The sequence below is a fragment of the Ramlibacter sp. P4_H7 genome (assembly GCF_056400765.1).
This window is the reverse complement of the sequence record NZ_JBFUKP010000004.1, coordinates 1-113,496: the sequence shown is the minus strand read 5'-3', so window position 1 is coordinate 113,496 and position 113,496 is coordinate 1. Positions and strand designations below refer to the sequence as shown.

Here is a 113,496-nt window from a genome sequence, read left to right as displayed (position 1 = left end):
CATCCGCGGCATGGAGCAGGACGGCATCCCCTACACCGGCTTCCTGTATGCCGGCCTCATGATCGGCAAGGACGGGCAGGTCAAGACGCTGGAGTTCAACTGCCGCATGGGCGACCCGGAGACGCAGCCGATCATGATGCGGCTGAAGTCCGACCTGTTCGACGTGATGATGGCCGCCACCGCGGGCGGGCTGGACCAGGTGGAACTGGACTGGGACCGCCGCGTCGCGCTGGGCGTCGTGATGGCCGCGGCCGGCTACCCGATGGACCCGCGCAAGGGCGACGTGATCGAGGGCCTGTCCAGGGAGTACGGTGAGGACGCCATGGTGTTCCATGCGGGCACCGCCGCCCAGGACGGCCACACCGTCACCACCGGTGGCCGGGTGCTGTGCGTGACGGCCCTGGCCAGCACGGTCAAGGCGGCGCAGATGCATGCCTACGACCTGCTGAAGGGCATCCGCTTCGACGGCGCCCAGTACCGCCGCGACATCGGCTTTCGCGCCGTGAAAGGCTAGGGTGGAAGCCGCCATCCCCGCGGTCCGCGGCTGGCTCACCGGCTTGCAGCAGCGCATCACCAGCGCCTGCGGCGAGCTCGATGGCAAGCCCTTCCTGGCGGACGCCTGGAAGAAGGAACCGGGCGAGCCGCTGCAGGGCGAGGGCGTCACGATGATCCTGGAAGGGGGCAACGTGTTCGAGCGCGCCGGCGTCGGCTTCTCGCACGTGCGGGGGCCCAAGCTGCCGCCCTCGGCGACGCAGCACCGGCCGGAACTGGTCGGAGCTTCGTTCGAGGCCATGGGCGTGTCGCTGGTGTTCCACCCGCGCAACCCGCACGCCCCGACGGTGCACATGAACGTGCGCATGCTCGCCGCGCTGCCCTCCAACGCGCCGGCGGTGTACTGGTTCGGCGGCGGCATGGACCTCACGCCCTACTACGGCCACGACGAGGACGCGATCCATTTCCACGCCACCTGCCGCGACAGCCTGCGGCCCTTCGGCGAGGACAAGTACCCGCGCTTCAAGGCCTGGTGCGACGACTACTTCTTCCTGAAGCACCGCAACGAGCCGCGCGGCATCGGCGGCGTGTTCTTCGACGACTTCTTCGAGGACGGCTTCGAGCGCAGCTTCGCGCTGCAGCAGTCCGTGGGCGACCATTTCCTCGATGCCTACCTGCCGGTGCTGCAGCGGCGCAAGGACACCCCCTTCACGCAGCGCGAACGCGACTGGCAGCTGCTGCGGCGCGGGCGCTACGTCGAATTCAACCTGGTGTGGGACCGCGGCACGCATTTCGGCCTGCAGTCCGGCGGCCGCACCGAATCCATCCTGATGTCCATGCCGCCGCACGCGACCTGGGCGTACCAGCAGCAGCCCGCGCCGGGCACCCCCGAAGAGGAACTGCTCCGGCGCTTCCTGGTGCGCAAGGACTGGGTTTGAACGACGCCCTCGCGCGGGTGGGCATGTTCGGCGGCGCCTTCGATCCTCCGCACCGGGCGCACGTCGCCCTGGCGCGCGCGGCGGTTGAGCAGCTGAAGCTGGACCGCCTGTGCGTGATGCCGACCGGCCAGGCCTGGCACAAGGACCGCACGCTGACATCCGCCGAACATCGGCTGGCGCTGACGCGGCTGGCCTTCGAAGGCGTCCCGAACGTGGAGATCGACGACCGCGAGCTGCGGCGCGCCGGCCCCACCTACAGCGTCGACACCCTGCGCGAGCTGCACGACGAGCATCCGGTCGCCCAGCTCTACCTGCTGATGGGCGAGGACCAGGCCGCCGGCTTCACGCACTGGATGGCCTGGCACGAGATCGCCCGCATGGCCGTGCTGTGCGTCGCCGGCCGTGGCACGGGCTCGGGCCTGGCCGCGCTGCGCGCGCTGCCGGGCGTGCGCGTCGAGGCGCTGCAATGGGCGCAGATGCCCGAGAGCGCCACCGAGATCCGGTCCCGCCTGGCGGCGGGGCAGGACATCGCCGATCTGGTTGAGCCAGCTATTGCCAGTTATATTGAATCCCACCACCTTTACCAATCCGCCTGATGACGACTGAAACCGCCGCGAAGAAAGACACGCAGAAACTGCAGAGGGCCATCGTCGATGGCCTGGAGGACGTCAAGGGCCAGGACATCCAGGTGTTCAACACCGAACACCTGTCGCCGCTGTTCGAGCGCGTCATCGTGGCCTCGGGCACCTCGAACCGGCAGACCCGCGCGCTGGCCTCCAGCGTGGTGGATGCGGTGCGCGAGGCGGGCTTTCCCAAGCCGCGCATCGAGGGCGAGGACAACGGCGAGTGGATCATCGTGGACTGCGGCCCCGCGGTGGCGCACATCATGCAGCCGGCGATCCGCCAGTACTACCACCTGGAAGAGATCTGGGGCGAGAAGCCGGTGCGCATTCGCGTGGGTGCGCCCAAGCCGGCGATGCCCGAGAAGGCCCCCGCTCCGCTCGTGGCCCGGAAGCTGCCCCCGTCCCTGAGGCGCAGCAGCGCCGCCAAGGCCGCCCTGCGCGAAGCCGATCGCGAGGCCGCGGCGACGAAGAAGGCCCCCGCCAGGAAGGCCGCGGCCAAGAAGGCGCCGGCCCGGTCCGGTGCGGCGCGACCGGCCGCGGGCAAGACGGTTGCCAAGGCGCCCGCGCACGGGGGCGCCAAGCCCGCTGCCAGGAAGACCCCCGCGAAGTCGCCCGCCGCCAAGGCACCGGCGGCCAAGGCGCCCACCAAGAAGGCGGTTGCCAAGAAATCTCCTTCGCGCCGCTGAGCCATGCGCCTGCTGGTGGTGGCGGTCGGCCAGCGTGTGCCGGACTGGGCGCAGGCCGCCTGGGACGACTACGCCAAGCGCTTCCCGCCCGAGATGCGGCTGGAGCTCAAGGCGGTGAAGACCGAACCACGGGCGTCCAAGACCCTGCCGACGTTGCTCGCCGCCGAACGCGAGCGCATCGAGGCCGCCATCCCCAAGGGCGCGCGCATCGTGGCGCTGGACGAGCGCGGCACCACGCTCACCACCGTGGCGCTGGCCGCCAAGCTGAAGGACTGGCAGCTGGAGAACGACGTCGTGGCGCTGGTGATCGGCGGCCCCGACGGACTGGATCCGGCCTTCCGGCAGGCGGCGCACGAACGCATCCGCCTCTCGGACCTCACGCTGCCGCACGCCATGGTGCGCGTGCTGCTGTCCGAGCAGCTGTACCGCGCCTGGTCGATCAACGCCGGCCATCCCTATCATCGTGAGTGAGTTCGTCTATCTCGCCTCGCAGAGCCCGCGCCGGCGCCAGCTGCTGGAGCAACTGGGCGTGCGCTACGAGTTGCTGCTGCCCGATGCGCAGGAGGACAGCGAGGCGCTGGAGGCCGTGCGGCCCGGCGAGGCTCCCGCCGCCTACGTCCGGCGCGTCACCGGGCTGAAGCTCGATGCCGCGCTGGCGCGCATGCAGCGCCGCAGCCTGCCACCGGCGCCCGTGCTGTGCTCGGACACCACCGTGGCGATGGGCCGCACCATCTACGGCAAGCCGGTCGATGCGCGGGACGCCGCCCGCATGCTGCGCGAGCTGTCCGGCCACACGCACCGCGTGCTCACCGCGGTGGCGGTGCAGGCCGGGCGCAAGCGGGTGCAGGCGCTGAGCGATTCGCGCGTGCGCTTCGAGGCGCTGACGCCGGCGCAGGTGCGCGCCTATGTCGCGACGGGCGAGCCCATGGGCAAGGCGGGCGCGTATGCGGTGCAGGGCAGGGCGGCGGCACACATCACGCGCATCGCCGGCTCCTACACCGGCATCATGGGGCTGCCGCTGCACGAGACGGCGCAGCTGCTGCGCTCGGTCGGCGTGCGGATCGCTTAGGCCGCCAGCTTCAGCGCGGACGCGCGCGTCGTCTCCAGGGCCTCCGGCACGATGCCGACGATCTCCTGCCGGGCGTTGAAGACGGGCCGCAGCAAGAACAGGAAGTTGCGCACGCCATCGGGCAGGTTGGCCTGCAGCTCGGCGCGGACGGTCTGCCCCTGGCGTGCGGCGTTCACGGCGTCATGGATGCGTTCCGCCAGGCCGGGCGTGTCCGTGAACCAGGGGGTCTCCCAGAACGGCTTGTTCACGACATCGGCCAGCGAACAGCGGATCGCGGCCAGCGACGCCGGGTTGGCATCCAGCAGCGTGCCGGCGGTGTCCAGGAAGCCCTGGAAGATCAGGTCGGTGGCGAAGGTCGCGCGCAGGCGGTCGGCCACGGCGCTCTGGGCGGCCAGCGCCCGCGTCAGGTCGTCGGTGCGGTTCTTCACGTGCGCTTCCAGCGTGGCGTTGAAGCGCCGCAAGGCGAGCCGGGCCCGCTGCTCCGCCTCGATCAGGGACGCGAGCCGGGCCCGTTCCTCGCCCAGTTGCCAGTTCGTCAGCCGCAGGGCGGATTCCGCCTTCGCGCGCTCGGTGACGTCCGTGACCAGCACGAAGATGCTGTCCACCTCGCCCGCCCCGTTGCGCATCGGCTGGTAGATGAAGTCCAGCACGCGGTCTTCGGCCGGCGTGTCCGGCTGGTGCTGCAGATTGACCGGGATCGACGCCCCCAGGTAGGACTCGCCGGTGCGGTACACCGTGTCCAGCAACTGCACGAAGCCCTGTTCGGCCACTTCCGGCAGCGCGGCCTGCACGGTCTTGCCGGTCACGTCGCGGCCGCCGATCAACCGCTGGTAGGCGTCGTTGACGAACTCGAACACGTGCGTCGGGCCGCGCAGCAGCGCCACGCCGGCGGGCGCCTGCTGGAACATGTCGCGCCAGCGATCGAGCTCGGCCTGGCGCTCGCGCCGCGCGAGCACCACCGCGGTGATCTCGTTGCCCTGGTTGAACACGCCGCCGATGCTGTGGTCGGCGTTGTGGATGGCCGTGAGGCTGTAGTTCCACCAGGTCTCACGCGGCTGTCCGCCGCGCACCATGGGCAGCATCTGCTCGTACAGCGCCAGCCCTTCGCCGGTGTCCATCACGTCCTGGAACTGCGGGCCGACGATCTCCCAGATGTCGCTCCAGCCTTCGCGGCCCGGCTTGCCCAGGATCCACGGGTGCTTGTCCGCCGGGATTTCCGACCAGGCGTCGTTGTACAGGATGTGGAGCTCCGGCCCCCAGTAGATCGCCGTCGGAAAGCTGGAGTTCAGGCACAGGCCCAGAGCCATGCGCAAGGCAGGCGGCCACTGTTCGGGCGGGCCCAGGGGATGGGAGTTCCAGTCGAAGGCGCGGATGCGCTCGCCCATGGCGCCACCGCCCTGCAAAAAGGCGGGGGCGGGGGAAGACTGGATCATGGGACGGGGGACTCCTGCGGGAAGCTTCGGGGCGCGTTAATCGGCGCGCGGCCAGTCTAGCAAAGCCTTTTGTAGGAGAAGGCTGAGGTATCCTGTAGTCACACATGCAGCAGGACATCCTGGTGAACTGGTCCCCGCAGGAGACGCGCGTGGCCATCGTCGAAAGCGGCGCGGTGCAGGAACTGCACGTGGAGCGCACGCTGGAGCGCGGTCTGGTCGGCAACGTCTACCTCGGAAAGGTGGCGCGCGTGCTGCCGGGCATGCAGTCCGCCTTCATCGACATGGGCCTGGAACGCGCCGCCTTCCTGCACGTGGCCGATGTGTGGCAGCGGCAGCCCGAAGGCGAGCCACCCGCGTTCGCCCGCAGCGGGCAGCCGCAGGTCCCCATCGAGAAGCAGGTGTTCGAGGGCCAGTCCCTCATGGTGCAGGTGATCAAGGACCCGATCGGCACCAAGGGCGCGCGCCTGTCGACCCAGATCAGCATCGCCGGACGGCTGCTGGTGTTCCTGCCGCAGGACGACCATGTCGGCGTCTCGCAGAAGATCCCGTCCGAACAGCGCGACGCGCTGCGCCGGCGCCTGAACAACCTGGTGGGCGGCGAAGGTGGCGGCTTCATCCTGCGCACCAACGGCGAGGACGCGACCGACGCGGAACTGGCCGAGGACATCGCCTACCTGCGCAAGACCTGGGGGCGCATCCGCGAGTCCGCGACCCGGCTGCCGCCGCCGTCGCTGCTGCACCAGGACCTGAACCTGCTGCAGCGGGTGCTGCGCGACCTGGTGACCGACGAGACGCAGGCGATCCGCCTCGATTCGCGCGAGCAGTTCGGGCTGCTGCAGGCCTTCGGCGAGGAGTTCATGCCCAAGGCGGCGGCGAGGCTGCAGCTGTACAAGGGCGAGCGGCCGATCTTCGACCTGTATTCGGTGGACGAGGAAATCGCGCGCGCGCTCGGCCGGCGGGTGGACCTGAAGTCGGGCGGCTACCTGATCGTCGACCAGACCGAGGCACTCACCACGATCGACGTCAACACGGGCGGCTACGTCGGCTCGCGCAACTTCGACGACACGATATTCAAGACCAACCTGGAGGCCGCGCACGCGATCGCGCGGCAGCTGCGCCTGCGCAACCTGGGCGGCATCATCATCGTGGACTTCATCGACATGCAGCGCGAGGACCACCGCGAGGCCGTGCTCGGCGAATTCCGCAAGCAGCTGGCGCGCGACCGCGTGAAGACCATGGCCGGCGGCTTCTCGCAGCTGGGGCTGGTGGAGATGACGCGCAAGCGCACGCGCGAGTCGCTCGCGCACCTGCTGTGCGAATCCTGCCCGGTGTGCGAGGGCAAGGGCACCGTGCGCACGCCGCGCACCGTGGCCTACGACATCCTGCGCGAGATCCTGCGCGAGGCCCGCCAGTTCAATCCGCGCGAATACCGGGTGGTCGCCGCGCCCAAGGTGATCGAGCTGTTCCTCGACGAAGAGAGCCAGCACCTGGCCGGGCTGTCGGACTTCATCGGCAAGCCCATCTCGCTGCAAAGCGAAAGCGCGATGGGGCAGGAGCAGTACGACATCGTGCTCCTTTAACTTTGAAAAATCGCTGGAGCGATTTTTCAAAGTTGCCTGATCGGTGTGACGAGGACCGGCGAAGCCGGATCCTCTTCACAAGGGGGACGGCGCTGCATGCTATTCCGCGCCGTCCTCGGGTGGAATCCGCTTCAGCGCCCGTAGGCAGGGGTGACGAAGGAACCCCAGCGCTGCGGCCTCAGTCGATGCCGAACGCTTCAATAATCTGCCGGTCGAATTCAGCAGGCTCCCGCGCGATCACCTGCCGGTAGCCGTCGAACTCGCGGGTGCACTCATCGAAGCGCGAGAGCACCGCGTCGGCGACTTCGCCGAAGCGCTGCACGAAGTCCGGGGCCTTCACGTCCAGCTTGTAGCGTTCCGGGATCGGCACGTCCACGGGATTGGCGGCGGAGCCCTGCCGCGCGGTGACAACGCAGCATCCGTGCAGGCCGGCCTCGCGCGGCAGGCGGTCCTTGCCGGGGTGGTGGCCGAAATCCATGTACAGCCTGGCCTCCAGGAAGGCCTGCGCGAGCTGCTCGCGGTCCAGTCCGCGCAGCGGCCGGAATCGCCACTGCGGGTAGGCCGCCATCAGCTTCGCGGTGATGGGCGCGCCCTTGGTCGGGTTGTAGAGGATCGTGTCGGAGCGCTGCGCCGACTGCAGGCGCGCCGGCAGCGCCTCCAGGTACGCGCGCTCGGTGTAGACGGGGATGGGATCGGACAGCATCGGCGCCACGATGCCGTGCCCGGCCAGGAACTCTCGTGCGTAGTCGCTCTGCGCGAAGTTGGGCAGGTGGGCCAGCGCCTTCAGGCCGCGCCACGGCCGCTTGCCCTTGAGCACGTACTTCCAGTAGCGCAGGCGGTCGCGCCAGGGCCGCCCGTAGCGCACGCCGGTGAAGTTGTTGACCGACATCCACCACACGGCCGCTTCCGCTTTCTTCGCGCGCAGGGCCAGCGTGGTGAAGATCTCCGGGAAGACGATCAGCGTGCCGGCGTCCTCCGCATAGGTGCCCACCGGCACGCCGTACTTGCGGTAGGGCGCCGGCGGCTCGAAGCGGCGGTTGAAGGGGTGGTAGACCATCTCCGACGGCTGCCCGAGGCGATTGAGGTCCGCCACCAGCTGGTGCAGGGCCTCCGGCCCCGCGGTCATGGCGTTGCCGGGGCAGATGACGAGGACCTTGGCGTAGCGGGGCATGGGTCGGGTGTGATTCAGCGGCCGCGCGCGAGGATCTCGAAGGCCTGGTCCGCCACCTGGCGCGGCGTGATCGCCGGCAGGCAGTCGGCGCGGCTCATGCGATGGTCGTCGCAGCCCGCCTTGCCGCAGGGAACGCACGGCAGCTCGGACTGCACCAGCGTGACCTGGCCCAGCGTCTGGGCCGGACGGCGGCGGTGGAACTGCACGGGCTGCGCCTCCGCAAGGCGTGGCCACGGCGCCCAGCGCTGCGGATTCGTGGGTCCGAAGATCGCCAGCATGGGAACGCCGGAAGCCGCCGCCAGGTGCGAGATCGACGTGTCGGGGCCGATGTACAGGGCGGCTTCGCGCAGCAGCGTGACCAGCTGCCCGAAGGAGAGCACGCCCGCATCCAGCAGCCGGTCCGCCGAGGCGGCTCCCTGCATGGCGGCCACGGTCTCGCGGTCGCCGGCCGCGGGGCCGCCGGTCAGCACCACCTGCCGGCCCGCCTGCGCGAGCAGCGCGACGAGGCTGCGGAAATGCTCCACCGGCCACTGCTTGTACGGCCACATGGACGGGGTGTGCACGACGACGTAGCCCGGCGCGAGCCGGCTTTGCAGCGAGGCCGGCAGCGGGGCGGGCGCCGGCGGAACCAGCTGCGCGGCGGCAACCTGCGTGCCCTGCCACGGCGCCAGCAGCTGCAGCTTTTCCTGGACGATGTGCACCTCGCCGAGGTCGCCGGCGCTCGTGACCACGTGCGCCAGCAGGCGCCGCTTCCACCAGTTGCTGCCATTGCCGGCGGGGAGGATGCCGCTGCGCTGGCGGGCCGCGATGGCGCCGATCAGGTGGGCGCGATCACCGGGATCGGCGATCAGCGCCAGGTCGTAGCGGCGCCAGAGTCGTTTGGCCCAGCGCAGGCCCTGCGACCAGCCGGGGCGCGCGGGCATCGCGATGCTGTCGCGCACGTCCGGGTTGCCGTGCAGCATGCCCAGAGTCCCTTCGAAGCCCAGCACGTCGATGGCGGCCTGCGGCCAGCGCAGGCGCGCGGCGTGGATCAGGGGCGTGGTGAGCAGCACGTCCCCGATCTGGCGCGTGACCACCACCAGGACCGAACGCACCGCGCTCACAGCTCCGGGCCGCCGCCGAGGGCATGCAGGCGCGCGTAGAGGCCGCCGCGCGCGACGAGGTCCGCGTGCGAGCCGAGTTCCAGCAGGCGGCCGCGTTCCAGCACCGCGACGCGGTCGGCATGTTCGATGGTGGAGAGGCGGTGGGCGATGATCAGGCTGGTGCGGCCGGCCATCAGGCGGCGCAGGGCCTCCTGCACCAGTCGCTCCGATTCGTTGTCGAGGGCGGAAGTCGCCTCGTCCAGGATCAGCACCGGCGCGTCCTTGTACAGCGCCCGCGCGATCGCCAGGCGCTGGCGCTGGCCGCCGGACAGCGCCGTCGCGTTGTGGCCCACGTCGCTGTCGATGCCGCGGGGCAGGGCGGCCACCAGGTCGCCCAGGTTCGCGGCCTCCAGGGCGTGGCGCACGCGCTCGCGGTCGATCTCCCCGCCCAACGCCACGTTGGCGGCGAGGCTGTCGTTGAACATCACCACGTCCTGGCTCACCATCGCGAACTGGCGGCGCAGCGCGGCCAGGTTCCACTCGCGCAGGTCGTGGCCGTCCAGGCGCACCGAGCCGCCCGTGGGCTCGAGGAAGCGCGGCAGCAGGTTGGCCAGCGTGGTCTTGCCGGAGCCCGACGGGCCCACCAGCGCGAGCGTCTCGCCCGGCGCCACGTCCAGCGTCAGCTGGTCGAGCGCTGGGGCCTGCGCACCGGGGTACTGCATGCCCACGCCGTGGAACTCGATGCGGCCCTGGGCGCGGCCGGGATCGTAGCTGCCGCCCTGTTCGACCGGCGTGTGCTCCACCAGGTCGAAGGAGCGTTCCAGCAAGGCGAGTGAGCGCGTGATGGGCCCGGTGGCCTCCGACAGCCGCTTGACCGGCGCGATCAGCATCAGCAGCGCGGCGACGAAGGACGCGAAGGTGCCCACCGTCATGCCCTTGTCGCTCTGCCACAGCGCGATCACGATCACCAGGGACAGTGCCGCGGCCGCCAGCATGTGCATCACCGGCGTGATGGCGGCCTGGGCGACCGAGGACTTCATCGCCAGCCGGCGCAGCGACAGGCTGAGCGCCTCGAAGCGGCCGACCTGCGCCCGCTCCGCACCGTGCAGCCGCACCATGCGGTTGGCCAGCACGTTCTCTTCCACCGCGTAGGCCAGCTGCACGGTGGCGGCCTGGCTGCTCTTGGCCAGCCGGTGCAGGCGTCGCGAGGCGGTGCGCATGATCCACGCGACCGCAGGGCCCAGGAAGCCGACGATCAGCGTCAGCTGCCAGTTGATGTACAGCAGGTACAGCAGCAGGCCCACCAGCGCGAGCCCGTCCTTCACCAGCCCGGTCAGCGCGTTCACCAGCATGGTGATCGCGTTCTGCACCTCGTGCACGATGCTGTTGGACAGCGAACTGGCCGATTCGGCGCGGAACAGGTCCAGCCGGGCATCCAGCATGCGCGCGAACAAGGCGCGGCGCAGCATGAACATGCCCTCGTTGGCGATCTTGGCCAGCGTGACGTCGGCGATGAAGCCGGCGCCGCCGCGGATGGCGAACATCAGCAGCAGCGCGGCGGGGACCAGCCAGGGGTTGAAGCTGCTCGCGCCGAAGCCGCGATCGAGCAGCGGCTTGAGCAATGCCGGGGCCGCGGGCTCGGTGGCCGCGCCGATGATGGTGGCCACCAGCACCACGATCCAGTAGCGCTGGACATGGCGGATGTAGGGCAGGAAGCGGCGGATGCGCTGGGAGAGGCTCGCCGGCTCTCGGGGCAGCGCGGGCGAGGGAGCTCCGGACGCGTCAGGCACAATAGGCGAGGCGGACTGCATGCAGCCGCCTATTATCCCCGCTCCGGAATATTCTCCCGCGCATGTCGCCCCGCTTCGCATGAGGCCCTGGCCCCGAAGGCTCGGCCCCGTCGCCGCCCTCCTTGTTTCCTGCGCCCCGCTGTTCGTCCTGACCCTGCATGGCTGGACCGGCTGGGTGCTGTTCCTCGGCGCCATCCTGTCGCTGGCGCTGCTGTGGCGCGGCGGCCTGCCGGCCCCGCAGCTCGCCCCCGCCGAGCGCGCCTGGGCCCAGGCCTTGATGGTGGCGCTGGTCGCGCCGATCCTGGCGGTGGCGCTCGGCGCCGCGCTGCGTCGCGACAGCTACCCCGCCCAGTTCGATGCCGCCTCCCGCTTCCTGCTGGGCGTGCCGATCTTCCTGTTCGTCCTGCGGGCACGGGTGGATCCGTCGCGCTGGCTGCGCTGGGTGCTGCCGCTCGCGCTGCTGGCCGCCCTGCTGTCGCTGGAAATCGTGGGACGCGCGTCGCAGTACCCGGCCGGTCGGGACACGACCCGGGCCGTCGACCCGCTCGTGTTCGGCTACCTGTCGCTCGCTTTCGGACTCATGTGCCTGGTCTCGCTGACGCCGGGGGAGTGGCGCACGCGCCGGGGCGCCGTGCTCCTCAAGTGCGCCGGCGCGGCGCTGGGCTTCTACCTGTCCCTGCGTTCCGGCTCCAGGACGGGCTGGGCCGCGGCGCCGGTGGTGATCGGCACCTGGGTCTACCTGCATTGGGGCAGGGGCCACCCGGCCCGCACGGCGCTGGTCCTGTGCGCCGCCTGTGCGACGCCCCTGCTGGCCTACCTGCTGCTGCCGACCGTGCACGAACGGGTGGACCTCGCCTGGCAGCAGGTCGCGGCCTATCCGTGGACCGGCGTCGCCCCGGTCAACTCCGTCGGCCTGCGCATCACCTTCCTGCGCGTGGCGGCGGACACCTTCGTCCAGCATCCCTGGACCGGCATCGGCGACACGCAGCGGCTGCCCATGTCGATGCTGCCCACGTTCAGCTATGCGTCGCCGGAAGCGCTGGAGGGCGCGTTCCATGCGGCCTTCCACAACCAGGTGGTCTCGAACGCGGTGCGCTCGGGCATCGGCGGCTTGCTGGCGACGCTGGCGCTGCTGCTGGTGCCGCTGGCGGTCTGCGCACGCCAGCTGCGGCGGGGCGGCCGCGTCACGCGCGAGAACGCCGCCATGGGTTTCGCCTACACCCTGTGCATGGTCGTTGCCAGCATGAGCACCGAGGTGGTGGACCTGAAGGCGCTGGCCAGCCTGTACGCGGTGATGGTCGCCGTCCTGTGCGGCGCGGCACTGGCGACCCACGAGCCGGCGACCGGGCCGGCGAGCTAGGGAGGCCCTGAGCAAGCCGGTGGCGCCCGCGACGGGACCTTTCCGGGGTCAGCGCCAGGCGAACGCGCCATCGCGCCGTTCGCCGTGCAGCGTCATGCCGTGCTGCGCGAGCTCCTGTTCGCGCCACTGGCGTTCGCGCCGTTCTCGCTGCAGCTTGTCCCACTTGCGCTGCAGCATCGACTTGCCGAGCAGGCGGTAGTTGTTGCGCGCGCCCAGCCCCTGCCGCCCGGACAGCCCGCGCTCCTGCTTCATGGCGCTGACGGTGATCGAGCCGTAGTGGTGCAGCCAGGCCGAGCCCACGATGGCGCTGCGGATGCCGGCCTGGTCCAGGGCCTGGAAGAACAGCGTGTCTTCGTAGCCCCACAGGCTCGGCTGCGCGTGGAAGAAGCCCACCTGGTCCCACACCGAGCGGTGCACGCACAGGCAGACGAGGTGGCGGGCGCCGATTCGCGCGACGTCGCGCATGCGCGGCGAGGCATCGGCCGCGAAGGCATCGAAGTCGTAGTCCAGCGGTCCTTCGACCAGCGCGGGGGAGACCACCTTCACGCCCAGCGCGTCGGCGGACGCCACCAGGTTCTCCAGCCAGTCCTTCGACACCACGACGTCGTTGTTCATCACCACCGACCACTCGGCCTGCAGTGCCAGCACGCCCTGGTTCCAGGCCACGCCGCAGCCGAGGTTCTGCCGATTGAGGATGTGGCCGCCCAGGGGCAGGGACTGCAGGTAGTCGCGGGTGCTGTCGCTGGAGCCGTTGTCCACGGCCACCACGCGGGCGAGGTCGTAGCCATTGCGCACGAGGCTGTCCACGCACTGCCTGGTGTAGTCCATCTGGTTGTAGCAGGCGAACGTGATCGCGTAGTCGGTCATGCGCTGGGGACGGATATCATCGGCATCGATGCCCGGATTATCCAGTGAAAGCCCGGAGGCGCCCGGCCTGAGCGTGGTCGTCATCACGCTCGACGAGGAAGCGAAGATCGCGCAATGCCTGGCCTCCGTGTCGTTCGCCGACGAGGTCATCGTGCTCGATTCCGGCAGCCGGGACCGCACGGTCGAACTGGCACTCGCCGCCGGTGCGCGCGTCGAGCGCAGCGCCGGCTGGCCCGGCTTCGGCCCGCAGAAGAACCGTGCGCTGGCGCTCGCGACGCGCCGGTGGGTGTTCTCCATCGATGCCGATGAACGCGTCACGCCCGCACTGCGCGAGGAGATCCTCGCCGTCGTCCGGTCGCCCGGTGCGGCCGCCGACGCCTGGGACATGCCGCGGCGCTCCAGCTACTGCGGCCAGTACATGGCGCATTCGGGCTGGTACCCGGACCGCGTGACGCGCCTCTTCCGCCGCGGCCGCGCGCGATTTTCCGACGACGTGGTGCACGAACGCCTGCTCACCGACTCCGCGGTCGGACACCTGCGCAGCGACCTGCTGCACGAGAGCTTCGACGACCTGGGCGACGTGCTGCACAAGCTGGATGCCTATTCCACCGCCGGTGCGCAGCGCATGTGGCAGCAGGGCCGGCGCACCTCGCTGGCCGGTGCCGTGGCGCATGGCCTGTGGGCCTTCCTGCGCACTTACCTGCTGCAGCGCGGCTTCCTCGATGGCCGCATGGGCTTCGTCCTGGCGGTGTCCAACGCCGAAGGCACCTACTACCGCTACCTGAAGCTGTGGCTGCTGCAGCGGCGGCCGGCAGCGCCGCCGGCATGAAGACCGGCTTCGTCGTCCTCACCTACAACCGCAGCGACGCGCTGCTGGCCGTGCTGCGCGCGCTGGCGCCGCAGTGCGACGATCGCCACGTGGTCGTCATCGCCGATGACGGCTCGCGGCCCGAGCACGTGCAGGCGCTGCGCGAGGGCCTGCCTGCGTTCCGGTGCCCGGTGCGGCACGTCTGGCATCCGGACGTGGGCTTCACCGCCGCGCGCTCGCGCAACCTCGGCGCCGCCGAAGCGCGCGCCGATGCCATCGTCTTCCTGGACGGCGACTGCGTGCCCAATCCGCGCTTCGTGGCGCAGCACGCGCGGCTCGGCGAGCCGGGCCATTTCGTCAACGGCAGCCGGGTGCTGCTCAGTCCCGGGCTCACCCGTCGCGCGCTCGATGGCAAAATAGATTTGTCCAAATTGGATGCCGCCGACTGGCTGCGACTGCGGCTGGCCGGCGACGTTAACAAACTGACGCATCTTCTGCACTGGCCGGGGGCCCCGTTCCGGGTAGAAGAGCAGTTTCGCTGGAAGGGCATCCGCAGCTGCAACTTCGGGGTGTCCTGGCGTGATTTCGAGGCAGTGAATGGATTCGACGAGGTGTATTCGGGCTGGGGACACGAGGATGCGGACCTGGTCCTGCGGCTGCATCACCATGGCTGCCGGCGCAAGAATGGTTTCCTGGGCACGGAGGTCTGGCACCTCTGGCACCAGGAGCACAGCCGCGCCGGCGAAACCGCCAACCGCGAGCGCGTCCTGGCCCGGGTGAAAAGCGGCATCATCCGGGCCGAGACCGGCCTGGCGGAGGCGCTTCACGCAGCGGATACCGTCGTGACTGAACTGAACCGATGAACCACACACCAAGCAGCATGCATCCATCCAAGTTCCTGAAACGGCGCGAGCTGTTCCTGCTCGCGGGCGCGGCGGCCGCAACGCCCGCCATGGCGCAGTTCCGGGTCGAGGTCACCGGCGTGGGCCTGACGCAGCTGCCGATCGCCATCGCTCCCTTCCGCGGCGAAAACGAACTGCAGCAAAAGATCGGCTCCATCATCCAGGCCGACCTGGAACGCAGCGGCCGCTTCCGCGCCATCGATTCCGCCGGCGCCGCCGGCCTGGACGAAACCAGCCGGCCGGACCTCAGCCCCTGGCGGCAGAAGAGCGCCGACTCGCTGGCGGTGGGCAGCGCCACCCGCCTGGCGGACGGCCGCCACGACGTGCGCTTCCGGCTGTGGGACGTCGTGCGCGCACAGCCACTGGCCGCCGATGGATTCGTCGTGGTCGCCGCCGACCTGCGCCTGGCGGCGCACCGCATCGCGGACATGATCTACGAGAAGCTCACGGGCGAAAAAGGCGTGTTCTCCACGCGCATCGCCTACGTGACGAAGGCCGGAACCCGCTACAACCTGTGGGTCGCCGATGCCGACGGCGAGAACGCGCAATCGGCGCTCGCCAGCAACGAGCCGATCATCTCGCCGGCCTGGTCTTCCAGCGGCAAGCAGCTGGCCTACGTGTCGTTCGAGTCGCGCAAGCCCGTGGTGTACGTGCACGACGTCGCCACCGGCAGCCGCCGCCTGATCGCCAACTTCCGCGGCTCCAACAGCGCGCCGGCGTGGGCCCCGGACGGCCGCTCGCTGGCGGTCACGCTCACCCGCGACGGCGGCTCGCAGCTGTACACGATCTCGTCCACCGGCGGCGAGCCGCGGCGGCTCACGCAGTCGGGCGGCATCGACACCGAGCCGCTGTACTCGGCGGATGGCCGCAGCATCTATTTCGTCAGCGACCGCGGCGGCGCGCCGCAGGTCTACCGCATGCCTTCCAATGGCGGCGAGCCGCAGAGAGTTACCTTTACAGGGACTTACAACATTTCGCCGGCCCTGAGTCCCGACGGAAGATGGCTCGCCTACATTTCCCGCATCAGCGGTGCCTTCAAGCTGCAGGTGATGGAAATCGCCACCGGCAACGTCCAGTCCCTCACGGACACGACCGCCGACGAAAGCCCGAGCTTCGCGCCGAACGGCCGGCTGATCATCTACGCGACCCGCCAGGGCGGCGCCGAGGCACTGATGACCACCACCCTCGACGGCAAGATCAAGGCACGCCTGCCCGGCAAGGGCGGCGACATCCGCGAGCCCGACTGGGGCCCCTTTCAGCGATGAAATTTCTGGAGATCAAAACAATGAAGTACCGTGTGTTCCTGGCTGTTGCATTGGCGGCCGCACTTGCAGGTTGCGCCAGCGGCGTGAAGCTCGACGACGTACCGGTGGACGACAAGGCCGGCAGCAGCACGGCCGTTCCGGGCGGCGGCCCTGGCGCCGGTGGCCAGAGCCAGGTGCAGCCGGTGCAGGCCGACACCGCCTCGGCCACCCAGCAAGGCCCCGCCAACGTCGCGCGCATCGTCTACTTCGATTACGACAGCTACGTGATCAAGCCCGAGTTCCAGTCGCTGATCGAGGCGCACGCGCGCTTCCTCAAGGCCAACGTCCGGCGCCACATCGTGATCGAGGGCCACACCGACGAGCGCGGCGGCCGCGAATACAACCTGGCCCTGGGCCAACGCCGCTCCGAGGCCGTGCGCCGTGCGCTGGGCCTGCTGGGCGTGACCGACGCGCAGGTCGAGTCGGTGAGCTTCGGCAAGGAAAAGCCCGCCGCGCAGGGCAGTGACGAAACCGCATGGGCGCAGAACCGCCGCGCCGAGATCGCCTACCGATGAAGACCCTCCATCGTTCCGTGCTTGCCGTGGCGCTGGCCGCTGCGGCGTTGTTCTCCGCGTCCGCCCAGGCGGCGCTGTTCGAGGATGACGAGGCCCGCCGCGCCATCATCGAGCTGCGCCAGCGCATGGAGCAGCAACGGCAGGCGCTGAGCGATGAACTGCGGCGTGCCACCGAGGAGAACGCCTCGCTGCGGCGCAGCCTGCTCGACCTGCAGAGCCAGATCGAGGCGCTGCGCTCCGAGGCGGCCCGCCTGCGCGGCACCGACGAACAGATCACGCGCGACCTGGCGGACGTGCAGAAGCGCCAGCGCGACATCACGCAGGGCGTGGACGAGCGGCTGCGCAAGTTCGAGCCGGCGCAGGTCACCGTGGACGGCAAGGAATTCACGGCCGACCCGAACGAGCAGCGCGATTTCGAAGCCGCGCTCGCATCCTTCCGCAAGGGCGAGTTCCCGGCGGCGCAATCGGCCTTCGCGGACTTCGTGCGCAAGTACCCGTCCAGCGGCTACCGGCCCACGGCGCTGTTCTGGCTGGGCAATGCGCAGTACGCCAACCGCGACTACCGCGGCGCCATCGCGAACTTCCGCGCGTTGCTGCAGCAGGCGCCGGACCATCCCCGCGCCCCCGAGGCGGTGCTGTCCATCGCCAACTGCCAGATCGAGCTGAAGGACAACGCCGCCGCCCGCCGCACGCTGGACGACCTGGTGAAGGCGTACCCGCAATCCGAGGCCGCCAGCGCGGCACGGGAACGGCTGGCGCGCCTGCGCTGACGCGGGTGCACCCGCCGCGCGCATGACGCACCTCGACGAGGCCGCGGACCTGCAGCGCCGCTTCGGCGGGCTCGAACGCCTCTATGGCATGGAAGGCGCCGCCGCCATCCGCGGCGCGCACGTGGCCGTGGTGGGCATCGGCGGCGTGGGTTCCTGGGCGGCCGAGGCGCTGGCCCGCAGCGGCGTCGGCGCACTGACGCTGATCGACCTGGACCACGTTGCCGAATCCAACATCAACCGGCAGGTCCACGCGCTGGACGCCACGGTCGGCCAGGCCAAGGTGATCGCCATGCGCGAGCGCATCGCACAGATCCATCCCCGCTGCGTGGTCCAGGCCGTGGAGGAATTCGTGGAGCCGGACAACTGGCCCGCGCTGCTGCCCGCCGGCGTGGACGCCGTCATCGATGCCTGCGACGCGCCGAAAGCCAAGACGGCAATGGCCGCCTGGGCGCGCGAGCGCAAGGCCTTGTTCATCAGCTGCGGGGCGGCCGGCGGCAAGCGGCTGGCGCACCAGGTGGACATCCAGGACCTGTCGCAGACCACGCACGACCCGCTGCTGGCGCAGCTGCGCTATCGCCTGCGCAAGCACCACGGCGCGCCCAAGGAGGGCAAGCGCATCGGCATCGCCTGCGTCTTCAGCCGGGAGGCGGTGGCGCCGCCCGACCCGTCCTGCGCCATCGAGGGCGACGGCTCGCTCAACTGCCACGGCTACGGCTCGGTGGTGAGCGTGACGGCCACCTTCGGGCAGTGCGCCGCGGGCTGGGTCCTGGACCGGATCGCATCACGAAAGAGCGAAAAAAGAAGGCTATAATCGCGGGCTTTGCTGCTGTGAAAGCAGGGGCAATTCGGTTCGGGACGTTAGCTCAGTTGGTAGAGCAGCGGACTTTTAATCCGTTGGTCACAAGTTCGAATCTTGTACGTCCTACCAGGGATCCAGAGGGAATGGCTGTCGCGGTCATTCCCTCTTTTCTTTGGGGTGCCCGGCAACTGTTGCGCCCATCCGCCGTTCCCGACTCCTTGCGCGTTCCGCGTCCCGGCCTGCGCGCCACTGCCCAGTATGATCGGCCGCAAGGGGGAATCCATGGGGAGCACTTCACTACGGTCGGTGGTCGCGGCCGCGCTCGATCACCTGCCCGCGCGCCAGCGCACCGCCGTGTACGACCTGCTGCGCAAGGTCGTTCCCGGCACCCGCGAAGTGGTTGCCGCCAGGCATCTGCGGGGCGACGGGATCGAGATCGGTGCCATGCACTATCCACTGAAGGTGCCCGCCGGGGCGCGGGTGCGGTACGTGGACAAGGTGAGTGCCGATGTGAGCCTGGGTCGCTTCAGCGAGATCCGGCATCTGCAACTGGTGCGGCCCGACTTCGTGGAAGACGGTTTCCGGCTGCCAAGCTTCGCCTCCGCCTCCGTGGACTTCCTCATCGCGAACCACGTGCTGGAGCACACGAACGACGTGCTCGGAACGATGGACCGGTGGGCGGAGGTGATCGCCCCCGGCGGAATCCTGTTCCTTTCCGTGCCCTTGGCCGAACGCTGCTTCGACCGCGGCCGGCCCATCACGCCCATCGACCATTTCGTGTCGGACCGCGACCAGCTGCGTGCCGGTGACGTCGGCGCATTTCGCAATGCGACGCGCCAGCACTATGTCGAGTGGTTGAGCGTCTCCCTTCCCGCCGTGGTCGCGGAGCAGCGCGGGGACGTCGGCCCGGAGAACTCCCGGGCCCTGGGCATGACCGCCGACGATTTGCTGGCCGAGGACGCGGAGATCCACTTCCATACCTTCTCGCTCGCCTCGTACGAGCAACTGCTGCGTCATTTCTGCGCCGCCTGCCGGCCGGAATTCAAGCTGGTCGAGCTGGTGGAAAACGGCATCGAGGCGATCGCCGTACTCAGGCGGGACTGAGGCCGCACCGCCTGCGGTTGCGCACGCTTTCACCGCGCAACAACTGTTATTTGCGTCCACACCTGCGCCGACCGGCCGCCGGTAACGTCTCCTGATCACACCTTGGGAGATTGGGAGATGCAAGCATGAGCCGCGAAGACGAACGCCACCTGAGCACCGCCGACCTCGCAGGCGCGGGCGAGCGGCAGCGCGAGCCCGGCCCCGTCACGGAAGCGATGGCGGACCCGATCCCGCCGCGCGGCATGGACCGGCCGTCCGAACCGCTGGCCGCGCTGTTCCTCGCGCCCGTGGCCGAGGATTTCCGCCAACGCTGGGATGCCGTGCAGATCGGCTTCGTCGACGATCCACGGCAGGCCGTGCGCAGCGCCGACGAGCTGGTTGCGCAGGTCATGAAAACGCTGGCCGAGACCTTCGCCGAGCAGCGCTCCGGCATCGAGGCGGGCGTGGATCGCGGCGGCGATGCGGACACCGAGAACCTGCGCGTGGCGCTGCAGCGCTACCGCTCCTTCTTCCAGCGGCTGCTGTCGCTCTGAGGCTCAGCGCGGGGGCGAGACCGGGGCGGCCGCGCCTTCCCGTGTCGGCGCCTGCTGGCGCTTGCCGTACTTCAGCTTCATGACCAGCACGGCGCAGGCCAGCACCAGGCTCAGGCTGTTGGCCACCATCATGGGCGGCTGCCGCAGCACGATCCCGTAGGCCAGCCAGACCGCGATGCCCAGCGTGAAGATGCCGTACATGCGCAGCGAGATGCCGCTCACGTCCTTGGTGCGGAAGGTGCGCCACACCTGGGGGACGAAGGCGAGGGTGGACAGCGTGCCCGCCGCGTAGCCCAGGAAATCCGAGAGAGCCATGTGAAGTGTTTCGTGCCGGTGCAGCACGCATTGCAGCGCACGCCACGCGCCCGGCCGATAGGCCGGACCAGCGATTGCTTGTCAGCGGCTGGCTGATGCGCCGGCGCTATCGACGCGCGGCGCCGGCAGCTTCAGGTGCGCCTGCCGGCAGACTTCCACGCAGTCGCGGATGTGCTCCTCGCCCAGGTAGCGGATGGCCAGGTAGCCGATCAGCGCGGACAGCGCCTGGCCGGCGAAGGGCACGACCTTGGCGGCGCGCCGCACGGTCATCCGCTTGCCGAGCGACGCCGCCGACTTGATCACCAGGTCGCGCGTGATGAACTTGCCGATGACCATGGACCCCACCACGCCGACCGCCTTTTCCACCTGTTCGCGCTTGCGCTTGGGCAGCCGGTCGATCTGCTCGGGCGTCAGCCCGAATTCCGCGTTGATCGCCGGAATGAGGCGTGACAGCAGGGCCGCATCCACCAGCCACTCCAGGCCCGGGATCGGCACGGCGCCGGCGGCGGCGCCGGCCAGCGCGCGCCTATGCAGCACCTGGCGGGAGCGCCGCACGGCGGCGACCAGCGCCGGGTCGCCGGCGACGAGTTGGAGCAGGGTGGCCATGGTCGGGGTCGGTTCAAGCCTGGGCGGATTCTGCCGCCTCGATCTCGTGCGACAGCGCCAGCCAGCGTTCCTCCAGCTGCGCGAGTTCGTCCCCCACGGCTTTCAGGCGGCGGCCCGCCTCGGCGATCTCCTGCGGCGGCAGCGCGCCCGACAGCCGCGCCTCGAGCTGCGACTTCTCGCCCTCCAGGCTCGCGATGCGGCGTTCCGACTGCTCCAGTTCCTTCTTCAAGGGCTTCAGGCGGGTCGCCAGCTGCTGGCGCTGCTGGGCCTGCTGGCGGCGCTGCTCCTGCGGATCCGCACGGCGTTCGGCCGGAGCGGGCGCCTCGGCGGCCGGGGCGGGGACCGGGGCGGCGGCGGGCGCAAGGGCCGCAGCGGCGGCAGCGGCCCCCGCCTTGGCCTCCACGCGCAGCCGCCTGGCCTCGTCCAGCAGGTAGCGCTGGTAGTCGTCCAGGTCGCCGTCGAACGGGGCGACGCCGCCGCGGCCGACCAGCCAGAACTCGTCGCACACCGAACGCAGCAACGCCCGGTCGTGGCTGACCAGCATCACCGTGCCTTCGAACTCGTTCAGCGCCATTGCCAGCGCCTCGCGCGTGGCCAGGTCCAGGTGGTTGGTCGGCTCGTCCAGCAGCAGCAGGTTGGGGCGCTGCCAGACGATCATGGCCAGCACCAGCCGCGCCTTCTCGCCGCCGCTCATGGAGCCGACCGACTGCTTGACCATGTCGCCGCTGAAGAGGAACTGGCCGAGGAAGTTGCGCAGGTCCTGCTCGCGGTCGGACTGGCCCAGCCCCGGCCCGAGTTCGCGCGCCATGCGCGTCATGTGCTCCAGCGGGTTGTCCTGCGGGCGCAGCACGTCCAGCTCCTGCTGCGCGAAGTAGCCGATCGCCAGGCCCTTGCCTTCGGTGATGCTGCCGGCCAGCGGCGGCATGGTGCGCGCGATGGTCTTGACCAGCGTGGACTTGCCCTGGCCGTTGGCGCCGAGGATGCCGATGCGCTGGCCGGCCATCACCGACTTGCTGACGTTGCGCAGGATGACCTTGGGTGCGTCCGTGCCCTCGTAGCCGAAGGACGCATCCGCGATCGCCAGCATGGGGTTGGGCAGGTTCGCGGGCTCCTTGAATTCGAAGGTGAACTCCGCGTCGGCCAGCACCGGCGCGATCTTCTCCATGCGCTCCAGCGCCTTCACGCGGCTTTGCGCCTGCTTGGCCTTGCTGGCCTTGGCCTTGAAGCGGTCGATGAACTTCTGCAGGTGCGCGATCTTCTCCTTCTGCTTGGAGAAGGCGGCCTGCTGCTGCTCCAGCTGCTGCGCGCGCAGCAGCTCGAAGCCGCTGTAGTTGCTGCCGTAGCGCGTGAGCTGCTGGTTCTCGATGTGCAGCGTCACGTTGGTCACGGCGTCCAGGAACTCCCGGTCGTGGCTGATCACCACCAGCGTGCCCGCATAGCGCTGCAGCCAGGCTTCCAGCCAGACGAGCGCGTCGAGGTCCAGGTGGTTGGTGGGTTCGTCCAGCAGCAGCAGGTCGGACGGCGCCATCAGCGCGCGCGCCAGTTGCAGCCGCATGCGCCAGCCGCCGGAGAAGCTGTTCACCGGCCGGTCGAGTTCCTCGGGCCGAAAGCCCAGGCCCAGGATCAGCGACTGCGCGCGCGGCACGGCGTCGTGCTCGCCGGCATCGGCCAGGTCCGAGTGGGCGTGGGCGATGGCGAAGCCGTCTTCGCTCTCCTCGGCCTGCGTCAGCTGCTCGCGCAGCGCCATCAGGCGCGTGTCGCCGGCCAGCACGAAGTCCGTGGCCGGCTCGTCGGTCTCGGGCATGTGCTGCGCCACCTGCGCCAGTTGCCAGTGGGCCGGCATGGCGAAGTCGCCCGCATCCTCGTGCAGGCTTCCATTGAGCAGGGCGAACAGGGTCGACTTGCCGGCGCCGTTGCGGCCGACCAGGCCGACCTTCTCGCCCGGGTTGATGGTGACGGACACGCCGTCGAGCAGCACCTTGGCGCCGCGGCGCAAGGTCACGTTGCGTAGTTGGATCACTTGAAGTCCTGGATTGCGGGTCAGGCCCGCAACGACAAACCGGAGGCGATGGCCTCTTTCGTCAGCAGCAGGACCTGGTCGTGTCCCGCGCTGGTTTCCAGCCACACCGCTTCCAGCCGCGGGAAGGCGGCCTCGAAGTGCGCCCTCTCGTTGCCGATCTCCACCACCAGCACTGCCTCGTCGCTCATGCGCGAGGGCGCGTCGCGCAGCAGCGCGCGGATGAAGTCCATGCCGTCCGGGCCCCCGGCCAGGGCGAGGTCCGGCTCCGCGCGGTACTCCGGCGGAAGCTGGGCCATGCTCTGCGCATTGACGTAGGGCGGGTTGCAGAGGATCAGGTCGTAGGGGCCAGACAGGGTGGCCAGCCCATCGGATCGATGAAGGCGGATGCGATCCGCCAGCTGGTGCTTGTCGACGTTGATGCGCGCCACTTCGAGCGCCTCCACGGAAATGTCCGCGGCGTCGACGGCCACCTCGGGGTAGGCCATCGCCGCCAGCACGGCGAGGCTGCCATTGCCCGTGCACAGGTCCAGCACCTGGTGCGTGCGGTCGGACAGCCACGGATCGATGCTGCCGTCGGCCAGCAGCTCCGCGATGAAGCTGCGCGGAACGATGGTGCGTTCGTCCACGTAGAAAGGCACGCCCTGCAGCCACGCCTCGCGCGTCAGGTAGGCGGCGGGCTTGCGGGTGGCGATGCGATGCCGCAGCAGCTCGCGCGCGGCTTTCTGCTCGTGCGGCAGCAGCACGCGGTCGGCGTGCGCATCCAGCTCGTCCAGCGGCAGTCCCAGGTGCCACAGCACCAGCCACACCGCTTCATCGAAGGCGTTGGTGGTGCCGTGGCCGAAGCTGACTTCGGCCGCCTCCAGCTCCTTGGCGAGCTCGTCCACCAGGGTGATCAGTTTCACAGGGCGTCCAGCTTCTCCAGCACGCCGCGGTAGATGTCCTTCAGCGGCTCCAGGTCGGCGACCCGCACGTGCTCGTCGATCTTGTGGATGCTGGCGTTGATCGGGCCGAACTCGATCACCTGCGGGCAGACGCGCGAGATGAAGCGCCCATCGCTGGTGCCGCCGGTGGTGGAAAGTTCGGTGTCGCGCCCGGTGACGTCGCGGATCGCGGCCTGCACGGCCCCGACCAGTTCGCCGGGCGTGGTCAGGAAAGGCTGGCCGCCGACGGTCCAGGCGAGTTCGTAGTCCAGCGCGTGGCGGTCGAGGACGGCGTGGAGGCGCTGTTGCAGGCCCTCGGCCGTGCTGACGCTGGCGAAGCGGAAGTTGAAGTCGATCACCACCGTGTTGGGAATGATGTTGCCCGCGCCCGTGCCCCCATGGATGTTGCTCACCTGGAAGCTGGTGGGCGGGAAGAACTCGTTGCCCCAGTCCCATTCGGTGGTGACCAGTTCGTCCAGGGCCGGCAGCACCAGGTGGATCGGGTTCCTGCCGAGTTGCGGGTAGGCGATGTGCGCCTGGATGCCCTTGACCGTGAGCTTGCCCGTCAGGCTGCCGCGTCGGCCGTTCTTGATCATGTCGCCCAGCGACTCCACCGAGGTGGGTTCGCCGACGATGCAGTAGTCCAGGCGCTCGCCGCGCTGGCGCAGCTGCTCGCACACCACGGCGGTACCGTCCACGCTGGGACCTTCCTCGTCGCTGGTGAGCAGGAAGGCGATCCCCACGCGCGGATCCGGCGTCTTGGCCAGGAATTCCTCGACCGCCACCGTGAAGGCCGCGATCGACGTCTTCATGTCCGCCGCCCCGCGGCCGTACAGCTTGCCGTCACGGTGGCTGGGCACGAAGGGATCGCTGGTCCACTGCTCCAGCGGGCCCGTGGGAACGACGTCGGTGTGGCCCGCGAAGACGAGCATGCGGCCGCTGCTGCCGGGCCGCTTGGCCCACAGGTTGGTGACGCGGAAATCGGCCGGCCCGCTGACGATGGATTCGCAGGCGAAGCCGAGCGCCTTCAGCCGCGCCTCGATGACGGACTGGCAGCCGCCATCCTCCGGCGTGACCGAGCGCCGGGCAATGAGCTGCTCGGCCAGGTGAAGAGTCTTGGACATTTGTCGGTAGTCTATGGCACCGCGCAGCGGCACATGGACCGGCCGGAATAACATGCAGGCAGGTCCCTCATGAGTTGAGGATCCGGCTCCGCCGGTCCTCAGCTCACTGATCAGGCAACTCGAAAAAATCGCTTGGCGATTTTTTTCGAGTTAATGTTTTACGTCCAGCGTGATCTCGGTGAAGGAGGCCTGGTCGTCACCCTCGTCCTCGGCCTCTGCGGCCTCGGCCTGTGCCTGGTCGGCGGCGCTGTTCTGCAGCCGCCATTGCAGGTTGGTGGGCGAGTCGGCGTAGGCCAGGCCTTCCTTCTTGTCGACGATGCCGTCCATGATCATGCGAGCGATGTCCTGCTCGAAGGTCTGCGAGCCTTCGGCCATGGACTTCTCCATCGCCTCCTTCACGCCGGAGAAGTCGCCCTTCTCGATGAGCTCGGAGATCAGCTTGGTGTTGAGCATCACCTCGACCGCCGGCGCGCGGGATCCGGCCACGGTGCGCAGCAGGCGCTGCGACACGATCGCCTTCATCGCCGCCGCCAGGTCGCCCAGCATGGTCGGACGCACTTCCACCGGGTAGAACGACAGGATGCGGTTCAGCGCCTGGTAGCTGTTGTTGGCGTGCATGGTGGCCAGGCACAGGTGGCCCGACTGCGCATAGGCGATCGCCGCGGACATGGTCTCGCGGTCGCGGATCTCGCCGATCAGGATCACGTCCGGCGCCTGGCGCAGCGCGTTTCTCAGCGCCGTCTGCAGGGACTGCGTGTCGCTGCCGACTTCGCGCTGGTTCACCACGCACTTCTTGTTGCGGAAGATGAATTCGACCGGGTCTTCAATCGTGAGGATGTGGCCCGTCACGCTCTCGTTGCGGTGGTCGATCATGGACGCGAGCGTGGTGCTCTTGCCGGCGCCGGTGGAACCCACCATCAGCAGCAGGCCGCGCTTTTCCATGATCAGTTCGCCCAGGATCATCGGGACCTGCAGCGTGCCCAGCGGCGGGATCTCGGTCGCGATGTAGCGGATGACGGCGGCGATGCTGCCGCGCTGGCGCATCGCGGAGAAGCGGAAGTTGCCGGCGCCCTCCACGGCGTGGGCCATGTTCAGCTCGCCGCTCGCATCGAGTTCGTCGATGCGGTGGGCGGGCAGCACCTCGGCCAGCAGGGTGCGCGTGGCGTCCGCCGGCAGCAGCTGGTTGTTGATCGGCAGCGTCTGGCCGTTGATCTTGATCATCGCCGGCGCATTGGCCGACAGATAGACGTCCGACGCCCTTTTCTCCGCCATCAGGCGCAGGATCCGCTCCATCGTCCCCATCGACATCCCCTCCGTCTTTCGCTCTCGCGAATTCAATCCCGCAGCAGGTCGTTCAGGCTGGTCGTGGAGCGCGTCTTGGCGTCCACCTTCTTCACGATGATCGCCGCGTACAGGTTGTAGCGGCCGCCGTCCTTGGGCAGGCTGCCCGAGATCACCACCGAGCCGGCCGGCACGCGGCCGTAGTGCGTCTCCCCGGTGGCCCGGTCGTAGATCGGCGTGCTCTGGCCGATGTACACGCCCATGGAGATGACCGAGTTCTCCTCCACGATCACGCCTTCGACCACCTCGGAGCGGGCACCGATGAAGCAGTTGTCCTCGATGATGGTCGGATTGGCCTGCAAGGGCTCCAGCACCCCGCCGAGGCCCACGCCGCCGGAGAGGTGCACGTTCTTGCCCACCTGGGCGCAGGAACCGACCGTGGCCCAGGTATCGACCATCGTGCCTTCGTCGACATAGGCGCCGATGTTCACGTAGCTGGGCATGAGGATCGCGCCCCTGGCGATGAAGCTGCCGCGGCGCGCGACCGCCGGCGGCACCACCCGCACGCCGGTGGCCGCCATTTCCTCGGGCGACAGGTGCGAGAACTTGGTGGGGACCTTGTCGAAGAAGGCCAGGTCGCCGGCCTTCATGATCACGTTGTCGTTCAGGCGGAAGGACAGCAGGACCGCTTTCTTGATCCACTGGTTCACGGTCCACTGGCCGACGCCCTGGCGGGTGGCGACGCGCAGCTTGCCGACGTTCAGTTCCGCGATCACGTGCTCCACGGCGTCGCGCACTTCCTGGGGTGCGGAGGCGGCCGAGAAGTTGGCGCGGTTGTCCCACGCGGTGTCGATGATTTGCTGGAGCTGCTGGGTCATGGATTTCTACGATTGCTTGGAAACGAACTGCACGATGCGCTGGGCGGCTTCGAGGCACTCTGCGGTGTCGGCCACCAGCGCCATCCGGACGCGGCCGGCGCCGGGATTGGATCCCCCGGCTTCTCGCGCCAGGTAGCTGCCCGGCAGCACCGTCACATTGTATTGAGCCAGCAGGTCGCGGGCGAACGCGGTGTCGCTTCCACGCACGCCGGCCCAGAGATAGAAGCTGGCGTCGGGCAGGCGCACGTCCAGCACCCGTTCCAGCAGGGGCGTCACCTCGGCGAACTTGCGGCGGTACAGCTCGCGGTTGTCCACCACGTGGGCCTCGTCGTTCCAGGCCGCGGCGCTGGCGGCCTGCACGATCGGGCTCATCGCGCTGCCGTGGTAGGTGCGATAGAGCAGGAACTGATTGAGGATCTGCGCATCGCCGGCGACGAAGCCGCTGCGCATGCCCGGCACGTTGCTGCGCTTGGACAGGCTGGTGAACGCGACCAGGCGCGGAAAGCCGGTGCGTCCGAGCTTCGCCGCCGCCTCGAGGCCGCCCAGGGGCGGCTCGTCGCGGAAGTAGATCTCGCTGTAGCACTCGTCCGAGGCGATCACGAAGCCATGGCGGTCCTGCAGGGCGAACAGCTTGCGCCACTCTTCCAGCGGCATGACGGCGCCCGTCGGGTTGCCGGGCGAGCACACGAACAGCAGCTGCGTCTTCGCCCAGGTCGCCTCCGGAACGCTGTCCCAGTCCACCGCGAAATTGCGCTTCGGGTCGCTGGGCGCGTAGAAGGGCTCGGCGCCCGCCAGCAGGGCCGCGCCCTCGTAGATCTGGTAGAACGGATTGGGACAGGCGACCATGGTCGGCCGGGTGGGGTCGATCACGGTCTGCGCGAAGGCGAACAGCGCCTCCCGTGAGCCGTTGACCGGCAGCACCTGCGTGGCGGGGTCCAGCCGCAGTCCGTAGCGGCGCTGTAGCCAGCCGGCGCAGGCCTCGCGCAGCTGCGGGGTCCCCGCCGTGGGCGGGTAGCCGGAGAGGTCACTGCCCGGCGTGTCCATCGCGGCTGCCAGGGCCTGCTTGATGAACGCCGGGGTGGGGTGCTTGGGCTCGCCGATGCCCAGGCTGATGGGCCGGTAGGACGGATTGGGCGTGACGCCGGCGAACAGTTGCCGCAGCCGCTCGAAGGGGTAGGGCTGCAGGCGGGACAACAGGGGATTCATTCCCGGATTATCCCCGGGGGACCCGGCGCGCCCGGTGCGGCGGTTTCCTCCTCCGAGCCGGCACGCGCGCGGCGCAGCACAGCGGGCCGGTATCACGCCGCGCTACCGTGCGTAGCGGCGGGCAGGACGGCGACACGCTGGCGCCCCCTTGGGCGGTCGCGCACCGCCACATTCGCGGCACAAGCATGTGCTTGGGTCACGAGAGTCCGCATGATGTCCCGCTTTCCTGCCCGCCGCGCCCTGCAATCGGCCACCCTGGTCCTGGCCGCGGCCTCGCTCAGCGCCTGCTACGTGGTCCCGATGCAGCCGGGGCCTGCTGCCATGGTCGTGCCGGCCGGGGCGCCCGCGCCAGCACCCGTCGTCCCCGTCGGCATGGGCGCGCGGCTGTACCCGGCCAACGAACTCGCCACGCCCTACGGCATGGTGTCGGCCACGGTCAGCAACGACCTCAACGGCCGCGGCCACTTCATGGCCCACATCGCCGGCGAGAGCTTCACCGGCGAGGCCACCCGGGTGGCCGGGTCGCAGCGCGAAGGCGTTGCCAATGGAACCGGGAGCCGCGGCAGCTTCCTCGCCTGCCGCTACACCATGAACTCGCCCACGATGGGGACCGGCCAGTGCCGGATGTCCAACGGCGCCCAGTTCTCCATGCACGTCGGCGGCTAGCGGATCGGGCTTGAAGCTTGCGCAAGGCCGACTATGCTTCTGCGGCCTTCTCACGCTCCAGGAGAACCCATGGCCTTCCAGCTCACGCAAGCCAAGCTCACCACCTTCCTGCCCGTGGTGGACGTGAACCGCGCCCGCGCCTTCTATGAGGGCAAGCTGGGGTTCGGCACCCCCGACGCGCCGAAGCCCGACGGCACGCTGGTCTATCACGTGCAGGACGCCATGGTCGCGCTGCGGCCCATGGAGGGCGGCACCAAGGCTGACTACACGGCCCTCAGCTTCGAGGTCAACGACATCGAGGATGGGGTGCGCAACCTGGAGAAGGCCGGCGTGCGCTTCGAGGACTACGACCTGCCGGATTTCAAGACCCAGGGGCACATCTGCACGATGGGCAACGAGAAGTGCGCCTGGTTCAAGGACACGGAAGGCAACTTCCTCTGCCTGCACCAGGACCTGCACTGAGCGTCCTGGCGCCGGCCGGGCTCAGCGCCCGGTAGGCGCCGGCGCCCTCCGGGGCGCTGACTTGGCGGCATCCGACCTCGCAAGCGCGCCCAGCGCGGGTTCTCCGCTGCCCACACCCGCGGGATTCATCTGGTTACCCGTCCGAGCGGGTCCCGTGGCCCACGTCACGGATGATCTGGCCTGCCCGGCGGCGCTAGCGGCGCCGGGCTCGCCGGGGTGGTGCCGGACCACCGGTTATCATTTCCCGCATCGACGCCGACATGGTGGCGCCGGGCGACGGCAGTCGCCCGGACTCCCCAGGTCGGCGTCCTCATTCGAATCAGAGGGGCGAGGGGCAGTGCGTCTCACATCGATCAAGCTTTCCGGGTTCAAGTCCTTTGCCGAACCCACCAACTTCCTGCTGCCCGGACAGCTGGTCGGCGTGGTGGGCCCCAACGGCTGCGGCAAGTCCAACATCATGGACGCGGTGCGCTGGGTGCTGGGCGAGTCGAAGGCGAGCGAGCTGCGTGGCGAGTCCATGCAGGACGTCATCTTCAACGGCACCAACACGCGCAAGCCGGCGTCGCGCTCGTCGGTCGAGCTGATCTTCGACAACGCCGACCACCGGGCCGGCGGCCAGTGGGCCCAGTTCGCGGAGATCGCCGTCAAGCGCGTCCTGACCCGCGACGGCACCTCCAGCTACTACATCAACAACCAGCCGGTGCGCCGGCGTGACGTGCAGGACGTGTTCCTGGGCACCGGCCTGGGTCCGCGCGCCTACGCGATCATCGGCCAGGGCACGATCAGCCGGATCATCGAATCCAAGCCGGAGGAACTGCGCCTGTTCCTCGAGGAGGCCGCGGGCGTCTCCAAGTACAAGGAACGCCGGCGCGAGACCGAACACCGGCTGCACGACACGCGCGAGAACCTCACGCGGGTCGAAGACATCCTGCGCGAGCTCAACAGCAACCTCGACAAGCTGGAAAAGCAGGCCGAGGTGGCCGCCCGCTACAACGGCCTGCAGGCCGACGTCACCCTCAAGCAGCACCAGCTCTGGTACCTGAAGCGCACCGAGGCCGAGGTCGACCAGGGCCGGATGAAGGCCGATGCCGACAAGGCCGTCAACGACCTCGAAGGCCGGGTGGCGGACCTGCGCCGCATCGAGAGCGAGCTGGAAACGATCCGGCAGGCGCACTACGCCGCCGGCGACCAGGTCAACCAGGCGCAGGGGCAGCTGTACGAAGCCAGCGCCGAGGTCGGCCGGCTGGAGGCGGAAATCCGCTTCGTGGTGGAAGGCCGCCAGCGGGTGGAGCAGCGGCTGGTCCAGCTGAAGGAACAGACCGCGCAGTGGGCCACCCGCAAGGACGAGGCGCAGGCCGAGACCGAAAACCTCGCCGCGCAGACGACGGATGCCGAAGAGCGGGCCACGCTGCTCGCCGCGCAGGTCGAGGAGCAGGGCACGCAGTTGCCGGACCTCGAAGAGGGCCTGCGCCAGGCGCAGTCGCGCTCCTCGGAGCAGCGCGGCTCGGTCGCCCAGGTGCAGCAGCAGATCCAGGTGCTCGCCGCCGACCAGCGCAACATCGAGGACCAGTCGCGCCAGCTGACCCTGCGGCGCGAGCGGCTCGTCGCCGATCGCAACGCGCTCGCCGCGCCGGACGAACAGCGACTGGTCAACCTGCAGGCGCAGCTGGGCGCCGCCCAGGAAGCCGCCGAGACGGCCGATGCGCGCCTGCACGAACTGCAGGAGCAGGTGCCCCACCTCGACGAGGAGCGCCGCGGCCGCCAGCAGGACGTGAACGCGCAGGGCGGCAAGCAGGCCGACCTGTCGGCGCGCATGGAAGCGCTCAAGGCCTTGCAGGAGAAGGTGCGCACCGACGGCAAGCTGCAGCCCTGGCTGGCCAGGCATGGGCTGGGCGGACTGCAGGGCTTGTGGACCCGAATCCACATCGAGCAGGGCTGGGAGAACGCACTCGAATCCGCCCTGCGCGAGCGCCTGAACTCGCTGGAAGTCTCGCGCCTGGACATGGTGCGCGCCTTCGCCGGCGATGCGCCGCCGGCGAAGCTGGCCTTCCACCATCTACCAACGGCGGCCGCGCCGGAAGCGCAGTCCGCGCTGCCGCGGCTGGCGGACCTGCTGCGCCTGAACGACGCGGGCCAGAAGGCCTTGCTGTGCGACTGGCTGCACGGCTGCTACACCGCCGCCACGCTGGAAGACGCGCTGGCCGCGCGCGACAGGCTGCAGCCGGGCGAAACGATCTACGTGAAGTCCGGCCATGCGGTGGCCGCGCACAGCGTGAGCTTCTACGCGCAGGACTCGGAGCAGGCCGGCCTGCTGGCCCGCCAGCAGGAGATCGAGAACCTGGAGAAGCAGCTGCGCGCGCAGGCACTGATCTCCGAGGAAGCGCGCTCGGCGCTGGTGCGCGCCGAAGCCGCCTACACCGACGCCTCCCAGCGCTTGACGGCCGCGCGCCGCGAAGCGGCCGAGACGCAAAGTCGCGCCCACGAATTGCAGGTCGAGACGCTGCGCCTCACTCAGCTGGCCGAACAGACCCGCGCGCGCAGCGAGCAGATCGCCGGCGACCTGGCGGAAGTCGATGCGCTGCTGGAGGAACTGCAGGAGAAGCGCGTCGCCGCCGAGGGGCGCTTCGAGGAACTGGACATGCAGCTGGCCGACAGCCAGGAGCGGCACGCCCAGCTGGACGAACGCGTGATCGAGACCGAGCGCAAGCTGGCGGAAGCGCGCGAGCAGCACCGCAGCCTGGAGCGCCAGGCGCAGGAAGCGCAGTTCTCGCAGCGCGCGCTGGAAGCGCGGCGCGGCGAGCTGCAGCGCGCCATCGAGACGGCCAGCCAGCAGGCGACCTCGATCGCGGAAGAGCAGGAGCGCGCCCAGGTGGAGCTCGCGCGCCTCACGGACGCGGCGGCCCAGGCGGGCCTGCAGAGCGCCCTGCAGCTGAAGTCGGAGCGCGAGCAGGTGCTGGGCGCCAAGCGCAGCGAATACGACGACCTCACCGCCAAGCTGCGCGCGAGCGACGAACGCCGCCTGCAGCTGGAGCGCGAACTGGACCCGATGCGCCAGCGCATCACCGAGCTGCAGCTGAAGGAACAGGCGGCGCGCCTGGGCCTGGAGCAGTACACGCAGCTGCTGACCGACGCGCAGGCGGACATCGACGCCGTGGCGAAGTCGATCGAGGCCGGCAACGTGCGGCTGTCCGGCATGCAGTCGGAGATCGACCGCCTGCACCGCGAGATCGCGGCGCTGGGGGCGGTCAACCTGGCGGCGCTGGAGGAGCTGAGCACCGCCCGCGAGCGCAAGCAGTTCCTCGACGCCCAGACCAAGGACCTGACCGAGGCCATGACCACCCTGGAGGACGCCATCAAGAAGATCGATGCGGAGACGCGCGACCTGCTGGGCAACACCTTCCAGACCGTCAACGAGCACTTCGGCCGCATGTTCCCCGAGCTGTTCGGCGGCGGCAATGCCAAGCTGGTGATGACGGGCGAGGAGATCCTCGACTCGGGCGTGCAGGTGATGGCGCAGCCGCCCGGCAAGAAGAACCAGACCATCCACCTGCTGTCGGGGGGCGAGAAGGCGCTGACGGCCATCGCGCTGGTGTTCGCCATCTTCCAGCTGAACCCGGCGCCGTTCTGCCTGCTGGACGAGGTCGATGCGCCGCTGGACGACGCCAACACCGAGCGCTATGCCAAGCTGGTGAGCAGCATGAGCAAGGAAACCCAGTTCCTCTTCATCAGCCACAACAAGATCGCGATGGAAATGGCGGAACAGCTGATCGGCGTGACCATGCAGGAGCAGGGCGTCTCGCGCATCGTGGCGGTGGACATGGAATCCGCCGTGTCGATGGCCGAGGCGGCATGAGCGCCCCGCGCTCGCCCCTGACCAGGGAGGACGGCTAGATGTCGGGCTTCACCCTCGGCCTGGCGATCCTGGGCGGGCTGGTGCTGGCCGTGCTGGTCGCCTGGAACGCCTGGTCCACCCGCCGCAACGCACCGCGGCAGGCGGAGGTCGCGGCGGTCGCGCAGCACGTGGAGCCGACCGCGTTCGAGGAGCGCAGCGAGCCGGTGTTCGACGATTCGGTGATCACGCCGCTGCCGCCGCCGGAGAAGAAGCCGGGGCTGGATGCGCTGATCGACGTGATCGCGGAAATCGCCGTGGACAACCTGGTCTCGGGCGAGGCGGCGCTGGCGGCGATGCCGCCGACCCGGCGCGCGGGCAGCAAGCCGTTCGCGATCGAAGGCTGCAACGAGGCCACCGGCGATTGGGAAACCCCGCGGCCGGGCCAGCGCTACACCGGCTTCGTGGCCGGCGTGCAACTGGCCAACCGCAGCGGCGCGCTCAACGAGATCGAGTTCTCCGAGTACGTCGTGAAGGCGCAGGCCTTCGCCGACGCCGTCAACGGTTCGCCGGAGTTTCCGGAGATGCGCGACGAGGTCGCGCGTGCCCGCGAGCTGGACCAGTTCGCCGGCAGCCACGACGCCCAGCTGGGCTTCACGCTGCGCGCCCGCAATGCGGCCTGGAGCCCGGGCTACGTGCAGCAGAACGCCGCCCGCCTGGGCTTCGTGCCCGGCGCCATTCCCGGCCGGCTGGTGCTGCCGTCCGGCATCGACGGCGGTGCGCCGCTGCTGGGACTGGCCTTCTCCACCCAGGCGGCGCTGTCGGAGGATCCGGCGCATTCCGCGATCCGCGACGTCACGCTGAGCCTGGACGTGCCGCAGGTTCCGCGCAGCGAGCAGCCGTTCGCACGCATGCGTGATGCCGCGGTCGCGCTGGCCGCCGGCATGGACGGCGTGATCACCGACGACGACGGTCGCGCGATCCCGGACGAAGCGCTGGACCAGATCGGCTCCGACCTCGAACAGCTGTACGACACGCTGGACGCGCGGGACCTGTCCGCGGGCTCGCCCCAGGCCCGCCGGCTGTTCTCATGACCGCCCCGGCAGGGGTCCAGGAGCGCGCGGACGCGCTGCGCGAGCTGCTGCATCACCACGCACACCAGTACTACGTGCTGGACGCGCCGGAGATCCCCGACGCGGAATACGACAGGCTGTTCACCGAACTGCAGGCGCTGGAGCAGCAGCACCCCGAGCTGCTGACGCCCGATTCGCCGACGCAGCGCGTGGGCGGCAAGGTGCTGGACGGCTTCGCCAAGGTGCGCCACCGGGTGCCGATGCTGTCGATCCGCACCGAGACCGACATCGAGGCGAGCGGGGCACGCAGCTTCGACGCGCGCGTTCGCCGCGAGCTGGGCCTGAAGGAAGGCGATCCGCCGATCGAGTACGTCGCGGAACTCAAGTTCGACGGACTCGCGATCAGCCTGCGCTACGAGCACGGCGTGCTGGTGCAGGCCGCCACGCGCGGCGACGGCGAGATCGGCGAGGACGTGACGCAGAACCTGCGCACCGTGGGCCAGATCCCGCTGAAGCTGCGCAAGGCGCCGCCGGTGCTGGAAGTGCGCGGCGAGGTCTACATGCGGCGCGACGACTTCGAGCGGCTGAACGAGCAGCAGCGCGAGAAGATCGCCAAGGGCGCAAAGAACGAGAAGACCTTCGTCAACCCGCGCAACGCGGCGGCCGGCGCGGTGCGCCAGCTCGATCCGGCCATTGCCCGGCAGCGGCCCCTGAGCTTCTATGCCTACGGCTGGGGCGAGATCGAAGGCGGCCCGGCCTTCGAGACCCACAACGAGGTGCTGCAGGCGCTCAAGGCGTGGGGGTTCCCGGTGTCCGAGCGCACGGTGGTGGCGCGCGGCGCCGAGGACCTGGTGGCCTACCACCAGGCCGTGGGCCGCGAGCGGGACGCATTGCCGTTCGACATCGACGGCGTGGTCTACAAGGTCAACAGCCTGGCGCTGCAGAAGCAACTGGGCTTCGTCACGCGCGAACCGCGCTGGGCGGTGGCGCACAAGTTCCCGGCGCAGGAGCAGCTGACGACGGTGGAGTCGATCGGCGTCTATGTCGGCCGCACCGGCAAGCTCACGCCGGTCGCGAAGCTGCATCCCGTGTTCGTGGGCGGCGTGACCGTCACCAACGCCACGCTGCACAACGAGGACGAGGCCCGGCGCAAGGACGTGCGCGTGGGCGACACGGTGATCGTGCGGCGCGCGGGCGACGTGATCCCCGAAGTCGTTGCCGTGGTGGCCGACAGGCGCGCCGCCGGCGCTGAGCCCTTCACCATGCCACGCACCTGCCCGGTGTGCGGCTCGGCCGCCGTGCGCGAGGAGGGCGAGGCCGACTACCGCTGCACCGGTGGCCTGTTCTGCAGCGCCCAGCGCAAGCACGCGATCCTGCATTTCGCCCAGCGCCGCGCCCTGGACATCGAGGGCCTGGGCGAGAAGCTGGTCGACCAGATGGTCGATGCGGGCGTGATCCGCACGCTGCCGGACCTGTACCGGCTCGGGCTGGCCAACCTGGTGGCGCTGGAGCGCATGGGGGACAAGTCGGCGCAGAACGTGCTCGCGGCGCTGGAACATTCCAAGGCGACGACGCTGCCGCGTTTCCTCTATGGCCTGGGCATCCGCCACGTCGGCGAGTCGACGGCGCGCGACCTGGCGCGGCACTTCGGCAAGCTAGACGGGATCATGGACGCCAGTGTCGAACAGCTGCTGCAGGTGCCGGATGTCGGCCCCATCGTGGCGGAGAGCATCCACGCCTTCTTCCAGCAGGCGCACAACCGCGAGGTGATCGAGCAGCTGCGGGCCTGCGGCGTGCATTGGGAGGAGGGCGAGCCGGCCGTCCAGGCGCCCAAGCCGCTGTCGGGCAAGACGGTGGTCCTCACCGGGACGCTGCCCACCCTGAGCCGCGACGAGGCCAAGGAGCTGCTGGAAGCTGCCGGCGCCAAGGTGGCCGGCTCCGTCAGCAAGAAGACCGACTACGTGGTCGCCGGCGCGGAGGCCGGCAGCAAGCTGGACAAGGCGCGCGAACTGGGCGTCGCGGTGCTGGACGAGGACGGCTTGCGCCGGCTGCTGGCGGGCTGATCAGGCCCCGGTTGCTTCCGGCGGGCGGTGTTCCGGCCGCCGCCACAGCCAGGCCAGCAGGACCGCCATGCAGGCGATGCCGCCCACGACGGCCGGCACCCAGGCGGCGCGCGCCACCACCAGCATCGAGATGGCGCTCCCCGCCATCATGAGGGTCGTGAACCACTTGGCGCGGCGCGGCACCACGCCGAAGTCGTTCCAGTCGCGCAGCTGCCGCCCGAAGCGCGGGTGCGTGACCAGCCACTGGTGCAGCCGCGGCGAGCTGCGCGAGGCCGCCCAGGCGGCGACGATCAGGAAGGGCACCGTGGGCATCACCGGGATGACGATGCCGATCAGGCCCAGCAAAACGCAGACCGCGGCCAGCGCCAGCAGCAGCCAGCGGGCGGGGGTGGCGAGGGTGCGGGGATCGGTCGCCATGGGGGTTCCAGTCCCGCAAAGATAGCAGTCCCGGGTCGCCGTCGCATGGCCCATTCGGTATGCTCTCTTGATGGCAGTCAGAGAAATCCTCAAGATGGGCGATCCGCGCCTGCTGCGCATCGCGCAACCCGTGCACGCCTTCGACGTGCCCGAACTGCACGCACTGGTGGCCGACATGCAGGACACCATGGCGGCGGCCAACGGGGCGGGCCTGGCGGCGCCGCAGATCGGCGTCGACCTGCAGCTGGTGATCTTCGGCAGCGACGAACCCAACCCGCGCTATCCCGATGCGCCCGTGGTGCCGCGCACCGTCCTGGTGAATCCCCTCATCACGCCGCTGGGCAATGAAGAGGAGGAGGGCTGGGAGGGCTGCCTGTCCGTGCCCGGCCTGCGTGCCGTGGTGCCGCGCTGGCGCCGCATCCGCTACACGGGGTACGACGACAAGGGCAACCGCATCGATCGCGAGGCGGAGGGCTTCCACGCCCGGGTGGTGCAGCACGAGTGCGACCACCTCGTCGGCAAGCTCTATCCGATGCGGGTGCGCGACTTCACCCGCTTCGGCTTCACCGACGTGCTGTTCCCGGGCCTCGACGCCGAGGACGACTGAGTCCCGCGCCGGTGCGCGCACGCCCTTGGTGCGCACGCTTTGCAGGCGCGCGGGCATGGAACCTGCTGGTCAGGGTGCTGGCACCTTCCACAGAGTCCTTCCATGCACAAAAGAAACTTCACCCTCGGCCTGGCGCTGGCCGGCCTGCTGGGCGCCGCCGGCGTCCAGGCGCAGACCGCCCTGGACGACGTCCTCAAGGCGAAAGAAATCAAGATCGCCGTCCCGACCGACTTCCCGCCCTATGGCTTCGTCGGCACGGATCTGAAGCCGCAGGGCCTGGACGTCGAGATGGCGAACTACATCGCCGCCAAGCTGGGCGTGAAGGTCGAGCTGCTGCCGGTGACCACCAGCAACCGCATCCCCTACCTGCAGACCCGCAAGGCCGACCTGGTGATCTCCACGCTGGGCAAGAACCCGGAGCGCGAGAAGGTGATCGACTTCACCGTCGCCTACTCGCCCTTCTTCATCGCCGTGTTCGCACCCAAGTCGGTGGCGCTGAAGGGGCCCGCCGACCTGGCCGGCAAGTCGATCTCGGTGACGCGCGGTTCGGTCGACGACATGGAACTGAGCAAGGTCGCGCCGCCCTCGACCGAGCTGCGCCGCTTCGAGGACAACAACGCCACCGTGTCGGCCTACCTGGCGGGACAGGTGCAGACGCTGGCCACCAGCGCCCAGGTCGCCGGCGCCATGATGGCCAAGAACCCGCAGATGAACACCGAGTTCAAGTTCGTGCTGAAGGACTCCCCCAACTTCATCGGCGTGGCCAAGGGCGAGGACAAGCTGCGCCAGAAAGTCAACGACATCGTGATGGAGGCGCGCCGCAACGGCGACATCGACAAGATGGCCGTCAAGTGGCTGGGCCGCCCGGCCGGCGAGCTGCCCAACTGAGCGCATGCGCATCACCCTGGACTTCGCCGCGGTGCTGGCGGACTGGCCGCTGCTGCTCAAGGGCGTGGCCTGGACCCTGGCACTGACGGCAGTCAGCGCCGTGCTGGGCGTCGCCATCGGCGTGGCCTGCGCCTGGGCGCGCCGCAGCGGGCCAGCGTGGCTGCGCGCGGTGGTCGGCGGCTACGTCGAGCTGGTTCGCAACACGCCCTTCATCGTGCAGCTGTTCTTCGTGTTCTTCGGGCTGCCGGCGCTGGGCGTGAAGCTGTCGCCGGAGTCCGCGTCGGTGATCGCGATGGTGGTGAACCTCGGCGCCTATGCCACCGAGATCGTGCGGGCCGGCGTCGAGGCCACGCCGCGCGGGCAGTTCGAGGCGGCGCTGAGCCTGGCGCTGACCCCGGCGCAGACCTTCCTGCGGGTGGTGCTGCCGCCGGCGCTGCGCAAGGTGTGGCCGGCGCTGGTGAGCCAGATCGTGATCGTGATGCTCGGCTCCGCGGTGTGCAGCCAGATCTCCACCGAGGAACTGAGCTACGCCGCCAACCTGATCCAGAGCCGCAACTTCCGCTCGTTCGAGGCCTTCATCATCGCGACGGCCCTGTACCTCGCGCTCGCGTCCTTCGTGCGGCACCTGCTGCAGTGGCTGGGCCCGCGCTTCTTGTTCGGACGTTGACATGGTCGATTTCTCGCTCTGGGACGTCCTGCGCAACCTGCTGCTCGCGGCCCGCTGGACGATCGCGCTGTCGCTGATCGCTTTCGTCGGCGGCGGCCTGGTGGGACTGCTGCTGCTGGTGCTGCGCCTGTCGCACTCGAGGCCAGCGCAGTGGGCCGTGTCCGGCTACGTGCAGCTGTTCCAGGGCACGCCGCTGCTGATGCAGCTGTTCCTCTCCTATTTCGGCATGGCGCTGCTCGGGTTCAACACCTCGGCCTGGACGGCGGCCGCCGTCGCCCTCACGCTCTACACCAGCGCCTTCCTCGCCGAGATCTGGCGCGGCTGCGTCGCGGCGGTGCCGCGTGGCCAGTGGGAAGCCTCGAGCGCGCTTGCCCTGAACTTCGGCGAGCAGCTGCGCCACGTGGTCCTGCCGCAGGCGCTGCGCATCGCGGTGCCGCCCACGGTGGGCTTCCTGGTGCAGGTGGTCAAGGGCACCGCACTGGCCAGCGTGATCGGCTTCGTGGAGCTGACCAAGGCCGGCACCATGATCACCAATGCGACCTTCCGGCCCTTCCTGGTCTATGGCTTCGTCGCGCTGTTCTATTTCGCCCTGTGCTTCCCGGTGAGCCTCTATGCCCGCGGACTCGAAAGAAGACTCCATGCCGCCCATCGTTGACATCCAGTCCCTGCGCAAGTCCTACGGCACGCACGAGGTGCTCAAGGGCATCGACCTGCAGGTGCAGCCGGGCGAGGTGCTGGCCATCATCGGCAAGAGCGGCTCCGGCAAGAGCACGCTGCTTCGCTGCATCAACGGGCTGGAGAGCTTCCAGCACGGCGCCCTGTCGGTCGCGGGCCAGCCGTTGCGCCAGGACGATGCCGCCGGGATGCGCGCGCTGCGCCAGCAGGTGGGCATGATTTTCCAGAGCTTCAACCTGTTCCCGCACCTGAGCGTCGGCCGCAACGTGATGCTGGCGCCGACGCTGGTGAAGAAGAAGGACAAGGACAGCGCCGCCGAACAGGCGCGCGCGCTGCTGGAGCGGGTGGGCCTGGCCGAGAAGTTCGACGCCATGCCCGACCAGCTCTCGGGCGGCCAGCAGCAGCGCGTGGCCATCGCCCGCGCGCTGGCGATGGAGCCGGCGGTGCTGCTGTGCGACGAGATCACCAGCGCGCTCGATCCGGAGCTGGTGGGCGAGGTGCTGCAGGTGGTCGAGCGCCTCGCGGCCGAAGGCATGACCTTGCTGATGGTCACGCACGAAATGGGCTTCGCCCGCAAGGTGAGCGACCGGGTGGTCTTCATGCACCAGGGGCTGGTGCACGAGGCCGGCGCGCCGCAGGAGATCTTCGGCAACCCCGCCACGCCGGAGCTGCGCACCTTCCTGGCCTCGCTGCACTGAGCGGCGCCTGGGGGCGCCGCAGGCGGCTTACTCCGCCTTGATGCCGCGCATCATGATCACGCCGCCGAGCAGGGCGGTGTCGCTCTTGATGCGATTGGCCAGGCCTTCGGCGTTGGTGCCGGCCACCTGCCAGCCCTGCTGGAACAGCTTCTGACGCACGTCCGGGCTGCGCGCGATCTCGGAGACCAGCTTCGACAGCTTCTCGACCACCGGCTGCGGCATCGACCGGGGGGCGGCGGCGGCGGTCCAGATCTCCAGCTGGAAGCCGCGGATGCCCTGTTCGTTCAGGCTCGCATATTCCGGCACCAGCGGGCTGCGCGCGAGCGAGGTGACGCCGATGGCCTTGAGCTTGCCGGCCTTGATCTGGGCTGCGGCCAGCGCGGGCGGCAGCAGCGCCAGCTGCACCTGGCCGCCGATCATGGCGGTGATGACCTGCGGGTTGCCGGGATAGGGCACGTGCACCGGGTCGATGTTGGTCTTGGACTTCAGCAGCTCCATGCCGATGTGGCCGACCGTGCCGACGCCGGGCGAGCCATAGCTCCACTTGGTGCCGCCGTTGCGGGCGGCCAGGAAGAACTCCTGCGCATCCGTTCCCGGCGCATTGACGGAGGCCGTCAGCAGCAGCGGCGCGGTGCCGATCAGGCTGATCGGCTGGAACGCCTTCTGCGGGTCGTAGGCCACCGCCGGATTCAGCAGCTTGGCGATGGTCATGTTGCCGTTGATCATCACGCCGAAGGTGTGGTCGTCCGTGGCCTTGGCCACGAAGTCGGCGGCGATGTTGCCGCCGGCGCCCACCTTGTTGTCCACGACCACGGGCTGGCCCAGGGCCTTGGACAGCGGATCGGCGATCGTGCGCGCCACCAGGTCGGGCGTGGAGCCGGCGGGGAAGCCCACCACGATATGGACTGGCTTGGTTGGCCAGCTGGCGGCGGCGGGAGCGGGCTTCTGGGCGGCTGCGCCGCCCACGGCGGCAGCGAGCGCAAGCAGCACGAAGCTGCGGCGCGCGGCGGTCTTCAACATGCGAGGTCCTTGTTCCAACGACGAAGAGAATCGGCCCGCTTGACGGGGCCGCCCGCGATGCTAGCTGGACGGCAGGGGCGCGAAGTTCTAGCGCCGCTAGGAATTCGGCCTAAACCGTCAGCTTGCGACAGCTTCCAGCAGCTCGGTCTCGATCTCGATCTGCTTGCGGTTCTGCTGCAGCTCGGGGCCGTCGATCAGGAAGGTGTCCTCCACCCGCTCGCCCAGCGTGCTGACCTTGGCCAGCTGCAGGTTCAGGTGGTGGCGCGCCAGCACGCGGGCGATGGAGTAGAGCAGGCCCACCCGGTCGCTGGCGGAGACGGACAGCAGCCAGCGCTGCGCCTTCTCGTCGGGGTGCAGGTCCACGCGGGGCGGGATCGGGAAGCTCTTCACGCGGCGCGAGACGCGGCCCCGGCTGGGCGGCGGCAGCGGCCCGGCGGCGGCGATGGTGGCCGCCAGTTCCGACTCCACCATCGAGCACAGCTCGCGGTAGTGGTCGGGCATCATGGCCGTGACCACCTGGAAGGTGTCCAGCGCGTAGCCGTTGGTGGCGGTGTGGATCTTGGCGTCCAGGATGCTGAAGCTGGCCTGGTCAAAGTAGCCGCAGATGCGCGCGAACAGGTCGGTCTGGTCCTTCGTGTAGACCAGCACCTGCAGGCCTTCGCCCACCGGCGAGATGCGCGCCCGCACGATCACCTTGGCCGTGCCGACGTGGCGCGACACGTGGCGGGTGTGCCAGGCGATGTCGCCGGCGTCGTGGCGCATGAAGTAGCCCACGTCCAGCGTGTCCCACAGCTTCTTGTGCGCCTCGAAGGGCAGCGCGAACAGTTGCAGCAGCACCAGCGCCTCGCGCTTGCGCGCTTCCACGTCCGCCTTCGGATCGGGCGCCGCGCCGCCGAGCGAGCGCACGGTGTAGCGGTACAGGTCCTCCAGCAGCTTGCCCTTCCAGGCGTTCCAGACCTTCGGGCTGGTGCCGCGGATGTCGGCCACGGTGAGCAGGTACAGCGCGGTCAGCGAGCGCTCGTTGCCCACGCGCTGCGCGAAGGCCTGGATCACCTGCGGATCGCCCAGGTCCTCCTTCTGGGCCACGCGGCTCATGAGCAGGTGTTCCCGGACCAGGAACTCGATCAGCTCCGCGTCCTTCGCCTCGATGCCGTGCTGCCTGCAGAAGCGCCGCACCTCGCGCGCGCCCAGGTCCGAGTGGTCCCCGCCGCGGCCCTTGGCGATGTCGTGGAACAGCGCCGCCGCGTACAGGATCCAGGGCTTGTCCCAGCCGGCCGCGAGCTGAGAGCACATCGGGTATTCGTGCGCGTGTTCCGCCATGAAGAAGCGGCGCACGTTGCGCAGCACCATCAGGATGTGCTGGTCCACCGTGTAGACGTGGAACAGGTCGTGCTGCATCTGGCCGACGATGCGGCGGAACACCCAGAGATAGCGGCCCAGCACCGAGGTCTCGTTCATCAGCCGCATGGCGTGGGTGATGCCGCGCGGCTGCATCAGCATGGCGCGGAAGGTCGCGTGGTTTTCCGGGTCGTTGCGGAAGTTCGCATCCATCACCTTGCGCGCGTTGTACAGCGCGCGCAGGGTGCGGGCGGACAGGCCCTTGATGCCGGGCGTGGTCTGGTACAGCAGGAAGGTCTCGAGGATCGCGCGCGGGTTCTTCAGGTACAGGTCGTCCCGCGCCACCTCGATCATCCCGGCCTTTTCGGAGAAGCGCGCATTGATCTTCCGCGCCTCTGCCGCCGCGGGATTGAGCCGCTCCTCGATGTTCAGCAGCAGGATCTGGTTCAGCTGCGCCACCGCCTTGGCCGCCCAGTAGAAGCGCTTCATCAGCCGCTCGCTGGCCCGCGCGACGATGCGGCCGTCCGCGCGCGCGGTCGCCTTGTAGCCGAAGGACTCCGCCACCGCGTTCTGCAGGTCGAACACCAGCCGGTCCTCGCGCCGGCCCGCCACCACGTGCAGCCGGGCGCGGATCATCGACAGCAGCGCCTCGTTGCGCTTGATCTGCCGCGCCTCGAAGGCCGTGGCCAGGCCGCGCCGCGCGAGCTCGTCCCAGCTCTTGCCGATGCCGGCGGCGTTGGCCACCCACAGGATCACCTGCAGGTCGCGCAGCCCGCCCGGGGACTCCTTGCAGTTCGGCTCCAGCGAGTAGGGCGTGTTCTCGAACTTGGTGTGCCGCTGGCGCATCTCCAGCGTCTTGGCCGTGAAGAAGGCGCGCGCGTCGATCTGGTCGCGAAAGCGCGCCTGGAAGCTGGTGAACAGCTTGCGCGAACCGGTCAGCAGGCGTGCCTCCAGCAGCGAGGTCTGCACCGTCACGTCGCCGGCCGCCTGCGAGAGGCAGTCCTCCAGCGTGCGGACGCTGGAGCCGATCTCCAGCCCGGCGTCCCAGCAACTGCCGATGAAGCGCTCCACCCGCTGCTTGAGCGTGGCGTCGAGCTCGCAGGTGATGCCGTCCGGCATCAGCAGCAGGACGTCGACGTCGGAGTGGGGGAACAGTTCGCCGCGGCCGAAGCCGCCCGTGGCCACGAGCGCCACCCCGGCGGGCAGGCCGGCGTGCTCCCAGAGCTGCCGCAGCGCCTCGTCCGCCGCGCCGGCCAGCTCCTGCAGCAGGCCCCGGATGCTGCGGGTCGTGCCGCCGTGCGCCTGCAGCGTGGCCAGCAGGTGGGCCTTGCGCGCCTTGTAGGCGTCGCGGATGCCGGCCACCGGCGATGCGGCATCGGCGGGCAGGACGGCGGCGGCCAGGCTCATCCCTTCACGAAGGCCGGCGGCGGCGGGCTGCCGGCGGACAGGGTCAGCACGTCGTAGCCGCTCTCGGTGACCAGCACGGTGTGCTCCCACTGCGCGGACAGCGAGTGGTCCTTGGTGACGATGGTCCAGCCGTCGTTGCCGAATTCCTTCACGTCGCGCCGGCCGGCATTGATCATGGGCTCGATGGTGAAGGTCATGCCGGGCACCAGTTCCTCCAGCGTGCCGGGCTTGCCGTAGTGCAGCACCTGCGGCTCCTCGTGGAAGTTGCGGCCGATGCCGTGGCCGCAGAACTCGCGCACCACCGAGAAGCCCGAGGCCTCCGCGAATCTCTGGATCGCCCAGCCGATGTCGCCCAGGCGGATGCCGGGCTTGACCTGCACGATGCCGTGCCACATCGCCTCGTAGGTGATCTGCACCAGGCGTTTCGCGGCGATGGAGGTTTCGCCCACCATGAACATGCGGCTGGTGTCGCCGTACCAGCCGTCCTTGATGACGGTGACGTCGACGTTGACGATGTCGCCCTTCTTCAGCGGCTTGTCGTTCGGGATGCCGTGGCACACCACGTGGTTCACCGAAGTGCACAGCGAAGCGGGATAGGGCGGATAGCCCGAAGGCTGGTAGCCCAGCGTGGCGGAGGTGGTGCCCTGCTTCTTCATGAACTCGGCGGAGAGCCGGTCGATTTCCCGGGTGGTGATGCCCGGCTTGATGAAGGGCGTGAGGTGGTCCAGCACCTCGGCGGCCAGCCGGCAGGCCGTGCGCATCCCCTGGATGCCTTGTTCGTCTTTGTACGTGATGCCCATGGCTCCGATTATCCCAGAGCGACCAAGTCCCCGCAGGTAGAATGCCGGGTTCCCGAGGCCCCAGTCAGCGGTCCCGGCGCCACTCCCAGACAGGTTTCAGACAGTGTCCCTGCACATCACCGAGTTCGAGGGCGGCGAGGCCCTCAGCGGCTTCCGGATCCAGCAACTCCTGCCGCGTCTGCAAGCGGTGCATCCCCGCATCGCCGGCTTGTCGGCGCGCTTCGTCCACCTGGTGGCGAGCGACCATCCCTTCAGCCCCGCCGAGCGCGAGCGCCTGGCCGCATTGCTGACCTACGGCGAGCCTTACGCCGGCGCCGGCGAGGGCGTGCTGCTGGTGGTGACGCCGCGCCTGGGCACGGTGTCGCCCTGGGCCTCCAAGGCCACCGACATCGCGCACAACTGCGGGCTGGCCATCCGGCGCATCGAGCGCGCGGTCGAATACCGCGTGCAGCTGGCCTCCGGCCTGCTCGGCGGCAAGCCGACGCTGGAGCCGGCCCAGCTGCAGGCCGTGGCAGCGCTGCTGCACGACCGCATGACCGAAAGCGTGGTGCCCAGCCTGGCCGAGGCCGAGCGCCTGTTCACCGAACTGCAGGCCCAGCCCATGGAGCACGTCGCCGTGCTGCAGGGCGGCCGCCAGGCGCTGGAAGAGGCGAACCGTCGCTTCGGCCTGGCGCTGGCGGAGGACGAAATCGACTACCTGGTCGACGCCTTCACCGGGCTGGGGCGCAACCCCACCGACGTCGAGCTGATGATGTTTGCGCAGGCGAACAGCGAGCACTGCCGCCACAAGATCTTCAATGCGTCCTTCGCCATCGACGGCGTGCCGCAGGACAAGAGCATGTTCGGCATGATCCGCAACACGCACCAGGCGCATCCCGAACACACCATCGTGGCCTATGCGGACAACGCGGCGGTCATGGAAGGCCACGCGGTGGAGCGCTTCCTGCCCGGCCCCGGCGGCGTGTACCGCAAGAGCGACGCGACCCACCACGTGCTGATGAAGGTGGAGACGCACAACCACCCGACCGCCATCTCGCCCTTTCCCGGTGCTTCGACCGGCGCCGGCGGCGAGATCCGCGACGAAGGCGCCACCGGCCGCGGCGCGCGTCCCAAGGCCGGCCTGAGCGGCTTCACCGTGTCGAAGCTGTGGGACGGCCCGTTCGGCAAGCCCGAGCACATCGCCAGCCCGCTGCAGATCATGACGGAGGGCCCGCTGGGCGGCGCCGCCTTCAACAACGAATTCGGCCGGCCCAACCTGCTGGGCTATTTCCGCGAGTACGAGCAGGACGTGGCGGGCGTGGCCCGCGGCTACCACAAGCCCATCATGATCGCCGGCGGCATCGGCGCGATCGATGCCGGCCTGACGCACAAGATCCCGTTCCCGGCCGGCACGCTGCTGGTGCAGCTGGGCGGACCCGGCATGCGCATCGGCATGGGCGGCGGCGCCGCCTCGTCGATGGCCACCGGCACCAACGCCGCGGAACTCGATTTCGATTCGGTGCAGCGCGGCAACCCCGAGATCCAGCGGCGGGCCCAGGAAGTCATCAACCAGTGCTGGGCGCTGGGCGAGCACAACCCGGTGCTGGCGATCCACGACGTGGGCGCCGGCGGCCTGTCCAACGCGTTCCCGGAACTCACCAACGACGCCGGCCGCGGCGCCCGATTCGACCTGCGCAAGGTTCCGCTGGAGGAGTCGGGCCTGGCGCCCAAGGAAATCTGGAGCAACGAGAGCCAGGAACGCTACGTGCTGGCGATTGCGCCGGAATCGCTCGAGCAGTTCCGCGCCTTCTGCGAACGCGAGCGCTGCCCGTTCGCGGTGGTCGGCGTCGCGACCGAGCAGCGCCAGCTGGTGGTGGGCTCGGGCGTGCCCCTCACCCCGACCCTCTCCCCGGAGGGGCGAGGGAGTGAAGTGCACCCTCTCCCGCTGGCGGGAGAGGGCGGGGGTGAGGGTCTGGCCGTGGACATGCCCATGGAGGTGCTGCTGGGCAAGGCGCCGCGCATGCACCGCGACGTGCGCCACGTGGCGCGCGAGGTCAAGCCGCTGGACGTCACCGGCGTGGACCTGCGCAAGGCGGTGATCGACGTCCTGGCCCACCCGACCGTGGCCTCCAAGCGCTTCCTGGTGACGATCGGCGACCGCACCGTGGGCGGCCTCACGCACCGCGACCAGATGGTCGGTCCCTGGCAGGTGCCGGTGGCCGATTGCGCGGTCACGCTGGCCGACTACCGGGGCTTCGCCGGCGAGGCGATGAGCATGGGCGAACGCACGCCGCTCGCGGCCGTGGACGCGCCGGCCTCCGGCCGCATGGCGGTGGCCGAAGCCATCACCAACCTGCTGGCGGCGCCGATCGAACTGTCGCGCGTGAAGCTGTCGGCCAACTGGATGGCCGCCTGCGGCGAGCCGGGCGAGGACGCGGCGCTGTATGAGACGGTGCGGGCCGTGGGCATGGAGCTGTGTCCGCAGCTGGGTGTGTCCATCCCGGTGGGCAAGGACAGCCTGTCCATGCGCACGCAATGGAACGAAGGCGGGCAGGTCCGCAAGGTCACGTCGCCGGTCAGCCTGATCGTGAGCGGATTCGCCAGCCTCGCGGACGTGCGCGGCACGTTGACGCCGCAGCTGCAGGCTTCCGGCGACACGACGCTGCTGCTGGTCGACCTGGGGCGCGGGCGCAATCGCATGGGCGGCAGCATCCTGGCGCAGGTGCTGGGCCAGCCCGGCGGCGAGGTGCCCGATCTCGACGATGCGCAGGACCTGGTGAACCTGGTGAACGCGGTCAACGCGTTGCGCGCGCAGGGCCGCATCCTCGCCTACCACGACCGCAGCGATGGCGGCCTGCTGGCCGCGGCCTGCGAGATGGCCTTCGCCGGGCACGTGGGCGTGGCTCTCAACATCGACATGCTGGTCACCGAAGGGGACGGCATCAGCGACAGCCGCGCCGAGTACGGCGACGCCAAGAACTGGGCGAGCCAGGTCAGCGCCCGGCGCGAGGAGCTCACGCTCAAGGCGCTGTTCAGCGAAGAGCTGGGCGTCGTGCTGCAGGTGCGCACCGAGGAGCGCAACGAGGTGATGCAGGTGCTGCGCTCGCACGGCCTGTCGCGCCACGCGCACTTCGTGGGCAAGACCCGGCCTGCCGACTCCGCGATGGACGTGGGCAAGGGCGAGGTGCAGGTGTGGCGCGACACCAAGGCGGTGTTCAGCGCCAGGCTCGCCGACCTGCACCAGGTGTGGGACAGCGTCAGCTGGAAGATCTGCCAGCAGCGCGACAACCCGGAATGCGCCGACAGCGAGCATGCGGCGGCGGGGGATCCGGACGATCCGGGCTTGCATGTGTATCTGCCGGGGATGCCCCCACCCCAGCCCTCCCCCGGAAGGGGAGGGAGCAAGACGGGTGCACTCCATGACGGCGTGCCGGATTCACTCCCTCCCCCGGGTGCGAGCCAGTCGGACTCGCTCCCTCCCCTGCTGGGGGAGGGCTGGGGTGGGGGCGCTCCCGCGCTCAACCTCGCGCGCCCGCGCGTCGCCATCCTCCGCGAGCAAGGCGTGAACTCGCACGTGGAGATGGCCTACGCCTTCACCGAAGCGGGATTCGAGGCGGTCGACGTGCACATGACCGACCTGCAGTCCGGCCGCCATCGGCTCGCCGATTTCCAGGGCGTGGTTGCCTGCGGCGGCTTCAGCTATGGCGACACGCTGGGCGCCGGCATCGGCTGGGCGCGCAGCATCACCTTTCACCCGGCACTCTCGCAGCAGTTCCGCGACTTCTTCGCGCGCAGGGACACCTTCGGCCTCGGCGTGTGCAACGGCTGCCAGATGTTCGCCGAGCTGGCGGACATCATCCCGGGCGCGCAGGCCTGGCCGCGCTTCACCACCAACCGCAGCGAGCGCTTCGAGGCGCGGCTGTCGATGGTGGAGGTGCTGGATTCGCCCAGCCTGTTCCTCCAGGGCATGGCCGGCGCGCGCCTGCCGATCGCGGTGGCGCATGGCGAGGGCTATCCCAATTTCACGCAGCGCGGCGACGCGGCCAAGGTGGTCCAGGCCCTGCGCTTCGTGGACAACCACGGCCAGCCCACCGAGCGCTATCCGTTCAACCCGAACGGCGGCGCCGGCGGCCTCACGGGCGTGACCACGGCCGACGGCCGCTTCACCGCGCTGATGCCGCACCCGGAACGTGTGTTCCGCAACATCCAGATGTCGTGGACCTCCGGCGACCGCTCGCAGCCCAGTCCCTGGATGCAGCTGTGGCGCAACGCGCGCAAGTGGGTGGGCTGATGGGACGAAGATCCGCGTAAGTCAGCAGTACTGGTAATCTCTTGCCTCAAAAGGAGAGGTGATGGGGTATTCCGCCAATATGGCTGAGGCAGCGCGGAGAAATTTGTCGGCCGGAAACTGCCTAAAGGCTGAACACTTACACGTTGCTGGCTACTTGTTCGGAATAGCTGCGGAGTGCGCCTTGAAGGCGATGATGCTTGAAGGACGCATGAAGCCAAGTCCCTCTGATAGCAGGAGTAGGGATGACCCGTTCTATGCACACTTCCCTGAACTGAAGACTTTGCTTAGGGATCAATTGCAAGGCCGCGCAATGTCCCACGTCGCACGACTCGTGGCCGACGACGCTTTTCTGAATCAGTGGGCGATCGAAATTCGGTATGCGGGAAAAGGCCAAGTTCCGCAGGCTTGGGTTGAACGTTGGCAGGAACAAGCGAAAAGCGCCGTCAACCAAATCGGAACGTGAGGCGAGGATGCGAACATATTTCGATGACAGTCTGCCCGAGCTGGTTCGGGTGATTCTTGAGCACTTTGGTCCGGAGGCGGCCAGCAACGGCACCTTCCATCGGGACTCGCGCGGCCAGCTAAGTTTCTTCTCACCCGTTTCGCTGTCGACAGACTTGAAAGAGCGCGCAGCAGCGGCGGCCTCGTTGCGCGTCACTCCGTATATCAGAACTGACCGAGCAATCGTAGACGTCCTCGATGTTGGTGCCGAACGGGTTCTTGCATCCGCTAGCAAGCTGCATCTTCGCATCGATGAAGTGCCAATACAGTTGCTGGATAGACGAACTGTTGGAGCAGACTGGTTGCAAGCGCCCGAGGCTATTCAAAGCGCAGGTCCGAAGCGGTTCGTTTTCATGAGCTTGAAGGGGGGCGTCGGCCGTTCAACTGCTTTGTCCATCGCTGCGGCACATTTCGCAAGTCGAGGACTGCGCGTCCTTGTCGTTGACTTAGACATGGAGGCCCCTGGTATGGGAGCTATGCTCCTCGACGAAACCACGATGCCGAGATTTGGCGTAGTCGACGCACTCGTCGAGAACTCCTTCGGCGCCTTGACTAAAGAGTTCCTCGCTGATCTGACGGGTCCTTCGTCTTTGACCAGTCGAGGGCGGATTGATGTCATGCCCGCATTCGGACGGTCATTCATAACGAATCCGGGCGACGTGCTAGCTAAGATCGCACGAGCGTATGTTGAAGATGTCGCTGAAGACGGATCGGTCCTATCGATGCGCGTCCAAATTCGCAACCTCCTCGATGACGTTGCGACGGCGGATAGGTACGACGTCATGTTAGTTGACGCCCGTGCCGGGCTTAACGAGTCTTCCGCCGCGCCGGTCCTAGGTTTGGGCGCAGATGTTCTGCTGTTCGGATTGAACGAACCGCAAACGTTCTACGGCTACGCTGCGCTTCTAGCGCATCTCAGACGTCTGTTGCCCCCGCAAGGCACAGAGAAACCGGTTTGGCCTGCTCAGATTTCCGTCGTTCATGCAAAGGCCGGAGGTGAAGCTGACATACAGGATTTCGCGGTGAAGTGGCGAGATCTTGTACGCCGTACTTGGTTGCAAAACAGTGCAGTGGCGAGTGCCGGAGTGCCGGTACCTGCAGAACCGTTCAACGATGTACCTTGGATCGAGGACCAAGATTTGCCTGAACAACCAAACGAGGCAGAGTCGGATGACGCGTTCGGCGCACCAATCCCAATTGCACACGACGCACGATTCTTCAATTTCGATCCTGCCACGAAGAAGAGTACGTTAACGGCCGCAGAATACGGCACGGTGTACGAACCGTTTCTTAAGAAGCTGGATTTACAGCTTGGACTGAAGAGCAGCACCAATGACTAGCTCGCCAGTAAGGAAGTCGCCCCCCTTTGGGGTGATTCGTGCATCAATCGCTTCACTTCCTGCGGACGTGTCTCACGACGCGGTGGGATCCCAAGCGCCCCGTGTTGAGGAGATGTACGCGCCTGAGACACATGCCGCCGCGCTGGATCCAAACATCCCGATCGTTGTCGGTTCGCGTGGTGCGGGAAAGAGTTTCTGGTCTGGCGTTCTTGGGCAAGACTCGACTCGAAAAGCAGCGGATGCCGCGTTTCCGAGGCTGGGTCTCGCGCGAGTGAAGGCGGCGTTTGGATACACAGGCTTTGCAGGTGCCGAGGCTATCAGCCCTGCAGTGCTCCATCAGATGCTCGGTGACGATCCCACATTGTCTGATGCCACTGCGGTGTGGTGGGCTGCGATTCTGCGTGCTTGCCAAAGACACACCAAGAAGGGCTCTCCACTTGATGTCAATTCCTCGTTGCAGATCGCTCTGGATCCTATTGAGAGAGAGGCTCGACTGGAGCAGTACGAGGCTGACCTTGGTGATACGGGAGCAGTGCTCCTAGTTGTCTTCGACGCGCTTGACACCATCGCTACCAGTTGGCCCCGTCGGCGACTGCTCACAGAAGCGCTACTCCAGGTTGTGTGGTCTCTGCGCGCATATAGGAACATCAAGTCCAAGCTGTTTTTGCGTCCAGATCAGATTGACGACGAGGCTCTCAGGTTTGTTGAACTTCCCAAGCTGAGAACCGGAGCAGTGCGACTCACATGGTCGGGAGCCGATTTGTACGGGATGCTGTACGGAAGGCTGGCTCTTACTCCCGACCGTGAGTACCGGTCTGCATTCAGCGTGCTGCTTGATTCCTTGGATTTGCCAATACCAGCAAACCAAGCAGAAGTGTTGAGTCGAGAGTGGAGGCTCTCCTCCGACGTAGGATCTCAAATGAGGTTGATGGATGCTCTTGCCGGTCCGTTCATGGCAGATGGTCCCTATGGATTCAAGAAGGGAAAGACGTATAGCTGGCCTTTGAGTCACCTTGCAGATGCTTTTGAAGAGGTCACGCCAAGAAGCTTTCTTGGACTGATAGTAGCTGCTGCCAAGTACGGACCCATTCCCCAGGATAGAGCGCTTTCGGCGGACGGCATTAGGCACGGCCTGCGTGCTGCTTCGAAGACGCGCGTCGATCAGTTGCACCAGGAATTTCCCTGGATTAAGGGTGTGCTTGCCCCTTTGGCTGGTCTTCTACTGCCCCAACCAACGACAGAAGTGTTCAAGGCGTGGAGGGCTGCGAAGACGGTGTCTCGTGTCCGCGAAGATGCGGCGGCGCACAATTACTTGCCCCCCTTTACCGCGAAAGGTACTGAGGAGGAATTGCTAGATGCAATGAAGAGGATCGGAGTGATGTACAGCCGACGGGATGAGCGCATAGACATGCCTGATTTGTATCGAGTCGCGGCTAACTTGCTTAAAAAGGGCGGCACAGCGCCGCTCGCGTAGCGAACCTATGCCGTTCGGCGAGCCTGCAGTTAGTGTGCAAAAGGAGCCGGATGCGCAAGGCGCCCCGGTGCGCCGCTTCCGCGACCCGGCGTACCGCCCTATGGCTGATAACCTTGCCGGCCTGCGCAGCGAGATCGACCGCCTGGACGATGCCATCGTGCGCCTGCTGGCGGAGCGTGCCATGTACGTGAAGGACGCCGCCCGCTTCAAGCGCGACGCCTTCCAGGTGAGCGCGCCCGCGCGCCAGGCCCAGGTGTACTCCCACGTGCGTGCGCTCGCCGGGCAGCATGCGCCGGCCTTCAACGGCGGCTTCGAGGGATTGCCCGACGTGGTGGAAGCCGCGTACCGCGCCCTCGTCGCCGGCTACATTGCCTGCGAACAGAACTATTTCGGGCAGACCGAAGCCCTCCCTCCGAAGGAAGACACGAGATGACGCAACGCCGCCGCCTGCTCAAGGCCCTCGCCGCCACGCCGGCCGCCCTGCTGGCGGGCCCCTGGACGGCCGCCCGTGCGCAGGGCGAGTACCCGTCCAGGCCGGTGAAGATCGTCGTGCCGTTCGCGGCCGGATCGACGCCGGACGTGTTCGCGCGCATCGTCGGCGACCGCGCCGCGCAGGGACTCAAGCAGCCGGTGGTGATCGAGAATCGTCCCGGCGCCGGCGGCAACCTCGGCACCGACGTGGTGGCCAAGGCCGCGCCGGACGGCTACACGATCGGCGCCTCCATCACCGGCCCGCTGGTGAACAACACGGTGCTGTACAAGCGCATGCCGTACGACCCGTTCAAGGACCTGGCGCCGATCACCTTCGGCGTGCACCAGGCGAACGTGCTGGCGGTGAGCCCGTCGCTGGGCGTGAACACGCTCAAGGAGCTGATGGACCTGCTGCGCCGCAATCCCGGCAAGTACAACTACGCTTCCATCGGCGTCGGCAGCCTCTCGCACCTGTCCATCGAGATGCTGAAGAACCTGACCAGCAGCTACGTGGTGCACATCCCCTATGCGTCCTCGCCGGCCGCCGTGACCAGCGTGCTGCAGGGCGACACGCAGATCATCAGCCTGGCGCCGCTGGCGGTGATGCCGCAGGTGCAGGCCGGCAAGCTGAAGGCGCTGGCGGTGTCCACCGCCCGGCGCGTGCCGCAGCTGCCCGGCATCCCGACCTTCCGCGAGGCGGGCCTGCCCATGGACGGCAGCGCCTGGATCGGCCTGGTGGCGCCCGCGGGGACGCCGGCGCCGATCATCGAGCGGCTGAACCGCGAATTCGTGGCGGCCATGCGCGACCCGGCCACCAACGAGAAGCTCAAGGCGCAGTACATGGAAGCCGAGCCGGGCACGCCGCAGCAGTTCGCCGCCTTCATGCGCGAGGAACTCGCCAAGTGGGGCCCCGTCATCAAGCGCAGCGGCGCGACGATCGACTGAGCCGGCTCAGCCCGCCGCCTGCCGGCGGCGGCGCCAGGCCTTCTCGCCTTCGACCGCCAGCCACACCACGGCCGACGCCGCCAGGCAGACCGCCAGTTCCAGCGCCGACAGCGGCGCGGTCTTGAACACCGGGTTGAGCACGGGCAGGTAGATCGTCGCCATCTGCAGCACGAAGGTGAGCAGCACCGCCAGCAGCAGCGGCGTGTTGCTGCGCAGGCCCAGGCGCCACAGGGCCGTGGTCTCGGAGCGGATGCCCATCACGTGCGCCATCTGCCCCAGCGTCAGCACGGTGAACACCATGGTCTGCCAGTGCGCATTGCCGTTGGCGAGCGCCCAGGCCTGCACCGCCATGCAAAGCGCGGCCAGCAGCAGGCCGAACACCAGCATGTGCTGCCACAGGCCGCGCGCGAACAGGCTCTCGCCCGGCGGGCGCGGCGGCCGCTGCATGACGCCGCGCTCGGCGGGTTCGGCGGCCAAAGCCAGCCCGGGCAGGCCGTCGGTGACCAGGTTGACCCACAGGATGTGGATCGGCAGCAGCGGCAGGGGCAACCCCACCAGCGGCGCGATGAAGATCAGCCCCACCTCGCCCGAATTGCCGGTCATGGCATAGCGGACGAACTTGCGGATGTTGTCGTAGATGCGGCGGCCCTCGCGCACCGCGGCCGCGATGGTGGCGAAGTTGTCGTCCAGCAGCACCAGGCTGGAAGCTTCCCGTGCCACGTCGGTGCCGCCGCGGCCCATGGCCACGCCGATGTCGGCGCGCTGCAGCGCCGGCGCATCGTTGACGCCGTCGCCCGTCATCGCCACCAGCTCGCCGTGGGCCTGCAGCGCCTCGACGATGCGGATCTTCTGGGCGGGATCGACGCGGGCATAGACGCGCACCTCGCGCACGCAGGCCGCCAGCGCCGCGTCGTCCAGGTCCGCCAGCCGGGCGCCGGTGATGACCCTGGCCTGCGGGTCGTCCACGATGCCCAGGCGCACGGCGATCGCCCGGGCCGTGGCCGGATGGTCGCCGGTGATCATCGCCACCGTGATGCCGGCCTCGAGGCACTCGCGGACCGCGGCAGCCGCCTCGGGCCGCGGCGGGTCGATCAGTCCCACCAGCCCGAGCAGCTGCAGGCCGTGGGGGGAGGTCTCGCCGGCGGTGCCGGGTGCAGCCGGTGCGTCGGCGTCCTGCCGCGCGAAGGCGAGCACGCGCAGGCCCTGTGCGGCCAGGGCTTCCGCCCGCTGCGTCCAGTGGCGCGCGTCCAGCGGGCGCGGGCCGTCGGGGTGCCATAGCGCGGAGCACAGCGGGATGACGCTTTCCGGGGCCCCCTTGGTGTAGCCGATGACGCGCTGGCCGGCAGCATGCCAGGTGGTCATGCGCTTGAGGCGCGAGTCGAAGGGCTGCTCGGAGATCCGCGGTCGGTCCTGCCGCAAGCGGGCGTGCTGCAGGCCGGCGTCGGCAGCCAGCTCGGCCAGCGCGGTTTCCGTCGGGTCGCCCTCCCAGCCCTGGTCCTGCGAAGGCTGCGCGTCGTTGCACAAGGCCGCGGCCCGCAGCAGTTCCGAGGGCTCGGGCGCGGAGTCGGCGGCGGCATGCCAGTCGCGGCCGTCCGCTTCGACCGCGATCTCGGCGCGCATGCGGTTCTGCGTCAGCGTGCCGGTCTTGTCGGAGCAGACATAGGTGACGGAGCCCAGGGTCTCGACCGACGCGAGCCGCCGGACCAGGGCGCGGAACTCCACCATCCTGCGCGCACCCAGCGCCAGCAGCACGGTGACCACCGCCGGCAACGCCTCCGGGATGCCCGCGACGGCGAGGCTCACCGCCGTCATCAGCATCAGCAGCGGCGGCTCGCCCCGCAACAGGCCGGTGGCGAACACGACGGCGCACACGGCCAGCACCGCGATCGCCAGCCGCCGGCCGAACACGCTCAGGCGGCGCTGCAGCGGCGTCGGCTCCCATCCCCCCTCGGCCAGCAGGCCGGCCATCCGGCCCAGCTCGGTGGAGCGCCCGGTGGCGACCACCAGGCCGCGGCCGCGCCCCTGCGTGGCCGTGGTGCCCTTGAAGGCCATGTTGACGCGGTCGCCCAGCGCGTGCACCGGCCCATCGGGCACTTCGGCCTGCTTGGCGACCGTGACCGACTCGCCGGTGAGGGCCGACTCGTCCACGCGCAACTGCGCGGCCTCGATCAGGCGCAGGTCGGCGGGCACCTGGTTGCCCGCCTCCAGCAGGACGACGTCGCCCGGCACCAGTTCCTGCGCGGCGATCCTGTGGGTGCGACCGGCGCGCAGCACCAGGGCCTGCGCCGCGGCCAGCTTGCGGAGGGCGAGCAGGGCGCGATCGGCCCGCCAGGCCTGCGCCACGCCGATCACGGCATCCAGCACGATGATCACGGCGATCACCAGGGTGTCGACCCAGTCCCCCAGGACGCCGGAGATCACCGCCGCTGCGATCAGCACGACGATCATCAGGTCGCGAAACTGCTCGGCCACCAGGGCGGCGATGCTGCGGGGAGGCGCGCTGGGCAGCTCGTTTCGACCGTGGTGCCGGATGCGGGTCTCGACCTCCTCGAGGTCCAGCCCGAGCTGCGGATCCACCCCGTGCGCGCGGGCGACCTCGTCGGCGTGTTCCAGGTGCCAGTCGTGCGCGGTGTGGGAGGGTGGTGCGGTGCCGGGCATCGCCGGCCAGTATCCGGCCTGCAGGGCCGATCCGCTTGACAGCGGTCAAGCCCTGGACCAGCGGCACGCACCGCGGCCGGGACCGCGCGAGCCGGAACGCCCTCTGCGCTAGAAGCCGACCGGGTAGCCGTCCTTGCGGTGGTCGGAGGCGGCGATGTAGCCGTGCTCGGTTTTCAGCGCGAGCTGCGCGGAACCGAACTCGGTGTCGAAGCGCTGCGCCACGCGCACTTCGTGGCCGCGCTTCTTCAGCCCCTCGATCGCTTCCGGCGGGAAGTTCCATTCCACGGACACGGTGCTGTTGTCGTCCAGGATGCGCCAGCGCGGCGCGTCGCTCGCGGCCTGCGGGTTCTGGCCGTGGTCAGCGACGCGCACGGCGACCTGCAGGTGGCCCTGCGCCTGCATGGAGCCGCCCATGACGCCGAAGCTCATGAGCGGGTTGCCGTCGCGCGTGAGGAAGCCGGGGATGATGGTGTGGAACGGGCGCTTGCGCGGCGCCACCTGGTTGGGATGGCCTTCCTTGAGCGTGAAACCCCAGCCGCGGTTGTGCAGCGCGATGCCGGTGCCGGGCACCACCACGCCGGAGCCGAAGCCCTTGAAGTTCGACTGGATGAAGGAAACCATCATGCCCTTCTGGTCCGCCGCCGTCAGGTACACGGTGCCGCCCGAATGCGGCGAGCCCGCGCGGGCCGGCGCGGCGCGCTCCGGGTGGATCAGGCGGGCCCGCAGCGCCAGGTAGCGCGGCGCCAGCAGCTGCGAGGCGCTGACGATGCGCATCGCGTCCGGGTCGGCGACGTAGGCCTGGAGGTCGGCGAAGGCGAGCTTCATCGCCTCGATCTGCAGGTGGTGGGACAGGGCGGTGTCCAGGCCGGCGCCCTTCAGGTCCAGGGTGGCCAGCATGCCCAGCGCCATCAGGGCCGCGATGCCCTGGCCGCTGGGACCGATCTCGTGCAGCCGCAGTTCACGGTACTCCACCGACAGCGGCTCGACCCAGTCGCATTCGTGCGCCGCGAGGTCCTCCTCGTCGATCAGGCCGCCGGTGGCGCGCGCGTGGTCGGCGATGGCTTTCGCAAGGCGGCCCCGGTAGAAGGCGTCCCCCTTGCTCTGGGCGATCTGCTGCAGCGTGTCCGCCTGCCCCGGGCAGGTGAACAGCTCGCCCGGCTGCGGCGCCTCGCCGCGCGGCGCGAAGGCCTCGCGGAAGCCGGGCTGGGGCAGCAGTTCAGGGACCTGGGCCTGCCACTGGCGGCGCACGGTCGGCGACACCAGGAAGCCCTCGCGCGCATGGCGCAAGGCCGGCGCGAACAGCTCGGCGAAGGGGATCGTCCCGAACCGGTCGGACAGCGCGCGCCAGGCCGAAACCGTGCCGGGCACCGTCACGGAGTCCCATCCGCGCAGCGGCATGGCGGGATACCGGGCGAAGTGCTGCGGCGTCCAGCGGCGCGGCGAGCGGCCCGAGGCATTGAGGCCGTGCAGCCGCTCGCCGTCCCACAGGATGGCGAAGGCGTCGCCGCCGATCCCGTTCATGCACGGCTCCACCACGGTCAGCGTGATCGCCGCGGCCAGCGCCGCATCGACCGCGTTGCCGCCGCGCGCGAGCATCAGCGCCCCGGCCGTGGCCGCCAGCGGCTGCGAGGTGCTGACCACGTTGCGGGCCAGCAGCGGCATGCGCTGCGAGGTGTACGGGAAATCCCAGAAGCCGGGCATGCCTGTCGTCATGTGCTTTCCTATTCCAGCTTCACCTTGGCCCGCGTCACGGCCTGGCCCCAGGTGCGGAATTCCTGGTCGACCACGCTGGCGAATTCGTCGGCCGGCGTGTAGCGCAGCTCCACCCCCTGGTCCTGCAGGCGCTGGCGCAGCTCGGCGGAATCGAGCGCGGTGCGCACCGCCTTCGCCAGCGCGGCCAGTGCCTGCGGCGGGGTGCCCTTGGGCGCCATCAGTCCGAACACGTTGTCGGCGGCGAAGCCCGTGAGGCCGCTTTCGGCCACGGTCGGCACGTCGGGCAGCATGGCCATGCGCTTGCTCGAAGCCACCGCCAGCACGCGCAGGCGACCGGACTTCACGTGCGGCATGGAGGCCGGGATGCTGTCGAACATCATGCTGGAGCTGCCCGCCATCAGGTCGGGCAGGGCCTGCGAGCTGCCCTTGTACGGGATGTGCACGATGTCGACGCCGGCCGCGCCCTTGAACAGTTCCGACTCCAGGTGCGACAAGGTGCCCGGACCCTGCGAGGCGAAGTTGTGCTTGCCGGGCGCCGACTTCAGCAGGGCGACGAGCTGGCCGACGTTCTGTACCGGCAGCGACGCCGGCACGACCAGCATGTGCGGAACGATGGCGACGCCGGCCACCGGCACGAAGTCCTTCTGCAGGTGCGCCTGCTGCGGCGGATAGGCCGCGGCGGCGATGGCGGCGTTGGTCACGGCCGCCATGTAGAGCGTGTAGCCGTCGGCGGGCGCCTTGGCCGCCGCCAGCAGCCCGATGTTGCCGCCGGCGCCGGGCCGGTTCTCGATGACGATGGTCTGGCCCAGGGCCTTGCCCATCTCCTGGCTCACGGCGCGCGCCAGGATGTCGGTGGCGCCCGCGGGCGGGAAGGACAGCACCAGCTGGATGGGCTTGTCCGGATACTCGGCGCGCGCGCCGAATGCAGCCAGTCCGAGCAGCAACGCGGTGCCGAGGTGGCGCAGGGCGGATGCGCGCGCCGTGGGGAAGGGCAGTCGGATGTTCATGGCTTCCTCGTCAGGATGGGATGCCCGCGTCGTGCAATGTCCATGCCACGCCGCTCAGGACCTTGGCGCGACGGCGGCTCCCTCGATGCGATGGCGCTGCAGGGCGGCGGCGACGAAGCCGCTCGCCTTCATCTCCTCGATGTACGCGGACAACCAGGCCTGCGCCGCGGAGCGGCCCTTGGGCACGCCCATGGCCTGCTGGATCACCATGAAGCGCCCGGGCAGCAGGCGCAGGCCGGCCACGCGCTTCGCATCGGCTTCGAGCTGCTGCTTCACGCCCGCGGCCACGTCGAGGTTCTGCGCCAGGAACAGGTCGGTCACCTCGGGCGAGGTCGGCGCGCGCACCAGCGTGGCGGACTTCAGCTCGCGCGTGAGGAACAGGTCGTAGGCGCTGCCGCGGCCCACCATCACGCGGGTGCCGGGGCGGTCGACCTCCTCGTTGCGCTGGAGCGGCGAAGCGCTGCGCACCAGGTAGGCCCCCTCGATGATCACGTAGGGCGCCGTGTACTCCATGTCCGCGGCGCGCACGGGATCGATGGCGACGAAGGCCAGGTCGACCTTCCGGGCCTTCACCGCTTCCACCACGTTGCCCGCGGAGTTGAACGTCACCAGCTCCACCGGCAGGCCCAGGCGGCGTCCGGCCTCCTGCGCCAGGTCCACCGACACGCCGCGCGGCTGCCCGCCTTCGCCGCGGGTGGCGAGGATGGGATTGCCGAAGTTGATGGCCGCGCGCAGGGCGCCGGTCGAGCCGAGCTCCGAGCGTGCCGCGGCGGACGAGGCGGCCGGGCTGCTCGCGCAGCCGGCCAGGGCCGCCGCGCCGGCCGCGCAGAAGGTGCGTCGCGTGAACATCAGAAGTCGTACTTCTGGCCCGGCTCGGGCACCAGGATCACGGGGTGGTCGAAGTGCGCGTGCGTGACCAGGATCAGGTCCACCTTGCCGAGCGCGGACAACTGCTTCCAGTTGGCCGGCGTCTTGGGATTGGAGGTGAGCCAGGGGTCGATCATGATCACCTTGCCGCCCGGCGTCGTGATGCGCACACTGGCCTGGCCCAGCCACAGCACCTCTGTCTTGCCGGCCGCGCGCGGCGTCCCGCCGGCTTGCGCCTGCAGCGCGGTGGCAGGCGCGGTGGACCGCATTCCGGGGGTGGTGCAACCGGCCAGCGCCAGCGCGGCTGCCGCGAACATCAGGGAACGGAGTCGGCTCATGACATCTCCTCGTTGTTGGCATGCCAACCGGCTGGCCGGCATCGCGCGATTGGACCGAAGCAGCACCGCGTCGTCAATCGGGCTCGCCACTACACTCGCCCCGTGCCCGCAACGCCGACCGACCGCCGCCGCTTCGACCGCATCGACGCCCTGCGCGGGGTCGCCATCGTGTGGATGACGGCGTTCCATTTCTTCTTCGACCTCAACCACTACGGCTGGATCCACGAGAACTTCCTGCTCGACCCGTTCTGGACGCGGCAGCGCACGGCGATCGTCAGCCTGTTCCTGTTCTGCGCGGGCCTGGGCCAGGCGGTGGCGCACGCCCAGGGCCAGGGCTGGCCGCGTTTCTGGCGGCGCTGGGCGCAGGTCGCCGGTTGCGCGCTGCTGGTCACGGCCGGATCGTTGTTCATGTTTCCCGCCAGCTTCATCTACTTTGGCGTGCTGCACGGCATCGCCGTGATGCTCATCCTGGTGCGGCTCACCGCAGGGTGGGGGCGGTGGTTGTGGTTCGCCGGCGCGGTGGCGATCCTGCTGCCGCTGGCGGCCGGGCCCCTGCACGAGGCCGTGGGCCACCTGCGGCTGCTCGACGAGCGCTGGCTGAACTGGATCGGCTTCGTGTCCCGGAAGCCCGTGACGCAGGACTACGTCCCGGTGCTGCCCTGGCTGGGCGTGATGTGGTGGGGCATGGCTGCGGGACAGTGGATGCTGCGCGCGCGCCCGGCGTTCGTGCAGGGCGTGATCCCGCGGGCGCCGGCACCGCTGGCATGGATGGGCCGCTGGAGCCTCAGCTGGTACATGCTGCACCAGCCCTTGCTCATCGGCGCGATGCTATTGGTCCGATAGCCGAAGGCCGACACATCGTCGGCTTGCGCCTACAAGGGCGTTTATTCCCTGCGCTTACCTTGGGGGCCGGCAATCCCGCCGGATCCACTGTCTGCCTCCCCCATGCCCAAGATGCCCAAGGCCAACCCGCCGAAGAAGACTGCCGCGAAGTCGGCCGCCCGCAATACCGACAGTGGCCCCGCTCACATCGCCCCGGCTGCGCCCAACGACCTGGCGGCGCGACAGCAGGCCGAAACGCAGGCGATGGTGGCCGCCATGCCCCACAACGAAAACAAGGCGGAAGAGCACGGCTTCGACAACGGGGTGAATCCGCCGCCGGGCCATGCCGTCGAAGCACCTTCGCGACTGGTCGGCGCCAGCACGCTGTCCGAGGAGAACAGCAGCGACAAGGTCGGCACCGCCGCACTGGACGGCCTGAACGCGACCACGGAATCGCTGGACCGCGTGCGGGTGGATTCCAGCGGCCGCACCCTCACGACCAACCAGGGCGTGGCCGTGTCGGACAACCAGAATTCGCTGAAGTACGGCGTGCGCGGCCCGGTGCTGCTGGAAGACTTCGTCCTGCGGGAGAAGATCACCCACTTCGACCACGAGCGCATCCCCGAGCGCATCGTGCATGCCCGCGGGTCCGGCGCGCACGGCTTCTTCGAGTGCTACCAGCCGCTGACCCACCTGACCCGGGCCGCGCCGTTCCGCGAGGCGGGCAAGCGCACGCCGGTGTTCGTGCGCTTCTCCACCGTCGCGGGCGAGCGGGGCTCCAAGGACACGGCTCGCGACGTGCGCGGCTTCGCCGTCAAGTTCTACAGCGACGAGGGCAACTGGGACCTGGTGGGCAACAACATGCCGGTGTTCTTCATCCAGGACGCGATGAAGTTCCCGGACCTGGTGCACGCAGTGAAGCCCGAGCCGCACCACCAGATGCCGCAGGCCGCCAGCGCGCACGACACCTTCTGGGACTTCGTGTCGCTGATGCCCGAGTCCACGCACATGCTGATGTGGGTGATGTCCGACCGCGCGATCCCCCGCAGCTTCGCGACCATGCAGGGCTTTGGCGTGCACACCTTCCGGCTGGTCAACGAGCAGGGCGACTCGGTGTTCTGCAAGTTCCACTGGAATCCCGTGGCCGGCACGCACTCGCTGGTGTGGGACGAGGCGGTGAAGATTTCCGGCGCCGATCCCGACTACCACCGGCGCGACCTGTGGGAGCGCATCGAGGCCGGCAACTACCCCGAGTACGAGCTGGGCCTGCAGGTCTTCACCGAGGAGCAGGCGGAGCGCTTCAGCTTCGACATCCTCGACGCGACCAAGATCGTTCCCGAGGAACTGGTGCCCATCACGCCGGTGGGGCGCATGGTGTTGAACCGCAACCCCGACAACTTCTTCGCCGAGACCGAGCAGGTGGCCTTCTGCACGGCGCAGGTGATCCCGGGCATCGATTTCTCCAACGACCCGCTGCTTGCAGGGCGCATCCACTCCTACGCCGACACGCAGATCTCGCGGCTGGGCGGCCCCAACTTCCATGAGCTGCCGATCAACGCGCCCCTCGTGCAGGTGCACAACAACCAGCGCGACGGCATGCACCGCCAGGCAATCCACCGCGGGCGCGTGTCCTATGAGCCGAACTCGCTGGCGGGCGGCTGTCCGTTCCAGGCCGGTGCGGCGCAGGGCTTCGTGACGGTGCCGGCGCGCATCCGCGCCGAGGAGGAGCAGGGCAAGGTGCGCGCCAAGCCGGAGAAGTTCGCCGACCACTACACCCAGGCCCGCCTGTTCTACGAGAGCCAGACGCCGGTGGAGCAGGGCCACATCGCCAACGCCTTCCGCTTCGAGCTGAGCAAGCTGACCGTGCCGGCGATCCGCGAGCGCATGGTGGCCTCGCTGCGCAATGCGTCGGAGGAACTGGCGAAGAAGGTTGCGGACGGCCTGGGCATGCGGCTACCGGCGCCGCTGCCGCGGGCGTTGCCCGATCCGCAGAAGCCTGAGGTGAAGAAGTCGCCGGCCCTGTCGCTGCTGTTCCGCCCCGGGGACGGTTCGATCAGGGGTCGCAAGGTGGCGCTGCTGGTCGCCCCGGGTGTCGCCGGCGAAGCGATCGAGCGCCTGCAGGCCGCCCTGGCGGAACAGGGCGCGGTCGGCCGTCTCGTGGGCCCGCGCATCGGGCCGATGCCCACCGCCGGCGGCGGCACGATCGAAGCCGACGCCTCGCTCGAGAACGAGCCCGGCTTCCTGTTCGATGGCCTCGTGCTGCCGGATGGAGACGAGGCCGTGGCCGCGCTGGCGCAGGACGGACACACCGGGGAATTCATCCGGGACCAGTTCCGCCACTGCAAGACCATCCTGGTGCTGGGCGCCTCGCGCCAGCTGCTCACGCATGCCGGCGTGCCGCTGGCCATGGACAAGAGCCTGGCCCAGGGCGGCACCGGACTGGTCGTCGTGGACGGCGACCAGTCGGTGGCCGGCATCACCGCCTTCCTGCAGGCGCTGGGCAAGCACCGCCACTTCGGCCGCGAGATGGACCCGCCACTGGCCTGAATCCAACCCTTTTCAGAAAGACAAACCGACATGAACGAACCAGCCGACAAGGATGCCTGCGACCTGCTCGATGCCGACCACATCGCGGTCAAGCACCTGTTCGTCGAATACGCGCGCCTGGCCATGGCCGACCCCGGCTCGGCCGGAGCGCGCCGGGCGCTGGCGGACCGGATCTGCAGCGAGCTGACCGTGCACGCGCAGATCGAGGAGGAGATCTTCTATCCGGCGCTGCGGCAGGCAGTCGGCGCCGCGGCCCTGCTGGACGAAGCGAAGGCCGAACACCAGCAGGCGAAAGCGCTGATCGCCCGCATCGAGGGCCTGGGCCAGGCGGACGTCACGCTGGACGACCTGGTCAGCCAACTGGCGCGGGCCATCGAACACCACGTGAAGGAGGAGCGGGACCAGCTGTTTCCCAAGGCACGCTCGACACCGGCTCTCGATCTCGTGGCGCTGGGCGCGCAGCTGAAGGAGCGGCAGCAGGAACTGCAGGCGCAGACGGCCTGACGACAAAGGAAAAGCGGCCACAGCGCCGCTTTTTTTGGAGCCGCCCGGTCCGGGCCCGGAACGCTCGCTCGACCTTCGCGCTCTTGCGGATGGCCTCGTGCAGCCCGACGGGGACACGCTCGAGCAGGCTGCGCCGCGAACATTGATGCGGCTCAAACATGGCACCCACCAAGGGTCTAGCCTGACGGTCGGTGCATGCGGCTCGCCGCTGCGAGCTTGGCACGCGCTTTACTCCCCGGGGGTGCATCATGAGAAACAGCGGCCGGTTCCTCCCGGTTTTCGTGGCTGGCGTTCTGACAGCCTGCGGCGGCGGTGGCAGTGATGACGCGGCCATCAACGCACCGGCGGCCCAGCAGGGGGCGCAACTCCTCAAAGCCGCCCTGTCGTCGGCACCCAGCCTGGTGGCGCCCGTGTACGCGCTGGAGTTCGTCGGCACGGCCGCCAGTGGCTTTGACCTCAACGATGCGGGCGACGTGGTCGGCAAGTCCTATCCGGATCCCGGTTGCGGGCCGTTCTGCCTGCCGCCGCAGGAGGCGGTCGTCTGGAAGGGCGGCAAGCGCATCGTGCTGCCGCCGGTGCCGGGGTTCGACGGCAGCAGCCAGTATCCGCGCTTCATCAACAACCTCGGACTGATCGCCGGGGTGGCGGGCTTCATCGGCAGCAGCACCCACGCGGCGCTGTGGAAGCCCAGCGGCGACAGCTATGCCGTCCAGGACCTCGGCCTGTTCCCCGGCACGTCCAGCGTCGACGTGTTCGGGCTGGATGACCAGGGCCGTCTGGTCGGCTGGGCCACGCTCGGTGGCGCGATCCCGACGATCGCATTGCCTTTCATGTGGTCGCAGCCGACCGGCATGGTGGACCTGAAGGTGCAGGGTTATCCGAACGAGCGGCCGGCAGCGATGAGCCGCGGCGGCAAGGTCGTGACCTGGGGGTCGTGGTACCAGCTCGGTGATCCGGCCAGCGCCGTGCCCCTGCCGGCGCCGCCGCAAGGCTTCGTCGGCGCGGGATCCAACGGCAGCGCGATCAACGACGCGGGCGACCAGGCCCATTTCCTCGTTTCCACCAGCACGCAGAACCTCGTGTACCCGTTCCGGCTCTCCGCCGGCGGCGGCTGGCAGCAGATCTCGAACGCGGGGACCGGGCGCCTGTCGCGCTGGAGCATGGGGTCCATCAATGCGGCGCAGGACGTGACTTTCACGGCGCTCGGCACCGCGATGGTTGCGCCGGGTCCGGCCGGTACGGCGCAGTCCCTGGCTTCCCGCATGTCGCCCGCGTACCCGGGCGCCACGGTCGGCGTCGCCGGTCCCATGAACGCTGCAGGCCAGATCCTGGCGCAGGTGATGATCGGCCGCAGCCAGCGCCTCGTCAAACTGACGCCGGCGCGCGCCTGTACGGTCGATTGCCTCGTGAGCCGCGCCCTGGCAGTGACGGCCCAATTCGTGCAGGACCCTGCGCTTCCCGGCAGCTGTGTGCAAGGCGGCAAGATGTACAACCTCGCCTCCGCGTCCGTCACGATCACCGGCGAAACGGGAGTGCCGCTTGCGAACGTGCAGGTCAGCGGGCGATTCCTCGATGACTACTGGACCAACCAGCCGGTCACCGGCACCACGGATGCATCCGGCGTGGTCCGATGGAGCTACCGCGGCCCCTGCGGGGTGGGCGCCATCGCCTTCCTCGTGGACGACGCGACGCTCGGCGCGCGCACCCTGGACCGCACGCAGGGCACGCTCACCGGGTACGTGATTCCGGGCACGACCGGTGCACCGCCCCCGCCGCCGGATCCGGGGCCCAACCCGGTGCTGAACCAGCCACCCGTCGCGGCGCCCAGCGTGACCTGCACGGCCGGCAGCACCTGCACGTTCTCGGGCAGCGGCTCCCAGGATCCCGACGGCAGGATCACGGCCTATCGCTGGACCGCGAACAACGGCACGGTGTGGTCGACCCAGGCCGTGTTCACCAGGACGTTCAGCAAGGCCGGCAAGGAGTCGGTGACGCTTCAGGTGACCGACGACGGCGGCCTGAGCGCATCGAAGAAGGTGACGTTCACCGTGTTGCGGTGAGCACGGATCCCGTCACCACCAGGGTGGAGGCAGGAACCGGGGAACGCCAACAAGAAAGCGGCCCGTGCGGGCCGCTTTTCTTGGATCCCCGCAGCGGCGGGGACAGGATGCGCCGCGCGCTTGCGCGCGCCGGCCTCACTCGATCTTGGCGTTCTTGCGCAGGTTCTCCTGGAACTGCGCCAGCTTCTGCTGCTGCAGCTGCTGGGCGATCTGCGGCTTGACGTCCTCGAACTTGGGCAGCTGCGCCTCGCGCACGTCGTCGACGCGGATCACGTGCCAGCCGAACTGCGACTTCACGGGCGCCTGGGTCGTCTCGCCCTTCTTCAGCTTGATCATGGCCTCGGCGAACTCCGGCACGTAGCTGCTCGGCGTGGCCCAGTCGAGGTCGCCGCCGTTGGCGCCGGATCCCGGGTCCTTGGACTGCTTCTTGGCGATGTCCTCGAACTTCTGGCCCTTCTTGAGGTCGCCGATGATCTTCTTGGCGTCCTCTTCCTTTTCCACCAGGATGTGGCGCGCCTTGTATTCCTTGCCGCCGTTGGCCGCGGCGAACTTGTCGTACTCCGCCTTGATCTCGGCGTCGGTGACGGGATTGGTCTTCTGGTAGTCGGCGAACAGCTCGCGGATCAGGATGGTCTGGCGGGCCAGTTCCATCTGCGCCTTGTAGTCGTCGCTGGCGTCCAGGCCGCGCTTCTGCGCTTCCTGCATGAAGATCTCGCGGGCGATCACTTCGTCCTTCAGCTGGCCCTGCATCTCGGGGGTGACCGGGCGGCCGGCCTTGGCCAGCTGCTGCGACAGCATGTCCAGGCGCGCCTTGGGCACGGGCTTGCCGTTGACGATGGCGACGTTCTGGGCGAAGGCAGGCAAGGCGATGCCGAGGGCGGCCGCGGTGAACGCGGTCAGGAGGACTTTCTTCATGGGATTTCCCTTGGGAGCGGAAGCGGAATCGGGTTTCAGAGCGTTTCGATCGCCAGGGCGTGCACGCCATGGTCGCGGTCGATGAAGTCGCGCAGGGCATCATACACAAGGCGATGACGCGCCACTTTGGGGCGCCCTTCGAACAGCGGCGAGGCGATCCGCACCCGGAAATGGGTGCCCACCCCGGTGCCGTCCTGGCCCGCGTGGCCCAGGTGGGCCGCGCTCTCGTCCAGCACTTCCAGCTGCGTCGGCGAGAGGCGTTCCTGCAGGCGCTCGCGCAGCGCCTGCGCGGTGATCCCGGTGCCCGTGCTCACGAGTCGCGCGCCCCGGCTTCCTTGGTGTCCTTCATGTGACGGCTCAGGTACAGCGCCTGCGCCACCACGAACAGCGCCATCAGGCCCAGGCCGCCGAACAGCTTGAAGTTGACCCAGGTGTCGGTATCGAAGTTGAACGCCACCCAGAGGTTCAGCACGCCCATGACGCCGAAGAAGGCCACCCAGCTCCAGTTCATGGCGCGCCAGGCGGGCTCGGGCAGGACCAGTTGCGACCCCATCAGCGACTTCAGCAGGTTCTTGCGGAAGAACAGCAGGCCGCCGGCGAGCGCGCCGCCCATCATCCAGTACAGCACCGTCGGCTTCCATTTGATGAAGGTCTCGTCGTGGGCCAGGATGGTGGCGCCGCCGAAGACGACGATGATGCCCAGGCTCAGCCACTGCATCGGTTCCACCTTGCCGGTGGAGTAGCGGAACCAGGCGATCTGCGCCACGGTCGCCGCGATGGCGACGCCGGTCGCGACGTAGATGCCCCAGAGCTTGAACGCCACGAAGAAGAGGGCGATCGGGAAGAAATCGAGCAGCAGTTTCATCAGGTCTTCTTGCCTTCCGGCTGGAAGTCCAGCGAGGCGGAGTTCATGCAGTAGCGCAGTCCGGTATCGGTCGGGCCGTCGGGAAAGACGTGGCCCAGGTGGGCACCGCATTGTGCACACACCGTCTCGGTGCGGACCATGCCGTGGCTGACGTCGCGGATCTCGCGGATCGCTCCGGGCACCGCCTGGGAGAAGCTCGGCCAGCCGCAGCCCGCGTCGAACTTGGTGTCCGAGTCGAACAGCTTGGCGCCGCAGCAGACGCAGTGGTAGCTGCCGTCGGCCCACACGCGCTCGTACTTGCCGGTGAAGGGGCGCTCGGTGGCGGCTTGGCGGGTGACCTGGTAGGCGCCGGGTTCCGCGCCCTTGTCGGCGAGGAGGGCCTTCCATTCGGCGTCGGTCTTGCGGATCGGGAAGTCCTGGTTCATGAAGAGCAGCTGATCTCGATGTGGGTGGCCCAGTCGGGCGGGAAGCCGGCCTTGTCCTCGTGCCCCGGGTGTTCGTCGAATGGGGCGTGGACCAGGCTCAGCAGGGCTTCGACCTCGGAAAAGTCTCCAAGTTTCGCCTGCCGGATGGCCAGTTCGCACAAATGGTTGCGCAGCACGAACTTCGGGTTGGCCTGCAGCATGCGCTCGCCGGCGGCGGCACGCGCGTCAGGCAGCCGCGCTTCATAGTGTGGGAGCCAGGCGTCGAAGGCGTCCCGGTCCGGGAACAGGTCGCGCACCTCGCTGGCCGGCGCCGTGCCGGCCACGAAGCGCGACAGCCGGCGCCAGAAGATGGGGTAGTCGACGGCGCCGGCGGCCAGCAGCTGGAGGGTGCCCTCGACCAGCTCGCGGTCGCCGGGGCGTTCATCCGCCAGGCCCAGCTTGGCGCGCATGCGGCCTTCCAGCTCGCGCGGGAACACGGTCTTGTACGACTCCAGCGCCGCCAAGGCCACCTCCTGGTCCCCGATCAGCGGAAGCAGGGCCTGCCCGAGGCAGAACAGGTTCCAGTACGCGACGTTCGGCTGGCGGTTGTAGGCGTAGCGGCCCGTGTCGTCGCTGTGGTTGCAGATGTGGGTCGGCACGAAGGCATCGAGGAACTGGAACGGGCCGTAGTCGATGGTGAGGCCCAGGATGCTCATGTTGTCGGTGTTCATCACCCCATGGCAGAAGCCCACCGCCTGCCATTGCGCAACCATCGCCGCCGTGCGCTCGCTCACCTGTTCCAGCAGCGCGGCATAGGGATTGCCGGCGAGCCGATCGCCGCCGCGGCAGTGCGGATAGAAGGTGTCGATCACGTAGTCGGCCAGCTCGCGCAGTTCGCCGTGCTGGCCACGGGCGGAGAAGTGTTCGAAGTGACCGAAGCGCACGAAGCTGGGCGCCACCCGCGTCACCACGGCGGCCGTCTCCACCTCCTCGCGGCGCACCGGCTGCGGCGAACCGGTGACCACCAGCGCGCGGGTGGTGGGGATGCCCAGTCCGTGCATGGCTTCCGACGCCAGGTACTCCCGGATGCTGGAGCGCAGCACCGCGCGTCCATCGCCCATGCGCGAGTAGGGCGTGCGCCCCGCGCCCTTGAGCTGCAATTCCTGCACGCCCGCCGGCGTCGCTATGCCCCCGAGCAGGATCGCCCGACCGTCCCCCAGCTGGCCGGCCCAGACGCCGAACTGGTGGCCGCTGTAGACGCTGGCCAGCGGGCGGCTGCCTGAGATAGGGACATTCCCGGAGAAGGCGGCGACGCCCGGCTCGCCCGCCAGCAGCTCCGGTGACAGGCCCAGCTCGGCAGCAAGCGGGCGATTGAGCGAGACGAGATGGGGCGAGGGCAGCGGTGTCGGCCACAGCTCCGTGGAGAAGGCGCTTCCCAGCTGCGCGAAGCCGGCCTGCCAGGCGGGCCCCAGTTCCAGGGCCGCCGGGGCCTGCGCGATGGCTTGATCCATGCGGCATTGTCCGCCCGCACCTCAAGCCCGGGGGGTCTTAGGGGAATGGCTTACTGGCAGGGCGGCGGGGAGCGCTTGGATAATCGCTTGGCAGAGCTTAAGACCAATGACAGGGGGAGTACTCGATGAGCGATTTTTCGGGCCTGGAACAATCCTTCACCTTGCAGGCGATGTCGCCGCTGCTCGATGATGCATTTCTTTCCGGCAGCATCCAGCGGACGCCAACGCTGCGCACGCGCTCCTTTGACCTGCGCCTGGATGAGATCGAGTTCCGACGCCTGCATGCCGCCGACGAAATCGCCGACATCCAGAAGCTCCGCGCCGAGATCCAGTTACCGGGGGCGGCCTTGGCCGACCCCCGTTTCATGACCCGCGAAAAAAAAGAGACCGGGAGGGGGTTGTCGGTGCATTCGAATGGAGGGACGATTTCATCGGGACGATGAGGTTCCTGCCACTTGGCAAGGGGCTCAGCCCGGTGGAGGAGCTCTTGCGTGAACGTGGTCACGGCGACCAGGCAGTCGCCGGCAACTGGGAATTTGGACGGTTGGTGCTCGATCCGCGCTACCGCTCCGGTCCCGAACTCCTTGAACGATGCGTGTTCCTGGCGGTCTCCCACCTGGTCCTCCAGCATGACTGCGGCTATGCGTTCGCCTCCTGCACACCGGCCCTGAGCCGTCTCTACCGCCGCTTCGGCTTCTCGGTTGTCAGCAACGATGTGCGGGTGCCCGGCGAAGAGAAGCCGTATCACCTCATCCGCGCCGCGATCTCGGACGTCTTGGAGGCCGCCGCGTCGACGGACACGGAACGGGCACTGGTCCATACCCTCACCGTCACCGCGTGAGGCCCGCCATGAAGCTTTCCTCCGTCTTCGCGCCTTTCAAAGCGCTGTACAGCCACTACCAGACGTACCACGGCCATGGCCGGCCCTTGCTGAAGTACATCGGCATCATTGGCGCCCTCACGTACATCACCTTCTACCTGGTCCGGTTCACGCGCCCGAATCCGCGGCCCTTCGACGACCTGGCCCTGCGGCTGGTGGTCGTCATCCTGTTCCTCCTGCTCGCCGCCAGGGACCACTGGCCGGACAATCTCAGGAAGTTCTACCTGCCGTATTCGTACGGTGCGTTGATCTTCTGCATGCCGTTCTTCAACGTGTACTTTTCGCTGGAACGCGGCGGCGGCATCCCGGCGATGTCGAACTGTTTCATCGCCCTCAGCTTCCTGGTGATGCTGACCGACTGGCGCAACACGATCGCCATGCTGGCCATCGGCATCGCGTCGGCCAGCACGATCTTCTTCGGACTGCATCCTGGCGGTCGTTGGCCTCCTGACCTCATCGCCCAGATTCCCGCTTACCTGATCATCCTGATCGGGGGCGGCGCCTTCAAGCTTTCCGAAAAGCAGATCGACAGCGAAAAGTCGCGGCTCGCCGCTGCGCTCGCCGGCTCCATCGCGCACGAGATGCGCAATCCGCTCGGACGCATCCAGCACGCGATGGAGCGGATCCAGGGCGTGCTTGCGCCCCGTCGTTCGCGCGGGTTGGAGCAGCCCATGACGGCCGAGCAGACGGACGCCCTGTACCGCCACCTTGCCGACAGCGAATTGGCGGTGCGCCGCGGATTGCAGGTGATCTCGATGACCCTCGACGGGGTCGCGGGCAAGGCGATGGACCCTTCCGCCTTCCGTTACCTGTCCGCGGCGGACGTGGTGCAGCAGGCGGTGGAGGAATACAGCTACGACACCGACGAGCGTCGCGACCGGGTCAGCGTCGACGTGAAGCAGGACTTCCTGTTCCGTGGCGACGAGACGGCCTACCTGTTCGTGCTGTTCAACCTGGTCAAGAACGCTCTCTACTATGCGGCCAGTTGCCCCCGCACCCAGGTCACCATCAGCGTGGGCGATCACAAGGTGACGGTGCGGGACACCGGCCCGGGCATCCCGCCGGACGTCCTGCCCGGCTTGTTCGAGCCGTTCCGCTCCGTCGGCAAGACCGGCGGCACCGGCCTCGGCCTCGCCTACTGCAAGCGAGTGATGAACGTGTTTGGCGGCAGCATCGACTGCGATTCCAGGTTGGGTGAGTACACCGAGTTCACCATGCGCTTCCCGGTGCTCGGCGCGGAGCAGGAAGAAAAGTACCGGATGGATGCCATTGCGCAAGCGCGCACCGCGCTGGCCGGAAAGCGGGTTCTGATCGTGGAAGACGATCCGGTGCAGTGCATGGCGACCCGCCTGAAGCTCGCTCCCCTGGCGATCACCACCGAGATCGAGGATGCGGCAGATGGCCAGTCCGCACTGGGGCTGCTGGCGGCGCGCAAGTTCGACATCGTCTTGCTGGACCTGTACATGCCGGGCCTGGATGGCTATGCCGTCGCGGAGAAGATCCGGCGTGGCGGCGGCCCGAACCAGGACGTGCACATCGTCGCCTATTCGAGCGAACCGGCCAGCCTGGCGCGGACGCGTGCGCTCAAGAGCGGCATGGACGCTTTCGTCGGAAAGCCCAGCGGTCAGCTCTCTCTGCTGGGCGCCATGCAGAAGGTCATGCAGCAGCCCTTCGCGTCCAGCGGCGACATCGGTGCCCGGCTCGCCGGGCGCCGCATCCTGGTCGCCGACGACAGCGCGTTCAACCGGAAGGCCATCGCCGCCTACCTGCGCAACGCTGCGGCGATCGTGATCGAGGTTGAGCATGGGGCGGCGGTGCTGGACCAGCTGCGCGCCCAGGAAGGCATCCACGCGGTCATCGTGGACCTGCACATGCCCGGCATGGACGGCCTGGAAACTGCGCGCGCGATTCGCAGCGCGCGCGAGCCGTGGTCGGGGGTTCCGGTGATTGCGCTCACGGCGCGTTCTGACGAGCCCGCGGTTGCCGCGGCCACCGCCGCCGGCATGAACGGCTTCCTGGTGAAGCCGGTGGATGCGCTGGTGCTGTACGACACGCTCGCCCGCCTCACCAGCGGCGGGTTCGGCATGACGCCAGCTCCGGAGTCGGCGCGGTCGCGCGAACCCGGCGCCCCCGCGCAGGGCGGCCTGCTCAATCTCCAGCGGCTGGAAAGCTACAAGCGCCTGGGCATGCTGGACGAGCTGCTGAACGACTACGTGCCGGAAATGGCGCGGCTGGTCGACACCCTGCGCCAGGCGGTTGACAACAGCGACGTGCAGGGCAGCATCGATGCGCTGCATTCGCTGCTGGGCATGAGTGGCGAGGCCGGCGCCCAGGCGCTCTACCAGCAGGTGCGCAAGCTGTACGTGCCGCTGCTGGAGCAGGGCGAGTGGCCGGCGGGCACGACCTGGCTGCCCCAGCTGCAGGACCTTGCCCTGCAGACGGGGGAAGCGTTGAAGGCATACTGCGCGGCGCAGTCCCGTTCCAACGCCAGCTGAAGTTCCCATGCAGGTTCCCGATCTTTCCGGAGAGGCTCCCTCCGTCCTGTTCGTGGACGACGAACAGACCTCCCGCAAGTGGTTCGCCCGGGAGTTCGGGGACGAATTCCGCGTGGTGACGGCCGGCGGCGCCGATGAGGCCCTGGCCATCCTCGGCGAACGCAGCTCCGAATTCGGCGTGCTGGTCACCGACTACCGGATGCCCGAGCGCGACGGCATGAAGCTGCTGCGCGCCGTGCAGCGCGACTTCCGCCACGTGGTCCGGCTGCTCGCCACCGCCTATGCCGAGAAGGACGTCGCGATCGCGGCGGTCAACCAGGGCAAGGTGCTGCGCATCCTGGAAAAGCCGCTCGACGGCGAGGCCACGCGCGAAGCCCTGCGCGAGGCCCTGGCCATGTTCCGGGCGCAGGCGCTCGAGCGGGTGGTCAACGAAGGCCGCGTCGCCGCGCTGCGCGAGGCGCTGGGCTTCCTCGCCCACGAACTGAACACGCCGCTGGCCACCGTGCGCGGCTACGTGAGCTCGGTGGGCGCGCGCTACATCCCGCCCGGTCCCGATACGCCCCCCGGCTTGGCGCAGTTCCGCGAGGACCATCCGGGCGAGCTGGTGACCGCGCTGGAGCGCGCCGAGCGGCGCGCGCTGTACTGCCAGTCGCTGGTCTCCACCTTCGTGCAGTCGGCGCGCGACGCCTATCCCGACGCCGTGCCGCAGTCGATCACGGCCAGCAGCCTGGTGGAGGCCCTGCTGGACGAGTTCCCGTTCGAGGAGGGCGAGCGTGCCGGCGTGACGCTGGACGTGCGCCATGACTTCCGCCTGCCCGGACGGCGCGACCTGCTGTACCTCGTGTTGTGCACGCTCGCCAAGAACGCACTGCTGGCCCTGCGCGGGCGGCCCGAGCCGCGGCTGTGGCTGGAAGTGGATTCCGCACCCGAGGCGCCGCAGGGGCGGCGCGCCTGGATCCGGGTGCGGGACAACGGGCCCGGCATCCCGCCCGAGGTGCTGGGCAAGCTCACGCGCGAGCCGGTCACCACGCGTGCCCAGTCCGGCGGCAGCGGCATGGGCCTCATGTTCTGCCAGCGCGTGATGCAGGCCATCAGCGGCTCCATCGAAGTGCACTCCACTCTGGAGGACGGCACGATGGTGACCCTCTTTTTCCAGCCGCAGGCGATCCTGCGCTGATCCGCCCCGGTCGGCTGCGCCGGGCGTTCGCCCCGGCATCGCAGTAACGCAAGCGTCAGCCTCGCACAAGCCGCGCGCCGCGGCGGGTTTACGATATCCGCCGTCGCAAACGAATTGATTCCCCCGAGGAGACACCATGCTGGGACTGATGCAAAACCAACCGCTGCTGATTTCGGCGCTCATCGAGCACGCCGAGCGGCACCATGGCGACGGTGAGATCGTCTCGCGTCGGGTCGAGGGAGACATCCACCGCTACCGGTGGCGCGACGTCGCCGCGCGCGCGCGGCAGATCGCCAATGCGCTCGACGGCATGCAGTTGCTGTTCTCCGACCGCGTCGCCACGCTGGCCTGGAACGGCTACCGCCACCTGGAGCTGTACTTCGGCGTGAGCGGGTCGGGCCGGGTGCTGCACACCATCAACCCGCGCCTGCACCCGGAGCAGATCGCCTGGATCGCCAACCATGCGGAAGACCAGGTGCTGTGCTTCGACATGACCTTCCTGCCGCTGGTGCAGGCGGTGCACGCGAAATGCCCCACCATCAAGCAGTACGTCGCGCTGTGCGATGCGGACAAGCTGCCCAAGGACAGCGGCATTCCGAACCTCGTCGCCTACGAGTCCTGGATCGGCGGCCAGCCGACCACCTACCAGTGGCCCAGCTTCGACGAGAACTCCGCCTCCAGCATGTGCTACACGAGCGGCACCACGGGCAACCCGAAGGCGGCGCTCTACAGCCACCGCTCCACGACGCTGCACGCCTACGCCGCGGCGCTGCCCGACGTCATGTGCCTGTCCGCCCGCGACGCGGTGCTGCCGGTGGTCCCCATGTTCCACGTCAACGCCTGGGGCATTCCTTACTCGGCGGCGCTCACCGGCTGCAAGCTGGTGTTCCCGGGCGGCGCCATGGACGGCAAGTCGATCTACGAACTGATCGAACAGGAGCAGGTCACCTACGCGGCGGGCGTTCCCACGGTCTGGCAGATGCTGCTGGGCCACATGAAGCCGGGCGGCCTGCGCTTCTCCTCGCTCAAGCGCACGGTGATCGGCGGCTCCGCCTGCCCGCCGGCGATGATCGACGCCTTCCGCGAGGAGTACGGCGTCGAGGTGCTGCATGCCTGGGGCATGACCGAGATGAGCCCGCTGGGAACGCTCTGCACGCTGAAGAACAAGCACCTGAAGCAGTCGCCCGAGGAGCAGATGAAGATCCGCCTGAAGCAGGGACGCGCGATCTTCGGGGTCGACATGAAGATCGTCGGCGACGACGGCGAAGAACTGGCGTGGGACGGCAAGGCCTTCGGCGACCTGTACGTGAAGGGGCCGTGGGTCGTGCGCGAATACTTCAAGGGCGAGGGCGGCGACCCGCTGGTGCAGGACAAGCATGGCGTGGCCTGGTTCCCCACCGGCGACGTGGCCACGATCGACGCCGACGGCTACATGCAGATCACCGACCGCAGCAAGGACGTGATCAAGTCCGGCGGCGAGTGGATCAGCTCGATCGACATCGAGAACATCGCGATGGCGCATCCCGCGATCCAGATGGCCGCGTGCGTGGGCATGCGGCATCCCAAGTGGGACGAGCGTCCGATCGTCGCCGTGGTGAAGAAAGCCGGCGCGGAGGTGACGAAGGAGGATCTGCTCAAGTTCTACGAGGGCAAGATCGCCAAGTGGCAGATCCCGGACGACGTGGTGTTCGTCGAGAGCATTCCGTTGGGCGCCACCGGCAAGATGCTGAAGACGCGGCTGCGCGAGCAGTTGAAGGACTACCGGCTGCCGACCACTTGACGCAGGACAAGAAGTCGCCCGCCGCGGAGGGCCGCGGCGGCGCGCATCGCGTCCTGTCGCCTGAGTGATAAGCGAGGGCGGTCTTAGGGGCAATCCCTGACCGTTGCACCGCACAAAAACTTGTACCCTGCGCGCTGTCGGATCACCAGGAGACAGACAATGAACCACACGATCAAGATCGTTGCCGTCGCGGCCATGGTCATCGCCTCGGGCGCCGCCTTCGCGCAGAAGGGCGAGACCGTGAAGATCGCCTTCATGGACCCGCTGTCGGGCCCCTTCGCCAACGTCGGCCAGAACCAGCTCAAGAGCTGGCAGTTCGCCGCCGAGAAGCTGTCCACCAGGAATCCCGCCGGCGTGAAGTTCGAGGTCGTGGGCTTCGACAACAAGGGCTCGCCGCAGGAAAGCCTGAACACGCTCAAGGCCGCCATCGACCAGGGCTTCCGCTACGTCACGCAGGGCAACGGCTCCGGTGCCGCGACCGCCATCCTCGACGCGGTGGCCAAGCACAACGAGCGCAATCCGGGCAAGGAACTCGTCTACCTGAATTACGCCGCGGTGGATCCCGCCCTCACCAACGAGAAGTGCGACTACTGGCACTTCCGCCTCGATGCTGACACCTCGATGAAGATGGAGGCGCTGACCTCCTTCATGAAGGACCAGCCCAAGGTCAAGAGCGTCTTCCTGATCAACCAGAACTACTCGCACGGCCAGCAGGTCGCCAAGTACTTCAAGGACGCCATCGCCCGCAAGCGCCCCGACGTCAAGATCGTCGGCGAGGACCTGCACCCGATCGGGCAGGTCAAGGACTTCGCGCCCTACGTCGCCAAGATCAAGCAGTCCGGCGCGGACACCATCGTCACCGGCAACTGGGGCCAGGACCTGACGCTGCTGGTGAAGGCGCTGAACGACGCGGGCCTGAAGATCCCGATGTACACCTACTACGCCGGCGTGACCGGCACGCCGACGGCGCTGGCCGCCGGCGGCGACAGCGAGGTCTACGTGGTCGCCTACGGCCACGCCAACCACACCGGCGAACTGGGCCAGATGGGCGCCGAGTTCCACAAGAAGTTCAATGACGACTACTACACCTACGCCACCTACAACGGCATCTCGCTGCTGTCGGCGGCGATGGCCAAGGCGCAGTCCACCAACCCGGTGAAGGTCGCCAAGGCGATGGAAGGCCTGACCGTCAAGAGCTTCGCCGGCGACGTGACGATGCGCGCGTCCGACCACCAGTTGCAGCAGACGATGTACATCACCAAGTGGCAGAAGGCCAAGAAGGGCGAGTACAGCGTGGAGAACACCGGCTACACCTTCGTGCCGATCAAGCAGATGGACCCCTACGTCTCGAGCACGCCGACCAGCTGCCAGATGAAGCGTCCGTCCGCGGGCTGACGCGCAGGCGACGGTCCGGAGCCGGGACGCCAGCGTCCCGGCTTTTTTTTGGGTGCCGCACCCGTCAGAATGCGGACACACGAGAACGAAGGAAGAGAACACGCGGATGGAGTTCTTCACCATATCGCTGCTGAACGGCATCAGCTACGGGCTGCTGCTGTTCATGCTCAGTTCCGGCCTCACGCTGATCTTCAGCATGATGGGCGTGCTCAATTTCGCGCACGCCAGTTTCTACATGCTGGGAGCGTATTTCGCATACAGCGTTTCGCAGCTGGTCGGCTTCTTCCCGGCGCTGTTCGTCGCACCGCTCGTGGTGGGCGGGCTCGGCGCGCTGTTCGAGAAGTACGCGCTACGCCGGGTGCACAAGTTCGGCCACGTGCCCGAGCTGCTGATCACCTTCGGCCTGTCCTTCATCATCCTGGAGATGGTGCAGCTGGTGTGGGGCACGAGTTCGGCCGACTACCGGGTGCCCGCCGCCCTGGGCGGTCCGCTCTTCACGCTCTACGGCACGCAGTTCCCGCTGTACCGCGGTTTCATGATGCTGGTGGCCGTGCTGATGCTGATCGCGATCTGGCTGCTGCTTACGCGCACGCGCATCGGGCTGGTGATCCAGGCGGCCCTGACGCACCCGGACACGGTCGAAGCCCTGGGCCACAACGTCCCGCGCGTGTTCATGATGGTGTTCGGCGGTGGCGCCGCCCTCGCCGGGCTGGCTGGCGTGATCGGCGGCAATGCCTTCGTCACCGAACCCGGCATGGCCGCGACCGTCGGCTCCGTCATCTTCGTGGTGGTGGTCGTGGGCGGCATGGGCTCGCTGGCCGGCGCCTTCGTCGCCTCCCTGCTGATCGGGATCATCCAGACCTTCGCCGTGGGCGTGGACGCGTCGCTCATGGGTGCGGTGCAGACCTTCGGCCTCACCGTCACGCCCCAGACCTTCGGCTACCCGCTGTGGAAACTCAAGATCTCGCAGATCGCCCCGATCCTGCCCTACCTGTTCCTGGTGCTGATCCTGATCTTCCGGCCCAAGGGCCTGCTCGGAACGCGGGAGGGCTGAAGTGAGCACCTTGTCGAACATCGAGCCCGGCTCCGAAGCCGAACGCGAGAACCGGCGCGTCGGCGTGGCGATGGACATCCAGGACCCCCTGGCCGATCGCGCGCGATCCGGCAAGTCGCGCCGCGCCGCTTACTACGAGTTCAAGCCCTACAACGTCGGCCGCTGGATCGTGTGGAGCGCCTTCGCGCTGCTGCTGGCCGTCGCTCCCATGCTGTTCACCAGCAGCCTGGCGCACACCATGCTGTCGCAGATGGGCATCGCCATCATCGTCTGCCTCTCGTACAACATGATCCTGGGGCAGGGCGGCATGCTCAGCTTCGGGCATGCGGTCTATTCGGGGATGGGATCGTTCCTCGCGATCCATACGCTCAACCTGGTGGCCAAGGGCGGCTGGCCCATCCCGGTGAGCCTGATCCCGATCGTGGGCGGCCTCTCGGCCATGTTGTTCGCCGTGATCTTCGGCTACGTCACCACCAAGAAGGCCGCCACGCCCTTCGCGATGATCACGCTGGGCATCGGCGAACTCGTGTGGGCCAGCTCGCTGATGTTCCCCGAATTCTTCGGCGGCGAAGGCGGCATCTCCGGCAACCGCGTGGCCGGGCCCAAGCCCCTGGGCATCACCTTCGGGCCGCAGATCCAGCTGTACTACCTGATCGCGGTCTACACCTTCATCTGCACCGCCGCCATGTTCGCCTTCACGCGCACGCCGCTGGGGCGCATGCTCAACGCGGTGCGCGACAACCCCGAGCGGGTGGAGTTCGTCGGCTACGACACGCAGAAGGTGCGCTACATGGCGTTCGTCCTGTCCGCGTTCTTCGCCGGCATCTCGGGCGGCCTGGCGGCGCTGAATTTCGAGATCGTCACCTCCGAGGTCGTGGGCGGGCCGCGCTCGGGCGCCTACCTGCTGTTCACCTTCCTGGGCGGGGCGACCTTCTTCTTCGGCCCGATCATCGGCGGCGTGCTGATGGTGCTGGCCGGCGTGCTGCTGTCCGAGCTGACCAAGGCCTGGCTGCTGTACCTGGGCCTCGTCTTCCTGTTCATGGTGATGTACGCGCCCGGCGGCATCGCCAGCCTGATCATGATGAACCTTCGGGTGGCGTCCTTTGGTCGCCTCAAGGAGCTCTGGGTCAGCTACCTGGCGCTGGCGGTCACCGCGCTGGTGGCCCTGCTGGGTGCGGCGGGCATGATCGAGATGGTCTACCACCTGCAGCTCAATGCGGCCCTCGGTCCCGAACTGCACTTCCTGGGCGTGAACCTCAACGCAAAGGGCCTCGACAGCTGGTTCGGCGCTGGCTTCGTCATGCTCACCGGCATCGGCCTGTTCGAGGTCGCCCGCCGCCACTACCTGAAGCAATGGGGCGAGATCCAGGAATTCATCGAGAAGGAAATGAAGCGGAGGGAGACGCTGTGAGCATGAGCACCGCAGGACCGCTCCAAGGTGCGAACGCCCCCTCGGGGGGCAGCGCGACGCCGAGGGAGTCGCGCGTGGGGGCCGCCATGCCTGCCCTTGAATTGAAGGACCTGCGCAAGTCCTTCGGCAAGACCGAGATCATCCGCGGCTGCAGCCTGCAGGTGGCCCAGGGCGAACGCATCGCCGTGATCGGCCCCAACGGCGCGGGCAAGTCGACGCTGTTCAACCTCATCAGCGGCCGCTTCGCGCCCACCAGTGGCCAGGTGCTGCTCAACGGCCACCGCATCGACGGCAAGAAGCCGTTCGAGATCAACCGGCTGGGCCTCTCGCGCAGCTTCCAGATCACCAACATCTTCCCCAAGCTGTCGGTGTTCGAGAACCTGCGCTGCGGCGTGCTCTGGAGCCTGGGCTACAAGTACACCTTCCTGAAGTTCCTGGCCGACCTGGACGATGCCAACGAACGCGCGGAGCAGCTGCTGCAGATGATCCGGCTGCACAAGAAACGCGACGTCCTGGCCGTCAACCTGACCTATGCGGAGCAACGCGCGCTGGAAGTCGGCATCACCATCGCCGGCGGCGCCAACGTGATCCTGCTGGACGAGCCCACCGCGGGCATGAGCCGGGAGGAGACGCGCCGCTTCATCGAACTGATCAAGGAAGTCACGGTGGGCAAGACCCTCCTGACCGTGGAGCACGACATGGGCGTCGTGTTCGGCCTGGCCGACAAGATCGCGGTGGTGGTCTACGGGGAAATCATCGCGTACGACACGCCCGAGCGGGTGCGCGCCAACCAGCGCGTGCAGGAGGCCTACCTCGGCTCCTCCGTCGCCACGCAGCAGGCGGGAGCGCACTGACATGCTGCTGCACATCGAGAACCTCCACGCCTTCTACGGCAAGAGCCACGTGCTGCACGGCGTGCACTTCGACGTCGCCGCGGGCGAGATCGTCGCGCTGCTCGGCCGCAACGGCTCGGGGCGGTCGACCACGGCCAAGGCGATCATGGGCATGGTGGAGTGCAGCGGCCACGTCGCCTGGAACGGGCGCAACATCCAGGGCAGCAAGCCGTACGAGATCGCCCACCTGGGCATCGGCTACGTGCCGGAAAACCGCGACATCTTTCCCAAGCTCACGGTGCACCAGAACCTGATGCTGGGCCAGAAGAGCGCCAAGCAGAAGGGCCGCTGGAGCTTCGACGACATGTACGGGATGTTCCCGCGCCTGAAGGAACGCCAGCACACCGAGGCCGGCGTGCTCTCGGGCGGCGAGCAGCAGATGCTGACGCTGTGCCGCACGCTCATGGGCGACCCGGAACTGATCATCATCGATGAGCCGACCGAGGGCCTCGCGCCCAAGATTGTCGAGCTGGTCGGCGAATACCTGAAGACGCTGAAAACGCGCGGCGTCTCGGTGCTGCTGATCGAACAGAAGCTCACGATCGCGATGGCGATCTCCGACCGCGCCCTGGTGATGGGCCACGGCAGCATCGTCTTCCAGGGCACGCCCGAGACCCTGCGCGGCGATGCCTATATCCGCAAGGAGTGGCTGGAGGTATAACCGCCAGCGAAGCCATGTCCCCCAGCGGACATTGCGCCATTGCACCGCAGCATTCGCCCCCTACAATCGCCAAAAGCGAACGACCGTTCTTTTCCCTCTTTCATCCCCCCAAAGGAAGCAGCATGACGGCTGAATACAAGGTTCACGGCGACGTCGCCGTGATCACGCTGAACAATCCGCCGGTCAACGGACTGGGCTACGCCACCCGCACCGCGATTGCCCAGGGCATCAACCAGGCGAACGCCGATGCCGCCGTCAAGGCGATCGTCATCACCGGGGCGGGCAAGGCCTTCTCCGGCGGCGCCGACATCAAGGAGTTCGGTTCGCCCAAGGCGACCGCGGAACCCAACCTGCTGTCCGTCATCCTCACCTGCGAGAACTCCTCCAAGCCCATCGTCGCCGCGATCCACTCGGTGGCCATGGGCGGCGGCCTGGAGCTCGCGCTCGGCTGCCACTACCGCATCGCCGCTCCGGGCGCCAACATCGCGCTGCCGGAAGTGAAGCTCGGCCTGATCCCGGGCGCGGGCGGCACCATGCGCCTGCCGCGCGTGCTGGGCGTGGAGCCCGCGCTCAACATGATCGTCAGCGGCGAGGCCGTCAAGAGCGAGATGCTGGCGCAGTTGCCCGGCCAGAAGCTGTTCGACAAGATGGCGTCCTCGCCCGAGGCGCTGCTGGAAGAGGCGATCGCCTTCGCGCGCTCCGTCGCCGCCACCCGCCCGCTGCCCCTGGTGCGCAACCTGCCTTCCAGGCACCCGCTGGGCGATGCGTACTTCCAGTTCGCGCGCAACATGGTCAAGGGCATGGCGAAGAACTTCCCGGCGCCGGCCAGGTGCGTCGATGCGGTGGAAGCTTCGACCAGGAAGAAATTCGACGAAGGCATGGCCTACGAGCGCGAGATCTTCACCGCGCTGATGTTCACGCCCGAATCGCGCGCGTTGCGCCACCTGTTCATGGCCGAGCGCGCCGCGTCCAAGATCCCGGACGTTCCGGAAGACACGCCGCAGCGCGAGATCAAGTCGGTGGCGGTGATCGGCGCCGGCACCATGGGGGGCGGCATCTCCATGAACTTCCTGAATGCCGGCATCCCTGTGACCATCCTGGAGATGAAGCAGGAAGCCCTGGACCGCGGCATCGCCACGATCCGCAAGAACTACGAAGGCCAGGTCAAGAAGGGCAAGCTCAAGCAGGACAAGTACGACCAGCGCATGGCCCTGCTGAAGACGACGCTCTCGTACGAAGAGATCGGCCAGGCCGACCTCGTGATCGAGGCCGTGTTCGAGGAGATGGGCGTCAAGCAGAAGGTCTTCGAGAAGCTCGACCAGGTGATGAAGAAGGGCGCGATCCTCGCGTCCAACACCTCCACGCTGGACGTGAACCAGATTGCCTCCTTCACCAAGCGCCCGCAGGACGTGGTCGGCCTGCACTTCTTCAGCCCGGCCAACGTGATGAAGCTGCTGGAAGTGGTGCGCGGCGAAAAGACCGGCAAGGACGTGATGGCCACCGTCATGTCCATGGCCAAGAAGATCAAGAAGACGGCGGTGGTGTCCGGTGTCTGCGACGGCTTCATCGGCAACCGCATGATCGAGCAGTACAGCCGCCAGGCCGGCTTCCTGCTGGACGAAGGAGCCACGCCGCAGCAGGTGGACCGCGCCATCGAAAGATTCGGCTTCGCCATGGGCCCGTTCCGCATGGGCGACCTGGCCGGCAACGACATCGGCTGGGCGATCCGCAAGCGCCGCGCGCAGGAGCGTCCCAACATGCTGTACAGCCGCACCGCCGACAAGCTGTGCGAGCTGGGCCGCTTCGGCCAGAAGACCGGCGCCGGCTGGTACGACTACAAGGAAGGCAAGCGCGACGCGATCCCCTCCAAGCTGGTCGAGGACATGATCGTCGAGCACCGCAAGTCCTTGGGGCTAGAGCCGCGCAAGATCTCCGACGAGGAGATCGTGCAGCGCCTGGTGTTCGCGCTGGTCAACGAAGGCGCTCGCATCGTCGAAGAGGGCATCGCCGCCCGCGCCAGCGACCTCGACATGGTCTACATCACCGGCTACGGCTTCCCCATCCACCGTGGCGGCCCGATGCTCTATGCGGACCAGGTCGGCCTGTTCAACGTGGCGCAGGCCATGAAGCGCTTCCAGGCCAACCCGCGCGACGACGCCAAGTTCTGGGAGCCGGCGCCTCTGCTGGCCAAGCTGGCCAGCGAAGGCAAGACCTTCAGCTGAGGCGGGCGCACGGTGCTCAAGCGCGTCCTGCTGTTCGTGTTGGCCGCGGTGCTGCTGCTGGCGGCAGCCGTTGCCGTCAACACGCTGCGCCAAGGCTCGCGACAGCTGGACGTGGCCGCCGCGCCGCCGCTGGCTGTCGACCAGCCGTCGGTGGCGGACAAGCTGGCGGGGGCGATCCGCTTCCAGACCGTGTCCAGCCACGGGGACCCGTCGCTCAACGCCGCGGAGTTCCAGAAGCTGCACGCGCACCTGCAGCAGCGTTTTCCCCTGGTGCACGCCAGGCTCAAGCGCGAGGTCGTGGGCGACCTCACGCTGCTCTACACCTGGCCGGGCAGCGATGCCAATGCCAAGCCGATTGCCTTCCTGGCGCACCAGGATGTCGTGCCGATCGCCCCGGGCACCGAGCCCAACTGGCAGGCGGCGCCGTTCTCCGGAGAACGCAAGGACGGTTACGTCTGGGGCCGCGGCGCCTGGGACGACAAGGCCAACCTGGTCGCGCAGCTGGAAGCGGTGGAGATGCTGCTGGCATCGGGCTTCCAGCCGAGGCAGACGGTCTACCTGGTGTTCGGCGCCGACGAGGAAGTGGGCGGCCTGCGCGGTGCCGCGCAGGTGGTGAAACTGCTGCAGGAACGCAAGGTGCGCCTGGACTTCGTGATCGACGAGGGCCTGCTGATCACCGAGGGCGTCATGCCGGGCCTGAAGCAGCCCGCGGCGCTCATCGGCATCGCCGAAAAGGGCTACCTCTCGGTGGTGATGAAGGTGCCGGCGACGCCGGGCCACTCTTCCATGCCGCCGCCCAAGGGCACCAGCGCCATCGGCATGATGGCCGCGGCCTTGCGCCGGCTCGATGACGAACAGCTGCCCGCGTCCCTGCGCGGCGTGGCCCGCGAGATGTTCGAGACCATCGCCCCGGAAATGGGTGGCTTCCAGCGCGTCGCCCTGTCCAACCTGTGGCTGTTCGGTCCGCTGGTGCAGGCGCAGCTGGAAAAGGGCGCCAGCACCAACGCGATGCTGCGCACCACCACGGCACTGACGATCGTGAACGCGGGCAACAAGGACAACGTGATCCCCGGTGAGGCGCAGGCCACGGTCAATTTCCGCCTGCTGCCCGGCGACACGACCCAGTCGGTCCTCCAGCACGTGCGCGGCAAGACGGGCGAACGCTTCGAGCTGATGGCCTTGCCGGGTTCGGCCGAGCCGTCGCCGGTCTCGCCGACGCAGTCGAGCTCCTACCAGTTGATCAACCGGACGGTGCGCTCGCTGTTTCCCGGCACCCTGGTCGCGCCCGGCCTGATGGTCGCCGCCACCGATTCGCGCCACTTCGCGGCGGTCTCCGACCACGTCTACCGCTTCTCTCCCGTCCGTGCGAAGCCCGAGGACCTCTCGCGTTTCCACGGCACCAACGAGCGCATCGCCGAAGCCAACCTCGGCGAGCTCGTCCGCTTCTACCACCAGCTGCTGCGCAACCTGAACGCACCCGCGCCCTGATCCCCGGAACCCGTCCAGAAAGGCCCACCCCATGACCAACGCCGTCATCGTCTCCACCGCCCGCACCCCCCTCACCAAGAGCTGGAAGGGCGCCTTCAACATGACGCACGGCGCCACGCTCGGCGGCCACGCCGTCAAGCACGCGCTGCAGCGCGCCGGCGTGCCCGGCGACGCCGTCGAGGACGTTCTGATGGGCTGTGCCAACCCCGAAGGCGCCACCGGCGCCAACATCGCGCGGCAGATCGCGCTGATGGCCGACCTGCCGGTCACCGTGTCGGGCGCGACGGTCAACCGCTTCTGCTCCTCCGGCCTGCAGACCATCGCCATGGTGTCGCAGCGGATCATCGCGGGCGAGGGCGAGGTCTACGTCGCCGGCGGCGTGGAAAGCATCTCCTGCGTGCAGCAGGAAATGAACCAGCACATGCTGCGCGATCCCGCGCTGGACAAGAAGAAGCCCGAGATCTACTGGTCGATGCTGCAGACCGCGGAGCAGGTCGCCAAGCGCTACAACATCGGCCGCGATGCGATGGACGAATACGGCGCAGCCAGCCAGCAGAAGGCCTGCGCCGCGCAGGAAGCCGGCAGGTTCCAGGACGAGATCGCGCCGATCACCGTCAAGGCCGGAGTGGCCGATGCCGTCATGGGCCTGATCACCAAGGAAGTGACCGTGTCGCAGGACGAAGGCCTGCGCCCGGGCACGACCAAGGAAGGCATCGCCGGCATCAAGCCCGCGCTGCCCGGTGGTGTCATCTCCGCCGGCAATGCCAGCCAGTTCTCCGACGGCGCCGGTGCCTGCGTGGTGGTGAGCGAGGAGTACGCGAGCCGCAACAACCTCAAGCCCCTGGGCCGCTTCCTCGGCTTCGCCGTCGCCGGCTGCGAGCCCGACGAGATGGGCATCGGTCCCGTCTTCGCCATTCCCAAGGTGCTCAAGCGCCTGGGCCTCACGGTGCAGGACATCGACCTGTGGGAGCTGAACGAAGCCTTCGCCGTGCAGGTGCTGTACTGCCGCGACAAGCTGGGCATCCCGGCCGACCGCCTGAACGTCGACGGCGGCGCCATTGCCGTCGGCCACCCATACGGCGTGTCGGGCCAGCGCCTGACCGGCCACGCGCTGATCGAAGGCAAGCGCCGAGGCGCCAAGCGCGTCGTCGTGACGATGTGCATCGGCGGCGGCATGGGCGCGGCCGGGGTGTTCGAGGTCCTGTAAGAAGCGCTGGGGTTCGCTGCGCTCACCGCCAGCCTACGATGGGCATTCGTAGGCGAGGTGAGGCGCCAGCGCCCCGTAGGCTGGTGGTGAGCCGCAGGCGAACCCCAGCGATTTCGCCGGAATCGCCATGTCCTCCCTCCGCCCCACTGTCGATTTCCTCCTTTACGATTGGCTGCAGGCCGACCGCCTGAACGGGCGGTCGCGTTTCGCCGATCATTCGCGCGAGACCTTCGACGCCGTCCTCGACACCTGCGAACGGATCGCGCGCGAGAAGTACGCGCCCTTCAACCGGCTGGTGGACACCGAGGAGCCGCGCTTCGACGGCGAGAAGGTGATCCTGCCGAAGGCGACGCACGAGGCGCACGACGCCTATGTCGCCTCCGGCATGCTCAGTGCCGCGCAGGACTACGAGGAGGGTGGCATGCAGTTGCCCTACACGATCGAGGCCGCGGCCGGCACCTTCTTCGCGACCGCCTCGGTCAGTATCGGCGGCGGCCTGCTCACCAAGGGCAACGCCAACCTGCTGCTGGTGCACGGCACCGAGGCGCAGAAGCAGGTTTTCGCCCGCAACGAATTCAGCGGCCGCTTCTCGGGGACCATGGCCTTGTCGGAGCCGCAGGCCGGCTCCTCGCTCTCCGACGTGGCGACCCGGGCGACCCCCGATGGCGCCGACTTCGAGAGCGATCCGCTGGGCCCGCGCTACCGCCTGCGGGGCAACAAGATGTGGATCTCGGCCGGCGAACACGAGCTGGCCGAGAACATCGTCCACCTGGTGCTGGCCAAGATCCCGGGACCCGACGGCAAGCTGGTGCCCGGCACGCGCGGCATCTCGCTGTTCATCGTCCCGAAGAAGCTGGTGGGCCTGGACGGCCAGCTCACCGGCGAGCGCAACGATGTCGCGCTGGCCGGCCTGAACCACAAGCTGGGCTGGCGCGGCACCACCAACACGCTGCTGAATTTCGGCGAAGGCAAGTACCCGGTGCGCGCCAACCAGGGAGGCGGCCTCGACGGCCGCGGGGCCGGCGCGATCGGCTACCTGGTGGGACGTCCCGGCGAAGGCCTGCGCTGCATGTTCCACATGATGAACGAGGCGCGCATCGGCATCGGCCTGGCCGCCACGGCACTTGGGCTCGCCGGCTACTACGCCTCGCTCGACTATGCGAAGCACCGGCCGCAGGGGCGCCCGGTGGGACCTGCCGGCAAGGACCCGGCGCAGCCGCAGATCCGCATCATCGAGCACGCCGACATCAAGCGCATGCTGCTGGCGCAGAAGTCGTATTGCGAGGGCGCGCTGGCGCTGCTGCTGTTCTGCGCGCGGCTGGTGGACGAGCAGCACACCGGCACGCCCGAGGCGGCCGAGGAGGCCCGCCTGCTGCTGGAGGTGCTGACGCCGGTGGCCAAGAGCTGGCCCAGCGAACTGTGCCTGGAGGCGAACTCGCTCGCGATCCAGATCCACGGCGGCTACGGCTACACGCGCGACTTCCCGGTGGAACAGTACTGGCGCGACAACCGCCTGAACATGATCCACGAGGGCACGCACGGCATCCAGGCCGCGGACCTGCTGGGCCGCAAGGTGGTGATGGAAGGCGGCAAGGGCCTGCAGCTGCTGGCCGCCCGCATCAACGCCACCATCGAGCGGGCGATCCAGCGCCCGGAGCTGGCCGAGCACGCCAATGCACTCGGCGCCGCCCTGCAGAAGGTCGGCGCCGCGACCAAGGCGGCCTGGGCGACGGCCAACCCGGCCGATGCGCTCGCCAACGCGGTGCCCTACATGCAGGCCTTCGGCCACCTGGTGATCGCCTGGACCTGGCTGGACGTGCTGCTCGTGTTGCCGGCGCAGGCCACGAAACCGGCCGACGAGGGCCGCGTGCGTGCGGCGCGCTACTTCTTCCACTACGAGCTGCCGAAGATCGGCGCCTGGCTGCGCGTGGTCGAGACGCGCGATCCGACCTGCGCGACCATGCCGGAGGATGCGTTCTGATGACCTCCGCGCGCACGCTGGCCCGGCTGGACACCATCGCCTGGATCCTGATCTACGCCGGCCTGTTCGCCCTGGTGCTGGGCGTCGCTTCGCACGGCCATACCCGGATCGGCGGCTGGAGCCTGTCCGTGCTGGGCGTCGTGGCCGCGGTGGCCGGCGTGGTGCTGATCGTCGTGCGCGCGCGCCTGACCGAGCGCGGCGGCGGCGCACAATCGAAACCCTGACAGACAACACGGAGAACCCCCGCATGACGCGCACGGTGCAGCAATTGTTCGACCTCACGGGCAAGGTCGCCCTCGTCACCGGCGGCTCGCGCGGCCTCGGCCTGCAGATGGCGTATGCGCTGGGCGAAGCCGGCGCGAAGATCATGCTCAGCTCGCGCAAGGCGGGCGACCTCGAGGAAGCGGCGGCGGACCTGCAGGCCGCCGGCATCGACGCCCGCTGGATCGCCGCCGACTGCGCGCGCGAAGAGGACATCCGCAAGCTGGCCGACCAGACGCTGGAGCGAATGGGCGACATCGACATCCTGGTGAACAACGCCGGCGCCGCCTGGGGCGCTCCCGCCGAGGAGCACCCGGTGGAGGGCTGGGACAAGGTGATGAACCTCAACGTCCGCGGCTACTTCATCCTGAGCCAGCAGGTCGCCCGGCGCAGCATGATCCCGCGCAAGTCGGGCCGCATCATCAACATCGCCTCCATCGCCGGCCTGGGCGGCAACCCACCGGACATGCACACCATCGCCTACAACACCTCCAAGGGCGCTGTGATCACCTTCACCCAGGCACTGGCCTGCGAGTGGGGCAAGTACGGCATCAACGTCAATGCGATCTGCCCGGGCTTCTTTCCCAGCAAGATGACCAAGGGCACGCTGGACCGCATCGGCGTCGACAAGCTGGCGCAGAACGCGCCGCTGCAGCGCCTGGGCGACGACGAGGACCTCAAGGGCCTCACGCTGCTGTACGCATCGGACGCCGGCAAGCACATCACCGGACAGTGGCTGGCGGTGGACGGCGGCGTGTCCGTGGTGACGGGGGGCTGAACCCGTGGCGACTCCCAAGCTGTTCGGCGTCGAGATTCCCTTCGTCTCCCACCTCGGCTTCGAGCTGGTCCGGATGGAAGGCGGCGAGTCGGAACTGAAGTACCTGCCGAAGCACGAGCACCTGAACTCCTTCCTGGTCACGCACGGCGGGGCGATCATGACGCTGCTGGACGTGACCCTGGCGACGGCCGCGCGCAGCGTCGACCTGGAGATCGGCGTCGTCACCATCGAGATGAAGACCACCTTCATGCAGCCCTGCAAGGGACTGCTGACCGGCAAGGGCCGGCTGATGCACCGGACGAAATCGATGGCCTTTGCCGAAGGCACCATCTTCGACGCCGAGGGCAAGCCCTGCGCCCACGCCACCGGCACCTTCAAGTACGTCAAGCGGCCGGCACCCACCGCGCCGGCCAACACCATTTCCACCGACTGAGAGGTCCCCATGCCCAAGAACAAGCAGATCCTGCTGGACAACCGCCCCGAAGGCGAAGCGAAGGCCTCCAACTTCAAGCTGGTCGCGGCCGACATCCCGCCACTGAAGGACGGCGAGGTGCTGGTGCGCAATCATTTCCTGAGCCTGGATCCCTACATGCGCGGGCGCATGAACGACGCCAAGAGCTACGCCGCGCCGCAGCCGCTGGGGCAGGTGATGCAGGGCGGCACCGTGGGCGAGGTGGTGGAGAGCCGCAGCCCGAAGTTCGCCGTCGGCGACAAGGTGGTGGGCATGGGCGGCTGGCAGGAATACGCCGTGGCGGTCGCCGACCAGCCCGGCATGCTGCGCAAGGTGGACACGACGCACGTTCCGCTGTCGCACTACCTGGGCGCGGTCGGCATGCCCGGCGTCACCGCCTGGTACGGCCTGAACCGGATCATCCAGCCGAAAGCCGGCCAGACGCTCGTCGTCAGCGCCGCCAGCGGCGCGGTCGGCAGCGCCTTCGGGGCGCTGGCCAAGGTGCGCAACTGCCGTGCCGTGGGCATCGCCGGCGGGCCGGACAAGTGCCGCTACGTGACCGAGGAACTCGGTTTCGACGCCTGCGTCGACTACAAGCAGCACGCCGATGCGCATTCGCTGTCGAAGGCGCTGAAGGAAGCCTGCCCCAACGGCATCGACGGCTACTTCGAGAACGTGGGCGGCATGGTGATGGACGCCGTGATGCTGCGCATGAACGCCTTCGGCCGCATCGCGCTGTGCGGCATGATCGCCGGCTACGACGGCAAGCCGATCCCGATGGCCTTTCCGCAGATGATCCTCACCAACCGCCTGACGGTGGAAGGCTTCATCGTCAGCGAGCACATGGACGTGTGGCCGCAGGCACTGCAGGAGCTGGGTACGCTGGTGGGCACCGGCAAGCTCCGGCCCCGCGAGTCGGTGGCGCAGGGCCTGGAGTCGGCGCCCGAGGCCTTCCTGGGCATGCTGAAGGGCAAGAACTTCGGCAAGCAGCTGGTCAAGCTGGTCTGAGGCTGCCGGGGCCGCCTGCGCGATACTCGGGCGGTGCCTGCCAGCCAGGGAGGGAACATGCCCGCGTCCACGCACGAAGTCTTCAACCAGCCGGCGCCGCTGGTGGACTACAACCTGTTCGACACCAACCGGCCGCTGCAGGACGCCCTCAAGCTCAACGCGCCCGGGCTGGACACGGCCCCGCTGCGCGAGCTCGGAGCCCTTGCCGGCACCGCCGACATGCAGGCGCACGCGCGGCTGGCCAACGCCCACACGCCGCAACTGCACACGCACGATCGCTTCGGGCATCGCATCGATGAAGTCGAGTTCCACCCCAGCTACCACGCACTGATGAGCGCGGCCGTGCAGGCCGGACTGCATGGAACGCCCTGGGCTCCCGCCGCCGCGAGTTCTTCGGCCAAGGGGGAGGGCGCCCATCCGCATGTGCTGCGGGCCGCCGGTTTCATGCTGTTCACCGAGCTGGAGCCGTCGATCCTGTGCCCGATCTCCATGACCTACGCGGTGACGCCGGCCCTGAGCGCCAACGCGGCGATCCACAAGGAATGGGGTCCGCGGCTCACCAGCCGCAGCTACGACCCCGTGCTCAAGCCCTTCGACCAGAAGGCCGGCGTGACCATGGGCATGGGCATGACGGAGAAGCAGGGCGGCTCTGACGTGCGCGCGAACACCACCGCGGCGGAACGCGACGGCAGCGACGCCTGGGGCGAGCGCTACCGCATCACCGGCCACAAGTGGTTCCTCTCGGCGCCCATGTGCGATGCCTTCCTGGTGCTGGCGCAGACGGGCTCGGGCCTGAGCTGCCTGTTCCTGCCGCGCGTGCTGCCCGACGGCACCCGCAATGCGCTGCACATCCAGCGGCTCAAGGACAAGCTGGGCAACAAGGCCAACGCCAGTTCCGAGGTCGAGTTCCAGGATGCGATCGGCTGGCTGGTCGGAGAGGAGGGCCGCGGCATCCCCAAGATCCTGGAGATGGGCACGATGACGCGGCTGGACTGCGCATTGGGCACCAGCGGCCTGATGCGGCAGGCGCTCGCGATCGCCCTGCACCACACGGGACAGCGCAGCGCCTTCGGCAAGCGGCTGGTCGAGCAACCGCTGATGCGCAACGTGCTCGCCGACCTGGCGCTGGAAAGCGAGGCGTCCACCGCGCTGGCCCTGCGCCTGGCGCGCGCCTTCGACCGCCGCGAGGATGCGCACGAGGTGGCGATCGCCCGCCTGCTGACGCCCATCGCCAAGTTCTGGATCTGCAAGCGGGGCAGCCACTTCGCCCAGGAGGCGATGGAGTGCCTGGGCGGCAATGGCTACGTGGAGGAGGGCGGCGAGGGCGTGATGGCGCGCATCTACCGCGAGATGCCGGTCAACTCCATCTGGGAGGGCGCCGGCAACATCATGGCGCTGGACCTGCTGCGCGCCATCCGCAAGGCCGATGCGGCGGCCGCGCTGGAGCACGAACTGGCGCCGGCCAAGGGCGCCCATCCGGCGCTGGACCGCATGGCCGCGGCCTTGCCAGCGCGCGTGGAGGCGATGGCCACCGAAGTCGAGGCGCGTCGCCTGGCGCAGGACGTGGCGCTGGCCGTGCAGGCCGCGCTGCTGCACCAGGGTGCGCCGGACGCCGTGTTCGCGGCCTTCTGCGCATCGCGCCTGGGCGGCGACTGGGGCCAGGCCTTCGGCACGCTGTCCGCTAGCACCGATTTCGACAAGATCCTGCAGCGCGCCCTGCCGAACTGAAATTCGCCGAAGATTCGCCCTGGGGATCCGCCCCTTCCAGTCCTCACCTCCATGAACGACCTGATCCTGCACAACTACGCCAGCTCGCCCTTCTCCGAGAAGATCCGCCTGGTGCTGGGCTACAAGAAGCTGCCGTGGAAGTCGGTGCAGATCCCGCCGATCATGCCCAAGCCCGACGTGCTGGCGCTCACCGGCGGCTACCGCAAGACGCCGGTGCTGCAGGTGGGGGCGGACATCTACTGCGACTCCGCGCTGATCTGCGACGTGCTGGAGCACGTGCGTCCGGAGCCGACGCTGTACCCGCCGCACCTGAAGGGCGTGTGCCGCATCTTTGCCCAGTGGGCGGACTCCAGCCTGTTCTGGGCGGCCATGGGCTACAACCTGCAGCCAAAGGGGGCCGCACACGTGTTCGCCAAGGCCCCGCCCGATGCCGCCAAGGCCTTCGGCGAAGACCGCAAGGCCATGTCCGGCACCATGGTGCGCCTTCGCCCGGGCGACGCCACCTCGGCCTATCGCTCCTACCTGCGCCGCCTGGCCAACATGGCCGACGAGCACGACTTCCTGTTCGGCATGGAACCCTGCGTCGCCGACTTCGCCGCGTACCACGGCATCTGGTACACACGCGCCCAGGTGCCCCTGCTGGCCGACATCCTCAATGCCACGCCCTCTGTGGGCGAGTGGGCCAACCGCATGGAAGCGATCGGCCACGGGGCGATGACCAAGCTCACCTCCGCGGATTCCATCGCGATCGCCGCCGCCGCCGATCCCGCACCCGCCGGCGCCAACCTGCTGATCGATAGCGCGTTCCAGGACGACCACGGCCTCGCGCTGGGCAGCCGCGTCACCATCGCCGCCGAATCCTTCGGCAACGAACCCACCGAAGGCGAACTGATCGCGGCCACCCGCACGCACTACAGCCTGCGTCGCGAGGACGCGCGGGCGGGTCTGTTGCACGTGCATTTCCCCCGCATCGGCTACGTGCTGCGGGCCGCGCAGCCGACCTGAACCGGACCATGGGCCGGGTTCTGGGCTTCTGCCTGTTCGACACCGCCCTCGGTGCCTGCGGCATCGCCTGGATGGCCGACGCGATCGCGGCCGTGCAGTTGCCGGAGGCGGACGCCGCCGGCACGCGGCGGCGCATGCTGCGCTACACCGGCGAGTGCGAAGAACTGGCGCCGCCGGCTTTCGTGCGGGGCGCGATCGCGCGCATCCAGGCGCTGCTGACGGGCGCGCAGGACGACCTGGCGGACCTGCCGCTGGCCCTGGAGGGCGTTCCGGAATTCCATCGCCAGGTCTATGCGGTCGCGCGTGCGATCCCGCCGGGCGAGGTGCTGACCTATGGCGAAGTGGCGCGCCGCATCGGCGAACCGGGCGCGGCCCGGGCCGTGGGGCAGGCGCTCGGCCGCAACCCGTTCGCGCCGGTGGTTCCGTGTCACCGCGTGCTCGCCGCCGGCGGGCGATCGGGCGGCTTCTCCGCCGAAGGCGGCGCCGCCACCAAGCTGAAGATGCTGGAAATCGAAAAAGCCCGGTTCGACGACGAACCGGGCCTGTTCTGACCAAGGGGCCTCAGAACCAGCGGCGCCAGCCGGATTCGGCGGGCCGGTCTTCCGCCTTCGCCCGCTCTTCGCGATGCACCTCGCGCTCGGCCCGGATGCGCTCGTCACGCAGTCGCTCTTCTTCGCGCATCTCCGCCTGGCGGGCTTCCTCGTTGCGCGCGATCGCGTTCTGCTCGCGCACCAGCTCGCCTTCGGCGCGCAGGGGAGCGGGGCTGACCACCGGCACGGCCGCCCCGCCCGCGTAGCCCATGCGCTCGAAACGCGTTTCCAGGCGATGCTCCATCTCGTTCAGGCGGGCGGACAGCGTGCGGTTGATCTGCTCCAGCTGCGTGCGCAGCTCGCGCTGGTGCTCCAGGCGGGACTTTTCCAGTTCCGACGCCGCGATCGTGTCGCGCTCGCGCAGGCCGCTCAGGTGGGTGTCGAAGTGCTCGCGCAGCTCGGTGAAGCGGGAAGCCTCGGCCTTGTCGGCCAGGGCACGCTGCGCTTCCAGCTCCTTGTAGTGTTGGCGCGATTCCAGCAGGGCGGAGGTGCGCATGGAACCCGCGGCCACGGCAAACACCACCAGGGCCAGCAACAGCAGGCCCAGGAGGATGCCTCCCAGCGGTGCGTCAACCACGACGGGGCCGAACAGCAGCGGAGAGGAGCGGGTGACCTCGGACCAGTTCAGCGCGGCGAAGCCCGCGACGAGCAGGATCGCGATGAGCAGCAGGACGAATCGTGAGCGCATGGGAACTCCTTCGGGTGTTGTCGAAGATTCTCTGCAGTGCGGCCGCAACATCTGTCAGCCGGCGCCCTGTTTGCCTGTACGGGGCATGTGGCAAACTCGCGCGCTTTCCGGCGATTCCTCGCCCGCCCAAGCAGTAACACGATGCAAAAAATCCTGAGGCAGATCGCTGCCGAACTCCGCGTCCAGGAAACCCAGGTGCGTGCCGCCGTCGAGCTGCTGGACGGCGGGGCCAGCGTCCCCTTCATCGCCCGCTACCGCAAGGAAGCCACCGGCGGCCTGGACGACATCCACCTGCGCGAGCTGGAAGCCCGGCTCGCCTACCTGCGCGAGCTGGAGGAGCGGCGCGAGGCCGTCCTGAAGAGCATCGACGAGCAGGGCAAGCTGACGCCGGAGCTGCGCTCGGCCATCGAGGCGGCCGCGACGAAGCAGGATCTGGAAGACCTGTACCTGCCCTACAAGCCGAAGCGCCGCACCAAGGGCCAGATCGCCCGAGAGGCCGGGCTGGAGCCGCTGGCGGACCTGCTGTGGGCCGATCCCGCGCGCGATCCCGCCCAGGAGGCCGCCGCTTTCGTGAAGGCGGAAAAAGGCGAGAACGGGGACGATTTCACGACCGTGGCGGCGGTACTGGACGGCGTGCGCGACCTGTTGTCGGAGCGCTGGGCCGAGGACGCACCGCTGGTGCAGTCGCTGCGCGAATGGCTGTGGGCCGAGGGCCTGCTGAAGGCGAAACTTGGGAGCGGCAAGGACGAGAACCATCCTGACATTTCCAAGTTCCGCGACTACTTCGACTACGACGAGCCGATCGGCAAGGTGCCGTCGCACCGCGCCCTGGCCGTGTTGCGCGGCCGCGCGCAGGACATCCTCGAAGTGAAACTGGCGCTGCCGGTGGATCCCGAGCCGGGCCAGCCCTCCATCGCGGAGGGCAGGATCGCGCTGCACCTGGGCTGGAGCCACCAGAAGCGGCCCGCCGACGACCTGCTGCGCAAGTGCGTGGCCTGGACCTGGCGGGTCAAGCTGTCGCTGTCGACCGAGCGCGACCTGTTCTCGCGCCTGCGCGAGGATGCCGAAAAGGTGGCGATCAAGGTGTTCGCCGAGAACCTGCGCGACCTGCTGCTGGCCGCTCCCGCCGGGCCGCGCGTCGTCATGGGCCTGGATCCTGGCATCCGCACGGGCGTCAAGGTGGCGGTGGTCGATGCCACCGGCAAGCTGGTGGACACCGCCACGGTGTACCCGCACGAGCCGCGCCGCGACTGGGAAGGCGCGCTGCACACGCTGGCGCAACTGGCGCGCAAGCATGGCGTGAACCTGATCGCGATCGGCAACGGCACCGCCAGCCGTGAGACCGACAAGCTGGCCGCCGACCTGGTCAAGCGGCTGGACGCGGACATCCAGCGCGTGGTGGTGAGCGAAGCGGGCGCCTCGGTGTATTCGGCCAGCGAGTACGCCTCGCAGGAAATGCCCGACGTCGACGTCAGCCTGCGTGGCGCCGCATCGATCGCGCGCCGGCTGCAGGACCCGCTGGCCGAACTGGTGAAGATCGAACCGAAATCGATCGGCGTCGGCCAGTACCAGCACGACGTGAATCAGAGCGAGCTCGCGCGCACGCTGGACGCCGTGGTCGAGGACTGCGTGAACCGCGTGGGCGTGGACCTCAACACCGCCAGCGCGCCGCTGCTGTCGCGCGTCTCCGGCCTGTCGGGCTCGGTGGCGAAAGCGGTCGTGCAGTGGCGCGAGGCGAACGGCGCCTTCCGCAGCCGCCAGCAACTGCTGCAGGTGAGCGGCCTGGGCCCCAAGACCTTCGAGCAGAGCGCGGGCTTCCTGCGCATCCGCGGCGGCGACAACCCGCTGGACATGACGGGCGTGCACCCCGAGACCTATCCCGTGGTCGAGAAGATCCTGGCCGCCGCGAACAAGCCGGTGCAGGAGCTCATGGGCCGCGCCGAGATGCTCAAGACGCTGAAGCCGGAACTGTTCGCCAACGAGAAGTTCGGCGTCATCACGGTCAAGGACATCCTGGGCGAGCTGGAGAAGCCCGGGCGCGACCCGCGGCCGGACTTCAAGGTGGCCCGCTTCAACGAAGGCGTGGACGACATCAAGGACCTGCAGCCCGGCATGGAGCTGGAAGGCACCGTCAGCAACGTCGCCGCCTTCGGCGCTTTCGTGGACCTGGGCGTGCACCAGGACGGGCTGGTGCACGTGAGCCAGCTGGCGCACAAGTTCGTCACTGATGCGCGCGAGGTCGTGAAGACCGGCGACATCGTCAAGGTGAAGGTGCTGGAGGTGGATCCCGTGCGCAAGCGCATCAGCCTCACGATGAAGCTCGGTGCGCCCGCAGCGCGCCGCGACGGCCCCCGCGAAAACCGCTTCGAAGGCGCGGGGCGAGGCCAGCGCGCAACAAACAATGCACCCGTTGGCACGGCGATGCAGGGCGCGTTCGCCAAATTGCAAGGCTTGCGCAAGCAGTCGTAGGCAGTGCAGGGCGCCCGGCGCACAATGGCCGCATGGTGGTGATGCAGTCCCGCGGATGACGGCCGAATCCGGTCCGCTTCCGGTCCCGGCGAGCGTGCTGTTCCTGCGGATGCGGGGATTCGCCGACGACCTTCCCAGCACGCAGAAGACCCGCCGCGAGCGCCTCGCCGGCCTGGTGCAGGCACTGCTCGCGGCCTGGGACAACGAACATCGCGTGGTGCTGGACGCGCCCGACGGCCTGGCCATCGTCGGCGAAGTGGAGCCGGCGAAAGCGCTGGCCGGCGCCCAGCTGGTCGCGGTGCAGGGCGCCGACGCGAACCTGGGCATCGGCCTGCACCACGGGCCGGTGCGCGCGCTGCAGGACGGCTCGCGGGTCGTCGGCGACGGCATCGACACCGCCGCGGCCCTCGCGGGCTTCGCCACCGCCCAGCCCATCGTTGCATCGCAGGCCTTCCGCGAGGCCCTGGCGCTGCGCGCGCCGCGGCTGGCGGAAGACCTGGAGCCGGCCGGCGAGCAGGTCGACGAGCGCCTGCGTCCGCATGCCTTGTACGTCTTCGATCCGCAACCCGCGCGCCATCGCGCCGCGCGGCGCAAGGTCGTCGCCGGCGCCGGCGTGCTGGTCCTGCTCGGGGTGGGCTGGGCCGGCCGCGTGCTGCGCGAACACTACGCCGAGGCGCGCCGGCCCGCCGTGATCCTGCTGGACGTCCGGCCCTTCGGCGAGGTGTTCGTCGACGGCGATGCCAAGGGCAGTTCGCCGCCCTTGGTGCGGCTGTCGCTGCCGGCGGGACCGCACAGCATCGAGGTGCGCAACGGTCGGCTCCGACCGCTGCACATGCAGGTGCTGCTGCAGCCCGGCGAGGAGATGCAGTTGAAGCACGTCTTCACCGCCCCGACGCAGCCTGCGCGCCGCGCCAGGCCGAAGGAGCAGCCCGGCCTGCTCGATCGCTTCAAGTTCTGGTGAACGCCATGGCCCTTCGCCCGCCGCCCTTCACCCACCTCGGACGCTACCGCGTGCTCAGCGAGCTGGGGCGCGGCGCCATGGGCGTGGTCTACCTGTGCGACGACGAATCGCTGCAGCGGCAGGTGGCCATCAAGACGCTGCTGCTGCCCGACGACGCCGGCGATCGCAGCCAGCTGGAGGCGCGCTTCCGGCAGGAGGCCAAGGCCGCGGCCGGACTGAACCACCCGGGCATCATCACCATCCACGACATCGGCCGCGAAGGCGACTGGCTGTACATCGCGATGGAGCTGCTCAAGGGCACCGAACTGCGCGACCGGCTGCAGCAGGGCGCGATGCCCATGGACGAGGCCGTCGACATCGCGGCCCAGGTGGCGTCCGGGCTGGCGGTGGCGCACGCCGAGGGCATCGTCCATCGCGACATCAAGCCAGGCAACATCATGCTGGTCGGGCAGGGGCAGTCGAAGATCATGGACTTCGGCATCGCCCGGATGAAGTCGTCCGACGTGCGCACGCAAAGCGGCACCATGATGGGTTCGCCCAAGTACATGTCGCCCGAGCAGGTGGGCGGCCACCCGGTGGACGCGCGCAGCGACATCTTCTCGCTGGGCTCCGTGCTCTACGAGATGCTGACGGGCGAGCAGGCCTTCGCAGGCGGCAACCTGGGGCAGCTGCTCAACGCCATCCTGCACTCCACCCAACCGCCCCTGAGCCACCACCGCCAGGGAATCCCGACGGTGCTGGAAGTGGTGGTGGGGCGGGCGCTGCAGAAGAATCCGCAGGCGCGCTACCAGGACGCCGGCGAGATGGCGCGCGACCTCGCGCAGTGCCGCATTGCGCTGGCGCGCACGCGTGCCGCCACACCGGCCGCGGCGCAGGCGCCGGCCGATCCTTATGCGTCCACCGCGCCCGCGGGCAGCGAGCTGCCGGAGACGTTGGCGACGGCAGAGCCCGTGGGGTTGCCGCCATCGCCCCAGTTCGATTCGGCCGTGGGCCTGCGGCGCCTGCTGGCCGACCGCAGCGGCGAACCGGCCCTGCGCAATCCACCGAAACGCGACCTGCGCGCGGTGGGCTGGTCGCTGGCCTATGTCGCGGCGGCGCTGGGCGCGGTCGTGATCGCCTTCGGCTGAAGCGGCGAGCGCCCGCCTCCTAGAATCCGGCCGATGCGAGCATTGCGCATCTATGCGGGACCGCTGGCACGCCGCCACATCGAGGACCATGGACTGGCCCCTGCCGACGTGGGCGTGGTGCCCGCCGCCGCGGGCGGCCCCAAGGGATTGATCCTCGGGCGGCTGGACCGCTTCCTGTTCGGGCAGTGGCTGCCCCGCACGGACCACACCGTGCACCTGGTGGGCGCGTCCATCGGCGCCTGGCGCATGGCCACGGCCTGCCTGCGCGAACCCATGCAGGCCTTCGAGCAACTGGAGCGCGACTACATCGCGCAAAGCTACGACCTGCCGCCGGGGCAGAAGGCGCTCACCGCCGCCGACGTGTCGCAGCGCTTCAGCGGAGGGCTGGAGGCCTTCTACGGCGGACGCATCCGCGAGGTGCTGACGCATCCGCGTTTCCGGCTGCACGTCGTCACCTCGCACGGGCGGCACGTGCTGGGACGGGAACATCGCTTCGGAACGCCGCTGGGCTATCTCGGCGCCTTCGTCAGCAACACGCTGCACCGCAAGGCGATGGGCGCATGGCTGGAACGCGTGGTGTTCTCCGTGCCGCAGGACGGTGCTCCCTGCCCGCTTCCCTTCGCGACCGACGACTTTCCGACGCGCCAGGTGCTGCTGACCGAGGCGAACTTCCAGCCGGCGCTGCAAGCGAGCTGTTCGATCCCCTTCCTGCTGAAGGCGGTGCACGACATCCCGGGCGCGCCTCCCGGCGCCTATTGGGATGGCGGCATCACGGACTACCACCTGCACCTGAAGTACGGCCGCGGCCCGGGGCCCGGGCTGGTGCTGTATCCGCACTTCCAGAAAGCGGTGGTGCCCGGCTGGCTGGACAAGGGCCTCAAGTGGCGGCACCGGGCCACGGCCTTCCTGGACCGCATGGTGGTGCTGGCGCCGGACCCGGCCTGGGTGCGGACGCTGCCCAACGCAAAGTTGCCGGATCGGACGGACTTCACACGCTACGGGTCGGACCTGCAGTCCCGCATGGACGCGTGGTGGAGCGCCGCCAGGGCTGGCCAGCAACTGGCGGACGAATTCGCCGAATGGCTGGAGCGGCCGGAGCCCGCCCGCGTCGAGGCGCTGTGAAGCCGCGGGCGCGCGCAGCCCGCGCTAGAGCGACGCCTCCAGCATCTGCACGTAATCCTCGCGCGACGCTTCGCGCGGATTGGTCTTGTGGCAGTGGTCGGCCAGCGCGCCCTGGATGATCTGGTCGAACTGTTCGCGCTGCACGCCCATGGCGGCCAGGCCCGGGGGCAGGCCCAGGCGGGCGTTCATGTCGCGGATCGCCTCGGGGATGTCGCCGCCCGAGCGCAGGCCCATGGCATGCGCCATGCGGTCCAGGCGCCGGTCTTTCTGCACCGAAGGCGCCTGGGCGTTGAAGCGCACCACGGCGGGCAGGAACATCGCGTTCAGGGTGCCGTGGTGCAGGCGCGGATCGACGCCGCCCAGGCTGTGGCTGAGGGAGTGCACGCAGCCCAGGCCCTTCTGGAAGGCCATCGCGCCTTGCATCGACGCGCTCATCAGGTTCAGGCGCGCCTCGCGGTCGCTGCCGTCGCGGGTGGCCCGCTCGATGTGCCCCCAGCCGCGCTCCAGGCCGTCCAGGCCGATGCCGTCGGCCGGCGGATTGAAGGCCGCGGACATGAAGGTCTCCATGCAGTGCGCGATGGCGTCCATGCCGGTGGCCGCCGTCAGCTTGGGCGGCAGGCCCATGGTGAGTTCGGGATCGCAGATCGCGGTCTTGGGCACGATGTGCCACGAGTGGAAGCCGAGCTTGCGGTGGTCGTCGACGATGATGATCGCGCCGCGCGCGACCTCGCTGCCGGTGCCGCTGGTGGTCGGTACCGCGATCAGCGGGGCCACCTTGTCGGTGATGCGCGGCGAGCCGCTCTCGATGGTCGCGTAGCGGGTGAGGGGACCTTCGTGCGTGGCGGCGATCGCCACGCCCTTGGCGCAGTCGATGGCGGAGCCGCCGCCGACGGCCACCAGGCCGTCGCAGCCCTGCGCCTTGTAGATCGCCGCGGCCGCGCGCACGGCCGCCTCGGTCGGGTTGGACGGGGTCTGGTCGTAGATCGCGTGGGGAAGGCCCTCCAGCGCATCCAGCGCCTTTTGCAGCACGCCGGCCGCCTTCACGCCGGGGTCCGTCACGATCAGGGGTTTGCTGATGCCGACGCGCTGGCATTCCTGCTTGAGCAGCTGGACCGCGCCGAAATCGAACTGGATCTGGGTCACGTAGTAGATGAAGGCCATGGCGTCGCGTCCCTTACGATGGAGAGCCGCACTGTAAGCCAGCCGCCAGCGGCGGCGCAGCCTCCCGCGTGACATTTCTTCCGCAGTTTCCCGAACTCACCCCGGCCATGCGCTCCGTGCTGGAACGCATGGCGCGGGCGGGTCATGTGCCGATGTACCGGCTGGCTCCGCAGCAGGCCCGCGCCGCCTACGAGGCCGGCGCCGGCGTGCTCGAAACGCCTCGTCCGCAACTGGCGCGCGTGGACGACCTGGCCCTTCCCGCCGCCGACGGCACCACCCTCGCGGCGCGGTTGTACGCCCCGTCGTCGCAGCGGCTGCCTGTGCTGCTCTACTTCCATGGCGGCGGTTTCACCATCGGCAGCATCGCCTCGCACGACACCCTGTGCCGCAACTTGAGCCAGCTCTCGGGCTGTGCCGTCGTTTCCCTCGGCTACCGGCTGGCGCCAGAGCACCGGTTCCCGACCGCTGTGGACGACGCCTGGGATGCCGTGCAATGGATCGCCCGCCGAGGCGAAGCCCTCGGCCTCGATGCGCGGCGCCTCGCGCTCGGCGGCGACAGCGCCGGCGGCACCCTGGCCACGGTGTGCGCCACGCTGGCCCGCGATGCGGGCCTGCCGGTCGCGCTGCAGTTGCTGTTCTACCCCGGCTGCGCGGCGCGCCAGGTGAGCGCCTCGCACCGCCGCTACCACCAGGGGCTGGTGCTGGAGCAGGCGCACATCGAGTATTTCTTTCGCCAGTACATCGCCGATGCGCAGCGCGAGGACTGGCGGTTCGCGCCGCTGAACACGCCGGACCTGGAGGGGGTGGCGCCCGCCTGGTTGGGCTTGGCCGAGTGCGATCCGCTGTTCGACGACGGCGTCGCGTACGCGGATAAACTGCGCGCTGCCGGCGTGGCGGTGGACCTCGAGATCTACCGCGGCGTCACCCACGAATTCATCAAGATGGGCCGCGCGCTGCCGGAGGCCCGGCAGGCGCACGAGCATGCCGCGGCGGCCCTGCGACAGGCCTTGCACCCATGAAAAGAGAAGACTTCCGTTTCTTCCACAAGCTGCGCGTCCGCTGGGCGGAGGTGGACATGCAGAAGATCGTCTTCAATGCCCACTACCTGATGTACTTCGACACGGCGGTGGCCGACTACTGGCGCGCGCTGGCGATGCCGTACGAGGAAGGCATGCGCCAGCTGGAGGGAGACATCTACGTGAAGAAGGCGACCGTGGAATTCCATGGCTCCGCCCGCATGGACGACCGGCTCGACGTGGGCGTGAAGTGCGCGCGCATCGGCACTTCGTCGATGCAGTTCCTGGGCGCCATCTTCCGCGGCGAGGAGCTCCTGATCCAGTGCGAGCTGGTCTACGTGTTCGCCGATCCGGCGACGCAGACCTCGAGGCCGGTGCCGCCCAGGCTGCGCGAGATGCTCACGGGCTACGAAGCAGGCGAGCCCATGCTGCAGGTGAGGACGGGCAGCTGGACCGAGCTGGGCCCCGACGCCCGTCGCATCCGCACGGAGGTCTTCGTGCAGGAGCAGCGCATCCCGGCGGAGCTCGAATGGGACGAGGACGATGCCACCGCCGTCCATGCCGTGGCCTACAACCGCCTGGGCCAGGCCATCGCCACCGGACGGCTGCTGCCGGCCGAGGGCGGCATCGCCAAGATCGGCCGCATGGCCGTGCACCAGGTGCTGCGCGGCTGCGGCGTCGGCGAGCAGGTGCTGCGCGCGCTGGCCGCCCGGGCGCAGGAGCGGGGCGACCGCGGCATCGAGCTGCATGCCCAGCGCACGGCCCGGGACTTCTATGCCCGCCTCGGGTTCGCGGCGCAGGGCGAGCCCTATGAGGAAGCCGGCATCCCCCACATCACGATGACCAGCGCGCTGCCGCTCGCGCGCTGACGCGGTGACGAAGAAACGTCCGTCCGCGGCGCCCACGGCGGCGCGGCCCGAAGCCGCCGCCGGCAGTGCGGCGCCCATCCTGCTGGCGCTGATGCTGCTGCTGGCGCCCGCGCTGGGCGTGCCGGGGCAGGCCATGCTGCAGGACACCCTCAAGTCGATCATCGTGGCGTTCTGCACGCTGTTCGCCGCGTTCGTGTTCCTCTGGGACCAGCGCCGGCGCCAGCAGCCGCTGCAGTGGCATGGCGTGCTGTGGCTGCCCCTGCTGCTGATGGCGTATGCGCTGGGCAGCATGGCCTGGTCGCACGCGTTCCTGGGCGGGGTGGAAGCGGTGCGGTGGTTCCTGTTCGCGCTGGTCGGCTGGCTGGTGCTGAACACCTTCGGGCGCCAGCGGCTGCCGCTGCTGGCCGCCTGCATCCATGGCGGGGCGCTGGCCGCGACCGCATGGGGCATGCTGCAGTTCTGGACCGGCTTCGACCTGTTCCCCCAGGGTCCCAATCCGGCCTCCACCTTCATCAACCGCAATTTCTTCGCCGAATTCCTGGTGTGCGCGTTGCCCTTCGGGGCGTTGCTGCTGGCACGGGCGCGCCGGCCGGCGGTGATCGTGCCGCTCGCGGCGAGCGTGGGCCTGGTGGTGACCGCGGTCCTGATGACGGGCACGCGCAGCGCGCTGATCGCCCTGTGGCTGCAGCTGGGCGTGGTGCTGCCGCTGATTGCGTGGCGCTGCCGCCGGCAACTCGCTTTCGCCGCCTGGACGCGCCGCCTGCAAGCCGCCGCCCTGGCCGTGATCGTCGGCACGGTGCTGCTGCTGGGCGTGATTCCCAGCGGCAATCCCCAGATCCTGGAGGAAGGCTTCGGCGCCACCGCGATCGCCCGGGGCTTTCATCGCGCCGGCTCCATCCGGCCGGGCGACCCTTCGCTCAACATCCGCATGCTGATGTGGCGCGCGACGCTCAACGCGATCCAGGCCCGACCGCTTGCGGGCCTGGGCGCCGGCGCCTGGGAAAGCGAAATCCCGCTGTACCAGGAAGAGGGCGCCCAGCTCGAGACCGACTACTACGTGCACAACGAGTTCCTGCAGCTGGTCGCCGAATACGGCCTCGTCGGCTGGCTGTTCCTGCTCGCCTTGCTGGCCTACCTGGTGCTGGCGGCCTGGCACAGCTGGGGCGGCGCCGATGCCGAGAGCGACGCCGAACGCCCCTGGCGCGCGGTGTTCCTGTGCAGCCTGCTGGCGCTGCTGGTGGTCAGCAGCATCGGCTTCCCCTGGCGGCTGGCCGCGACCGGCGCGCTGTTCGCTGTGTGCCTGGGCGGACTGGCGGGATCGGACGCTCGCCTCGGGTTCACGCGGCCCTGGCTGGCACGGCCGCTGCCGTGGTCGCCCCGCATCGGCCAGGCGGCGCTGGCCGGCGTTGCCGCCTGCTTCGTGCTCGCCGTCGTGATCACCGACCGCGCCGCCGAGAGCGAACGCAAGCTGGTGCGCGCCGCCCAGCTCGCACTGGGCATCTCGCAGTCGGGCCAGCCGAACGATCCGCGCTTCGATGCGACCAAGGCCGAACTGCTGCAGCTGGTGCGCGAGGGGATTGCGATCAATCCGCACTACCGCAAGATCACGCCCATCGTGGCCGACGAACTCGCCCGCTGGGGCGACTGGGCCGACGCCACCTGGATCTGGGAAAGCGTGCTCGGCTCCCGGCCCCACATCGTGGCCATCCTGACCAACGCGGCGCGCGGCCACGACGCCATGGGCCACCAGGCCCAGGCCCTGGCCTACCTGGAGCGGGCGCGCCGCCTCCAGCCGCGCGCGCCCGCGGTGCGCGGGCTGGAAGTGCTCCTGCTGGCGCGCATGGGCCAGGAGGCGAAGGCCATGCAGCGCGCGCAGGAAGCGCTGGACGCCGGCGTGGTCGATTACGAGCTGGTCAACTCCTATTTCATCCTGGCCTGGCGGGCCCACGACTGGCCGCGGGCCGAGCAGCTGCTGCAGCTGCGCATGCGCGAATGGCCGGAGAGCCGGGCGCGCGGGCTGGTGCAGCTGGGACTGATCTACAACGGGGGCTGGCACGATCGCGCCAGGGCGCTGGCGGCCTTCCAGCTGGCGCTGAAGGTCGCGAGCCCGCAGGAACGCGATGCGCTGCTGCAGCAGGTGCCGACGGAGTTCCGGGCGCAGATCGTCGCCGCGCCCGCCCCTCAGACGTCGGCCAGCAGCAGGTAGGGCAGGGGCAGCAGCTTCAGCGCGGGACCGGTGGCGGCGCCCGCGTGCAGGTCCCCGGCTTCGGCGGCCGCGAGCTGAACGGAGACGATCGCGTCCCAGCCTCCGTCGGGCGAGGGCGCGGCCTGGGCCACGAGGCCGGCAGGCTGCTCGGGGTCTGCCGCCTGGAACACTTCCTGGCCGGCCGCGAGTTCGCCGTCGGCATGGGCGACGAAGGCCCGGCGCTTGAGCGTGCCCCGGAACTGGCTGCGCGCCACCACTTCCTGCCCGGGGTAACAGCCCTTCTTGAAGTTCACGCCGCCGATGGACTCGTAGTTCAGCATCTGCGGCACGAAGGCTTCCACGATGGGCGCGGCGACCGTGGCGATGCCGCTGCGCACCTCGCCCCATTGCCACAGCGCGGGCGCCAGCGGCGCGCCCGCGGGCAGCGGCGCACCGGCCGGACCGACCCACAGCGCACGCGGCTGGCCGTCGGCCGGGTAGAGCTGCACCACCTGGCCGCCGGCGGCCTGCGAAAGTGACCAGGGCGACGACTGCGGCGCCGGCACCGCCTCGCCGGCCAGGCCGGCCAGCGCGAACTCCGCACTGGCGTCGGTCAGCTTCGCCTTGGCGCGCAGAACGAACATCGACAGGCGCTTGAGCGCCGGCGCGAGGAGGTCCTTGCTGCACACGAGCAGGATCTCGTCGGCCGCGCGGCGCCAGCCGATGAAACTGGCCTGCATGCGGCCCTTGGCAGTGCAGAAGGCGGCCAGGCGGGCCTCGCCCTGGCCCAGCAGCACGAAATCCTGGGTCAGCTGGCCCTGGAGGAAACTGGCGGCGTCCTCGCCCTGCACTCGGATCACACCGAGATGGTGGAGGGGGGCGACACCGTGGAGAGGATGCGACATGGGCTGAATTATCATGGCCGCCACATTCCACAGACGAAGCAGGGACGTGCGCCGCTTTATCACCACCGTCTTCATGCTTGCCCTGCTGGCCGCTCTGGGTGCCGGCGCCGCCGCCTGGTGGTGGGTGCAGCAGCCCTTGCGGCTGTCCGCTCCCTCCATCGACCTTTCCATCGAACCCGGCACCCTGCCGCGCGGCGTGGCCCAAGCCGTGCGCGACGCCGGCGTCGACGTGGACCCGCGCCTGCTTTACGCCTGGTTTCGCCTGTCGGGCCAGGGCCAGCGCATCAAGGCCGGCAGCTACGAGCTGGAACGCGGCATCACGCCGCAGCGCCTGCTGGACAAGCTGGCGCGCGGCGAGGAGTCGCTGCGCGCCGTCACGCTGGTGGAAGGCTGGAACTGGCGCCAGCTGCGCGCCGCGCTCGCCAAGGCCGACCAGCTGAAGCCGGACACCGCCAACCTGCCCGATGCGGACCTGATGAAGTTGCTGGGCCGCCCCGGCGTCGCGCCCGAGGGCCGCTTCTTTCCCGACACCTACACCTATTCCAAGGGCTCCAGCGACGTGAAGGTGCTGCAGCGGGCGCTGCGCGCCATGGACAAGCGGCTGGCCCAGGCGTGGGAGCACCGCACGCCGCAGTCGATCCTGAAGACGCCGGAAGACGCGCTGATCCTGGCGAGCATCGTGGAGAAGGAGACCGGCCGGGCCGCCGACCGCACGCTGATCGCCGCCGTGTTCCAGAACCGGCTGCGCATCGGCATGCCGCTGCAGACCGACCCGACCGTCATCTACGGCCTGGGCGAGAAGTTCGACGGCAACCTGCGCAAGGTGGACCTGCAGACCGACTCCCCCTACAACACCTATCTGCGCGCGGGCCTGCCGCCCACGCCCATCGCGATGCCGGGCAAGGCTTCGCTGCTGGCGGCGGTGCAGCCGGCGGACGGCAAGTTCCTGTACTTCGTGGCCAAGGGCGACGGCACCAGCCAGTTCAGCGAGTCGCTGGACCAGCACAACCAGGCAGTCAACAAGTACCAGCGCCGCCGATGACCCAGGGCCTCTTCATCAGCTTCGAGGGCATCGACGGCGCGGGCAAGTCCACGCACATCGAGGCGCTGGCCGCGGCGCTGCGCGCCCGGGGCCGCACCGTCGTCCTCACTCGCGAACCGGGGGGCACGCCGCTGGCGGAAAAGCTGCGCGCCCTGGCCCTGAACGATCCCATGGACCCACTCACCGAGGCGCTGCTGATGTTCGCGGCCCGGCGCGACCACCTGCTGCAGGTGATCGAACCGGCGCTGGCCCGGGGCGCCGCCGTGCTGTGCGACCGCTTCACCGACGCCACCTTCGCCTACCAGGGCGCCGGCCGCGGCTTCGATCGCGCCGTGCTGGACACACTGGAGGGCTGGGTGCAGTCCGTTCCAGCCTTGCCCGCTGCGGCGCTGCGCCAGCCCGACGTCACCGTCTGGTTCGACCTGGATCCGGCCGTTGCGGCGCAGCGCCTCGCCGGCGCCCGTGTGCCCGACAAGTTCGAATCGCAGCCGCAGGCCTTCTTTGCCCGGGTCGCGTCCGGCTATGCCGGCCGAGCCGCGGCGGACCCGGGGCGCTTCCTGCGGGTGCAGGCCGACCAGAGCCGGGAAGCGGTCTGGCGCGAACTGGAATCCGGCCTGCGCGCCCGCGGGGTGCTGGCATGACGGCCCCCTGGATCCGCGCGCAGCTGCGCCAGTTGCTCGCCCAGCGGGGCCACGCCTGGCTGCTGCATGGACCGTCGGGACTTGGACAGTACAAATTGGCCCTGTCGCTGGCCCAGGCGTGGCTCTGCGACCGGCCCACGGAAGAGGGCGCCTGCGGCGAGTGCGCCAGCTGCCACCAGGTGGAGGTGCGCGCCCATACCGACCTGGCCGTGCTGATGCCGGAAACGACGATGCTGGAGCTGGGCTGGCCCCTGTCCGAGAAGGCCCAGGCCGAGATCGACGACAAGAAGCGCAAGCCGAGCCGCGAGATCCGGGTCGACGCCATGCGCGACGCGCTGGAATTCGCCCAGCGCACCAGCGGCCGCGGCCGCGGCAAAGCGGTGCTGGTCTATCCGGCGGAGCGGATGAACACGGTCACCGCCAACGCCCTGCTGAAGACGCTGGAGGAGCCGCCCGGCGACGTGCGCTTCGTGCTCGCCACGGAGGCGGCGCACCAGCTGCTGCCGACGATCCGCAGCCGCTGCCTTGGACACACCCTCAGCTGGCCGGCCGAGGCGGAAGCCGTGGACTGGCTGCGGGAAGAGGGTGTCGAGGAAGGAGCGGCCGCGGGCCTGCTCAAGGCGGCCGGCGGCCGGCCGGAGGACGCGTTGCGCCTGCACCGGGCCGGCCTGACCGCCCGGACCTGGTCGCAATGGCCCAAGGCGTTGGTTCGAGGCGACACCGGCGTGATCACCGACTGGAGCCCGGCCCAGCTGGTCGAAGGGCTACAAAAGCTCTGCCACGACCTGCTGGCCGTGCATTCCGGGGCGGCGCCCCGCTTCTTCGAGGCCGCCGACCTGCCTGCGGCGGGGAGCGTGGAAGGCCTGACCAGGTGGTGGCGCAGCCTGGCCGACACCGCCCGGACGGTGGAGCACCCCTTCAATGCCGGTCTGATGCTGGAAGACCTTGTGGCGGGCGCGAGGACGGCCCTACACTCGAAAGCCTGACCTGCCCATGAGCACACCCGCCGCATCCAACGCTCCCCGTCCTAGCGTCATCCAGCTGGCCATCAAGGAAAAGGCCGCGCTGTATGCCGCGTACATCCCCTTGTTCGCGGACGGCGGCGTGTTCATCCCGACCACGCGGGACTACCACCTGGGCGACGATGTCTACGTGCTGCTGTCGCTGCCGGACGATCCGCAGCGCTACCCGGTGGCCGGCAAGGTGGCCTGGGTGACGCCCGGGCGCGCCGCCGCCAACCGCACCCAGGGTGTCGGCGTGCGGTTCCCGTCGGACGACAAGTCCAAGCTGCTGAAGGTCAAGATCGAGGAAATCCTCGGCGGCCACCTGGCTTCCGAGCGCCCGACGCAGACCATCTGATTCCCTAGAATCCACGGTGCGCCGCCGGCCCCGCCGCGCGGCGCGATCGCTTTTGCCATGTTCGTCGACTCCCACTGCCACCTCAGCTTTCCCGAGCTCGCCTCCCAGTTGCCCGAAATACGCCAGGCCATGGCGCAGGCGGGCGTGGACCGGGCGCTGTGCATCTGCACCACGCTGGAGGAGTTCGAAAGTGTCCACGCCCTGGCGATGCAGTTCGACAATTTCTGGGCCTCGGCGGGCGTGCACCCGGACAACGAAGGCATCGCCGAACCCAGCGTGGACAAGCTGCTGGAGCTGGCGGCGCGCCCGCGCGTGGTGGCCATCGGCGAGACCGGGCTGGACTACTACCAGATGGAAGAGCGCAAGGGCGGCCGCAGCGTGGCCGACCTGGAGTGGCAGCGGGAGCGCTTTCGCACCCACATCCGAGCCGCGCGCCGCTGCGGCAAGCCGCTGGTCATCCACACCCGTGCGTCCTCCGCCGACACCATCGCGATCCTGAAGGAAGAGGGTGAGGACGGCTCCCCCGGCAGCGCGGGTGGCGTCTTTCATTGCTTCACGGAGACGGCCGATGTCGCGCGCGCCGCGCTGGACCTCGGCTTCTACATCTCCTTCTCAGGCATCCTGACCTTCAAGAGTGCGGCCGACCTGCGCGACGTGGCCCGGTTCGTGCCGCTGGACCGTCTGCTGATCGAGACCGACAGTCCCTACCTGGCGCCGGTTCCGTACCGCGGCAAGATCAACAATCCGTCCTATGTGCCCTACGTCGCCAGGCAGATCGCGGAGCTTCGCGACCTGTCCGTGGAGGCCGTGGGCGAGCTCACCAGCCGCAATTTCGAGACACTTTTCGCCGCTGTCAATTCATGACAAGTTGCCTGCGATTTATCTGGCAACCCCTTGTCGTACATTGATTTTTAGGCGACTGAAATCATGAGACTTCACTTCAAGTATTTCCTGTACCTGATCCTGGCAGCCAGCCTGTCCAGCGCCCTCGGAGGATCCTTCGACGACTGGTTCGTGGCCATCAAGCGGGACGATCCCCAGGCAGTGGTCGAGCTGCTCAAGCGCGGTTTCGATCCCAACACCGTGGACCCGTCCGGCCGGCAAGGCCTGTTCATGGCCCTGCAGGACGGCTCGCTCAAGGTCGCGGAGGTGCTGGTGGCATCGCCCAAGACCAACGTGGAGTGGCGCAGCCGCAAGGACGAAAGCCCGCTCATGATTGCCGCCCTGAAGGGCCACACGGCGCTGGTGAAGAAGCTCATCGCCCGCGATGCCGACGTCAACAAGACCGGCTGGGCGCCGCTGCATTACGCGGCCACGGCGGGAAACCTGGAGATCATGCAGATCCTCCTGGACGAGAACGCGTACATCGACGCGGAGTCGCCCAACAAGTCGACGCCGCTCATGGTGGCGGCCCAGTACGGTTCCACCCAGGCGGTCAAACTGCTGCTGGAGGGGGGCGCCGACCCGACCCTGCGCAATGAAATTGGACTGTCCGCGGTGGAGTTCGCGCTGCGCGGCAACCGGCCGGATGCTGCGCAGCTGATTTCCGCCGCGATCCGAAGCAAGCAGCCCAAAGGCAAGTGGTGAGGACCACTTGCCGGGGATACGTCCAGTCCTATCGGGCGGCGCAGGCGCTGACCAGTTCCACGCCGGCGGACATGGTGGTCGTGTCGGCCTTGCAGCGGGCCATATCGGCGTAATGGCCTTGCACCATCACGCCGGGCGGGCTGTAGCGCATCGTGGCGTGGGCGCCGGTGGCCGCCGCGGCGGATTCGGCCTCGCAGCGGGCGCCGCGTCCGGCCATGCCCTGGACACGGCGGCAGAAGGAGTCGTCCGGATAGTCGAACTGGCGGATCACCTGGCCGTTGCCATCGCGGTAGACGAGATGCTTGCCGGACGGTCCGGTGTTCTGGGTGGCGCAGCCAGCGAGCACCGCGAGTGCGGCGGCAACGATGGACAGGCGCGTGATGGCGTGCATGGAATCTCCCTGGTTCTGGACCTCCGGATCACTGCCGGGGCGCCATGCTTTTTACCGGGGTTCGGCCGTTTCGGGGCCTCACGGTAACCGTTCGATCTCACTGATACGATGCGTATTATGTCAAATGATATGGGGAGACAGTTTGGCAGATACACACTCGGTGGCCTCAAGCCTTCTGCCCGCTCCTGTGACACTCTCCATTCCCTTCTTTGAACTGTCCCGCCGATGCGAATCGACGACCTGAAGCAGCGCCTGCACGCCGCCGGCGCGGGTCCCAGCCATGAACGCCGGATCCTGCGCCTGTGGTCGCAGGCCTTGCCCATGGCCAGCGGCAAGCGCCGCATCGAGGACTTCCTGCCGCTGTCGCTGCGCGCGGAATTGCCGGCGATCGAAGCGCAGCTCAGTGGCCTGGCACGGCTGCAGTCGACGCACCTCGGGGCCGACGGTTCGGAGCGCCTGCTGATCGAATTGGCGGACGGCCGGACGGTCGAGAGCGTGCTGCTGCCGCGCGACGGCCTCTGCATCTCCTCCCAGGTGGGTTGCGCCGTCGGCTGCCTGTTCTGCATGACCGGGCGCGACGGCCTGTTGCGCCAGCTTGGAAGCGCCGAAATGGTGGCCCAGGTGGCGCTGGCCCGGGCCCGCCGGGCCGTCAGGAAGGTCGTGTTCATGGGCATGGGCGAGCCGTCGCACAACCTCGATGCGGTGATGGAAGCGATCGAGCTCCTCGGCACGGCGGGCAACATCGGCCACAAGAACCTGGTGTTCTCCACGGTGGGCGATCCGCGTGCGTTCGAGCGGCTCGCCCGGGGTCCGGTCCAGGCCGCGCTGGCCTTGTCGCTGCACACGACCAAGCCGGATCTGCGGCTGCGCCTGTTGCCCCGCGCCCCCCGCATGACGCCGGAAGAACTGGTGGCCGCGGGCGAGCGATACGCCCGCGCGACCGGCTACCCGATCCAGTATCAGTGGACCCTGCTGGAAGGCATCAACGACGGCGACGACGAACTGGATGGCATCGTGCGCCTGCTTTCGGGCAAGTACGGCGTGCTGAACATGATCCCGTACAACGCGGTCGACGGCCTCGCCTTCCGGCGTCCGTCCTGGGAACGCGCCGCGGAGATGGCGCGCTCGCTGCACCGCCGCGGTGTGCTGACCAAGCTGAGGCACTCCGCGGGACAGGACGTCGATGGCGGTTGCGGCCAGCTTCGCGCTCGCGCCTTGAAGGCTGCGGCGCCGATCACCTTCCACGCCCGCGGCGCGGGCAGCTAGCTGTGAAGAGTCAAGAGGTTGTTTCTTGACTTGTTGAGTCTGGACATCGGAGCGGCGCCTCCGATGCCCTGATGGGGGCGGTGCCAGTTGTAGTGATGGATCCAGCGATCCAGGGCCGCAGTGCGTTCGCTGGAGTGCCGGTACGCGAAGCCGTAGGCCCACTCCCTGAGGGCGGACTGAATGAACCGTTCGGCCTTGCCGTTCGTTTGCGGCCGGTAGGGGCGAGTGAACTTGTGGCGGACGT

102 protein-coding genes, 1 tRNA gene and 1 pseudogene (1 of these 104 only partly in view) are annotated in these 113,496 nt (G+C 68.9%); 72 read left to right on the top strand and 32 right to left on the bottom strand.

Annotation, left to right across the window (positions count from 1 at the left end; translation table 11 throughout):
* The 6 genes in view from purD to AC1DSA_RS07495 are tightly spaced (at most 3 nt apart) and all read left to right on the top strand, a layout consistent with a single transcriptional unit that may run on beyond the window.
* On the top strand, positions 1-514 hold the 3' end of the coding sequence (gene purD, locus AC1DSA_RS07520) for a phosphoribosylamine--glycine ligase (protein WP_477887646.1). 770 nt of this gene lie to the left of the window's left edge; the window shows 514 of its 1,284 coding nt (coding positions 771-1,284); its start codon lies beyond the left edge, outside the window; the stop codon is at positions 512-514.
* A 1-nt stretch (position 515) separates the two neighbouring features.
* Entirely contained in the window at positions 516-1,430 is a 915-nt protein-coding gene (gene hemF / locus AC1DSA_RS07515; protein ID WP_477887644.1) for an oxygen-dependent coproporphyrinogen oxidase, read from the top strand.
* Positions 1,427-2,026 carry a nicotinate (nicotinamide) nucleotide adenylyltransferase gene (nadD, locus tag AC1DSA_RS07510; RefSeq protein WP_477887642.1) on the top strand — a complete coding sequence of 200 codons (600 nt, stop codon included), beginning with the start codon at positions 1,427-1,429 and terminating at the stop codon, positions 2,024-2,026. The genes hemF and nadD overlap by 4 nt, the downstream gene beginning before the upstream one ends.
* Positions 2,026-2,739: a ribosome silencing factor gene (rsfS, locus tag AC1DSA_RS07505; RefSeq protein WP_477887640.1), complete on the top strand. Its 714-nt coding sequence runs from the start codon at positions 2,026-2,028 to the stop codon at positions 2,737-2,739. Before nadD ends, rsfS begins: the two co-directional genes overlap by 1 nt.
* 3 nt (positions 2,740-2,742) lie before the next feature.
* Positions 2,743-3,210 (top strand): 23S rRNA (pseudouridine(1915)-N(3))-methyltransferase RlmH, encoded by a 468-nt coding sequence (gene rlmH, locus AC1DSA_RS07500; protein WP_477887638.1) that lies wholly within the window; start codon positions 2,743-2,745, stop codon positions 3,208-3,210.
* A complete protein-coding gene (locus AC1DSA_RS07495; RefSeq protein WP_477887636.1) occupies positions 3,203-3,808 on the top strand; it encodes a Maf family protein in 606 nt (201 codons plus the stop codon). Before rlmH ends, AC1DSA_RS07495 begins: the two co-directional genes overlap by 8 nt.
* Here the strand turns inward: AC1DSA_RS07495 and AC1DSA_RS07490 are convergent.
* Positions 3,805-5,241, bottom strand: a complete 1,437-nt coding sequence (locus AC1DSA_RS07490; protein WP_477887634.1) for a PAS domain-containing protein — start codon at positions 5,239-5,241, stop codon at positions 3,805-3,807. The two genes, AC1DSA_RS07495 and AC1DSA_RS07490, sit on opposite strands and share 4 nt — an antisense overlap.
* A gap of 104 nt (positions 5,242-5,345) precedes the next feature.
* Between AC1DSA_RS07490 and rng the strand changes: the two genes are divergently transcribed.
* Positions 5,346-6,821 carry a ribonuclease G gene (rng, locus tag AC1DSA_RS07485; protein ID WP_477887632.1) on the top strand — a complete coding sequence of 492 codons (1,476 nt, stop codon included), beginning with the start codon at positions 5,346-5,348 and terminating at the stop codon, positions 6,819-6,821.
* 178 nt (positions 6,822-6,999) lie between these two features.
* Here the strand turns inward: rng and AC1DSA_RS07480 are convergent, their stop codons facing one another.
* The 3 genes from AC1DSA_RS07480 to msbA are packed head-to-tail and all read right to left on the bottom strand — an operon-like array spanning position 7,000 to position 10,885.
* A complete protein-coding gene (locus AC1DSA_RS07480) occupies positions 7,000-7,992 on the bottom strand; it encodes a hypothetical protein (RefSeq protein ID WP_477887630.1) in 993 nt (330 codons plus the stop codon).
* A 14-nt stretch (positions 7,993-8,006) separates the two neighbouring features.
* Positions 8,007-9,086 (bottom strand): glycosyltransferase family 9 protein, encoded by a 1,080-nt coding sequence (locus AC1DSA_RS07475; protein ID WP_477887628.1) that lies wholly within the window; start codon positions 9,084-9,086, stop codon positions 8,007-8,009.
* A 5-nt stretch (positions 9,087-9,091) separates the two neighbouring features.
* Positions 9,092-10,885, bottom strand: a complete 1,794-nt coding sequence (gene msbA, locus AC1DSA_RS07470) for a lipid A export permease/ATP-binding protein MsbA (RefSeq protein ID WP_477887626.1) — start codon at positions 10,883-10,885, stop codon at positions 9,092-9,094.
* Positions 10,886-10,943: 58 nt separating this feature from the next.
* Between msbA and AC1DSA_RS07465 the strand changes: the two genes are divergently transcribed.
* The gene (locus AC1DSA_RS07465; RefSeq protein WP_477887624.1) at positions 10,944-12,224 is read left to right on the top strand and encodes an O-antigen ligase family protein; all 1,281 of its coding nucleotides are present in this window, start codon (positions 10,944-10,946) and stop codon (positions 12,222-12,224) included.
* Positions 12,225-12,272: 48 nt separating this feature from the next.
* Here AC1DSA_RS07465 and AC1DSA_RS07460 read toward each other — a convergent pair whose 3' ends face one another.
* Complete coding sequence (locus AC1DSA_RS07460) at positions 12,273-13,091, bottom strand: glycosyltransferase family 2 protein (RefSeq protein WP_477887622.1); 819 nt, start codon at positions 13,089-13,091, stop codon at positions 12,273-12,275.
* A 28-nt stretch (positions 13,092-13,119) separates the two neighbouring features.
* Between AC1DSA_RS07460 and AC1DSA_RS07455 the strand changes: the two genes are divergently transcribed.
* The 9 genes from AC1DSA_RS07455 (at position 13,120) to AC1DSA_RS07415 (ending at position 19,826) form a co-directional block, all read left to right on the top strand.
* Positions 13,120-13,920, top strand: a complete 801-nt coding sequence (locus AC1DSA_RS07455) for a glycosyltransferase family 2 protein (protein WP_477887620.1) — start codon at positions 13,120-13,122, stop codon at positions 13,918-13,920.
* Entirely contained in the window at positions 13,917-14,762 is an 846-nt protein-coding gene (locus tag AC1DSA_RS07450) for a glycosyltransferase (RefSeq protein WP_477887618.1), read from the top strand. The genes AC1DSA_RS07455 and AC1DSA_RS07450 overlap by 4 nt, the downstream gene beginning before the upstream one ends.
* A gap of 17 nt (positions 14,763-14,779) precedes the next feature.
* On the top strand, positions 14,780-16,066 hold the full coding sequence (gene tolB / locus AC1DSA_RS07445; protein ID WP_477887616.1) for a Tol-Pal system beta propeller repeat protein TolB: 1,287 nt from the start codon (positions 14,780-14,782) through the stop codon (positions 16,064-16,066).
* A 20-nt stretch (positions 16,067-16,086) separates the two neighbouring features.
* Complete coding sequence (gene pal, locus AC1DSA_RS07440) at positions 16,087-16,620, top strand: peptidoglycan-associated lipoprotein Pal (protein ID WP_477887614.1); 534 nt, start codon at positions 16,087-16,089, stop codon at positions 16,618-16,620.
* A complete protein-coding gene (ybgF, locus tag AC1DSA_RS07435) occupies positions 16,617-17,390 on the top strand; it encodes a tol-pal system protein YbgF (RefSeq protein WP_477887612.1) in 774 nt (257 codons plus the stop codon). Before pal ends, ybgF begins: the two co-directional genes overlap by 4 nt.
* 22 nt (positions 17,391-17,412) lie before the next feature.
* Positions 17,413-18,201 (top strand): tRNA threonylcarbamoyladenosine dehydratase, encoded by a 789-nt coding sequence (locus AC1DSA_RS07430; RefSeq protein WP_477887610.1) that lies wholly within the window; start codon positions 17,413-17,415, stop codon positions 18,199-18,201.
* 41 nt (positions 18,202-18,242) lie between these two features.
* Positions 18,243-18,318: transfer RNA gene (locus AC1DSA_RS07425), tRNA-Lys, on the top strand.
* Between the two features lie 153 nt (positions 18,319-18,471).
* Positions 18,472-19,293, top strand: coding sequence for a class I SAM-dependent methyltransferase (locus tag AC1DSA_RS07420; RefSeq protein WP_477887608.1), 822 nt, complete (start codon positions 18,472-18,474; stop codon positions 19,291-19,293).
* 125 nt (positions 19,294-19,418) lie between these two features.
* Positions 19,419-19,826: a hypothetical protein gene (locus AC1DSA_RS07415; RefSeq protein WP_477887606.1), complete on the top strand. Its 408-nt coding sequence runs from the start codon at positions 19,419-19,421 to the stop codon at positions 19,824-19,826.
* A gap of 3 nt (positions 19,827-19,829) precedes the next feature.
* Here AC1DSA_RS07415 and AC1DSA_RS07410 read toward each other — a convergent pair whose 3' ends face one another.
* From AC1DSA_RS07410 to dapC, 8 genes are all read right to left on the bottom strand, one after another.
* The gene (locus AC1DSA_RS07410) at positions 19,830-20,141 is read right to left on the bottom strand and encodes a SemiSWEET family sugar transporter (protein ID WP_477887604.1); all 312 of its coding nucleotides are present in this window, start codon (positions 20,139-20,141) and stop codon (positions 19,830-19,832) included.
* A gap of 81 nt (positions 20,142-20,222) precedes the next feature.
* A complete protein-coding gene (locus AC1DSA_RS07405) occupies positions 20,223-20,747 on the bottom strand; it encodes a hypothetical protein (RefSeq protein ID WP_477887602.1) in 525 nt (174 codons plus the stop codon).
* Between the two features lie 13 nt (positions 20,748-20,760).
* Complete coding sequence (locus AC1DSA_RS07400; RefSeq protein WP_477887600.1) at positions 20,761-22,767, bottom strand: ABC-F family ATP-binding cassette domain-containing protein; 2,007 nt, start codon at positions 22,765-22,767, stop codon at positions 20,761-20,763.
* Between the two features lie 20 nt (positions 22,768-22,787).
* Positions 22,788-23,669, bottom strand: a complete 882-nt coding sequence (gene prmB / locus AC1DSA_RS07395; protein WP_477887598.1) for a 50S ribosomal protein L3 N(5)-glutamine methyltransferase — start codon at positions 23,667-23,669, stop codon at positions 22,788-22,790.
* Positions 23,666-24,811, bottom strand: coding sequence for a succinyl-diaminopimelate desuccinylase (dapE, locus tag AC1DSA_RS07390; protein WP_477887596.1), 1,146 nt, complete (start codon positions 24,809-24,811; stop codon positions 23,666-23,668). Before dapE ends, prmB begins: the two co-directional genes overlap by 4 nt.
* Positions 24,812-24,961: 150 nt before the next feature.
* Complete coding sequence (locus AC1DSA_RS07385) at positions 24,962-26,113, bottom strand: PilT/PilU family type 4a pilus ATPase (protein WP_477887594.1); 1,152 nt, start codon at positions 26,111-26,113, stop codon at positions 24,962-24,964.
* A gap of 32 nt (positions 26,114-26,145) precedes the next feature.
* On the bottom strand, positions 26,146-26,970 hold the full coding sequence (dapD, locus tag AC1DSA_RS07380; protein WP_477887592.1) for a 2,3,4,5-tetrahydropyridine-2,6-dicarboxylate N-succinyltransferase: 825 nt from the start codon (positions 26,968-26,970) through the stop codon (positions 26,146-26,148).
* Positions 26,971-26,976: 6 nt separating this feature from the next.
* Positions 26,977-28,176 carry a succinyldiaminopimelate transaminase gene (gene dapC / locus AC1DSA_RS07375; protein WP_477887590.1) on the bottom strand — a complete coding sequence of 400 codons (1,200 nt, stop codon included), beginning with the start codon at positions 28,174-28,176 and terminating at the stop codon, positions 26,977-26,979.
* 213 nt (positions 28,177-28,389) lie between these two features.
* On the opposite strand from dapC, the gene AC1DSA_RS07370 reads away from it, so the two are divergent.
* From AC1DSA_RS07370 to ligA, 5 genes are all read left to right on the top strand, one after another.
* Positions 28,390-28,842 carry a hypothetical protein gene (locus AC1DSA_RS07370; protein ID WP_477887588.1) on the top strand — a complete coding sequence of 151 codons (453 nt, stop codon included), beginning with the start codon at positions 28,390-28,392 and terminating at the stop codon, positions 28,840-28,842.
* A 69-nt stretch (positions 28,843-28,911) separates the two neighbouring features.
* Positions 28,912-29,304, top strand: coding sequence for a VOC family protein (locus AC1DSA_RS07365; protein WP_477887586.1), 393 nt, complete (start codon positions 28,912-28,914; stop codon positions 29,302-29,304).
* 337 nt (positions 29,305-29,641) lie between these two features.
* Positions 29,642-33,157 (top strand): chromosome segregation protein SMC, encoded by a 3,516-nt coding sequence (smc, locus tag AC1DSA_RS07360; RefSeq protein ID WP_477887584.1) that lies wholly within the window; start codon positions 29,642-29,644, stop codon positions 33,155-33,157.
* A 38-nt stretch (positions 33,158-33,195) separates the two neighbouring features.
* Positions 33,196-34,227 (top strand): cell division protein ZipA C-terminal FtsZ-binding domain-containing protein, encoded by a 1,032-nt coding sequence (locus tag AC1DSA_RS07355; protein WP_477887582.1) that lies wholly within the window; start codon positions 33,196-33,198, stop codon positions 34,225-34,227.
* Positions 34,224-36,269: an NAD-dependent DNA ligase LigA gene (ligA, locus tag AC1DSA_RS07350; RefSeq protein WP_477887580.1), complete on the top strand. Its 2,046-nt coding sequence runs from the start codon at positions 34,224-34,226 to the stop codon at positions 36,267-36,269. The genes AC1DSA_RS07355 and ligA overlap by 4 nt, the downstream gene beginning before the upstream one ends.
* On the opposite strand, the gene AC1DSA_RS07345 is transcribed toward ligA, so the two are convergent.
* Positions 36,270-36,686, bottom strand: coding sequence for a YbaN family protein (locus tag AC1DSA_RS07345; RefSeq protein ID WP_477887578.1), 417 nt, complete (start codon positions 36,684-36,686; stop codon positions 36,270-36,272). It lies immediately after the preceding gene.
* Positions 36,687-36,756: 70 nt separating this feature from the next.
* On the opposite strand from AC1DSA_RS07345, the gene def reads away from it, so the two are divergent.
* The 5 genes from def (at position 36,757) to AC1DSA_RS07320 (ending at position 40,221) form a co-directional block, all read left to right on the top strand.
* A complete protein-coding gene (gene def / locus AC1DSA_RS07340; RefSeq protein ID WP_477887576.1) occupies positions 36,757-37,293 on the top strand; it encodes a peptide deformylase in 537 nt (178 codons plus the stop codon).
* A gap of 102 nt (positions 37,294-37,395) precedes the next feature.
* Positions 37,396-38,181 (top strand): transporter substrate-binding domain-containing protein, encoded by a 786-nt coding sequence (locus AC1DSA_RS07335; protein ID WP_477887574.1) that lies wholly within the window; start codon positions 37,396-37,398, stop codon positions 38,179-38,181.
* Between the two features lie 4 nt (positions 38,182-38,185).
* Entirely contained in the window at positions 38,186-38,848 is a 663-nt protein-coding gene (locus AC1DSA_RS07330; protein ID WP_477887572.1) for an amino acid ABC transporter permease, read from the top strand.
* A 1-nt stretch (position 38,849) separates the two neighbouring features.
* Complete coding sequence (locus AC1DSA_RS07325; protein ID WP_477887570.1) at positions 38,850-39,503, top strand: amino acid ABC transporter permease; 654 nt, start codon at positions 38,850-38,852, stop codon at positions 39,501-39,503.
* Positions 39,487-40,221, top strand: coding sequence for an amino acid ABC transporter ATP-binding protein (locus AC1DSA_RS07320; protein ID WP_477887568.1), 735 nt, complete (start codon positions 39,487-39,489; stop codon positions 40,219-40,221). The genes AC1DSA_RS07325 and AC1DSA_RS07320 overlap by 17 nt, the downstream gene beginning before the upstream one ends.
* Positions 40,222-40,248: 27 nt before the next feature.
* Here the strand turns inward: AC1DSA_RS07320 and AC1DSA_RS07315 are convergent, their stop codons facing one another.
* The 3 genes from AC1DSA_RS07315 to map all read right to left on the bottom strand — a co-directional run bounded on the left by AC1DSA_RS07315 (position 40,249) and on the right by map (position 44,786).
* Positions 40,249-41,241, bottom strand: a complete 993-nt coding sequence (locus AC1DSA_RS07315; protein ID WP_477887566.1) for a Bug family tripartite tricarboxylate transporter substrate binding protein — start codon at positions 41,239-41,241, stop codon at positions 40,249-40,251.
* A 117-nt stretch (positions 41,242-41,358) separates the two neighbouring features.
* Entirely contained in the window at positions 41,359-43,986 is a 2,628-nt protein-coding gene (locus AC1DSA_RS07310) for a [protein-PII] uridylyltransferase (protein ID WP_477887564.1), read from the bottom strand.
* A complete protein-coding gene (gene map / locus AC1DSA_RS07305) occupies positions 43,983-44,786 on the bottom strand; it encodes a type I methionyl aminopeptidase (protein WP_477887562.1) in 804 nt (267 codons plus the stop codon). Before map ends, AC1DSA_RS07310 begins: the two co-directional genes overlap by 4 nt.
* Before the next feature lie 103 nt (positions 44,787-44,889).
* On the opposite strand from map, the gene purL reads away from it, so the two are divergent.
* The 6 genes from purL (at position 44,890) to AC1DSA_RS07275 (ending at position 53,787) form a co-directional block, all read left to right on the top strand.
* Entirely contained in the window at positions 44,890-49,056 is a 4,167-nt protein-coding gene (gene purL / locus AC1DSA_RS07300; protein ID WP_477887560.1) for a phosphoribosylformylglycinamidine synthase, read from the top strand.
* Positions 49,057-49,117: 61 nt separating this feature from the next.
* A complete protein-coding gene (locus AC1DSA_RS07295) occupies positions 49,118-49,519 on the top strand; it encodes a hypothetical protein (RefSeq protein WP_477887558.1) in 402 nt (133 codons plus the stop codon).
* A gap of 7 nt (positions 49,520-49,526) precedes the next feature.
* Entirely contained in the window at positions 49,527-50,897 is a 1,371-nt protein-coding gene (locus tag AC1DSA_RS07290) for a KGGVGR-motif variant AAA ATPase (RefSeq protein ID WP_477887556.1), read from the top strand.
* A gap of 67 nt (positions 50,898-50,964) precedes the next feature.
* Positions 50,965-52,371, top strand: a complete 1,407-nt coding sequence (locus AC1DSA_RS07285; RefSeq protein ID WP_477887554.1) for a hypothetical protein — start codon at positions 50,965-50,967, stop codon at positions 52,369-52,371.
* Between the two features lie 100 nt (positions 52,372-52,471).
* Complete coding sequence (locus AC1DSA_RS07280) at positions 52,472-52,804, top strand: chorismate mutase (protein WP_477887552.1); 333 nt, start codon at positions 52,472-52,474, stop codon at positions 52,802-52,804.
* Positions 52,801-53,787, top strand: a complete 987-nt coding sequence (locus tag AC1DSA_RS07275) for a Bug family tripartite tricarboxylate transporter substrate binding protein (protein WP_477887550.1) — start codon at positions 52,801-52,803, stop codon at positions 53,785-53,787. The genes AC1DSA_RS07280 and AC1DSA_RS07275 overlap by 4 nt, the downstream gene beginning before the upstream one ends.
* A 6-nt stretch (positions 53,788-53,793) precedes the next feature.
* Here the strand turns inward: AC1DSA_RS07275 and AC1DSA_RS07270 are convergent, their stop codons facing one another.
* The 5 genes and pseudogenes from AC1DSA_RS07270 to AC1DSA_RS07250 all read right to left on the bottom strand — a co-directional run.
* Entirely contained in the window at positions 53,794-56,445 is a 2,652-nt protein-coding gene (locus AC1DSA_RS07270) for a cation-translocating P-type ATPase (protein WP_477887548.1), read from the bottom strand.
* A 108-nt stretch (positions 56,446-56,553) separates the two neighbouring features.
* A complete protein-coding gene (locus AC1DSA_RS07265; protein WP_477887546.1) occupies positions 56,554-58,158 on the bottom strand; it encodes a gamma-glutamyltransferase family protein in 1,605 nt (534 codons plus the stop codon).
* 8 nt (positions 58,159-58,166) lie between these two features.
* Positions 58,167-59,165 carry a Bug family tripartite tricarboxylate transporter substrate binding protein gene (locus tag AC1DSA_RS07260; protein WP_477887544.1) on the bottom strand — a complete coding sequence of 333 codons (999 nt, stop codon included), beginning with the start codon at positions 59,163-59,165 and terminating at the stop codon, positions 58,167-58,169.
* 54 nt (positions 59,166-59,219) lie between these two features.
* The gene (locus AC1DSA_RS07255; RefSeq protein ID WP_477887542.1) at positions 59,220-60,014 is read right to left on the bottom strand and encodes an ABC transporter substrate-binding protein; all 795 of its coding nucleotides are present in this window, start codon (positions 60,012-60,014) and stop codon (positions 59,220-59,222) included.
* A 44-nt stretch (positions 60,015-60,058) separates the two neighbouring features.
* A pseudogene (locus tag AC1DSA_RS07250) lies at positions 60,059-60,370 on the bottom strand (MBL fold metallo-hydrolase); the annotation flags it as partial.
* 174 nt (positions 60,371-60,544) lie between these two features.
* Between AC1DSA_RS07250 and AC1DSA_RS07245 the strand changes: the two are divergent.
* The 4 genes from AC1DSA_RS07245 to AC1DSA_RS07230 all read left to right on the top strand — a co-directional run bounded on the left by AC1DSA_RS07245 (position 60,545) and on the right by AC1DSA_RS07230 (position 66,303).
* A complete protein-coding gene (locus AC1DSA_RS07245) occupies positions 60,545-61,213 on the top strand; it encodes a heparan-alpha-glucosaminide N-acetyltransferase (RefSeq protein WP_477888034.1) in 669 nt (222 codons plus the stop codon).
* A gap of 102 nt (positions 61,214-61,315) precedes the next feature.
* Positions 61,316-63,739: a catalase gene (locus AC1DSA_RS07240; RefSeq protein ID WP_477887540.1), complete on the top strand. Its 2,424-nt coding sequence runs from the start codon at positions 61,316-61,318 to the stop codon at positions 63,737-63,739.
* Positions 63,740-63,769: 30 nt separating this feature from the next.
* Complete coding sequence (locus AC1DSA_RS07235) at positions 63,770-64,243, top strand: hemerythrin domain-containing protein (RefSeq protein ID WP_477887538.1); 474 nt, start codon at positions 63,770-63,772, stop codon at positions 64,241-64,243.
* Between the two features lie 281 nt (positions 64,244-64,524).
* Complete coding sequence (locus AC1DSA_RS07230; RefSeq protein ID WP_477887536.1) at positions 64,525-66,303, top strand: PKD domain-containing protein; 1,779 nt, start codon at positions 64,525-64,527, stop codon at positions 66,301-66,303.
* A 135-nt stretch (positions 66,304-66,438) separates the two neighbouring features.
* Here AC1DSA_RS07230 and AC1DSA_RS07225 read toward each other — a convergent pair whose 3' ends face one another.
* From AC1DSA_RS07225 to AC1DSA_RS07205, 5 genes are read right to left on the bottom strand one after another with little or no spacing between them, the layout of a single operon-like run.
* Entirely contained in the window at positions 66,439-67,218 is a 780-nt protein-coding gene (locus tag AC1DSA_RS07225; protein WP_477887534.1) for a peptidylprolyl isomerase, read from the bottom strand.
* A 35-nt stretch (positions 67,219-67,253) separates the two neighbouring features.
* A complete protein-coding gene (locus AC1DSA_RS07220) occupies positions 67,254-67,532 on the bottom strand; it encodes a BolA family protein (protein ID WP_477887532.1) in 279 nt (92 codons plus the stop codon).
* Positions 67,529-68,083: a septation protein A gene (locus tag AC1DSA_RS07215; protein ID WP_477887530.1), complete on the bottom strand. Its 555-nt coding sequence runs from the start codon at positions 68,081-68,083 to the stop codon at positions 67,529-67,531. The genes AC1DSA_RS07220 and AC1DSA_RS07215 overlap by 4 nt, the downstream gene beginning before the upstream one ends.
* A complete protein-coding gene (gene msrB / locus AC1DSA_RS07210; RefSeq protein ID WP_477887528.1) occupies positions 68,083-68,508 on the bottom strand; it encodes a peptide-methionine (R)-S-oxide reductase MsrB in 426 nt (141 codons plus the stop codon). Before msrB ends, AC1DSA_RS07215 begins: the two co-directional genes overlap by 1 nt.
* Positions 68,505-69,998: a protein adenylyltransferase SelO gene (locus AC1DSA_RS07205; RefSeq protein WP_477887526.1), complete on the bottom strand. Its 1,494-nt coding sequence runs from the start codon at positions 69,996-69,998 to the stop codon at positions 68,505-68,507. The genes msrB and AC1DSA_RS07205 overlap by 4 nt, the downstream gene beginning before the upstream one ends.
* Positions 69,999-70,123: 125 nt before the next feature.
* Here AC1DSA_RS07205 and AC1DSA_RS07200 point away from each other — a divergent pair, with 125 nt between their 5' ends.
* From AC1DSA_RS07200 to AC1DSA_RS07100, 21 genes are all read left to right on the top strand, one after another.
* Complete coding sequence (locus AC1DSA_RS07200; protein ID WP_477887524.1) at positions 70,124-70,441, top strand: hypothetical protein; 318 nt, start codon at positions 70,124-70,126, stop codon at positions 70,439-70,441.
* Positions 70,438-70,839 (top strand): N-acyl amino acid synthase FeeM domain-containing protein, encoded by a 402-nt coding sequence (locus tag AC1DSA_RS07195; protein WP_477887522.1) that lies wholly within the window; start codon positions 70,438-70,440, stop codon positions 70,837-70,839. Before AC1DSA_RS07200 ends, AC1DSA_RS07195 begins: the two co-directional genes overlap by 4 nt.
* 8 nt (positions 70,840-70,847) lie before the next feature.
* Positions 70,848-73,373: an ATP-binding response regulator gene (locus AC1DSA_RS07190; protein ID WP_477887520.1), complete on the top strand. Its 2,526-nt coding sequence runs from the start codon at positions 70,848-70,850 to the stop codon at positions 73,371-73,373.
* Between the two features lie 7 nt (positions 73,374-73,380).
* A complete protein-coding gene (locus AC1DSA_RS07185; RefSeq protein WP_477887518.1) occupies positions 73,381-74,550 on the top strand; it encodes a hybrid sensor histidine kinase/response regulator in 1,170 nt (389 codons plus the stop codon).
* 136 nt (positions 74,551-74,686) lie between these two features.
* Positions 74,687-76,330, top strand: a complete 1,644-nt coding sequence (locus AC1DSA_RS07180) for a 3-(methylthio)propionyl-CoA ligase (protein ID WP_477887516.1) — start codon at positions 74,687-74,689, stop codon at positions 76,328-76,330.
* A 159-nt stretch (positions 76,331-76,489) separates the two neighbouring features.
* A complete protein-coding gene (locus AC1DSA_RS07175; RefSeq protein ID WP_477887514.1) occupies positions 76,490-77,725 on the top strand; it encodes a branched-chain amino acid ABC transporter substrate-binding protein in 1,236 nt (411 codons plus the stop codon).
* 106 nt (positions 77,726-77,831) lie between these two features.
* Positions 77,832-78,779 (top strand): branched-chain amino acid ABC transporter permease, encoded by a 948-nt coding sequence (locus AC1DSA_RS07170; protein WP_477887512.1) that lies wholly within the window; start codon positions 77,832-77,834, stop codon positions 78,777-78,779.
* Positions 78,780-78,849: 70 nt separating this feature from the next.
* On the top strand, positions 78,850-80,190 hold the full coding sequence (locus AC1DSA_RS07165) for a branched-chain amino acid ABC transporter permease (RefSeq protein WP_477888032.1): 1,341 nt from the start codon (positions 78,850-78,852) through the stop codon (positions 80,188-80,190).
* Between the two features lie 86 nt (positions 80,191-80,276).
* Complete coding sequence (locus AC1DSA_RS07160) at positions 80,277-81,044, top strand: ABC transporter ATP-binding protein (RefSeq protein ID WP_477887510.1); 768 nt, start codon at positions 80,277-80,279, stop codon at positions 81,042-81,044.
* Positions 81,045-81,048: 4 nt separating this feature from the next.
* Complete coding sequence (locus tag AC1DSA_RS07155) at positions 81,049-81,744, top strand: ABC transporter ATP-binding protein (RefSeq protein ID WP_477888030.1); 696 nt, start codon at positions 81,049-81,051, stop codon at positions 81,742-81,744.
* A gap of 122 nt (positions 81,745-81,866) precedes the next feature.
* Positions 81,867-83,966 carry a 3-hydroxyacyl-CoA dehydrogenase NAD-binding domain-containing protein gene (locus AC1DSA_RS07150; RefSeq protein ID WP_477887508.1) on the top strand — a complete coding sequence of 700 codons (2,100 nt, stop codon included), beginning with the start codon at positions 81,867-81,869 and terminating at the stop codon, positions 83,964-83,966.
* Positions 83,967-83,978: 12 nt separating this feature from the next.
* A complete protein-coding gene (locus AC1DSA_RS07145; protein ID WP_477887506.1) occupies positions 83,979-85,454 on the top strand; it encodes a M20 family peptidase in 1,476 nt (491 codons plus the stop codon).
* 31 nt (positions 85,455-85,485) lie between these two features.
* Complete coding sequence (locus AC1DSA_RS07140; RefSeq protein ID WP_477887504.1) at positions 85,486-86,661, top strand: acetyl-CoA C-acyltransferase; 1,176 nt, start codon at positions 85,486-85,488, stop codon at positions 86,659-86,661.
* 127 nt (positions 86,662-86,788) lie between these two features.
* Positions 86,789-88,642: an acyl-CoA dehydrogenase gene (locus AC1DSA_RS07135; RefSeq protein ID WP_477887502.1), complete on the top strand. Its 1,854-nt coding sequence runs from the start codon at positions 86,789-86,791 to the stop codon at positions 88,640-88,642.
* Entirely contained in the window at positions 88,642-88,866 is a 225-nt protein-coding gene (locus tag AC1DSA_RS07130; RefSeq protein ID WP_477887500.1) for a hypothetical protein, read from the top strand. The genes AC1DSA_RS07135 and AC1DSA_RS07130 overlap by 1 nt, the downstream gene beginning before the upstream one ends.
* Before the next feature lie 23 nt (positions 88,867-88,889).
* Positions 88,890-89,681 (top strand): SDR family oxidoreductase, encoded by a 792-nt coding sequence (locus AC1DSA_RS07125; RefSeq protein ID WP_477887498.1) that lies wholly within the window; start codon positions 88,890-88,892, stop codon positions 89,679-89,681.
* 4 nt (positions 89,682-89,685) lie between these two features.
* The gene (locus AC1DSA_RS07120; RefSeq protein ID WP_477887496.1) at positions 89,686-90,114 is read left to right on the top strand and encodes a PaaI family thioesterase; all 429 of its coding nucleotides are present in this window, start codon (positions 89,686-89,688) and stop codon (positions 90,112-90,114) included.
* A gap of 9 nt (positions 90,115-90,123) precedes the next feature.
* A complete protein-coding gene (locus AC1DSA_RS07115) occupies positions 90,124-91,140 on the top strand; it encodes an NADP-dependent oxidoreductase (RefSeq protein WP_477887494.1) in 1,017 nt (338 codons plus the stop codon).
* A gap of 57 nt (positions 91,141-91,197) precedes the next feature.
* A complete protein-coding gene (locus AC1DSA_RS07110) occupies positions 91,198-92,868 on the top strand; it encodes an isovaleryl-CoA dehydrogenase (RefSeq protein WP_477887492.1) in 1,671 nt (556 codons plus the stop codon).
* Positions 92,869-92,919: 51 nt separating this feature from the next.
* The gene (locus AC1DSA_RS07105) at positions 92,920-93,873 is read left to right on the top strand and encodes a glutathione S-transferase family protein (RefSeq protein WP_477887490.1); all 954 of its coding nucleotides are present in this window, start codon (positions 92,920-92,922) and stop codon (positions 93,871-93,873) included.
* 8 nt (positions 93,874-93,881) lie between these two features.
* On the top strand, positions 93,882-94,424 hold the full coding sequence (locus AC1DSA_RS07100) for a methylated-DNA--[protein]-cysteine S-methyltransferase (RefSeq protein WP_477887488.1): 543 nt from the start codon (positions 93,882-93,884) through the stop codon (positions 94,422-94,424).
* 10 nt (positions 94,425-94,434) lie between these two features.
* Here AC1DSA_RS07100 and AC1DSA_RS07095 read toward each other — a convergent pair whose 3' ends face one another.
* Positions 94,435-95,151: a hypothetical protein gene (locus AC1DSA_RS07095; protein ID WP_477887486.1), complete on the bottom strand. Its 717-nt coding sequence runs from the start codon at positions 95,149-95,151 to the stop codon at positions 94,435-94,437.
* A gap of 141 nt (positions 95,152-95,292) precedes the next feature.
* Here AC1DSA_RS07095 and AC1DSA_RS07090 point away from each other — a divergent pair, with 141 nt between their 5' ends.
* From AC1DSA_RS07090 to AC1DSA_RS07075, 4 genes are read left to right on the top strand one after another with little or no spacing between them, the layout of a single operon-like run.
* Complete coding sequence (locus AC1DSA_RS07090; RefSeq protein ID WP_477887484.1) at positions 95,293-97,620, top strand: Tex family protein; 2,328 nt, start codon at positions 95,293-95,295, stop codon at positions 97,618-97,620.
* Positions 97,621-97,675: 55 nt separating this feature from the next.
* Positions 97,676-98,581, top strand: a complete 906-nt coding sequence (locus AC1DSA_RS07085; RefSeq protein WP_477887482.1) for a hypothetical protein — start codon at positions 97,676-97,678, stop codon at positions 98,579-98,581.
* Between the two features lie 5 nt (positions 98,582-98,586).
* Entirely contained in the window at positions 98,587-99,708 is a 1,122-nt protein-coding gene (locus AC1DSA_RS07080; protein ID WP_477887480.1) for a serine/threonine-protein kinase, read from the top strand.
* Positions 99,709-99,741: 33 nt separating this feature from the next.
* The gene (locus AC1DSA_RS07075; RefSeq protein ID WP_477887478.1) at positions 99,742-100,830 is read left to right on the top strand and encodes a phospholipase; all 1,089 of its coding nucleotides are present in this window, start codon (positions 99,742-99,744) and stop codon (positions 100,828-100,830) included.
* Positions 100,831-100,854: 24 nt separating this feature from the next.
* On the opposite strand, the gene AC1DSA_RS07070 is transcribed toward AC1DSA_RS07075, so the two are convergent.
* A complete protein-coding gene (locus AC1DSA_RS07070; protein WP_477887476.1) occupies positions 100,855-101,991 on the bottom strand; it encodes an iron-containing alcohol dehydrogenase in 1,137 nt (378 codons plus the stop codon).
* Between the two features lie 107 nt (positions 101,992-102,098).
* Here AC1DSA_RS07070 and AC1DSA_RS07065 point away from each other — a divergent pair, with 107 nt between their 5' ends.
* Genes AC1DSA_RS07065 through AC1DSA_RS07055 form a run of 3 tightly spaced genes read left to right on the top strand, consistent with a single transcriptional unit; the run spans position 102,099 to position 106,082 of the window.
* On the top strand, positions 102,099-103,010 hold the full coding sequence (locus tag AC1DSA_RS07065; protein ID WP_477888028.1) for an alpha/beta hydrolase: 912 nt from the start codon (positions 102,099-102,101) through the stop codon (positions 103,008-103,010).
* A complete protein-coding gene (locus AC1DSA_RS07060) occupies positions 103,007-103,876 on the top strand; it encodes a YbgC/FadM family acyl-CoA thioesterase (RefSeq protein WP_477887474.1) in 870 nt (289 codons plus the stop codon). The genes AC1DSA_RS07065 and AC1DSA_RS07060 overlap by 4 nt, the downstream gene beginning before the upstream one ends.
* Before the next feature lie 4 nt (positions 103,877-103,880).
* Entirely contained in the window at positions 103,881-106,082 is a 2,202-nt protein-coding gene (locus tag AC1DSA_RS07055; protein ID WP_477887473.1) for an O-antigen ligase family protein, read from the top strand.
* On the opposite strand, the gene ygfZ is transcribed toward AC1DSA_RS07055, so the two are convergent.
* The gene (gene ygfZ, locus AC1DSA_RS07050) at positions 106,058-106,966 is read right to left on the bottom strand and encodes a CAF17-like 4Fe-4S cluster assembly/insertion protein YgfZ (protein ID WP_477887471.1); all 909 of its coding nucleotides are present in this window, start codon (positions 106,964-106,966) and stop codon (positions 106,058-106,060) included. The two genes, AC1DSA_RS07055 and ygfZ, sit on opposite strands and share 25 nt — an antisense overlap.
* Positions 106,967-107,012: 46 nt before the next feature.
* Here ygfZ and mltG point away from each other — a divergent pair, with 46 nt between their 5' ends.
* The 6 genes from mltG to AC1DSA_RS07020 all read left to right on the top strand — a co-directional run bounded on the left by mltG (position 107,013) and on the right by AC1DSA_RS07020 (position 111,595).
* Complete coding sequence (mltG, locus tag AC1DSA_RS07045; RefSeq protein ID WP_477887469.1) at positions 107,013-108,008, top strand: endolytic transglycosylase MltG; 996 nt, start codon at positions 107,013-107,015, stop codon at positions 108,006-108,008.
* The gene (gene tmk, locus AC1DSA_RS07040; protein ID WP_477887467.1) at positions 108,005-108,649 is read left to right on the top strand and encodes a dTMP kinase; all 645 of its coding nucleotides are present in this window, start codon (positions 108,005-108,007) and stop codon (positions 108,647-108,649) included. Before mltG ends, tmk begins: the two co-directional genes overlap by 4 nt.
* Positions 108,646-109,635, top strand: coding sequence for a DNA polymerase III subunit delta' (locus tag AC1DSA_RS07035; protein ID WP_477887465.1), 990 nt, complete (start codon positions 108,646-108,648; stop codon positions 109,633-109,635). Before tmk ends, AC1DSA_RS07035 begins: the two co-directional genes overlap by 4 nt.
* A gap of 7 nt (positions 109,636-109,642) precedes the next feature.
* On the top strand, positions 109,643-110,008 hold the full coding sequence (locus AC1DSA_RS07030) for a PilZ domain-containing protein (protein WP_477887463.1): 366 nt from the start codon (positions 109,643-109,645) through the stop codon (positions 110,006-110,008).
* 57 nt (positions 110,009-110,065) lie between these two features.
* Positions 110,066-110,872 (top strand): TatD family hydrolase, encoded by an 807-nt coding sequence (locus tag AC1DSA_RS07025; RefSeq protein ID WP_477887461.1) that lies wholly within the window; start codon positions 110,066-110,068, stop codon positions 110,870-110,872.
* Positions 110,873-110,935: 63 nt separating this feature from the next.
* Positions 110,936-111,595: an ankyrin repeat domain-containing protein gene (locus AC1DSA_RS07020; RefSeq protein ID WP_477887459.1), complete on the top strand. Its 660-nt coding sequence runs from the start codon at positions 110,936-110,938 to the stop codon at positions 111,593-111,595.
* A 28-nt stretch (positions 111,596-111,623) separates the two neighbouring features.
* Here the strand turns inward: AC1DSA_RS07020 and AC1DSA_RS07015 are convergent, their stop codons facing one another.
* Positions 111,624-111,986: a hypothetical protein gene (locus AC1DSA_RS07015; RefSeq protein ID WP_477887457.1), complete on the bottom strand. Its 363-nt coding sequence runs from the start codon at positions 111,984-111,986 to the stop codon at positions 111,624-111,626.
* A gap of 225 nt (positions 111,987-112,211) precedes the next feature.
* Between AC1DSA_RS07015 and AC1DSA_RS07010 the strand changes: the two genes are divergently transcribed.
* A complete protein-coding gene (locus AC1DSA_RS07010; protein WP_477887455.1) occupies positions 112,212-113,252 on the top strand; it encodes an RNA methyltransferase in 1,041 nt (346 codons plus the stop codon).
* Here the strand turns inward: AC1DSA_RS07010 and AC1DSA_RS07005 are convergent.
* Positions 113,249-113,496, bottom strand: a 248-nt coding sequence (locus tag AC1DSA_RS07005; RefSeq protein WP_477887453.1) for an integrase core domain-containing protein, incomplete at its 5' end; no start/stop codon positions are given. The genes AC1DSA_RS07010 and AC1DSA_RS07005 overlap by 4 nt on opposite strands.

Excerpts from the sequence above, each read along its gene's own strand:
- rsfS (WP_477887640.1), top strand. The coding sequence starts at position 2,026 with ATGACGACTGAAACCGCCGCGAAGAAAGACACGCAGAAACTGCAGAGG.
- rlmH (WP_477887638.1), top strand. The coding sequence starts at position 2,743 with ATGCGCCTGCTGGTGGTGGCGGTCGGCCAGCGTGTGCCGGACTGGGCG.
- AC1DSA_RS07490 (WP_477887634.1), bottom strand. The coding sequence starts at position 5,241 with ATGATCCAGTCTTCCCCCGCCCCCGCCTTTTTGCAGGGCGGTGGCGCC.
- rng (WP_477887632.1), top strand. The coding sequence starts at position 5,346 with ATGCAGCAGGACATCCTGGTGAACTGGTCCCCGCAGGAGACGCGCGTG.
- AC1DSA_RS07480 (WP_477887630.1), bottom strand. The coding sequence starts at position 7,992 with ATGCCCCGCTACGCCAAGGTCCTCGTCATCTGCCCCGGCAACGCCATG.
- msbA (WP_477887626.1), bottom strand. The coding sequence starts at position 10,885 with ATGCAGTCCGCCTCGCCTATTGTGCCTGACGCGTCCGGAGCTCCCTCG.
- AC1DSA_RS07465 (WP_477887624.1), top strand. The coding sequence starts at position 10,944 with ATGAGGCCCTGGCCCCGAAGGCTCGGCCCCGTCGCCGCCCTCCTTGTT.
- AC1DSA_RS07460 (WP_477887622.1), bottom strand. The coding sequence starts at position 13,091 with ATGACCGACTACGCGATCACGTTCGCCTGCTACAACCAGATGGACTAC.
- AC1DSA_RS07455 (WP_477887620.1), top strand. The coding sequence starts at position 13,120 with ATGCCCGGATTATCCAGTGAAAGCCCGGAGGCGCCCGGCCTGAGCGTG.
- AC1DSA_RS07450 (WP_477887618.1), top strand. The coding sequence starts at position 13,917 with ATGAAGACCGGCTTCGTCGTCCTCACCTACAACCGCAGCGACGCGCTG.
- tolB (WP_477887616.1), top strand. The coding sequence starts at position 14,780 with ATGCATCCATCCAAGTTCCTGAAACGGCGCGAGCTGTTCCTGCTCGCG.
- pal (WP_477887614.1), top strand. The coding sequence starts at position 16,087 with ATGAAGTACCGTGTGTTCCTGGCTGTTGCATTGGCGGCCGCACTTGCA.
- ybgF (WP_477887612.1), top strand. The coding sequence starts at position 16,617 with ATGAAGACCCTCCATCGTTCCGTGCTTGCCGTGGCGCTGGCCGCTGCG.
- AC1DSA_RS07430 (WP_477887610.1), top strand. The coding sequence starts at position 17,413 with ATGACGCACCTCGACGAGGCCGCGGACCTGCAGCGCCGCTTCGGCGGG.
- AC1DSA_RS07420 (WP_477887608.1), top strand. The coding sequence starts at position 18,472 with ATGGGGAGCACTTCACTACGGTCGGTGGTCGCGGCCGCGCTCGATCAC.
- AC1DSA_RS07415 (WP_477887606.1), top strand. The coding sequence starts at position 19,419 with ATGAGCCGCGAAGACGAACGCCACCTGAGCACCGCCGACCTCGCAGGC.
- AC1DSA_RS07410 (WP_477887604.1), bottom strand. The coding sequence starts at position 20,141 with ATGGCTCTCTCGGATTTCCTGGGCTACGCGGCGGGCACGCTGTCCACC.
- AC1DSA_RS07405 (WP_477887602.1), bottom strand. The coding sequence starts at position 20,747 with ATGGCCACCCTGCTCCAACTCGTCGCCGGCGACCCGGCGCTGGTCGCC.
- dapE (WP_477887596.1), bottom strand. The coding sequence starts at position 24,811 with ATGTCCAAGACTCTTCACCTGGCCGAGCAGCTCATTGCCCGGCGCTCG.
- AC1DSA_RS07385 (WP_477887594.1), bottom strand. The coding sequence starts at position 26,113 with ATGGGGACGATGGAGCGGATCCTGCGCCTGATGGCGGAGAAAAGGGCG.
- dapD (WP_477887592.1), bottom strand. The coding sequence starts at position 26,970 with ATGACCCAGCAGCTCCAGCAAATCATCGACACCGCGTGGGACAACCGC.
- dapC (WP_477887590.1), bottom strand. The coding sequence starts at position 28,176 with ATGAATCCCCTGTTGTCCCGCCTGCAGCCCTACCCCTTCGAGCGGCTG.
- AC1DSA_RS07370 (WP_477887588.1), top strand. The coding sequence starts at position 28,390 with ATGTCCCGCTTTCCTGCCCGCCGCGCCCTGCAATCGGCCACCCTGGTC.
- AC1DSA_RS07365 (WP_477887586.1), top strand. The coding sequence starts at position 28,912 with ATGGCCTTCCAGCTCACGCAAGCCAAGCTCACCACCTTCCTGCCCGTG.
- AC1DSA_RS07355 (WP_477887582.1), top strand. The coding sequence starts at position 33,196 with ATGTCGGGCTTCACCCTCGGCCTGGCGATCCTGGGCGGGCTGGTGCTG.
- ligA (WP_477887580.1), top strand. The coding sequence starts at position 34,224 with ATGACCGCCCCGGCAGGGGTCCAGGAGCGCGCGGACGCGCTGCGCGAG.
- AC1DSA_RS07345 (WP_477887578.1), bottom strand. The coding sequence starts at position 36,686 with ATGGCGACCGATCCCCGCACCCTCGCCACCCCCGCCCGCTGGCTGCTG.
- def (WP_477887576.1), top strand. The coding sequence starts at position 36,757 with ATGGCAGTCAGAGAAATCCTCAAGATGGGCGATCCGCGCCTGCTGCGC.
- AC1DSA_RS07335 (WP_477887574.1), top strand. The coding sequence starts at position 37,396 with ATGCACAAAAGAAACTTCACCCTCGGCCTGGCGCTGGCCGGCCTGCTG.
- AC1DSA_RS07330 (WP_477887572.1), top strand. The coding sequence starts at position 38,186 with ATGCGCATCACCCTGGACTTCGCCGCGGTGCTGGCGGACTGGCCGCTG.
- AC1DSA_RS07325 (WP_477887570.1), top strand. The coding sequence starts at position 38,850 with ATGGTCGATTTCTCGCTCTGGGACGTCCTGCGCAACCTGCTGCTCGCG.
- AC1DSA_RS07320 (WP_477887568.1), top strand. The coding sequence starts at position 39,487 with ATGCCGCCCATCGTTGACATCCAGTCCCTGCGCAAGTCCTACGGCACG.
- AC1DSA_RS07315 (WP_477887566.1), bottom strand. The coding sequence starts at position 41,241 with ATGTTGAAGACCGCCGCGCGCCGCAGCTTCGTGCTGCTTGCGCTCGCT.
- AC1DSA_RS07310 (WP_477887564.1), bottom strand. The coding sequence starts at position 43,986 with ATGAGCCTGGCCGCCGCCGTCCTGCCCGCCGATGCCGCATCGCCGGTG.
- map (WP_477887562.1), bottom strand. The coding sequence starts at position 44,786 with ATGGGCATCACGTACAAAGACGAACAAGGCATCCAGGGGATGCGCACG.
- AC1DSA_RS07295 (WP_477887558.1), top strand. The coding sequence starts at position 49,118 with ATGGGGTATTCCGCCAATATGGCTGAGGCAGCGCGGAGAAATTTGTCG.
- AC1DSA_RS07290 (WP_477887556.1), top strand. The coding sequence starts at position 49,527 with ATGCGAACATATTTCGATGACAGTCTGCCCGAGCTGGTTCGGGTGATT.
- AC1DSA_RS07280 (WP_477887552.1), top strand. The coding sequence starts at position 52,472 with ATGGCTGATAACCTTGCCGGCCTGCGCAGCGAGATCGACCGCCTGGAC.
- AC1DSA_RS07275 (WP_477887550.1), top strand. The coding sequence starts at position 52,801 with ATGACGCAACGCCGCCGCCTGCTCAAGGCCCTCGCCGCCACGCCGGCC.
- AC1DSA_RS07270 (WP_477887548.1), bottom strand. The coding sequence starts at position 56,445 with ATGCCCGGCACCGCACCACCCTCCCACACCGCGCACGACTGGCACCTG.
- AC1DSA_RS07265 (WP_477887546.1), bottom strand. The coding sequence starts at position 58,158 with ATGACGACAGGCATGCCCGGCTTCTGGGATTTCCCGTACACCTCGCAG.
- AC1DSA_RS07260 (WP_477887544.1), bottom strand. The coding sequence starts at position 59,165 with ATGAACATCCGACTGCCCTTCCCCACGGCGCGCGCATCCGCCCTGCGC.
- AC1DSA_RS07255 (WP_477887542.1), bottom strand. The coding sequence starts at position 60,014 with ATGTTCACGCGACGCACCTTCTGCGCGGCCGGCGCGGCGGCCCTGGCC.
- AC1DSA_RS07245 (WP_477888034.1), top strand. The coding sequence starts at position 60,545 with ATGACGGCGTTCCATTTCTTCTTCGACCTCAACCACTACGGCTGGATC.
- AC1DSA_RS07240 (WP_477887540.1), top strand. The coding sequence starts at position 61,316 with ATGCCCAAGATGCCCAAGGCCAACCCGCCGAAGAAGACTGCCGCGAAG.
- AC1DSA_RS07235 (WP_477887538.1), top strand. The coding sequence starts at position 63,770 with ATGAACGAACCAGCCGACAAGGATGCCTGCGACCTGCTCGATGCCGAC.
- AC1DSA_RS07225 (WP_477887534.1), bottom strand. The coding sequence starts at position 67,218 with ATGAAGAAAGTCCTCCTGACCGCGTTCACCGCGGCCGCCCTCGGCATC.
- AC1DSA_RS07215 (WP_477887530.1), bottom strand. The coding sequence starts at position 68,083 with ATGAAACTGCTGCTCGATTTCTTCCCGATCGCCCTCTTCTTCGTGGCG.
- msrB (WP_477887528.1), bottom strand. The coding sequence starts at position 68,508 with ATGAACCAGGACTTCCCGATCCGCAAGACCGACGCCGAATGGAAGGCC.
- AC1DSA_RS07205 (WP_477887526.1), bottom strand. The coding sequence starts at position 69,998 with ATGGATCAAGCCATCGCGCAGGCCCCGGCGGCCCTGGAACTGGGGCCC.
- AC1DSA_RS07200 (WP_477887524.1), top strand. The coding sequence starts at position 70,124 with ATGAGCGATTTTTCGGGCCTGGAACAATCCTTCACCTTGCAGGCGATG.
- AC1DSA_RS07195 (WP_477887522.1), top strand. The coding sequence starts at position 70,438 with ATGAGGTTCCTGCCACTTGGCAAGGGGCTCAGCCCGGTGGAGGAGCTC.
- AC1DSA_RS07190 (WP_477887520.1), top strand. The coding sequence starts at position 70,848 with ATGAAGCTTTCCTCCGTCTTCGCGCCTTTCAAAGCGCTGTACAGCCAC.
- AC1DSA_RS07185 (WP_477887518.1), top strand. The coding sequence starts at position 73,381 with ATGCAGGTTCCCGATCTTTCCGGAGAGGCTCCCTCCGTCCTGTTCGTG.
- AC1DSA_RS07180 (WP_477887516.1), top strand. The coding sequence starts at position 74,687 with ATGCTGGGACTGATGCAAAACCAACCGCTGCTGATTTCGGCGCTCATC.
- AC1DSA_RS07175 (WP_477887514.1), top strand. The coding sequence starts at position 76,490 with ATGAACCACACGATCAAGATCGTTGCCGTCGCGGCCATGGTCATCGCC.
- AC1DSA_RS07170 (WP_477887512.1), top strand. The coding sequence starts at position 77,832 with ATGGAGTTCTTCACCATATCGCTGCTGAACGGCATCAGCTACGGGCTG.
- AC1DSA_RS07165 (WP_477888032.1), top strand. The coding sequence starts at position 78,850 with ATGGACATCCAGGACCCCCTGGCCGATCGCGCGCGATCCGGCAAGTCG.
- AC1DSA_RS07160 (WP_477887510.1), top strand. The coding sequence starts at position 80,277 with ATGCCTGCCCTTGAATTGAAGGACCTGCGCAAGTCCTTCGGCAAGACC.
- AC1DSA_RS07150 (WP_477887508.1), top strand. The coding sequence starts at position 81,867 with ATGACGGCTGAATACAAGGTTCACGGCGACGTCGCCGTGATCACGCTG.
- AC1DSA_RS07140 (WP_477887504.1), top strand. The coding sequence starts at position 85,486 with ATGACCAACGCCGTCATCGTCTCCACCGCCCGCACCCCCCTCACCAAG.
- AC1DSA_RS07135 (WP_477887502.1), top strand. The coding sequence starts at position 86,789 with ATGTCCTCCCTCCGCCCCACTGTCGATTTCCTCCTTTACGATTGGCTG.
- AC1DSA_RS07130 (WP_477887500.1), top strand. The coding sequence starts at position 88,642 with ATGACCTCCGCGCGCACGCTGGCCCGGCTGGACACCATCGCCTGGATC.
- AC1DSA_RS07125 (WP_477887498.1), top strand. The coding sequence starts at position 88,890 with ATGACGCGCACGGTGCAGCAATTGTTCGACCTCACGGGCAAGGTCGCC.
- AC1DSA_RS07115 (WP_477887494.1), top strand. The coding sequence starts at position 90,124 with ATGCCCAAGAACAAGCAGATCCTGCTGGACAACCGCCCCGAAGGCGAA.
- AC1DSA_RS07110 (WP_477887492.1), top strand. The coding sequence starts at position 91,198 with ATGCCCGCGTCCACGCACGAAGTCTTCAACCAGCCGGCGCCGCTGGTG.
- AC1DSA_RS07105 (WP_477887490.1), top strand. The coding sequence starts at position 92,920 with ATGAACGACCTGATCCTGCACAACTACGCCAGCTCGCCCTTCTCCGAG.
- AC1DSA_RS07100 (WP_477887488.1), top strand. The coding sequence starts at position 93,882 with ATGGGCCGGGTTCTGGGCTTCTGCCTGTTCGACACCGCCCTCGGTGCC.
- AC1DSA_RS07095 (WP_477887486.1), bottom strand. The coding sequence starts at position 95,151 with ATGCGCTCACGATTCGTCCTGCTGCTCATCGCGATCCTGCTCGTCGCG.
- AC1DSA_RS07090 (WP_477887484.1), top strand. The coding sequence starts at position 95,293 with ATGCAAAAAATCCTGAGGCAGATCGCTGCCGAACTCCGCGTCCAGGAA.
- AC1DSA_RS07085 (WP_477887482.1), top strand. The coding sequence starts at position 97,676 with ATGACGGCCGAATCCGGTCCGCTTCCGGTCCCGGCGAGCGTGCTGTTC.
- AC1DSA_RS07080 (WP_477887480.1), top strand. The coding sequence starts at position 98,587 with ATGGCCCTTCGCCCGCCGCCCTTCACCCACCTCGGACGCTACCGCGTG.
- AC1DSA_RS07075 (WP_477887478.1), top strand. The coding sequence starts at position 99,742 with ATGCGAGCATTGCGCATCTATGCGGGACCGCTGGCACGCCGCCACATC.
- AC1DSA_RS07070 (WP_477887476.1), bottom strand. The coding sequence starts at position 101,991 with ATGGCCTTCATCTACTACGTGACCCAGATCCAGTTCGATTTCGGCGCG.
- AC1DSA_RS07065 (WP_477888028.1), top strand. The coding sequence starts at position 102,099 with ATGCGCTCCGTGCTGGAACGCATGGCGCGGGCGGGTCATGTGCCGATG.
- AC1DSA_RS07060 (WP_477887474.1), top strand. The coding sequence starts at position 103,007 with ATGAAAAGAGAAGACTTCCGTTTCTTCCACAAGCTGCGCGTCCGCTGG.
- ygfZ (WP_477887471.1), bottom strand. The coding sequence starts at position 106,966 with ATGTCGCATCCTCTCCACGGTGTCGCCCCCCTCCACCATCTCGGTGTG.
- tmk (WP_477887467.1), top strand. The coding sequence starts at position 108,005 with ATGACCCAGGGCCTCTTCATCAGCTTCGAGGGCATCGACGGCGCGGGC.
- AC1DSA_RS07035 (WP_477887465.1), top strand. The coding sequence starts at position 108,646 with ATGACGGCCCCCTGGATCCGCGCGCAGCTGCGCCAGTTGCTCGCCCAG.
- AC1DSA_RS07030 (WP_477887463.1), top strand. The coding sequence starts at position 109,643 with ATGAGCACACCCGCCGCATCCAACGCTCCCCGTCCTAGCGTCATCCAG.
- AC1DSA_RS07025 (WP_477887461.1), top strand. The coding sequence starts at position 110,066 with ATGTTCGTCGACTCCCACTGCCACCTCAGCTTTCCCGAGCTCGCCTCC.
- AC1DSA_RS07020 (WP_477887459.1), top strand. The coding sequence starts at position 110,936 with ATGAGACTTCACTTCAAGTATTTCCTGTACCTGATCCTGGCAGCCAGC.
- AC1DSA_RS07015 (WP_477887457.1), bottom strand. The coding sequence starts at position 111,986 with ATGCACGCCATCACGCGCCTGTCCATCGTTGCCGCCGCACTCGCGGTG.
- AC1DSA_RS07010 (WP_477887455.1), top strand. The coding sequence starts at position 112,212 with ATGCGAATCGACGACCTGAAGCAGCGCCTGCACGCCGCCGGCGCGGGT.